Annotated in this window: 114 protein-coding genes and 1 tRNA gene (2 of these 115 cut by a window edge); 62 read left to right on the top strand and 53 right to left on the bottom strand. The window is 53.3% G+C overall.

Translation table 11 applies throughout. The features are described from left to right. Positions 1–289, bottom strand: the 5' portion of a protein-coding gene (locus RAL90_RS14110) for a hypothetical protein (RefSeq protein WP_306251732.1). 38 nt of this gene lie to the left of the window's left edge; 289 of the gene's 327 nt are visible here — the first part of the coding sequence; the start codon lies at positions 287–289; its stop codon lies off the left edge, out of view. A 127-nt stretch (positions 290–416) separates the two neighbouring features. Continuing rightward, a complete protein-coding gene (folE, locus tag RAL90_RS14105; RefSeq protein ID WP_306251731.1) occupies positions 417–1,046 on the bottom strand; it encodes a GTP cyclohydrolase I FolE in 630 nt (209 codons plus the stop codon). A 257-nt stretch (positions 1,047–1,303) separates the two neighbouring features. Here folE and cysS point away from each other — a divergent pair, with 257 nt between their 5' ends. Then, positions 1,304–2,704 carry a cysteine--tRNA ligase gene (cysS, locus tag RAL90_RS14100; protein ID WP_306251729.1) on the top strand — a complete coding sequence of 467 codons (1,401 nt, stop codon included), beginning with the start codon at positions 1,304–1,306 and terminating at the stop codon, positions 2,702–2,704. Between the two features lies 1 nt (position 2,705). Here cysS and RAL90_RS14095 read toward each other — a convergent pair whose 3' ends face one another. Genes RAL90_RS14095 through RAL90_RS14085 form a run of 3 tightly spaced genes read right to left on the bottom strand, consistent with a single transcriptional unit; the run spans position 2,706 to position 4,756 of the window. Then, complete coding sequence (locus RAL90_RS14095; protein WP_306251727.1) at positions 2,706–3,257, bottom strand: DUF1254 domain-containing protein; 552 nt, start codon at positions 3,255–3,257, stop codon at positions 2,706–2,708. Beyond that, positions 3,254–3,823: a DUF1214 domain-containing protein gene (locus tag RAL90_RS14090; RefSeq protein ID WP_306251725.1), complete on the bottom strand. Its 570-nt coding sequence runs from the start codon at positions 3,821–3,823 to the stop codon at positions 3,254–3,256. The genes RAL90_RS14095 and RAL90_RS14090 overlap by 4 nt, the downstream gene beginning before the upstream one ends. A 15-nt stretch (positions 3,824–3,838) precedes the next feature. Continuing rightward, entirely contained in the window at positions 3,839–4,756 is a 918-nt protein-coding gene (locus RAL90_RS14085; RefSeq protein ID WP_306251722.1) for a hypothetical protein, read from the bottom strand. Between the two features lie 144 nt (positions 4,757–4,900). On the opposite strand from RAL90_RS14085, the gene RAL90_RS14080 reads away from it, so the two are divergent. Continuing rightward, the gene (locus tag RAL90_RS14080; protein WP_306251720.1) at positions 4,901–5,770 is read left to right on the top strand and encodes a hypothetical protein; all 870 of its coding nucleotides are present in this window, start codon (positions 4,901–4,903) and stop codon (positions 5,768–5,770) included. Between the two features lie 10 nt (positions 5,771–5,780). Here RAL90_RS14080 and RAL90_RS14075 read toward each other — a convergent pair whose 3' ends face one another. The 4 genes from RAL90_RS14075 to pyk form a co-directional block, all read right to left on the bottom strand. Beyond that, entirely contained in the window at positions 5,781–9,077 is a 3,297-nt protein-coding gene (locus tag RAL90_RS14075; RefSeq protein ID WP_306251718.1) for an amidohydrolase family protein, read from the bottom strand. 124 nt (positions 9,078–9,201) lie between these two features. Then, entirely contained in the window at positions 9,202–9,462 is a 261-nt protein-coding gene (locus RAL90_RS14070; RefSeq protein WP_306251716.1) for a hypothetical protein, read from the bottom strand. A gap of 134 nt (positions 9,463–9,596) precedes the next feature. Beyond that, positions 9,597–10,259, bottom strand: coding sequence for a hypothetical protein (locus tag RAL90_RS14065; protein ID WP_306251714.1), 663 nt, complete (start codon positions 10,257–10,259; stop codon positions 9,597–9,599). Between the two features lie 99 nt (positions 10,260–10,358). Beyond that, on the bottom strand, positions 10,359–11,774 hold the full coding sequence (pyk, locus tag RAL90_RS14060; RefSeq protein ID WP_306251713.1) for a pyruvate kinase: 1,416 nt from the start codon (positions 11,772–11,774) through the stop codon (positions 10,359–10,361). A gap of 161 nt (positions 11,775–11,935) precedes the next feature. Here pyk and RAL90_RS14055 point away from each other — a divergent pair, with 161 nt between their 5' ends. The 3 genes from RAL90_RS14055 (at position 11,936) to phoB (ending at position 14,955) form a co-directional block, all read left to right on the top strand. Next, positions 11,936–13,312, top strand: a complete 1,377-nt coding sequence (locus tag RAL90_RS14055) for an ATP-binding protein (RefSeq protein ID WP_306251710.1) — start codon at positions 11,936–11,938, stop codon at positions 13,310–13,312. 203 nt (positions 13,313–13,515) lie between these two features. Then, positions 13,516–14,250, top strand: coding sequence for a phosphate signaling complex protein PhoU (gene phoU / locus RAL90_RS14050; RefSeq protein ID WP_306251708.1), 735 nt, complete (start codon positions 13,516–13,518; stop codon positions 14,248–14,250). Positions 14,251–14,262: 12 nt separating this feature from the next. Next, positions 14,263–14,955, top strand: a complete 693-nt coding sequence (gene phoB, locus RAL90_RS14045; RefSeq protein WP_306251706.1) for a phosphate regulon transcriptional regulator PhoB — start codon at positions 14,263–14,265, stop codon at positions 14,953–14,955. Between the two features lie 96 nt (positions 14,956–15,051). Here the strand turns inward: phoB and RAL90_RS14040 are convergent, their stop codons facing one another. Then, on the bottom strand, positions 15,052–15,570 hold the full coding sequence (locus RAL90_RS14040) for a GcrA family cell cycle regulator (protein WP_306251704.1): 519 nt from the start codon (positions 15,568–15,570) through the stop codon (positions 15,052–15,054). A gap of 263 nt (positions 15,571–15,833) precedes the next feature. On the opposite strand from RAL90_RS14040, the gene RAL90_RS14035 reads away from it, so the two are divergent. From RAL90_RS14035 to RAL90_RS14025, 3 genes are read left to right on the top strand one after another with little or no spacing between them, the layout of a single operon-like run. Next, positions 15,834–16,709, top strand: a complete 876-nt coding sequence (locus tag RAL90_RS14035) for an ABC transporter permease (protein WP_306251703.1) — start codon at positions 15,834–15,836, stop codon at positions 16,707–16,709. Continuing rightward, on the top strand, positions 16,709–17,629 hold the full coding sequence (locus RAL90_RS14030) for an Hsp33 family molecular chaperone (protein ID WP_306251701.1): 921 nt from the start codon (positions 16,709–16,711) through the stop codon (positions 17,627–17,629). The genes RAL90_RS14035 and RAL90_RS14030 overlap by 1 nt, the downstream gene beginning before the upstream one ends. 52 nt (positions 17,630–17,681) lie before the next feature. Then, complete coding sequence (locus tag RAL90_RS14025) at positions 17,682–19,079, top strand: hypothetical protein (RefSeq protein WP_306251699.1); 1,398 nt, start codon at positions 17,682–17,684, stop codon at positions 19,077–19,079. 15 nt (positions 19,080–19,094) lie between these two features. Here the strand turns inward: RAL90_RS14025 and RAL90_RS14020 are convergent, their stop codons facing one another. After that, positions 19,095–19,853 carry a carboxylesterase gene (locus RAL90_RS14020; protein WP_306251697.1) on the bottom strand — a complete coding sequence of 253 codons (759 nt, stop codon included), beginning with the start codon at positions 19,851–19,853 and terminating at the stop codon, positions 19,095–19,097. Continuing rightward, positions 19,850–20,251 (bottom strand): hypothetical protein, encoded by a 402-nt coding sequence (locus tag RAL90_RS14015; protein WP_306251695.1) that lies wholly within the window; start codon positions 20,249–20,251, stop codon positions 19,850–19,852. The genes RAL90_RS14020 and RAL90_RS14015 overlap by 4 nt, the downstream gene beginning before the upstream one ends. Positions 20,252–20,335: 84 nt before the next feature. On the opposite strand from RAL90_RS14015, the gene RAL90_RS14010 reads away from it, so the two are divergent. The 7 genes from RAL90_RS14010 to argC all read left to right on the top strand — a co-directional run bounded on the left by RAL90_RS14010 (position 20,336) and on the right by argC (position 26,320). Next, complete coding sequence (locus RAL90_RS14010) at positions 20,336–21,520, top strand: glycosyltransferase family 4 protein (protein ID WP_306251693.1); 1,185 nt, start codon at positions 20,336–20,338, stop codon at positions 21,518–21,520. 14 nt (positions 21,521–21,534) lie between these two features. Further along, positions 21,535–22,566 carry a glycosyltransferase family 9 protein gene (locus tag RAL90_RS14005; RefSeq protein ID WP_306251691.1) on the top strand — a complete coding sequence of 344 codons (1,032 nt, stop codon included), beginning with the start codon at positions 21,535–21,537 and terminating at the stop codon, positions 22,564–22,566. A gap of 176 nt (positions 22,567–22,742) precedes the next feature. Continuing rightward, positions 22,743–23,267 carry a translation initiation factor IF-3 gene (infC, locus tag RAL90_RS14000; protein WP_306251689.1) on the top strand — a complete coding sequence of 175 codons (525 nt, stop codon included), beginning with the start codon at positions 22,743–22,745 and terminating at the stop codon, positions 23,265–23,267. Positions 23,268–23,346: 79 nt separating this feature from the next. After that, positions 23,347–23,787 carry an ion channel gene (locus tag RAL90_RS13995; protein WP_306251688.1) on the top strand — a complete coding sequence of 147 codons (441 nt, stop codon included), beginning with the start codon at positions 23,347–23,349 and terminating at the stop codon, positions 23,785–23,787. Between the two features lie 99 nt (positions 23,788–23,886). Continuing rightward, entirely contained in the window at positions 23,887–24,150 is a 264-nt protein-coding gene (locus tag RAL90_RS13990; protein WP_306251686.1) for a hypothetical protein, read from the top strand. Positions 24,151–24,290: 140 nt separating this feature from the next. Then, positions 24,291–25,343 (top strand): hypothetical protein, encoded by a 1,053-nt coding sequence (locus RAL90_RS13985; protein WP_306251684.1) that lies wholly within the window; start codon positions 24,291–24,293, stop codon positions 25,341–25,343. Positions 25,344–25,357: 14 nt separating this feature from the next. Then, the gene (argC, locus tag RAL90_RS13980) at positions 25,358–26,320 is read left to right on the top strand and encodes an N-acetyl-gamma-glutamyl-phosphate reductase (RefSeq protein WP_306251682.1); all 963 of its coding nucleotides are present in this window, start codon (positions 25,358–25,360) and stop codon (positions 26,318–26,320) included. Between the two features lie 38 nt (positions 26,321–26,358). On the opposite strand, the gene RAL90_RS13975 is transcribed toward argC, so the two are convergent. Then, positions 26,359–27,936 carry an alpha/beta fold hydrolase gene (locus RAL90_RS13975; protein ID WP_306251680.1) on the bottom strand — a complete coding sequence of 526 codons (1,578 nt, stop codon included), beginning with the start codon at positions 27,934–27,936 and terminating at the stop codon, positions 26,359–26,361. 50 nt (positions 27,937–27,986) lie between these two features. Between RAL90_RS13975 and RAL90_RS13970 the strand changes: the two genes are divergently transcribed. After that, positions 27,987–28,172, top strand: coding sequence for a hypothetical protein (locus RAL90_RS13970; RefSeq protein ID WP_306251678.1), 186 nt, complete (start codon positions 27,987–27,989; stop codon positions 28,170–28,172). A gap of 360 nt (positions 28,173–28,532) precedes the next feature. Here RAL90_RS13970 and RAL90_RS13965 read toward each other — a convergent pair whose 3' ends face one another. Next, positions 28,533–28,664 carry a hypothetical protein gene (locus tag RAL90_RS13965; RefSeq protein ID WP_306251676.1) on the bottom strand — a complete coding sequence of 44 codons (132 nt, stop codon included), beginning with the start codon at positions 28,662–28,664 and terminating at the stop codon, positions 28,533–28,535. Positions 28,665–28,852: 188 nt separating this feature from the next. On the opposite strand from RAL90_RS13965, the gene RAL90_RS13960 reads away from it, so the two are divergent. Further along, the gene (locus tag RAL90_RS13960; protein WP_306254060.1) at positions 28,853–30,409 is read left to right on the top strand and encodes a UbiD family decarboxylase; all 1,557 of its coding nucleotides are present in this window, start codon (positions 28,853–28,855) and stop codon (positions 30,407–30,409) included. A 113-nt stretch (positions 30,410–30,522) separates the two neighbouring features. On the opposite strand, the gene RAL90_RS13955 is transcribed toward RAL90_RS13960, so the two are convergent. Then, complete coding sequence (locus RAL90_RS13955) at positions 30,523–30,936, bottom strand: hypothetical protein (protein ID WP_306251674.1); 414 nt, start codon at positions 30,934–30,936, stop codon at positions 30,523–30,525. Between the two features lie 30 nt (positions 30,937–30,966). Beyond that, positions 30,967–31,395: a DUF2147 domain-containing protein gene (locus tag RAL90_RS13950; RefSeq protein WP_306251672.1), complete on the bottom strand. Its 429-nt coding sequence runs from the start codon at positions 31,393–31,395 to the stop codon at positions 30,967–30,969. 382 nt (positions 31,396–31,777) lie between these two features. Here RAL90_RS13950 and RAL90_RS13945 point away from each other — a divergent pair, with 382 nt between their 5' ends. Next, positions 31,778–32,752, top strand: a complete 975-nt coding sequence (locus RAL90_RS13945; RefSeq protein ID WP_306251670.1) for a hypothetical protein — start codon at positions 31,778–31,780, stop codon at positions 32,750–32,752. Between the two features lie 99 nt (positions 32,753–32,851). Here the strand turns inward: RAL90_RS13945 and RAL90_RS13940 are convergent, their stop codons facing one another. Further along, on the bottom strand, positions 32,852–33,403 hold the full coding sequence (locus RAL90_RS13940; protein ID WP_306251668.1) for a GNAT family N-acetyltransferase: 552 nt from the start codon (positions 33,401–33,403) through the stop codon (positions 32,852–32,854). A 185-nt stretch (positions 33,404–33,588) separates the two neighbouring features. Here RAL90_RS13940 and RAL90_RS13935 point away from each other — a divergent pair, with 185 nt between their 5' ends. After that, positions 33,589–36,456 (top strand): calcium-binding protein, encoded by a 2,868-nt coding sequence (locus tag RAL90_RS13935; protein ID WP_306251666.1) that lies wholly within the window; start codon positions 33,589–33,591, stop codon positions 36,454–36,456. A 284-nt stretch (positions 36,457–36,740) separates the two neighbouring features. On the opposite strand, the gene RAL90_RS13930 is transcribed toward RAL90_RS13935, so the two are convergent. From RAL90_RS13930 to RAL90_RS13860, 15 genes are all read right to left on the bottom strand, one after another. Beyond that, the gene (locus tag RAL90_RS13930; RefSeq protein WP_306251664.1) at positions 36,741–36,902 is read right to left on the bottom strand and encodes a hypothetical protein; all 162 of its coding nucleotides are present in this window, start codon (positions 36,900–36,902) and stop codon (positions 36,741–36,743) included. A 257-nt stretch (positions 36,903–37,159) separates the two neighbouring features. Next, positions 37,160–38,467, bottom strand: coding sequence for a tetratricopeptide repeat protein (locus tag RAL90_RS13925; RefSeq protein ID WP_306251662.1), 1,308 nt, complete (start codon positions 38,465–38,467; stop codon positions 37,160–37,162). Positions 38,468–38,526: 59 nt separating this feature from the next. Then, the gene (locus tag RAL90_RS13920; RefSeq protein ID WP_306251660.1) at positions 38,527–39,894 is read right to left on the bottom strand and encodes a tetratricopeptide repeat protein; all 1,368 of its coding nucleotides are present in this window, start codon (positions 39,892–39,894) and stop codon (positions 38,527–38,529) included. A 266-nt stretch (positions 39,895–40,160) separates the two neighbouring features. After that, positions 40,161–40,313 carry a hypothetical protein gene (locus RAL90_RS13915; RefSeq protein ID WP_306251658.1) on the bottom strand — a complete coding sequence of 51 codons (153 nt, stop codon included), beginning with the start codon at positions 40,311–40,313 and terminating at the stop codon, positions 40,161–40,163. A 245-nt stretch (positions 40,314–40,558) separates the two neighbouring features. Continuing rightward, entirely contained in the window at positions 40,559–40,732 is a 174-nt protein-coding gene (locus tag RAL90_RS13910) for a hypothetical protein (protein WP_306251657.1), read from the bottom strand. A gap of 121 nt (positions 40,733–40,853) precedes the next feature. Next, the gene (locus RAL90_RS13905) at positions 40,854–41,666 is read right to left on the bottom strand and encodes a phosphate ABC transporter ATP-binding protein (protein WP_306251655.1); all 813 of its coding nucleotides are present in this window, start codon (positions 41,664–41,666) and stop codon (positions 40,854–40,856) included. Then, positions 41,663–42,514 (bottom strand): phosphate ABC transporter permease PstA, encoded by an 852-nt coding sequence (gene pstA, locus RAL90_RS13900; protein WP_306251653.1) that lies wholly within the window; start codon positions 42,512–42,514, stop codon positions 41,663–41,665. Before pstA ends, RAL90_RS13905 begins: the two co-directional genes overlap by 4 nt. After that, complete coding sequence (gene pstC / locus RAL90_RS13895) at positions 42,504–43,361, bottom strand: phosphate ABC transporter permease subunit PstC (protein ID WP_306251651.1); 858 nt, start codon at positions 43,359–43,361, stop codon at positions 42,504–42,506. Before pstC ends, pstA begins: the two co-directional genes overlap by 11 nt. Further along, positions 43,358–44,227, bottom strand: coding sequence for a PstS family phosphate ABC transporter substrate-binding protein (locus RAL90_RS13890; protein WP_306251649.1), 870 nt, complete (start codon positions 44,225–44,227; stop codon positions 43,358–43,360). The genes pstC and RAL90_RS13890 overlap by 4 nt, the downstream gene beginning before the upstream one ends. Before the next feature lie 140 nt (positions 44,228–44,367). Beyond that, positions 44,368–45,861, bottom strand: a complete 1,494-nt coding sequence (locus RAL90_RS13885) for a SpoVR family protein (RefSeq protein WP_306251647.1) — start codon at positions 45,859–45,861, stop codon at positions 44,368–44,370. Further along, on the bottom strand, positions 45,845–46,192 hold the full coding sequence (locus RAL90_RS13880; protein ID WP_306251646.1) for a hypothetical protein: 348 nt from the start codon (positions 46,190–46,192) through the stop codon (positions 45,845–45,847). Before RAL90_RS13880 ends, RAL90_RS13885 begins: the two co-directional genes overlap by 17 nt. After that, the gene (locus tag RAL90_RS13875) at positions 46,189–47,499 is read right to left on the bottom strand and encodes a YeaH/YhbH family protein (RefSeq protein WP_306251644.1); all 1,311 of its coding nucleotides are present in this window, start codon (positions 47,497–47,499) and stop codon (positions 46,189–46,191) included. Before RAL90_RS13875 ends, RAL90_RS13880 begins: the two co-directional genes overlap by 4 nt. Before the next feature lie 7 nt (positions 47,500–47,506). Further along, positions 47,507–47,971, bottom strand: coding sequence for a hypothetical protein (locus RAL90_RS13870; RefSeq protein WP_306251642.1), 465 nt, complete (start codon positions 47,969–47,971; stop codon positions 47,507–47,509). 195 nt (positions 47,972–48,166) lie between these two features. Next, positions 48,167–50,113 (bottom strand): PrkA family serine protein kinase, encoded by a 1,947-nt coding sequence (locus RAL90_RS13865; RefSeq protein WP_306251640.1) that lies wholly within the window; start codon positions 50,111–50,113, stop codon positions 48,167–48,169. After that, entirely contained in the window at positions 50,110–50,415 is a 306-nt protein-coding gene (locus RAL90_RS13860) for a hypothetical protein (RefSeq protein WP_306251638.1), read from the bottom strand. The genes RAL90_RS13865 and RAL90_RS13860 overlap by 4 nt, the downstream gene beginning before the upstream one ends. 298 nt (positions 50,416–50,713) lie before the next feature. On the opposite strand from RAL90_RS13860, the gene RAL90_RS13855 reads away from it, so the two are divergent. Continuing rightward, complete coding sequence (locus tag RAL90_RS13855) at positions 50,714–51,268, top strand: carboxymuconolactone decarboxylase family protein (RefSeq protein ID WP_306251636.1); 555 nt, start codon at positions 50,714–50,716, stop codon at positions 51,266–51,268. On the opposite strand, the gene RAL90_RS13850 is transcribed toward RAL90_RS13855, so the two are convergent. Together RAL90_RS13850 and RAL90_RS13845 are read right to left on the bottom strand one after the other, a co-directional pair. Continuing rightward, positions 51,269–51,880, bottom strand: coding sequence for a histidine phosphatase family protein (locus RAL90_RS13850; RefSeq protein ID WP_306251634.1), 612 nt, complete (start codon positions 51,878–51,880; stop codon positions 51,269–51,271). A 9-nt stretch (positions 51,881–51,889) separates the two neighbouring features. Then, positions 51,890–53,464 carry a lysine--tRNA ligase gene (locus tag RAL90_RS13845; protein WP_306251633.1) on the bottom strand — a complete coding sequence of 525 codons (1,575 nt, stop codon included), beginning with the start codon at positions 53,462–53,464 and terminating at the stop codon, positions 51,890–51,892. Between the two features lie 121 nt (positions 53,465–53,585). Between RAL90_RS13845 and RAL90_RS13840 the strand changes: the two genes are divergently transcribed. From RAL90_RS13840 to RAL90_RS13830, 3 genes are read left to right on the top strand one after another with little or no spacing between them, the layout of a single operon-like run. Next, a complete protein-coding gene (locus tag RAL90_RS13840) occupies positions 53,586–54,020 on the top strand; it encodes a tellurite resistance TerB family protein (protein ID WP_306251631.1) in 435 nt (144 codons plus the stop codon). Between the two features lie 15 nt (positions 54,021–54,035). Continuing rightward, on the top strand, positions 54,036–54,392 hold the full coding sequence (locus RAL90_RS13835; protein WP_306251628.1) for a DUF952 domain-containing protein: 357 nt from the start codon (positions 54,036–54,038) through the stop codon (positions 54,390–54,392). Then, positions 54,389–55,444: a quinone-dependent dihydroorotate dehydrogenase gene (locus RAL90_RS13830; protein ID WP_306251626.1), complete on the top strand. Its 1,056-nt coding sequence runs from the start codon at positions 54,389–54,391 to the stop codon at positions 55,442–55,444. Before RAL90_RS13835 ends, RAL90_RS13830 begins: the two co-directional genes overlap by 4 nt. Positions 55,445–55,460: 16 nt before the next feature. On the opposite strand, the gene RAL90_RS13825 is transcribed toward RAL90_RS13830, so the two are convergent. Continuing rightward, positions 55,461–56,210 (bottom strand): hypothetical protein, encoded by a 750-nt coding sequence (locus RAL90_RS13825; RefSeq protein WP_306251624.1) that lies wholly within the window; start codon positions 56,208–56,210, stop codon positions 55,461–55,463. 231 nt (positions 56,211–56,441) lie between these two features. Here RAL90_RS13825 and RAL90_RS13820 point away from each other — a divergent pair, with 231 nt between their 5' ends. Together RAL90_RS13820 and RAL90_RS13815 are read left to right on the top strand one after the other, a co-directional pair. Further along, complete coding sequence (locus RAL90_RS13820) at positions 56,442–56,789, top strand: MarR family transcriptional regulator (protein ID WP_306251622.1); 348 nt, start codon at positions 56,442–56,444, stop codon at positions 56,787–56,789. 46 nt (positions 56,790–56,835) lie between these two features. Beyond that, positions 56,836–57,648 carry an NlpC/P60 family protein gene (locus RAL90_RS13815; RefSeq protein ID WP_306251620.1) on the top strand — a complete coding sequence of 271 codons (813 nt, stop codon included), beginning with the start codon at positions 56,836–56,838 and terminating at the stop codon, positions 57,646–57,648. A gap of 16 nt (positions 57,649–57,664) precedes the next feature. Here the strand turns inward: RAL90_RS13815 and RAL90_RS13810 are convergent, their stop codons facing one another. Further along, positions 57,665–58,312 (bottom strand): cytochrome c family protein, encoded by a 648-nt coding sequence (locus RAL90_RS13810; protein WP_306251618.1) that lies wholly within the window; start codon positions 58,310–58,312, stop codon positions 57,665–57,667. A gap of 148 nt (positions 58,313–58,460) precedes the next feature. Here RAL90_RS13810 and RAL90_RS13805 point away from each other — a divergent pair, with 148 nt between their 5' ends. The 9 genes from RAL90_RS13805 to RAL90_RS13765 all read left to right on the top strand — a co-directional run bounded on the left by RAL90_RS13805 (position 58,461) and on the right by RAL90_RS13765 (position 68,592). Beyond that, positions 58,461–59,297, top strand: a complete 837-nt coding sequence (locus RAL90_RS13805; RefSeq protein WP_306251616.1) for a prephenate dehydratase — start codon at positions 58,461–58,463, stop codon at positions 59,295–59,297. 79 nt (positions 59,298–59,376) lie between these two features. Next, positions 59,377–60,024: a molybdenum cofactor guanylyltransferase gene (locus tag RAL90_RS13800; protein ID WP_306251614.1), complete on the top strand. Its 648-nt coding sequence runs from the start codon at positions 59,377–59,379 to the stop codon at positions 60,022–60,024. A gap of 125 nt (positions 60,025–60,149) precedes the next feature. Beyond that, on the top strand, positions 60,150–60,686 hold the full coding sequence (locus RAL90_RS13795; RefSeq protein WP_306251612.1) for an arsenate reductase (azurin) small subunit: 537 nt from the start codon (positions 60,150–60,152) through the stop codon (positions 60,684–60,686). A gap of 3 nt (positions 60,687–60,689) precedes the next feature. Continuing rightward, positions 60,690–63,149: an arsenate reductase (azurin) large subunit gene (locus tag RAL90_RS13790; protein ID WP_306251611.1), complete on the top strand. Its 2,460-nt coding sequence runs from the start codon at positions 60,690–60,692 to the stop codon at positions 63,147–63,149. 286 nt (positions 63,150–63,435) lie between these two features. Then, the gene (locus tag RAL90_RS13785) at positions 63,436–64,353 is read left to right on the top strand and encodes a multiheme c-type cytochrome (protein ID WP_306251609.1); all 918 of its coding nucleotides are present in this window, start codon (positions 63,436–63,438) and stop codon (positions 64,351–64,353) included. Further along, positions 64,331–64,834, top strand: a complete 504-nt coding sequence (locus RAL90_RS13780; protein ID WP_306251607.1) for a hypothetical protein — start codon at positions 64,331–64,333, stop codon at positions 64,832–64,834. Before RAL90_RS13785 ends, RAL90_RS13780 begins: the two co-directional genes overlap by 23 nt. 13 nt (positions 64,835–64,847) lie before the next feature. After that, a complete protein-coding gene (locus RAL90_RS13775) occupies positions 64,848–66,629 on the top strand; it encodes a multiheme c-type cytochrome (RefSeq protein ID WP_306251605.1) in 1,782 nt (593 codons plus the stop codon). A gap of 8 nt (positions 66,630–66,637) precedes the next feature. Continuing rightward, a complete protein-coding gene (locus tag RAL90_RS13770) occupies positions 66,638–67,987 on the top strand; it encodes a hypothetical protein (RefSeq protein WP_306251603.1) in 1,350 nt (449 codons plus the stop codon). Then, positions 67,921–68,592 carry a hypothetical protein gene (locus tag RAL90_RS13765; RefSeq protein WP_306251601.1) on the top strand — a complete coding sequence of 224 codons (672 nt, stop codon included), beginning with the start codon at positions 67,921–67,923 and terminating at the stop codon, positions 68,590–68,592. The genes RAL90_RS13770 and RAL90_RS13765 overlap by 67 nt, the downstream gene beginning before the upstream one ends. A gap of 35 nt (positions 68,593–68,627) precedes the next feature. On the opposite strand, the gene RAL90_RS13760 is transcribed toward RAL90_RS13765, so the two are convergent. Then, positions 68,628–68,879: a hypothetical protein gene (locus RAL90_RS13760; protein ID WP_306251599.1), complete on the bottom strand. Its 252-nt coding sequence runs from the start codon at positions 68,877–68,879 to the stop codon at positions 68,628–68,630. A 167-nt stretch (positions 68,880–69,046) separates the two neighbouring features. Here RAL90_RS13760 and RAL90_RS13755 point away from each other — a divergent pair, with 167 nt between their 5' ends. Both RAL90_RS13755 and RAL90_RS13750 read left to right on the top strand, forming a co-directional pair. Further along, the gene (locus RAL90_RS13755) at positions 69,047–70,174 is read left to right on the top strand and encodes a type III PLP-dependent enzyme (protein WP_306251597.1); all 1,128 of its coding nucleotides are present in this window, start codon (positions 69,047–69,049) and stop codon (positions 70,172–70,174) included. A gap of 13 nt (positions 70,175–70,187) precedes the next feature. Then, positions 70,188–70,748 (top strand): hypothetical protein, encoded by a 561-nt coding sequence (locus RAL90_RS13750; RefSeq protein WP_306251596.1) that lies wholly within the window; start codon positions 70,188–70,190, stop codon positions 70,746–70,748. A 9-nt stretch (positions 70,749–70,757) separates the two neighbouring features. Here RAL90_RS13750 and RAL90_RS13745 read toward each other — a convergent pair. Together RAL90_RS13745 and RAL90_RS13740 are read right to left on the bottom strand one after the other, a co-directional pair. Beyond that, positions 70,758–70,833: transfer RNA gene (locus RAL90_RS13745), tRNA-Ala, on the bottom strand. A 72-nt stretch (positions 70,834–70,905) separates the two neighbouring features. Continuing rightward, entirely contained in the window at positions 70,906–71,430 is a 525-nt protein-coding gene (locus RAL90_RS13740) for a TIGR02300 family protein (RefSeq protein ID WP_306251594.1), read from the bottom strand. A 59-nt stretch (positions 71,431–71,489) separates the two neighbouring features. On the opposite strand from RAL90_RS13740, the gene aroA reads away from it, so the two are divergent. Both aroA and RAL90_RS13730 read left to right on the top strand, forming a co-directional pair. Further along, positions 71,490–72,785, top strand: a complete 1,296-nt coding sequence (gene aroA, locus RAL90_RS13735; RefSeq protein WP_306251592.1) for a 3-phosphoshikimate 1-carboxyvinyltransferase — start codon at positions 71,490–71,492, stop codon at positions 72,783–72,785. A 238-nt stretch (positions 72,786–73,023) separates the two neighbouring features. Then, complete coding sequence (locus tag RAL90_RS13730; protein WP_306251590.1) at positions 73,024–73,272, top strand: hypothetical protein; 249 nt, start codon at positions 73,024–73,026, stop codon at positions 73,270–73,272. Between the two features lie 5 nt (positions 73,273–73,277). On the opposite strand, the gene RAL90_RS13725 is transcribed toward RAL90_RS13730, so the two are convergent. Next, positions 73,278–73,814 carry a GNAT family N-acetyltransferase gene (locus RAL90_RS13725; RefSeq protein ID WP_306251587.1) on the bottom strand — a complete coding sequence of 179 codons (537 nt, stop codon included), beginning with the start codon at positions 73,812–73,814 and terminating at the stop codon, positions 73,278–73,280. Next, positions 73,811–74,989 (bottom strand): glycosyltransferase family 4 protein, encoded by a 1,179-nt coding sequence (locus RAL90_RS13720; protein WP_306251585.1) that lies wholly within the window; start codon positions 74,987–74,989, stop codon positions 73,811–73,813. Before RAL90_RS13720 ends, RAL90_RS13725 begins: the two co-directional genes overlap by 4 nt. A gap of 162 nt (positions 74,990–75,151) precedes the next feature. On the opposite strand from RAL90_RS13720, the gene RAL90_RS13715 reads away from it, so the two are divergent. Continuing rightward, complete coding sequence (locus RAL90_RS13715; RefSeq protein ID WP_306251583.1) at positions 75,152–75,445, top strand: hypothetical protein; 294 nt, start codon at positions 75,152–75,154, stop codon at positions 75,443–75,445. A 128-nt stretch (positions 75,446–75,573) separates the two neighbouring features. Here the strand turns inward: RAL90_RS13715 and RAL90_RS13710 are convergent, their stop codons facing one another. Beyond that, positions 75,574–76,149 (bottom strand): SCO family protein, encoded by a 576-nt coding sequence (locus tag RAL90_RS13710; RefSeq protein ID WP_306251581.1) that lies wholly within the window; start codon positions 76,147–76,149, stop codon positions 75,574–75,576. Between the two features lie 163 nt (positions 76,150–76,312). Here RAL90_RS13710 and RAL90_RS13705 point away from each other — a divergent pair, with 163 nt between their 5' ends. Next, entirely contained in the window at positions 76,313–77,104 is a 792-nt protein-coding gene (locus RAL90_RS13705; protein ID WP_306251579.1) for a helix-turn-helix transcriptional regulator, read from the top strand. Positions 77,105–77,360: 256 nt separating this feature from the next. On the opposite strand, the gene mmcB is transcribed toward RAL90_RS13705, so the two are convergent. Both mmcB and RAL90_RS13695 read right to left on the bottom strand, forming a co-directional pair. Next, a complete protein-coding gene (gene mmcB / locus RAL90_RS13700) occupies positions 77,361–77,831 on the bottom strand; it encodes a DNA repair putative endonuclease MmcB (RefSeq protein ID WP_306251577.1) in 471 nt (156 codons plus the stop codon). A 55-nt stretch (positions 77,832–77,886) separates the two neighbouring features. Then, complete coding sequence (locus tag RAL90_RS13695; protein WP_306251575.1) at positions 77,887–78,207, bottom strand: 2Fe-2S iron-sulfur cluster-binding protein; 321 nt, start codon at positions 78,205–78,207, stop codon at positions 77,887–77,889. 112 nt (positions 78,208–78,319) lie between these two features. Here RAL90_RS13695 and tsaE point away from each other — a divergent pair, with 112 nt between their 5' ends. The 13 genes from tsaE (at position 78,320) to RAL90_RS13630 (ending at position 93,533) form a co-directional block, all read left to right on the top strand. Further along, positions 78,320–78,820, top strand: coding sequence for a tRNA (adenosine(37)-N6)-threonylcarbamoyltransferase complex ATPase subunit type 1 TsaE (gene tsaE / locus RAL90_RS13690; protein WP_306251573.1), 501 nt, complete (start codon positions 78,320–78,322; stop codon positions 78,818–78,820). Next, complete coding sequence (locus tag RAL90_RS13685; RefSeq protein WP_306251571.1) at positions 78,813–79,898, top strand: aminoglycoside phosphotransferase family protein; 1,086 nt, start codon at positions 78,813–78,815, stop codon at positions 79,896–79,898. The genes tsaE and RAL90_RS13685 overlap by 8 nt, the downstream gene beginning before the upstream one ends. Continuing rightward, positions 79,895–80,650 carry a nucleotidyltransferase family protein gene (locus tag RAL90_RS13680; protein WP_306251569.1) on the top strand — a complete coding sequence of 252 codons (756 nt, stop codon included), beginning with the start codon at positions 79,895–79,897 and terminating at the stop codon, positions 80,648–80,650. Before RAL90_RS13685 ends, RAL90_RS13680 begins: the two co-directional genes overlap by 4 nt. Further along, on the top strand, positions 80,640–83,708 hold the full coding sequence (addB, locus tag RAL90_RS13675; RefSeq protein ID WP_306251567.1) for a double-strand break repair protein AddB: 3,069 nt from the start codon (positions 80,640–80,642) through the stop codon (positions 83,706–83,708). The genes RAL90_RS13680 and addB overlap by 11 nt, the downstream gene beginning before the upstream one ends. Next, positions 83,705–87,274, top strand: coding sequence for a double-strand break repair helicase AddA (gene addA, locus RAL90_RS13670; protein WP_306251565.1), 3,570 nt, complete (start codon positions 83,705–83,707; stop codon positions 87,272–87,274). Before addB ends, addA begins: the two co-directional genes overlap by 4 nt. A 68-nt stretch (positions 87,275–87,342) precedes the next feature. Then, a complete protein-coding gene (trxA, locus tag RAL90_RS13665) occupies positions 87,343–87,675 on the top strand; it encodes a thioredoxin (protein ID WP_306251563.1) in 333 nt (110 codons plus the stop codon). Positions 87,676–87,869: 194 nt separating this feature from the next. Then, positions 87,870–88,484 carry a ribonuclease D gene (locus RAL90_RS13660; RefSeq protein ID WP_306251562.1) on the top strand — a complete coding sequence of 205 codons (615 nt, stop codon included), beginning with the start codon at positions 87,870–87,872 and terminating at the stop codon, positions 88,482–88,484. 142 nt (positions 88,485–88,626) lie between these two features. Further along, entirely contained in the window at positions 88,627–89,331 is a 705-nt protein-coding gene (gene lptC, locus RAL90_RS13655; RefSeq protein ID WP_306251560.1) for an LPS export ABC transporter periplasmic protein LptC, read from the top strand. Between the two features lie 59 nt (positions 89,332–89,390). Beyond that, the gene (locus tag RAL90_RS13650; protein ID WP_306251558.1) at positions 89,391–89,864 is read left to right on the top strand and encodes an LptA/OstA family protein; all 474 of its coding nucleotides are present in this window, start codon (positions 89,391–89,393) and stop codon (positions 89,862–89,864) included. Between the two features lie 63 nt (positions 89,865–89,927). Then, entirely contained in the window at positions 89,928–90,695 is a 768-nt protein-coding gene (lptB, locus tag RAL90_RS13645) for an LPS export ABC transporter ATP-binding protein (protein WP_372340481.1), read from the top strand. Between the two features lie 50 nt (positions 90,696–90,745). Then, positions 90,746–92,272, top strand: coding sequence for an RNA polymerase factor sigma-54 (rpoN, locus tag RAL90_RS13640; RefSeq protein ID WP_306251556.1), 1,527 nt, complete (start codon positions 90,746–90,748; stop codon positions 92,270–92,272). 77 nt (positions 92,273–92,349) lie between these two features. Then, positions 92,350–92,928, top strand: coding sequence for a ribosome hibernation-promoting factor, HPF/YfiA family (hpf, locus tag RAL90_RS13635; RefSeq protein WP_306251554.1), 579 nt, complete (start codon positions 92,350–92,352; stop codon positions 92,926–92,928). Between the two features lie 137 nt (positions 92,929–93,065). After that, complete coding sequence (locus RAL90_RS13630) at positions 93,066–93,533, top strand: PTS sugar transporter subunit IIA (RefSeq protein ID WP_306251553.1); 468 nt, start codon at positions 93,066–93,068, stop codon at positions 93,531–93,533. Positions 93,534–93,548: 15 nt separating this feature from the next. Here RAL90_RS13630 and RAL90_RS13625 read toward each other — a convergent pair whose 3' ends face one another. Both RAL90_RS13625 and RAL90_RS13620 read right to left on the bottom strand, forming a co-directional pair. Next, positions 93,549–93,830, bottom strand: coding sequence for a DUF1150 domain-containing protein (locus tag RAL90_RS13625; RefSeq protein ID WP_306251551.1), 282 nt, complete (start codon positions 93,828–93,830; stop codon positions 93,549–93,551). Positions 93,831–94,056: 226 nt separating this feature from the next. Continuing rightward, positions 94,057–94,860, bottom strand: a complete 804-nt coding sequence (locus RAL90_RS13620) for an undecaprenyl-diphosphate phosphatase (RefSeq protein ID WP_306251549.1) — start codon at positions 94,858–94,860, stop codon at positions 94,057–94,059. A gap of 174 nt (positions 94,861–95,034) precedes the next feature. Here RAL90_RS13620 and RAL90_RS13615 point away from each other — a divergent pair, with 174 nt between their 5' ends. The 3 genes from RAL90_RS13615 (at position 95,035) to RAL90_RS13605 (ending at position 99,532) form a co-directional block, all read left to right on the top strand. Continuing rightward, the gene (locus RAL90_RS13615; protein ID WP_306251547.1) at positions 95,035–95,613 is read left to right on the top strand and encodes a polysaccharide biosynthesis/export family protein; all 579 of its coding nucleotides are present in this window, start codon (positions 95,035–95,037) and stop codon (positions 95,611–95,613) included. A 197-nt stretch (positions 95,614–95,810) separates the two neighbouring features. Beyond that, the gene (locus RAL90_RS13610; RefSeq protein ID WP_306251545.1) at positions 95,811–97,106 is read left to right on the top strand and encodes an outer membrane beta-barrel protein; all 1,296 of its coding nucleotides are present in this window, start codon (positions 95,811–95,813) and stop codon (positions 97,104–97,106) included. Between the two features lie 134 nt (positions 97,107–97,240). After that, positions 97,241–99,532: a polysaccharide biosynthesis tyrosine autokinase gene (locus RAL90_RS13605; protein ID WP_306251543.1), complete on the top strand. Its 2,292-nt coding sequence runs from the start codon at positions 97,241–97,243 to the stop codon at positions 99,530–99,532. A gap of 12 nt (positions 99,533–99,544) precedes the next feature. Here RAL90_RS13605 and RAL90_RS13600 read toward each other — a convergent pair whose 3' ends face one another. Next, a complete protein-coding gene (locus RAL90_RS13600) occupies positions 99,545–100,348 on the bottom strand; it encodes a sulfotransferase family 2 domain-containing protein (protein ID WP_306251541.1) in 804 nt (267 codons plus the stop codon). 169 nt (positions 100,349–100,517) lie between these two features. Here RAL90_RS13600 and RAL90_RS13595 point away from each other — a divergent pair, with 169 nt between their 5' ends. Next, positions 100,518–101,846, top strand: coding sequence for a lipopolysaccharide biosynthesis protein (locus RAL90_RS13595; protein ID WP_306251539.1), 1,329 nt, complete (start codon positions 100,518–100,520; stop codon positions 101,844–101,846). A 10-nt stretch (positions 101,847–101,856) separates the two neighbouring features. Here the strand turns inward: RAL90_RS13595 and RAL90_RS13590 are convergent, their stop codons facing one another. Both RAL90_RS13590 and RAL90_RS13585 read right to left on the bottom strand, forming a co-directional pair. Then, positions 101,857–103,155 (bottom strand): O-antigen ligase, encoded by a 1,299-nt coding sequence (locus tag RAL90_RS13590; RefSeq protein ID WP_306251537.1) that lies wholly within the window; start codon positions 103,153–103,155, stop codon positions 101,857–101,859. Position 103,156: 1 nt separating this feature from the next. After that, complete coding sequence (locus RAL90_RS13585; RefSeq protein ID WP_306251535.1) at positions 103,157–104,029, bottom strand: sulfotransferase; 873 nt, start codon at positions 104,027–104,029, stop codon at positions 103,157–103,159. Positions 104,030–104,167: 138 nt separating this feature from the next. Here RAL90_RS13585 and RAL90_RS13580 point away from each other — a divergent pair, with 138 nt between their 5' ends. From RAL90_RS13580 to RAL90_RS13570, 3 genes are read left to right on the top strand one after another with little or no spacing between them, the layout of a single operon-like run. Beyond that, a complete protein-coding gene (locus RAL90_RS13580; RefSeq protein ID WP_306251533.1) occupies positions 104,168–105,208 on the top strand; it encodes a glycosyltransferase in 1,041 nt (346 codons plus the stop codon). After that, positions 105,205–106,347, top strand: a complete 1,143-nt coding sequence (locus tag RAL90_RS13575) for a hypothetical protein (protein WP_306251531.1) — start codon at positions 105,205–105,207, stop codon at positions 106,345–106,347. The genes RAL90_RS13580 and RAL90_RS13575 overlap by 4 nt, the downstream gene beginning before the upstream one ends. Beyond that, positions 106,347–107,243 carry a glycosyltransferase family 2 protein gene (locus RAL90_RS13570; RefSeq protein WP_306251529.1) on the top strand — a complete coding sequence of 299 codons (897 nt, stop codon included), beginning with the start codon at positions 106,347–106,349 and terminating at the stop codon, positions 107,241–107,243. Before RAL90_RS13575 ends, RAL90_RS13570 begins: the two co-directional genes overlap by 1 nt. Positions 107,244–107,270: 27 nt before the next feature. On the opposite strand, the gene RAL90_RS13565 is transcribed toward RAL90_RS13570, so the two are convergent. The 4 genes from RAL90_RS13565 to RAL90_RS13550 are packed head-to-tail and all read right to left on the bottom strand — an operon-like array spanning position 107,271 to position 111,253. Further along, entirely contained in the window at positions 107,271–108,602 is a 1,332-nt protein-coding gene (locus RAL90_RS13565; protein ID WP_306251527.1) for a mechanosensitive ion channel family protein, read from the bottom strand. Positions 108,603–108,605: 3 nt separating this feature from the next. After that, complete coding sequence (gene dapD, locus RAL90_RS13560; protein WP_306251525.1) at positions 108,606–109,439, bottom strand: 2,3,4,5-tetrahydropyridine-2,6-dicarboxylate N-succinyltransferase; 834 nt, start codon at positions 109,437–109,439, stop codon at positions 108,606–108,608. A gap of 19 nt (positions 109,440–109,458) precedes the next feature. Then, a complete protein-coding gene (locus RAL90_RS13555; RefSeq protein ID WP_306251523.1) occupies positions 109,459–110,154 on the bottom strand; it encodes a pyrimidine 5'-nucleotidase in 696 nt (231 codons plus the stop codon). Between the two features lie 10 nt (positions 110,155–110,164). Next, complete coding sequence (locus RAL90_RS13550; protein WP_306251521.1) at positions 110,165–111,253, bottom strand: DUF1036 domain-containing protein; 1,089 nt, start codon at positions 111,251–111,253, stop codon at positions 110,165–110,167. A gap of 112 nt (positions 111,254–111,365) precedes the next feature. Here RAL90_RS13550 and RAL90_RS13545 point away from each other — a divergent pair, with 112 nt between their 5' ends. Then, positions 111,366–113,582 (top strand): primosomal protein N', encoded by a 2,217-nt coding sequence (locus tag RAL90_RS13545; protein ID WP_306251519.1) that lies wholly within the window; start codon positions 111,366–111,368, stop codon positions 113,580–113,582. A gap of 285 nt (positions 113,583–113,867) precedes the next feature. Beyond that, positions 113,868–114,256, top strand: the 5' portion of a protein-coding gene (locus RAL90_RS13540) for a carboxylesterase/lipase family protein (protein ID WP_306251517.1). It continues 1,315 nt past the right edge of the window; 389 of the gene's 1,704 nt are visible here — the first part of the coding sequence; the start codon lies at positions 113,868–113,870; its stop codon lies off the right edge, out of view.

Here is a 114,256-nt window from a genome sequence, read left to right as displayed (position 1 = left end):
ACCCAGTGCGTGTGCTGGTGAGGCCCGCATGTTGTTCAAACCCATCCGGACCCAGTTCGATATAGTTCCAGTTTGGCCATACACCTGTCACAAGCATGATCGCTGCGATCAGCAGCATGGGCATGGTCATGACAAAGTTCATGTCCCGTCCGGTCAGGCCGCCATAAAGCATCATCATTACCTGCGCTGTCAGGACCACGGCGGCTGCAACGGCAAAGGGAGAGCGCCAGAACTCCGCCATCAGTTTTACCTGAGGATGGTTTTGGGTGGAAGTATCGTTCGCGCTCATAATTTCTGCCTCATGCCCCGGTTGGTGCAGACTAGAAAAAGCGCGTAAAAATTAGCTGAAGAAAGATGGCTAATACCGGGTAAACAGCGGCGTGTTCACCCGGTAAGCATGGGGGTGTGGGTAGCCCTCAGGACCGGATCAGGCGCAGGAAGCGGTCTTCCATTTTTGCATCTTCCTGGAAAACGCCGGTGAAGCGTGTCGTAACTGTGTCAACGCCGTGTTTGTGTACGCCGCGCGTGGACATGCACTGATGTTCTGCCTCAATCATCACCGCGACACCGCGTGGTGCCAAGACGCTTTCCAGCGTGTCGGCAATCTGTGCCGTGAGCTTTTCCTGGATTTGCAGGCGTTTGGCATAGGCATCAATGAGCCGGGCAAGTTTTGAAATGCCGACAACCTTGCCGTCTGGAATATACGCAATATGCGCCTTGCCGATGATCGGCGCCATATGATGTTCGCAATAGCTCTCCAGGCGGATGTCTTTCATGAGGACGATGTCATCATATCCCTCAACCTCTTCAAAGGTACGGGCAAGAATTGCTTCGGGATCTTCATCGTAGCCTGAGAACCATTCCTGAAACGCTTTGGTGACACGTTTTGGTGTGTCAAGCAGGCCTTCGCGGCGCGGATCATCGCCCGCCCACCGGATGAGCGTGCGCACAGCCTCTTCTGCTTCTGCCCGTGTCGGTGCAGAACTTACATATTCTTCAGTCTGGTTTTCGTCACGGGTGATCGTGTCGTAGGCAATGGCATTCATGGGCCTGTCCTATCGTTAAGTGCGATTACACATTCGCGTCTGTGGGGAGTTGTTTCCGCCTAGCCGCTGGATTTAAGATAGGGGGCAGGCTAAGGAAAATCCACTAACCTTTTCGTGATTTGCTACCAGAAACCAGCGCCATGAAGCATAAGCCCTTGTTTTTTATCCATTTTATCTGCTGTTGACGGCTGTTATCTGTCGGCTTTTCAGCCTTTTCCTCTCTTGTCCCACACTAAAATGCACCCAAAAGACCTGCCATGACCCTTCATCTGTTCAATACCTATTCCGGCAAAAAAGAGCCGTTTGAGCCGGCAAACCCTAACCGGGTGACCATGTATGTCTGTGGGCCGACAGTGTATTCCTATGCGCATATTGGCAATGCGCGTCCGCCGGTCGTTTTTGATGTCCTGTTCCGCGTTCTGCGGGAGCAGTATGGCGGCGATGCTGTGGTCTATGCCCGAAATTTTACAGATATTGATGATAAAATCATCCGGGCGTCTCAGGAAAGCGGTGACCCGATCCGTGTTATCACGGAAAAGTTTGCAGATATTTATCGTGATGACATGGCGGCGCTGGGCACTCTTACCCCAACAAAGGAGCCTCGCGCCACGGAACACATACCCGAGATGCAGGATCTTGTCTCAGCTTTGCTGAAGCATGGCCATGCCTATGCGGAACAAAATCATGTCCTGTTCAGTGTGCGCAGCTTTGATGGCTATGGCCGCCTTTCGAAACTGCCGCAGGATGATATTATTGCCGGTGCACGGGTTGAGGTTGCGCCATACAAACGTGACCCGGCTGATTTCGTCCTGTGGAAGCCAAGCGCCGATGATGAGCCAGGCTGGGGTGCGCCGGAGGGTTGGGGCGTGAGCGGGCGAGGTCGTCCAGGCTGGCATCTTGAATGTTCTGCGATGATCCGCGCCGGGCTTGGCGACACGATTGATATTCATGGTGGTGGGCAAGATTTGCGTTTTCCCCATCATGAAAATGAAATCGCCCAGAGCTGCTGTGCCCATGACACTGGTGATGTGCCGTTGGCGCGATATTGGCTGCATAATGGCTTTTTGAACATGGGCAAAGACAAGATGTCAAAGTCTCTTGGTAATATCGTAACGCCCCATGAGTTGTTGGAAACATGGCAGGGCGAAGTGCTGCGCTTTGCGCTTCTGTCAGCGCATTATCGCCAGCCATTGGAATGGACTGACACATTGCTTGAGCAGTCCAAAAGGCAGCTTGATCGCTTCTATCGTGTGCTGAGTGATCTCTCCGATTTGCCGGATGTCACCGTGGCTCTGCCTGGTGCAGTGCTGACTGCCTTGCAAGATGACCTGAATACGCCGGAAGCGATTTCAGCATTGCACGCGTTGCGCGACCGGGCTGTGTCTGCGGCGGGTCCTGATCAAGTGCAAGCCAATGCGGAACTGCTGACGGCAGGCAGGCTGATGGGCCTCTTCTTGAGTGAGCCTGAAATCTGGTTCAAGGGGGCGGGCGCCGGAGGCGGGCTTGCTGATGAAGTGATCGAAGCCCTGCTGAAAGAGCGGACGACCGCGCGGCAGGCGAAAAACTATGCGCGGGCAGATGAAATCAGGGATGAACTGGCTGCTGCAAACATCATCTTCGAAGATGGTGCTGCTGGCACGACCTGGCGCCGGGGGTAAATTAACCCGGCGTAACAGTCTCGCATGTCATCTGTCTGCGTTCTTCTTCAATAACAGGCCAATCCTGTTCATCCATCAGAACGCGCCGGACCAGAACAAGGCCTGTTTTTGTGGGGGCTGCAATGTAACGGTCAGCTGAATATCCCGGCACGGCCATTGGTGAGTGGTCTTTCTGTGGGGGCAGGATGATGATTTTTGTCTTGTTTCCAGTCATCTCACTGTCATTCAGGTGGAAAAAATTGTCTGTATTCATATCATACAGGGCGACTGACAGGTAATTGGCAGCTTCTGGCACTGTCACGGCAACGGCGCCATCTGACACATCATAAAGGCAGATTGAATAGGCAAGATCAGGACTGGGGCGGACGATGCGCTGGTTCTGCGCGGTGATCGGCCCGCTATGGGCGAAGGTATTATAGCCCGTGTCATAGCCCTGCTGCAGGGTTTCGATGGCGCGTGTCATGATAATGTTCGGTATTTGCCGAGCCGCTATCTGCACTGTCCCATAGGCAATGATGGCAATGCCTGTCAGCCAGAGAATAATCCGGATCATGAGCAGTCCTCTCTGGTAATAGACGGGAGTGGCGTCGTGTCCAGTGCTTCATAAACAGTGCTGGCAGGGTTGTAGAGCCTGAGCGTCACCGAAACAGCGCCGCCATTGCCACTGGGCAGCCAGTCTGCATCATCTCTTGGCTGTTGCGGCGATATGGTGAAGTCAACAACGCGGGACTCAGGGTCCATAAAAACTGAATAAATATTCGCGTCATTAGCAATCAGGAAATTGTCATCGCCATAGAGTGTAAAAGACCACCAGCGCGTGGCAGGTGCTGCGCCGCGCACACGATATGTGCAGCCGTCACTTAAGGGCTCGCCATTACTGTCCGTGTAGGCGGTATAATATACAGTTTCAGAGCTTTTCAGGGCAAAGAGACCGCGCATGGCGACGCCTGCTTTCAACAGAGCTGGCGCGTCCCGGTCACCATAGGCCGTGTTAGTAATCCAGGGGCCATTCCGGACGCCTGTTGCCGTTATGGCTCTATCCATCAAATGGCTGAAGGACAGCGCGCCCGCAATGATGCCAACAATGACCATTGAGAAAAAATAAAGGGCAGTCTTCATGCGTATCACCTGTTTTTATTGCAGTGCCTTCAGGCCGTCGATCGCTTTCTGCTCGTTAGGATTCAGGGCGATCGCTTCTTCATAGGCAGAAGCAGCTCCTTGCGTATCACCACGCAGTGAACGGCTGTCGCCAATATATGCCAGCGCCCTTGCCTTGTCTGGCAGTCGTTCGCCTTCGACAGATTTCAATTCTTCAATATACTGTTGAAAAATGTCTTCAGCCTCTGCGAGTTCATATTCGCCGAGGGTGCGCACGGTACCCCGGACGAATAACAGCCCCAACCTGTAGAAATCATCGCCTGGCGTGCGCGCATAATCGACGGCAATCTCGTCGGCTTCCTGATAGCGTTCTGCTTCGCGAAGGAAGAGAACGTGTTCGATTCTTGCGTTAAGATCTTCCGGGGCGAGCGCGATGTAAGCGCCCAGCGCGTCTGCGATTTCGTCGGTGTCGTCGCCTGATTTGGCCAGCATGACATTCATGTCTGCCGCCGCGACTGGGTCAATGCCGCGCAGGTCCTCTATCCGCTCACGGGCTTTGCGCTTACTGCCACCGGCGATGCCGGGTGCATTGATGAGGAAGCCGATTTCACGCGACCTTATGTTTGTGTCGTCCGGGTCTGCTTCCAGCGCGCTGGCAAGTGAACGTCTGTATTTCCCGGCAAGGGGTAGCGCCTGCATTGTGCCGACTTCCTCAAAGCGCTGCTGAATCGCATCCAGCATAGCCAGATGTGCGGCTGTACATTTTTCATCGGCTTCAAGTGCACGCTCGGCAGCCTCGATCGCGGCGGATCCGTTTTCAGCGGCGATCTCTTCTTCCACATCCCGGATAGCATCTTCAGCGGCTGTATTCTCCGGGGTGCCACACCGCAAGCCGTCGACAGGTTCCGTGCTGGCTGTCTGAAGAAGAAGGGCGGCGATAAAGGCTGCAAACATTATTATACTCCTGATGTGTAAACAGCTTTCACCGGCTGTCGCCTGTCGTCAAGTTGCCTTGTTGGCGTGGCAAAGTGAATAAGGTCGCTTCATTCCTTGGTGCTTCGCGATTGTGATTCAATGGAATGAGGCTATAGTTGTCGGATGGTACGTTTTTTTTTCCGGTTTCTGTTTCTTGTTTTCGTTCTGGTCGCTGTTGTTGTGCTGTGGGCATATTTCGCCGCCTGGCGTTCGCCAGAAACTTTTTCGATATCGGCTGATCGTGACAATTCTTATGCACTGATGAGTTGGCAGGATTATGAGGTAAAGGCGGCTGAAATTCTGCCCCCGTATATTCTGCAGAAAGAGCCGTTCAATGAAGGGGCTGCTTTTTTCTTTGGTGCGGAGCATGGGCGCTTGCCGGGGGATTCCCAGTATCGGCTTATCCAGAAAACATGGGATGAGTTTGGCCCAACGGTAGCGCTGGTGGAAGGGCGGCTTGGTTTCCTGTTTCCCTATTTTGAAGACCCGACAGAAAAGTTTGGCGAGCCCGGATTTGTGGCTCAGCTGGCGCGCAGGAACGATGTGCCCCATTACTCTTGGGAGCTGTCCAAGTCGGACGAGATTGCGCTGCTGCGCGAAAAATATAGCAAGGAGCAGGTGGCACTCTTTATTATTCTCCGCCCCTATTGGGGGAGCGTCGAGACCATACGCCTGCCGGGTGCTGACGATATTGTCACAGGCCTGATTGAGGACCGTGGCACGCGGCAGGGGATAGAAGGGGCCATATCGTCAGTTGCAGATATTGACCGTATCTGGGAGCGTGACTTTCCGGATGCAGCGGACTGGCGTGACCAGAGTTTCGGTCTGGCGTTGCCCGGCTATTTCAGCGGACTGTTCGTGGATGCAAATAATATTCGTGATACACATATGCTGAATACGGTCATGGAGCTGACCGAAAATGGCGAGCGTGTATATGTTGCAGCCGGCTGGTCACATGTCGTCCGTATCCAACCGGTACTTGAAAACTACTGACGGACTATTTCTATTCCCACCAGTATGGTTCGCGGGTGAAATCACCCGTTTCACGCTCATTCAGTGTTTCGGCATCGTAAAGCCGGCCGTTCAGCATGACACTATCTATATTGTCCGAATTGCGAATATCGGTCAGTGGATTGTCATTGATAATGACCAGATCGGCGAGTTTTCCTTCTTCAAGCGATCCAAGATCACCGTCAAAGCCGAGCGCCTGAGCCGGTACGATGGTTGCTGCGCGCAACGCTTCCAGTGGTGTCATGCCCCCACGCACAAATGTCCACATTTCCCAGTGTGCAGCGAGGCCTTCTTCCTGACCATGGGCGCCGATGGACACTTTAACACCGCGATCTGCCAGCAGCTTTGACGTGTGCCCGCTAACCTGATCCACGAAGTCTTCTTCTGGTGCTTTTGTGCGGCGTACAGACGAAGCCTGTAACAGGCGCGGCGGCACATGCTTGGACAGGATCGGATGTAGCCAGACATCATCCACATAGCGCCAGTAAGGATCTGCAGCGAGGCCGCCATAGGTAACTGTCAGTGTCGGCGTATAACCGACATCAGTTTGGCCATAGAAACTCAGTACATCCTCATAGAGCATGGCCGGTGGCAGGTTATGCTCCAGTGTGGTATTGCCATCCTGCACCAGCGCAATATCCATCCCGTATTGTGATCCGCCTTCGGCCACGACTGCGATGTCTTCCTCTATTGCTGCTGCGACAACCTGCTGGCGTTGATCCCGCCGAGGCTGATTGTAATTCTTGATTGAATGCGCACCCTGCTGCTTCAACCGGCGCACGTGTTCCAAGGCATCTTCATAGGAGTTTATAACGGCATAGCGTGTCGGCGATTTTGCGCCGTACACAATTTCTGCTGTTGAGTAAGTACGCGGTGCCAGAATAATACCCGCCCGCTGCATCTCTGCTGATGGAAAGATCAGTGATGCAGTACTTGACGGGTCGTGGATCGTCGTGACCCCAAAGGCAAGGTGCGCCATAGCGTGCCAGTTTTGTTGTGGGATAAGCCCGTCAGAGCCCTGTGGCCCGTGGGCATGCGCATCAATGAAACCGGGCGTAATGGTTTTGCCGCTTGCATCAATAACAGTTGCACCGGCGGGGACTTTGATTTCTGTGCTGGGACCGATAGCGTCGATCCTGTTGCCGTCGATCAGGATGGTGCCATTTTCAATGATGCCGCCTTCCTCATCTGTCATTGTCAGCAAGCGAGCACCGGTCACGGCAACAATGCCTTTCGGCTTTGCCGTGTCTACGGTAATGGCAAGGCTGATCCCGTCTGCAGGCGCTTCATATTTTTCTGCATCATCACCCTTTGCTGCCGGCGTGTCAGGAATCAGTTCCTGAAGACTGGCAGAATACAAGGTGGGGCCGAGGGTCCAGTTGAGGGTCTTGCCATCTTCAGACCAGTGATAATAGGTTGCCCCATCTCCGCTGGCTTTTGTCACCGGCAGGGCGTTAGCGTTGCGGCCCGCGCTAAGGTCTTGCGGTCCCACTGTCATGGGCATGACAAACGCCTGGTAGTTCTCGCCAAAGACAAGATGTCCGCCATCTGGCGAGACTTCATAACCGGTGACAAGATCGCCTGACGCATGAAGACGCTCATCAAAGCCATTGAGATCCATGCTGACAAGGCTGAGCTTGCCGTCTCCGCTACGGGTGATGAACACGCGGTCATTTTGCTGGCCGAAATGCGGTGCGCGCCCACTGTCAGTGATCAGTATGGGCGTGCCGCCATTCGCAGGGACCCGGTATATTCCCTGATTTTCCGACCAGTCGCCGGAGGTGAGGAAACCGCCGCCGTCTTTTTCAAAAACGACGCTTTTGCTGTCCGGGGAAAAAACCGGGCGCCGGTAATGGCCAGGCTCTGCTGTCAGTACCTTGGCGGCACCACCAGAAGTGGATACAGTGCGTACACGTCCCAGTTCCTGATCGTCCCAGCTGACGTACACAATACGGCGGCTGTCTCTGGACCATGCCGGGAAAAACTCAAAGGTATCCGAGCCTCGCGTCAGGCGACGTGGTGTCCCGTTGGGCAGGTCTTTGATATATAGCTTGCCGAGACTTTCAAAAACCACCTTGTTCCCATCCGGTGAAACGGTGGCGAAACGCGGAATCCTGGTTGTGAACTCGTCAGGCGCTACATCAACCTGCGGGCGTGGCGGGTCTACAATGTCCCGTGTGTCCTGCACCCGGAAAGGTATTTCCGCCGCGTCACCGCTTTTAATGTCAACGTGCCATATTTTACCGCCCGCCCAAAAGACAATCTCCTGGCTGTCTGGCATCCAGTCCATCGTCGGGTACAGTCCGTAAACGCCCCATGTTTCCTGATTATCCTGATCCAATGCGTCGTAAACCTTACGCTCTTCACCGGATTTCAGATCCTTTATGTATAGTTTGCTCTTGGTCCGTTCCCGGCGCACAAAAGCAACATATTTCCCATCAGGTGAGGGCTGGGCGCGCACCGAACCCCCTTCGCCGGAAATGATGCGTTCTGTTTCGCCGGTTTCCATATTATAGCGATCAATGGCAAACAGTTCCGTGTTGGAATCATCCGCGTAAGTGAACGCATTGCCGGACGTTGTGGAGCGTGTGTAATAGATGTAATCGCCATCAGGCGAGAAAACCGGTTCGCCGATCTCTTTCTGATAGGCCTCACTGGGGCGTTCCACCAGCTGCACACCGTTGCCGCCCCCCAGATGGTAAAGCCATATTTCTCCGGTGCCTGCAGATCGAGCAGTGGTAAAGTGTTTCTTGGCGGCGATATAGGTCCCATCAGGGTGCCATGTCGCGTTATTCAGAAGACGGAATGACTCATCCGTCACAGCACGCTTGTCGGAACCGTCCGGATTCATGATCCAGATATTGTCTCCCCCTGCCCGGTCTGAGGTGAAGGAGATTTTGGAACCGTCCGGGGAAAACCGTGCCTGTGCATCATAAGCGATGCCAGAAGCAATGTTTGTCGCCGTGCCACCCGTGATGGGGAGTGTGTAGATATCGCCCAGCATATCGAAGACGATTGTGCGGCCATCGGGGCTGACATCAACATTCATCCATGTGCCTTTGGTCACATCCAGCGGGATACTGCGCGTTGGCACCGGCGGGTTGCTGACATCCCACTCTTCGCTGGCCTCATCCGTATCGTCGTCCGCACCGCCTGCGCCCGTGGCATCCTGCGTCGCTCCATAAGTGAATTCCTCGTCCGGCCCGCCATGTCCGCCGGGATGCGCGAGCGCAACAACAGCCGCAGAGGATAAAAGCAGTACGGATAGAGCGGCAGTGGTTTTGATCATGATGTGTGTTCCCTCGAATGTCCGGATTGATGCCGGATAATCTCCACTAATACCTAAACCCGGATTGCGCCTTGGCGCAAACCCGCCTGGGGTTTCTCAGCAAGTTGTAATGGATGAGCCGGCCTTATACGGTCGGCTCGCGGGGAATAAAGAAATGAAACACAATATAGGTCATCCCGATCAGGCCGGGAAATGCAGCGAGACCCAGGAACGGTATCTCGCTTTGCGCCACCAGACCGAGCAGGCAGAAAGCAAGAGATAGTGCCAGCATCAGGATGCCACGTCGCAGATCCGCATTCGGGCCGATATTCTCATTGGTAATCGCGGCAATAAGTTTCGGGTCGGCGCTGCCGGTTGCGGTGCCGGAAATAGAACGGTGTTGCAATCATGGTAACAATGCTGGTGAAAACGATCAGTGTAACAATAATCGGTATCAGCAGGGCTTCGTCCATAGAGCTTTCTCATATATTATGTTAATCTGACATATAACAAAGCACCAAATTTTGCAAAATTATACCCTTATTGAGGTTCGTCTGCCAGAAGCTGATCGACACTGAGCGTCTGCTTCAGGTCCCTGTACATATAAGCGCCTGATGACGACAGTCCGGTAGATATGACGACAGGCCTGCTGTTGCCTATGGCAACAAATTTCTCACTCAAAGAAACTTCAAAAGTGGTGAACCCCTGCTTTGCCCGCGCTGTGCGGATCGGGCTCTCCGATACATTATCAGCAATAATATTGAATCCGACCAGCTGCCACAGACCATCATGCCGGACGATAGTAAGGTCCATGTTACCATTTGCTTTTTCAAATGTAGCGGTTGCCTTGCAGGCAAGAAAAGCGGATTCACCTTCTTCATCAAACTGATATTGAGCGATTTCGCAGACTGCATTGTCATCGAACGCCGTCATGTTGCCTAGTTCATTGCGTGCGAAGCTCAAGAATTGATTCAGCATCGTTTCCGTCAGCACCTCCATCATTTCCGGTGAAGAGCGCTCAAGAAACTCTTGCCTGTCCCAATCCGTTGCAATCGCCCTGACGGTTTCGTTGGCGTAAACCGTACCTTCTTCCATGATCGGTTCGATTTGCTTCATACCGATCATGATGATAGCAGCGATCGCTAGCACAAATAGTAGTGCCAGGCCGCCTATTATACTCAAAATAATGACGAGAATTCGCATTTCATACCCCTTACCCCAAGACAGATGGGAGCATGAGCAAGGCGAGGCTTCTGGTCAAGCCCATCCACGCAATACAGTCGTGAGAGCATCTAGCTGAGCCTAGTCGATCGTGATGACCTTCATCAAATTCGTCCCGCCTTTCACGCCCATAGGGATGCCGGCGGTCAGCAGGATTGTGTCTCCGCCGCTGACGCCTGCCTTCTGTCTGGCAATGTCGCGAGCGTGAGCTGTCAATTCTTCAAAATTTGCATAATCCGGCGCGACGACCGCTTCGACACCCCAGGCAAGGCTGATGCGCCGGGCTGCGGCTGGATCGGGCGTTACGCCCAATATGGGCGCGCGCGGACGTTCTCTCGAGATGGCGAAGGCTGTCCCGCCAGTCTTGGTGGAGGCGAGGACGGCTTTGCAGCCGAGCAGGTCAACTGTATGCCGGGCCGATACGGAAACAGCGCCGGGGCTGTTGGCTTCTGCCCGTCCAAGTCCGTTGTAAATTTCTTCCCAGTAAAATTCATCCTGTTCAACAGCTTCAATAATACGTGACATGATGGCGACCGTTGCTTCCGGGTGCCGACCTACAGCGCTCTCGGCACTGAGCATTACGGCATCTGCACCAAGATATACAGCTGAGGCGGTGTCGGAAGCTTCTGCGCGCGTTGGGGTCGGGCTGTCGACCATGGACTGCAACATCTGTGTCGCAACAATTACGGGCTTGCCAGCGCGCCGGGCCAGCCGGATGATACGGCGTTGGGCAATCGGCACTTGCTCAAGGGGCAGTTCAACGCCAAGATCGCCGCGCGCAACCATGACGGCGTCACTGGCTGCGATGATCTCCTCTATTTCGTCCATGGCTGATGGTTTCTCGATCTTTGAGACAATACCCGCACGGTTACCAATAATTTCCCGTGCTTCCCGCACGTCTTTGGCTGTCTGAACAAAGCTGAGAGCGATATAGTCCGCCTTGTTTTCCAGTGCGAAGGCAAGGTCTGTGCGGTCCTTGTCGGTCAGGGCAGCGATGGGCAGGCGACGTCCGGGAATGTTGATGCCCTTCTTGTTTGTCAGCTTGCCGGGCACCTCTACTTTGGCGCGGGCGCTCTGGCCGCTGTTTTGTGTCAGCGTGAGGCGGATCAAACCGTCATCCAGCATCATCATGTCACCCGGTTTCAGGGCGTCAAAGAGTTCAGGGTGGGGTATTGGCAAGACAGCATCTTCCGTGCTGTGATCATCACAGACCAGTTTCAGTTGGTCGCCGTAGCGTAAAACCTGCTCGTCGCCATTGAGAACGCCAACGCGGATTTTCGGCCCTTGCATATCCGCCAGTATCGGCAGGGACTTGCCGGTGGCTTTCTCGGCCTCGCGGATGTTCTCAAATCGCTTCCGGTGCTCATCATGGCTCCCATGACTGAAATTCAGGCGAAAAGAGTCAACGCCGGTCATGGCCAGAGAGCGGATGCGAGATGGCGCGTCACTGGCGGGACCAAGTGTTGCAAGGATTTTGCAGGATTTTCTATGTGGCATTTCGACACCTGAGGATAATCAGTTTAAGGACGGTGAGCCTGCGCGAAACAGGCCGGGCAAGCTGGGCCACTCAAGACGGGTTGGCGCATTCCTGTCAACTTGTTAAGAGCAACAAGATCTGGTGCCGCGCTTTTGCGGGTCGGGCTTTTTCGAGGATGTGCATGGAAACCGGTCTGGACAAGGAAATTGCCAAGGTTGCCGAACAGGTGCGCCGCACTGACTTCATGTGGGCTGCCGGCCTGAGCGGTGGTGCCTGCGGCATTCTGGCAACATTGGCAAATGTGCCCGTGCTGCAGGCTGTTCTGGTCTGGATGGTGATCCTGATGGGGCTGGCTGCGCGGTATTACACGGCCAACGTGAACTGGTCAGTGCCTGTGCAGCGGGCGGTCCAGAACCAGCTTGTCGTATTTCAGCGCCTGCGGGCTGTCATGAATGCGCTGCCCGAGCCAGTCATCATGCTGAAAGGGGATGGTGTGGTGGAAATGGCTAACCCTGCCACAGCAGAATTTGTCGGCACAGAGCCTGAGGGTAAGCACATGACCAGTATTTTCAGAGCCCCGGCTGTGATGTTGGCGCTGGAGGATGCAGTGAAGAGCAGCCAGCCGCAGGTAACAGATTTTGTTGTGTCCGGATCGGTGGACCGTCATTGCCGCATCTATGTCACGCCGCTTGCGCTTGAGGCAGAGGATGACTTCGACAGTGAGTTGATCGAAGACCGCATGCTGGTATTTGTCAGCGATTTGTCCACAGAGCGGCGGCTGGAGCAGATGCGCTCTGATTTTATTGCCAATGCCAGCCATGAATTGCGGACGCCACTTGCCTCAATGCTGGGGTTTATCGAAACCCTGCGTGGTCATGCACGCGAAGACAAGGAGGTGCAGGAAAAGTTTCTCGGCATCATGCAAAGCCAGGCAGAGCGTATGCTGCGTCTGGTCACGGACCTCATGTCCCTGTCTTCCATTGAGTTGAATGAGCATATGCCGCCGGAGACACGCGTTGATCTGGTTAAGGTAGCGGAAGAAGTGCGCGCTGCTCTTTCACCGGTTGCAGGCTCTTATGAGGGGACCATCGAAGTTCAATCCCTGCTGAATGATGGTACCCAGATTGTTGAAGGGGACCGTGACGAACTGATTCAGGTTGTGCAGAACCTCACTGACAACGCTTTGAAATACTCGCAGGAGAAACCGAAGGTCACCATTCTGATCGGGCGTGGTGAGCCGCCGGTATTAGCGGAAGCTGCCCTGCGGACAGGGGAGACTGCGCAGCAGATCAGTGCCAGGGCAGGGCTGTCTGCAGGCGATCTGGTATTTATACAGATACGTGATGAGGGGGGCGGTATTCGCCGTCAGGATCTGCCAAGGCTCACCGAGCGGTTTTACCGGGTTGATGTGGAGGAAAGTAAAGCGCGTGGCGGGACGGGTCTCGGCCTTGCCATCGTGAAGCATATCATCAACCGCCACAAAGGCGGCTTGCAAATTGAGAGCGCGAGCGGTCAGGGCTCGGCTTTTACCTGCTTTTTCAGGCCGTCACGCAAATAATAAAGGGCAAGAGCTGGCATTATATGCCCGCCACTTCAAGCCATTGAAAATTAAGCAGTTTTCTTTTGTGACAGTTTTGTGACGAAAATTGCTGCTCTAATCTCAATTTTTCTGCTCTCAGGCTAAATTTTTGACATTGCTTACAAAATTCTGTCACAAAACTTCTTCATATGGCATGTTCCCGAAAAGGATTTTTCATGCCCTTGAGTTCGCTCAGATCAGAAACCGACCAGCTGGAAAAGCTGTCCGTCCGGCTATGCGCCATGGGCGGGCTGGTCGAGCATCAGTTGTCATCTGCCATTTCTGCCTTTGAGAGAAGAGATCTATCACTTGCCCGTCAAGTTATAGACGGGGACAAAACTGTCGATGAGCGCGAGGCGGAAATAGAGCAAATGGTCATCGACCTGCTTGAATCCCGCCGTCTTGCCGGCAGCAATCTGCGCCAGGCAATTATGGCTATGAAGGTTGCCAATACGCTGGAACGTGTCGGTGATCTCTCCAAGAATATTGCCAAACGGTCTCTGGTGACCAGCCGTGAAGATACGGCGGACACAGTTGCCTCTGTTGTGCGCATGGGGCGCATTGCGCTGCGCCAGTTGCATGATGTGCTGAATGCCTATCAGGACCGAAATCCAGATATTGCAGTCGCGGTGTGGGGCGGCGATCAGGAAATTGATGAGCTGTTCAATTCCATTTTTCGCGAGATATTGACGACCATGTCGCGCGACCCCTCGCGTATCAGCGCTGGTACGCATCTGGCGTTCGTTGCCAAGAATTTCGAGCGTATCGGTGACCATGCGACCAATATTGCAGAGCGCATCTACTATTCAATGACGGGCGACCTGCTTGAAGAAGCTCGGCCAAAGACTGACATCACCAGTATGACGGTGATTGAGGGCAAGCCAGCCGACGCACCCGGCGAGCCACAACTCAATTAGGGGGAAGAATTCATGTCAGCGACAGACATACTGGTTGTTGAAGATGAAGAAGCCCTGGCGACATTGCTGGAATATAATCTTGGCAAGGAGGGGTTTGAAACCCGAATTGCCCGTGATGGTGAAGAGGCCCTGCTCAGGGTTGATGAAAAGGCACCTGACCTGATTGTCCTTGACTGGATGTTGCCAAAAACTTCTGGCATTGAGGTCTGCCGTCGCCTGCGCTCTCGTAACGATACACGCAACTTGCCTATTATCATGCTGACGGCCAGGGCTGAAGAGGCTGATCGCATCCGGGGACTGGAAACGGGTGCGGATGATTACATGGTCAAGCCGTTTTCCATGAGTGAGCTCGTTGCGCGGGTTCGCGCCGTGTTGCGTCGTATCCGTCCTGGTCTTGTAGAGGATACAGTCAGTTTTGGGGACATAACGCTGGATAGAGCGGCGCACCGGGTCACGCGTGGTGCAGCAGAGGTGCATCTGGGGCCGACAGAATTCCGTCTGCTGGACCATCTGATACAGCATCCTGGCCGGGTATTCTCGCGGGAACAGCTTCTGAACGCTGTATGGGGATCGGACGTTTTCGTTGAGGCGCGTACTGTTGACGTACATATTGGCCGCTTGCGCAAGGCACTCAGCCGGAACGGATATGCCAACCCCATCCGTACGGTCCGGTCGGCAGGGTACGCCCTCGAACTGCCCACCTAGGCGGCGCGCCTTATTCAGATCCGTTGTGCCATGAAAAAAGCCCGCCTTGGCGGCAGGCTTTTCCGGCTGACATGGGTAGGGTAAGTGTGGTGGCTGTCAGCCCGCTGCGCGTTTGGGGGTAGGCGCAGCAATCGCGTATTCAGGCCGCTTCGGACGCTCGCGCTTCTGTGCGGGTTGAAAGGCCATATGCGCATGATAGGCGCAATAGGATTTGCCCGAACCTGTCGACTGACCGCAAAAGTGGAAATCATCAGATGATGGATCACCAATCGGCCATTTGCACATATTTTTGTTGAGCGTATTCATCGTCGCGTTATCGCCCGTGGACAGAACAAGCGGTTCCAGAAATTCCGGCTCCGACATGATGGGCTTGAGGTCTATGCCCATATCGTCGTCGCTGGAAAAAACTCTCGGGGTCGGTTTGTGCGGGCGTTCGGTTTTGCGTGTCAGTTGAGGTTTTGCAGGAGCTGCTCGTCCGGACAGACCAAGCCGGTGAACTTTTCCGATCACTGCATTGCGGGTCACGCCCCCCATTTTGCCTGCAATCTGGCTTGCCGACAGGCCTTCGGCCCAAAGTTTTTTCAGCAATTCAACCCGTTCGTCTGTCCAAGCCATGTTCTCGCTCCATCTGCCTTTGCTCTCAAATTCAGCCCGCGTGTCAAGAGTGATTCAACATCTTGTAGGGAATGATGGTCTTCTCTCTCATTGGGCCTACATATAGTAGCTGAAAAGATTAGAAACACAATATGCAGGATTAGGAAAGTTTTAACCACAATACCTTGATTCGGGAAATTTTCTCCACATTCTGCCCGTCTTGACCTGTGGCTGTGGAAAAGCCAGACAGAAAACTCATGACGCAGCGCGATACAAGGTCTCCCATGACAACAGAAAATTCCACGACGGCGACACCCCACGCCACGGCCTTTGGGACACGGCGCTTCGGAGCTGTGAACTGGCTGGGTCTTTGGACGCTTTATCAAAAGGAAGTGCGCCGGTTCACCAAAGTGGCCTTCCAGACAATTTTCGCGCCGATTATTTCCACCCTGCTTTTTCTGCTGGTTTTTATGGGGGCCTGGGGCGCGCGGGGCACAGGTATTGTCATGGAAAACCTGGCCACTGGCGATCTGGTTGAATTTGCGGTGACGGTTTTCCTGCCGCCGGGCCTGATCATGATGGCAATTATTTCAAACGCTTTTCAGAATTCTTCGTCCACGCTGATCATTGCAAAAGTGCAGGGCTCCATCGTTGATATATTGATGCCCCCGCTCTCGGCAGCAGAATTGATGATCGCCATTGTGGCAGGGGCGGCGACGCGTGGTTTGCTCGTCGGTTTTGTAACCGCACTGACGGTGACGGCTTTTACCTGGGGGGATGTGCAGCCGCTACAGCACCTGTGGGCGGTTCTGTATTTTTCAGCTATGGCAGCCATCCTGATGGGGATGATCGGGGCAATCGCCGGTATGTGGGCAGAAAAATTTGATCAGCTCGCCTTGATTTCGAATTTTGTGATTACACCGCTGACTTTTCTGTCCGGGACGTTTTATTCCATGCGCTCGGCCTGGTTACCGGATTTTGTGCTGCTGTTCAGTCAGGTTAATCCTGTGTTCTACCTGATTGACGGGTTCCGCTATGGCTTCATCGGGGTGTCCGATGCGTCTCCACTAACCGGCGCGCTTGTTATTCTTGGCTTGAATATCGTCACCGGCGGCATCACGTATTACCTCTTCAAAACCGGATACAAGTTGAAAGCCTGATGTCAGAAACCAAAGACCTGCCGAATGACAATTTCATCCTGCCTTTTCAGGTTGGCAATACATCCGTGCGCGGCAAGACCGTACGCCTTGGCAGTGTTGTGAATGAAATTCTGACGCGTCATGCATTTCCCGATCCATTGTCCATGCTGTTGGGGGAGGCAAGTGCGCTGGTCACCATGCTGGGGGCATCGCTCAAATTCGATGGCAAGCTGATCTTTCAGGCACAGGGTGACGGCCCGGTCTCGATGATTGTTGCAGACTATACAGCTGGTGGAGCCTTGCGAGCGACCGCGAGTTTCAGGGGCGACAAGCACGACATCATCAAAAAAGCGCGCGGCCCCGAACTGCATTACCTGCTTGCCAAAGGGCATATGGTGATGACGATTGATCAGGGGCCGGAGATGGAGCGGTATCAGGGCGTGACGCCGCTGGAAGGTCCGACGCTTGAAGTTGCCACGGTCAACTATTTCAAACAGTCAGAGCAGATACCCACAGCCATACGTCTGGCTGTCGGGCGGTTGTCTGCGCCCGGAGAAGAGCCGCAATGGCGCGCTGGCGGCATCATGGTCCAGTTCATGCCGGGTGAGGGCGGCACGCGCGAGCGCGGTGAAGCCGAATTGTTGCGCGAAGATGATGAGGAAGTCTGGAACAATGCTGCGGCACTTCTGAATACAGCTGGACCGGATGAGTTGCTTGACCCGATGCTGGATGCGCAAGACCTGCTTTACAGGCTCTATCATGAAAATGGGGTACGGGCTTTTGAGCCGATGCCGGTCAGTTTCGGTTGCACCTGCACACGGGAAAAAGTGATCCGTGTCCTGGATCAGTTTACTGAGCAAGAGCGCGATGACATGACCGAAGATGGCAAGATACGTGTGGAATGCGAGTTTTGCCGTGAGCCATATGTCTTTGATGCTTGAGCGCTGAGATAATTACGCCCATCCTGCCATCACATAGTAGGGAGGGTTGTGGATGCCTCAGCAACTTGAAGCAGATTATCTGATCATCGGTACTGGTGCCATGGGCATGGCTTTCGTGGATGTCCTTCTGTCGGAGACGGATGCCAGTATCATCATGGTGGACAAGCATCACAAAGCGGGCGGTCACTGGAATGTGGCCTATCCCTTCGTGACCCTGCACCAGCCTTCCACCTTTTATGGTGTGAGCTCCAAAGAGCTGAGCAAGGGCCGCATTGACCAGACTGGTCTGAACAAGGGACTGGCAGACCTGGCGAGCGGCGCGGAGGTTAGTGCCTATTTCGATGAGGTTATGCGCCACACATTCCTGCCATCTGGCCGGGTGCAGTATTATCCCATGTGCCAGTATGAAGGGGACGGGCGGTTCACTTCCCTGACCAGTGGTGATGCGTATCAGGTCACGGCTCGTAAAACCGTTGATGCGACGTGGTTGAAAACATCCACGCCGTCCACGCATACGCCGGGTTTTGACATTGCGGAAGAAGCCTGGTTCATGCCGCCAAATGATCTGGCACGCATTGATCGGCAGCCTGAAGGCTATGTGGTCATTGGCGGTGGCAAGACTGGTATTGATACTTGCCTGTGGTTGCTGGAAAACCGTGTGGACCCGGACAAAATTCGCTGGATCATGCCGCGCGATGGCTGGTTACTGGACCGGCGCAATACACAGACGGCTCCGGAGTTTTTCAATTATGCATTGGGTGCTCAGGCCAGTCAGATGGAGGCAGTCGGGGCGTCAGAATCCATCGAAGACATGTTTGATCGACTTGAGTCTGCTGGTGTGCTCTTGAGGATCGACACATCCGTGCGGCCGAAAATGTTCCATGGAGCCACAATCAGCCAGTTGGAGCTCGAAGAGCTGCGCAAGATAAAAAATATCATTCGTATGGGGCGGCTGCAGAAACTTGAAAATAACAGGCTTGTGCTGGATGATGGGGAAGTGCCGACCAGCCCGGATTATCTCCACATCGACTGTTCCGCCAGCGCGGTGGAAAACATGGAGATCTGTGCCATCTTTCAGGATGACCTTATTGTGCCGCAGACCGTGCGACCCTATCAACCTGTATTCAGCGCGGCATTCATCGCCCATGTGGAAGCGACCTATGGAGACGATGAGGAAAAGAAGAACGGCATCTGTAATGTTGTGCCGTTACCTAATCATGATACGGACTGGATCAAGATGCAGACGTTATTCATGATGAACCAGTATAACTGGTCCCGCGACCCTGAAATACGCAACTGGCTCTATCACAACCGTCTCGACGGGTTCACGCAGCTCGTGCAGGACGTGAAAGAGGATGAGACCGACAAGATCGAAATTCTCCAGCGTCTGCGCGCCAATGCCGTGCCTGCCATGGCTAAACTTCAACAATATGTTGCCAGTCTGGGGTGAGTGCTAAAGACGGGGTCAAAGGCTTTCAAGAACTTGCGCCAGTCGCGCCAGATCTGCCGGGCCTGACATGCGGTGGTCGGCACCTTTTATCATTGTGATTTGCAGGTCACCCGCCTCAATATGCTCGGCAAGCCGCGCGGCATGTTGCCATGGCACGCTGGTATCATTCATGCCCTGTAATATCCGCACAGGTACATTTACTTTCAGGGGTTGCGCAAATACCGAGGCAGACTTGCCGTCCTCATAAAGTCGCCTTGTATAGATCATGACGCTTTCATCATACTCTGATGGAAATTCCAGTTTGCCCTCGCTGAGCAGCCGCTGCTGTGTTGCCTTGTCCCAGGATGGCCACATAAGTTCATCCGTGAAATCTGGTGCGGGTGCAATAAACAGAAGGCCTGCCAGCCGTTCCGGTCGCTGGCGTGCCAGCAGGCAGGTGATCCAGCCCCCCATGGAGGAGCCAATAAGAATTTGCGGACCTTCCGTTAGCTGATCGAGTACGCAAAGCGCATCATCGGCCCAGTCGGAAATACAGCCATCTTCAAAGTAGCCACCACTCTCGCCATGGCCGCTGTAATCGAAGCGCAGATACGGTCGGCCCATTGATCTGGCCCAACTGCTGAGATAATCCGCTTTCGTGCCGGCCATGTCTGAAGCGTAACCGCCAAGCCAGATGATACCTGTGCCTTCCCCTTCTGTCTTTCGCCAGGCAATGTCCGGTTTGCCGGGGCGTTTCAGGAAACGGGTCCTATCGGTTATGAAAGCATCGCTCATTGTTCTGTCGCCTGATAGTCAAGTTCCGCATCCAATACCTCCATGAACTGATCAAGGTCGCCGGCACATTCATCAATGGCAGATGGGGAGAGCAGTCGCAGTAACGCGCCGTCAGCGCGCTCCCCGATAATGGCGGGGAATTTGCCCCGGATGAAGCCGGCCAGCGTGTCCGGCAGTTTGTTTCGGTAATACTCCGTGATGTCGACCTGATGCTGGCTTTCCAGCTTTGCCTTGTAATTGATCCATTCCGGCTTTGGGGTCAGCCCATTATACGTGATGTCGCAAAGAGAACAGGAATCAATCCCGCGCATGACTTCAATCATGCCCAGTACAGCGCCTTTCAGGCTCTTGTCGGCATTCCAGACAAAATAGATTTTCGTAATCGGGTGTTCGCTCATGACATAGATGTTACACTGCTTGTCAGGCTGCTCAACAGCCCATATTGAGAGACAGCTTGTGGGGGATGAGCATGGTGGAGCGTCATGACAAAACGCCTTGAGGCGACCATATTGCAGGTCATCCCCGAGCTGGAGACAGGCGGGGCGGAACGCACGACACTGGAAATCGCAGAAGCTGTTATCCTGGCTGGTGGCAAGGCAGTTGTCGCGTCTGAGGGTGGGCCGCTGGTTGCGGCCCTCGAAGAACTAGGGGCGGCGCATGTTACTTTGCCGGTCGCCTCAAAAAACCCTCTCACCATGTATCTGAATGCCGGACGCCTGACAAAACTGGCGCAGGAAACGGGTGCAAATCTCATTCATGCACGCTCGCGCGCGCCTGCCTGGAGCGCCTGGAAGGCGGCACAAAACCTCGAGGTGCCCTTTATCACCACGTATCACGGTGTTTACAGGGCATCAGGGCGTCTCAAGCGGCGGTATAATTCAATTATGGCGCGGGGCGATTTTGTGATCGCCAATTCCGATTTCACCCGCGATCATGTACTGGCTGAGCACAGTCCAATCCCGCTTGATGACCCATCGCGGCTGATCACCATCCACCGCGGTGCGGACCTGCGCCGGTTTGATCCTGCATCAGTGATGGGGGAGCGCGTAGAGGCCATTGAAAGCCAGTGGCAGGGGCGCGATGCGCTCAGGATTTTGTTGCCGGGGCGCCTCACCAGCTGGAAAGGGCAGGAGAGCTTGATCAAAGCGGCGCAAATCTTGCGTGTCACCCGGCAGGCCTTGCCGGTGCGTATTGTACTGGCGGGCAGTGATCAGGGACGCAGCTCGTATTTGACCGAGTTGCAGACTGCCATTGAGGAAGCTGATGTGAGCCATATCGTGACCATTCCGGGGAACTGCACGGATATGCCGGCAGCCTATGCCTGGGCAGATCTGGTTGTCTCCGCTTCGACACGACCCGAAGCCTTTGGTCGTGTAGCGATTGAGGCGCAGGCCATGGCCTGTCCGGTGATAGCAACCGATCATGGTGGTGCGCGCGAGACAGTGGTGAACGGCGTGACGGGTTTTCTTGTGCCGCCAGGCGATGAAGCGGCACTGGCTGGAGCGATATCCGATTTTGCGGATATGAGCTTGGATCAGCGCGAAACAATGCGCTCAGAGGCGCGTCGTAATGCGGAAACAAGATTTTCCATTGAAAAGATGACAGATGCCACTTTGGATGTTTACATAAAGGCGCTGTCGGGAAACAACAGTTTGGGTAACGGGTAAAAGGGGTCGTGGCTATGGCTAAAGGCAAGTCCCGCATATTGATTTTGAAGGCAGCTGGTCTCAGCCAGTTTGTGGAAGCGGAACCCTCATTTGCGGCAATTCGTAACGCGCATCAGGGACATCCGGTGGACCTGCTGACCAGTCATGAATATGGGCGGCTGGCCAAAGGTGCGCCCTATTTTGACCGTGTGCTGGCTGCTGGCCCGTTCAAGGATGCAAAAGCCCGCAAAAATTTTCTCAACCAGTTACGCAAGCAGGGCTATTCAGCTGTCTACGACCTGGACGGTTCCGAGGCGACTTCCTCGATCCGTAAGTCTTTGTCCGGTTTTCGGGGGGCGAAATGGGTTGGCCCAAAAAAAATTCTCAACCGCAAGTCCACGGTTGGCGAAATGGTGCCGTCTTTTGCCGGTCCGGCGATGCGCAAATTGCTGTCAGATAATGGATTAGAGGTTGAAGACCGTCTGCCGGACCTGTCTTGGGCGCTGAGCGGACGCAAGGATGCCGCAAATATGCGGCCCAGCTGGTATGGTATTTCCGGTGAGTTCGCCCTGCTGATGCCATCACGGGACGAAACCCGCCGCTGGCCTGCGGAATGCTATGCTGAATTGGCCAGTGAAATGGTCAAGCGCGGCGTCACACCCGTGCTGGTCGGCAATGCTGACATGAAAACCTTCGGCAATGCGGTCACCCAGATTATGGTCCAGATCGGACCAAAGGGTGGCGCCCGCGCGCTGGTTGATCTGACGGACAAAACAGACCTTGCGCAGCTCGCAGCGCTTGCCAAAGAGGCAAGTTTCTTTTTCTCCGGCGTGACTGAAGAAGTCTACCTGACCATGGGGCTTGGCTGCCCCGGCATCCTGATTGCACACCCTTATGAGGATGATGTGGCCGATGTTCTGTATCGGCGCGATGTAGTGCGCATGACAGCCGAAGAGGCCGCCAGCATTGATCCCGCGACGACGATCAAAATGCTCGTTTCCATGGGCGTCCTGCCGGTTGATCGTGTCATCCGCCAGGAAGAGGCGGAAGGGGTCAGCCTCGGCTGACATGCCTCAGAATCCCCCAAAACATGCCATCGGCAGCGATTTTGCTGATTGATAAGGTTATTAACCCGTCTTATATTAACTTTTCTTCCGGCAACCAACCTGAAACAGTTGGTTGCTAGAGTGCACCTATTTCTTGCGAAGCAACCTATGGAGAAAGCCACATCGCACGCAGACATATGAATGAAGCGCCCGCCAAAAAAGAAGGCCCGCGTATCAATGATGAAATTCGGGTACCGGAGGTGCTGGTTGTCACCGATGACGGCGTAAAACATGGCCCCATGACCGTTGAGCGTGCCCAGGCGATGGCTGATGAAGCCAGGCTTGATCTGGTTGAGGTTTCTCCCACGGCCAAGCCACCAGTCTGCAAGTTGCTGGATTACGGCAAATTCAAATACCAGCAGCAGAAAAAAAAGGCGGAAGCCAAGAAAAAGCAGAAAGTCGTAGAGGTCAAAGAGATCAAAATGCGGCCCAATATCGACACCCACGACTATGAGACCAAAACCAAAGCCATGAAGCGGTTTTTTGATGATGGTGACAAGGTCAAGGTGACGCTTCGCTTCCGGGGGCGGGAAATGGCGCATATGGAGCGTGGCATGGATCTGCTCAAACGGGTTGAAGCCGACTTCGAAGAAATCGCCAAGGTTGAGGCTTTGCCGAAAATGGAAGGCCGTCAGATGATGATGGTTCTGGCACCACGTTGATTGAATAATCCCGTGCAAAGGCGCGTTATTGACTTTTCAAGCCTCCACATCTGAAGATATTGTCCAGTGTGGAGGTTCCATGTTCTCTTCTGTCATCACCAACCAGCTTGTTATTGCGTCAGCGCTGATTGCGGCAACATTTCTGGTGCATGCTGTTTTTGTCGCGTTTATTTCGGCTTTTCTGAGGCGGCGCCAGCCAACGGGCCGCGGTATCGCGGATTTGTTCCGTGATGTGATTGTCATGGTGGCGATATCTGTTCTGCTTCTGATTGCCCATTTTTCTTCCATATGGATGTGGGCAATCTGTTACCTCCATCTGGGGGCGTTCATCGATCTGGAAACAGCGCTCTATTTCTCTTCCGCGACCTACACAACGCTTGGCTATGGGGATGTGTTGCCGCCACAGGAATGGCGTATCCTGTCTGGCGCCATGGCTGCCAACGGGCTTTTGCTGTTTGGCCTTTCCGCCGCTATTCTGGTGGATGCCAGCGTCCGCATCAGACTTGGCGGTGACAACTGATATGGCGTGATTTTTTTTGGCTGCCACACTCTGGCCAAAAAGAGGCCGCTACTATACAAGAGTTAGGGTCGTTGGACATGAACGAGCAGGAGTACCGTTATGATCCGACACAAATTTTCATTACCTAAATTATCACTGGCCGTCGCGACGCCTTTGTTGCTGAGCGGGTGTATCATTGTCGATGCTGATCGCGTTGCTGATGTGCGCAGTGTTTCCGTGATCCACGCGCAGGGCGAAGCTGACAAGGCTGCTGGTGAGGCGATGCGCCTTTGCAGCAAGTATGGCGATGGTGGCGCGAAGCTGGTCGAGGTGAATGATGATGAAGGGGATGGTAAAGTCCGCTCCCTCTATCAGTGCTATTGAACATATTTTTACTGATTTTTCTGATAAAGTCTGCGGGTGTATGAAAACACCTGCGGGCTTTTGTCGTTTACCTTTTGGGAAGATCACATTATCCAACAGAGTCATACATGTTGTGTCCGCTATGTGATGGCCAGGCTGAAATGGAAAATAAAATCAGGCTCTTACCCCTAATTGGGTTGTTATCCCTCATGCTGCTCGCAGAAGGCTGTGCCACCGTGCGCAAGGGCGCAAGCTCAGTTGCTGATGGTACAGGGGCTGTGGTTGAGGGGGTCGGCAGCGCGTTGACCGCGCTTGCGCCGAAGCGGCAAGGTGATGCTGCTGATGAAGAAGAAATTGTGCAGCAGGGCGAAACAGTCGTCGTTCAAGCAGAGCCAGTGCCTGCGCCGGACATGGGGGAGACCACCCAATCTGTCAGTGAACGCCGTAATCCGGTAGGCACCGTGGCGAGTGGTGTTGGCAAAGGGCTCGGCGCTGTTGGCTCCGGTATTGGCAGCGCAGGCGGCAGTGTCGCGCGGGGCGTTGGCAGTGTCTTTGGTGGTCTTGCGCCGAAAAAGCAGGATGTTGAAGTCAAGCCCGGCGAAGAGGCAAAAGGCGACATGGTCGAAGTGGAAGTGGATGGTGAGGTCAAACGCTTTGTCCAGAAACGCCCGAGCATCAATCCGTTTAAGACATATCCGTTTAAGCCGCTGCCAAATCAGGAAGGCGATGTCACCACAAACCAGATCATGCGGGCGCAGGCCTGGAGTGATATTGTTGATATTTCACAAGTGCGTCTGATCGGTGATGACCGTATGCGGATTGATATTCTCAGCCCGTTTGTCATGAGTGTTGAGGAGATGGAATATGTGCTGCTTGCCCGCGCTGCCGGGGAAGCATCGCGCGCAGGGTTTCCGCGTTTTTCGATCGTTTACCTGAACTACAAAGGCGGAAAAGGCCTCTCCAACCTGCTATTGCCGGAGATTAAATACGGCGGATCGGACTGGATCGGCACATATGAAGATCTGATTACAGAGCGTGAGAGCCAGCGCCTGACCGGTAATGTCAACCGAATTGGGGCTAAACGGCTTGAAGCGGTCATCCTGTTACAGCCAGCGGAAAACCGGCGGCAGCGGGAGACTTTTGCCGCGACAGAAACATATCTCAACATGCTGAATAATCGCAAATTTGAGGGACAATATCCTTACGGTAACTAGAATGTCAGTGAACCATGACTGAGACATTCACCATCGGCCTAGTCGGTGCACGCGGCCATACAGGTCGTGAGCTTCTGCGGCTGATTGACGGGCATCCGCATTTGCAGCTTGTGTTTGCTGCGTCACGGGAACTGGCGGGCAGTCCTGTGTCAGATATTGCCCCTGCGCCAGCCGGACTTCTTTTTGAGAATGGTACAGCGGCTAATCTCGCCAGCCGGCAACCGGATGTGTGTATTCTTGCATTGCCAAATGGGGCGAGTACGCCCTTTATTGATGCTTTCGAGATGGTAAGTCCGCAATCGGTTCTGGTTGATTTGTCAGCAGACCACAGGTTCGGTGATGGGTGGGCTTATGGTTTGCCGGAGCTATACGATGAGCGTGAAGGCCTTTATGGCGCGCAGCGTGTCGCGAATCCCGGCTGTTATGCAACGGCAGCGCAAATTGCTGTTCATCCATCTCTGGGTATGCTGGCAGGTTCCCCGTCAGTTTTTGGTGTGTCCGGTTATTCAGGGGCTGGGACAACACCATCGCCCAAAAATGATCGAGAGCGGCTGCATGAAAACCTAATGCCTTACGCCCTTACGGACCATATTCATGAACGTGAAATCTCGCACCATCTGGGCCAGCGCGTATGTTTTACGCCGCATGTGCACCCCGCGTTTTCAGGCATTTTGGCAACCGTGCATCTGGCCTTCAGGACACCACAAACAACACAAGGCCTGCTGAAAACATATCAGGAGGTCTATGAAGGCCATGACTTAATCAAGGTGCAGAGTAATGCGCCGGAGTTGAAAGACGGAACAGATTTCCCCGGAGTCATTATCGGCGGTTTTGCCGTGTCGGAAGATGGAGCGCATGGGGTTATTGTGGCTGCTGAAGACAATCTGCTGAAAGGGGCTGCTGTTCAGGCGATTCAGAACATAAATCTCGCCCTGAAACTTGACCTGCTGACAGGGATTTTACCCGGCAAAAGGTAGTGCAGATATAACGCACCCTTGCAGTCATTCCGTATCATCTACCGAAGTTTCAGGCAGTCTTTGGGGCGTGAAAAGGCGAGTGCATCAATGAAATCGACAGCGGCATCAACAAGACATTCATCACCTGTCCAGAACATCACGCCATGACTTTCACGCGGGTGTGTGATGTGCGCGCCATCAATATCCGCCGCCAGTTCCTGCCCATATAGTGGCGGCGTGATCACATCGCGCTCGCCAGAGAGCACCAGTGTTGGCACGCCGGCAAAGTCAGCGGCATCAATAATTTTCTTACGGAAAGAAATGCCCATCGCCTCACACAGACGGCGGCTGTAATCTTGTTCTTCAAGAGTGTAGACAGGCCAGTTTGTTGCTCCGGTAGACGGTCCGTGATCATTTTCTCGGCAAGTCGTTGCAAGATGCACGGGCCAAGAAAAATCCTCGTCCAGATAGGACCAGTAAATTGTCTGGTGCCAGTCCATGGCCCAGTTGGAAAGGGAACTGAGATAATTTGCCGGTTGAACTGTCAGCGCTTCAACAATTCTCAGTGCACGGCTCTGACCATTGGCTTGATAGAGTGCATCATGGACGACCAGCAAGGCTTCACGGTCCCCCATATAGACAGCATTGCCGAAGGGCTGGCCACGCACAGGGATCGGGCGGTCGCGCAATTGTGCCTGTAAATCTGTGAGCTTTGACTTGATCCCGTCACCGCAATTAACAAGGTCACCGCCTGGCGCGCAGCGGAGCTCAATCTGATCCAGCACCCGGTCGAACGCCGCCTGATCGTCTTGAAATACTGCAACACGATTATAGGAGGGTGAGTCAAAAATGACAGAACGCACACCTTTGGCATCAACATTCAGCACATTGAGGGCGGTCTGTGCCCCGTAGGAAATGCCGTACAGGTTCCATTTTTCAATATTCAGCCCACGCCGCAGGGCAGCCAAATCCCGCGCGGCATAGTCAGACTGATACGCACCTGGGACAACGCCTTCGGCCTCAAGGGCGCGGAAGCAGGCGGTATCCGCCTCAAGGATGCGGGATTGAAGGCTTCGCTCTGCCGGGCGCTGTTTCAGGTCCTGCCAGGCAGCGCGCAAGGCAGCGGGGCAGTGCAGGGCGGGCTCTGAATGACCGAGCCCACGCGTATCCACGAAGATCATGGCTCGGCCAGTTTCCAGTATCGGCTTATACACATAGCGCAACCAGCCATCGCTGCCGAAATCGTCATAATCTGATGGCACACCGGAAAATCCTGGGCCGCCCTCAAGATACATGAACGGATCTGGCATACGCGCCCCGCCGGCCGGCGGGTTCAGTACAAGCGCCAGTATCGAGATCAGTGGCCCGCCATCGCCGCCCGCTTCATAAGCGTCCCAGTCTTGCGGTGCGTAGGTGCGGTAACATTGGGCATTGTTCTGGCGAGGCATCCGGAACGGGCATTTCACTGCTACCACGTCGCCGACCTTGTACCTGCCATCGCCAAAGATGACCGGGTCGATCACCGGTTCTTCGTGTGTTAACCAGAAGGGAAGCGTGACAATGGCTGCCAAAAGCACGGCGATGAGCAAGCGCTTTCCAACCGAAATGTCATTTCCTGCCCGTTGATGATCCATCATTCCCCTCTTACATTGTATGTTAGGGTTAAATCGAGAGGAGAACAAATTCCATGACTATTGATCTTGTGTCTATAGCGGCGCTTATTCTGGGTGTGATGGGCGCGTTGGCGTTTTTCCGGGTCAGCAAACTTGAGCAGTATTCGAAGAACAAAGGTACAGTCGAGAATGATTTTGACTCTCTCGCCAACCTTGAGCAGTGGAACGTGGTTGACCGACATCTGCGCCGCAAGCGCTAGCTGTGACGGACAAACCTCAACCAGACCATTTTTTCGATTGGCACAGACAGGGACTCTTTCGTTAGCGAGTCACGCTGCGTATCGTTGGTTAGCCGATCACGGTTTTCGGCAAAGGAAAAAAGCAGACTGCCGGATTTGATCAGATCAGGTCTGTGCAGTCCTTTATACCAGAAGGTACACCCTCAGAGTCTGAGCGGACATTCTGGTTATCACTATTCATTACAGGGATTGCTGGTTTTGCCGATAAAGGTAGCTTTGGCGGTATTTCAAATTGAGAATGGGTTTTAGCCACTTTTATCGCAATAATCTAATTACTACGCGCACGAATTACAACTGCCAGCAGAAAGCACATTGTAGCTGCTATGAATAATGGCGGGCCAGTTCTTCCCCATGCGTCATGCGCCACATACCGTAGCCGATATTGGCGGTGCCGATCAGAACGAGCATGATGATCGCCACCATGTTAGCGCCATTCTGCCTGTCGCCGCTCATCACTTTGGGCCTTTTCTACTGTAACAAAAATTGTAACGCTATAATGCGGGTCAGGGCAAGTTGGGGCGTATCTGTTGCCAGCTGACGCAGAGGGCCGCAGTCACGCATCATTGTCAGCACGCTTTGCCGCTGCTTTCAATCGCGGCGAAAAGCGCTATCTGTATTCTGTAATAAAGAAAGATCTGATCATGCCTGAAGCGTCTACATCGCCCGCCGCCACTGACAGCCCGAAAAAAGCAGGGCCTTATCGCTCCCTGCGCGAGTTCATTGAGCGGCTGGAGGCAGAAGGCGAACTGGTGCGCGTGACGCATCCTATCTCAACTGTTCTGGAGATGACCGAGATTCAAACCCGCCTGCTCGCAAAAGGGGGCCCGGCGGTGCTGTTTGAAAAGCCGGTAATGGAAGACGGTACACCTTCGGACGTGCCGGTTCTGGTCAACCTTTTCGGCACGGTCAAGCGCGTCGCCATGGGCGTTACTATGGGTAATCTCGCTCGGGAAACGGGTGAAGAATTGCGTGAAGTGGGCGAAACCCTCGCCTTTTTGCGCCAGCCGGAGCCACCCGGCGGCCTGAAAGACGCGCTGGAGTTGTTGCCTTTGGCCAAGCAGGTATTGGCCATGAAACCGTCGTCGAAGAAATTCGGCACAGCCCCCTGTCAGGAAGTGGTGCTGGAAGGAGATGATATTGACCTCCACAAGCTCCCTATACAGACCTGTTGGCCGGGTGAGCCAGCACCGCTCATCACGTGGCCGTTGATTGTCACCAAGGGCCCATCTGACAAGCGTGAGGACAATTTCAATCTCGGCATCTATCGTATGCAGCGGTTGAGCCATAACAAGACCATCATGCGCTGGCTGAAACACCGCGGCGGCGCGCAACATCATCAGCGCTGGTCAAAGGAAAAGTCGGAACCGCTGCCTGCTGCTGCTGTGCTGGGCGCAGACCCCGGTACGATCCTTGCCGCAGTTACGCCTGTGCCGGATACGCTGTCAGAGTATCAGTTTGCCGGGCTGCTGCGTGGCAAAAAAGCCGAGCTGGTGGACTGCAAGACCGTGCCTTTGAAGGTGCCGGCGGAAGCCGAGATTGTCTTAGAGGGGCATGTCTCTCTGGAAGAATATGCAGATGAAGGGCCGTATGGGGATCATACAGGTTATTATAACTCGGTAGAGCAGTTTCCGGTCTTCACGGTGACGGCGATCACCATGCGGCGAGAGCCGATTTATCTCAGCACCTTCACTGGCCGCCCGCCGGATGAGCCGAGTGTTCTGGGGGAGGCTTTGAACGAAGTGTTCATCCCCCTGTTGCAGCAACAGTTCCCGGAGATTACGGATTTCTGGTTGCCGCCAGAAGGCTGTTCTTACCGCATTGCTGTCATCGCCATGAAAAAGGCCTATCCCGGCCACGCTAAGCGGGTGATGATGGGCGCTTGGTCATTCCTGCGGCAGTTCATGTACACCAAATGGGTGATTGTTGTGGATGAAGGCGTGAATGCGCGCGATTGGAAAGATGTCTGGTGGGCCGTCAGCACCAAGATGGATCCGGCCCGCGATATCACCGTGATTGAGCACACACCGATCGACTATCTCGACTTCGCCTCGCCTGAGAGCGGGTTGGGCAGCAAGATCGGCCTCGACGCCACAGACAAATGGCCCCCCGAGACAAAACGCGAATGGGGCGAGGTGCTCAAGATGGACGAAGGCGTGGTCAAGCGGGTAGATGAGATGTGGAAAGAGCTGGGGCTGTGAGGAGTGAGCATTGAGATCATCCTCGGCGAAAGCATCTGCAGTACGAGTCGCAGGTAACCGTTTCATAGAATCAGATATTAAAATGCTCCTAGGAAAACTTCGCTGGCCGTTTACTAAGCGAAAGTTACGCCGAACCAACCTGCGGAGAGAAATAACAGTATCCAGACGAAAAAATCAGTTGTTGTGACTGAGCGCACAACAATGTTACCTCTGTTCGCATTCCAATAATGCTGCCAGCCGATACCGTCGATAAGTCCAAGCTGCTTCTCAAGCTCCAGAGAATATATGCCCCGCATGTGTATGCGGCTTGAGAATACTCGGTATCGAACAAAAAAAACTGAAGTTAGCAAAAACGGCAACCAATAGACTATCTGCTGACTATCATTTACCGGATTTGTCATGAGCCAACTCGCAACTGCTGCATTCGCGACAGCAACGAATTTAATGCAGTCATCACGCAGCTTCATCTGCTCGAACATTTCGTGACGGACAATCGCGTATTGTTCCATTTGAATTTGTGAATCCACCTGATTTCCCCCCTTCAATCTAGGTTCTGCTTAACCATCAACCTCTAGTGCCGTCCAGATCTGACTTTGACAGATCGGGCCGACGCAGCCTTGCACGCGCAACGTGCCGTCATCATTCAGGCGGAGGGTGGAACGGTAAGTTTTGCCGGTTTCCGGATCATAGATATTGCCGCGACGCCAGCTCTCGCCATTACGCTCAAAACCCCAGACAAGTTGAATGCCGACCAGGGGGCGACCCTGCAATTCTGGGTCCGGGTTGTTACCATCAATGCCGGGGCCTGCCTCTGCCGGGTCCACCCAGGTTAGGGTGCCGCAGGGTGTTCCATCGCCACAGTCGCTGATGTTGACCTTGCCGCCGCCGGACTGGGTGAGCCAGAGGCCGGCGACATCCAGCTCTTCGGCGAGGACTGGGGTGGTAGTGAGGGCAAGGGCCGCGAGGGCAGGGGCGATCAATCTCATTTTGAATCTCCGAGGTCTTGTTCGATTAAACCCTCGGCGATCCTTTACTCTCTGTCAATCGGGGAAACTCTTTGTTGCCGCGTATTCAGTTTATGCATGCTCTTGACATAATTGGATTTCTCTATTATCCGCCTGCACCGTAAATACAAACAGGAATTTTGACGTGCAAAAACCAGAACAGATATATCAGCTGTTCCGCGACATCGCAAAAAGTGCGATGGGCGTGCACGCCTTTCATAGCCAATAGGCTATACCAGAAGGGCGCGTACAAGCGCCGGAATACGTAAAACCCATAAATTTCAATAAGATAAACGCTATAGCGTTAGCGAACCTGGTCGTTCGTTTTGCGTCCACGCGTTTCTCTATCTTAATGGTGAATGTCATGAGACTTGACCTCCTGGGACGCGTGCGCACTAATTCAGGGCGTGAGCGTCATATTCTATATTATTACCGTGATCGGTTTGCACCGCTTCTATTGCGCTGGGCCTTTGGCGACCAAATCAGTATCAAGGATGTACGCCAGTCTCCGCTTCGTGGATTGTTGGAAAAACCAGCCTTGAAAACAGCTTTGGCGGCCTGTGGCAAAGGCATACTTGACCTTTCCAAAGTTGACGCGGCGCAGATGGATTATGCTACGCTCGCTTACAGCCTTGACTTCGGTCAATGGCCATTGCCGGGAGATAAGCTCTCCCGCTTTGACCAGACTAGCCGAAAAGGATACTCCTTCGTGGTGCAGCTCAATTTTACCGGGCAGCATGATGGATTCTATCGTCAACGTATTGACCGCGAGAACCGACAATATTTCACGTATTTCAACCATCCGGTTAATACGGAAGAAGGCGGTCGGAATACACTTGCATGGGCACGGATTGATTTTGATCTGGAAACGGGTGAAGCGCTGATCGAGGAGTTGCAAAATGACTGGCTGCGGGATGCCGCCTTGGACTACAAGTGGGCGCAATCTCTGAGGGCGAAGAAGAAGGGCACAAGCCCTGTTCTTGGCGGCAGGACCGAGTGTTCGGTGGATGCAGAGACATTCTGTCATTACTATGAGCAGTATCTGCTCCAACACGCTAAAGTCTGGTCGGAAGCTATGCTGGCAGCAGCGCTGCAGGTGCTGGTTGAGCTGTTGTCCATCCGTCAGGTATGGATGCACACTTTCGAAACCGGCAACCACCTGAAAGGCCTGGCGCGGGATTACTCAAAACCGCCCATGTCTCTTTACAAAGAGCTACCTCGGAAGTTCTGTTTCCAGCGTACCAACCGCGCACCGTCGTTTCTTGAGAGCTGCGGCACCCGCAAGCGACGACAGTGGCTTAAAAACGGCAACGGTACCTTCTGGTATCTTGCCCTGTGATCTTCTATGCAGTTCATCAAAAGGAAATGCATGGCACATATTCCGTGCCATGCATCGCTGGCTGTCGAGAATAGCTACTTTTTAACGGTCACATAGCGCTTAGGCTGGTATAGAAACATTAGGCCGCGCCAACCAGTCTGAGCGGCTCAGCTGGTAAACAGCGCAAGGCTCGTCTTCTTCGTCAAAGATGCGCATTTCGACAAACCTGAAGCCAAGCTTTTTGTAGAAGCTTATGGCGTGCCTGTTGCTTGCAAACGGGTCTATCAGGACCTGCTGGCAGGTGGAGTTGGCGAAACATTGCTCCAGGGCCCAGTTCATCATCTTCCAGCCGTATCCTTTGCCGATAAAGTCCTGTTCACCGATCCAGATATCTATGGCGTGTGTTCCTTCAGGTACATCGCCCCAATAATGTGTTTCCTCTCTATGCGCATCAATGATTTGCAGAAAACCGATGGGTTGCTCGTCAGCCTCTGCAATCAGCTGTTGCCGCCAATATGGATCATGGGCGAGATCTTCTGCATAATCCCATTCAAAATCAGGCATTGCCTCAATCATGTGCGGCGCCTCTTCCCAGCGCTCGAGCAGTGGCAGGTCTCTCATTCTGGCTTTGCGGAATGTGAGTAATCCGCCGGTTGCAGAGTGGTTTTTCATGGCGACAGGCTGCATCTGAATTGGGGTGCTGTCCAGTCAGTTTTCCTGTCTATGGTGTGCCGTGTTTGCATACTCCTTGAAATATGCAGGCAAGGGGGTCATTAGGATTGACGCCCCAATGCGCCCTGCGTAACTTTGTTGCCTCTCACTGTGTGTGAGAAAGTCGTCTGCAGGGAGTTAGTTGCGTGCGTAGAATCAACCATAATAATGTATTGCAAGTTGCTGAGCAGAGTCAGCTTGGTTTTTATGAAGCGTCTCCTGACAGCGGTGCAGCTTTTCCACTTCCTGATAGTGGTCCGCATATCCCCTTCTTCAATATGGATGGGGATGATTTCGCCGGAGATTCATCCACAACGGGTGAGCTGATCATTGATGGGCCAACCGTTAATGGCGCGATAGATTTTGACGGAGATAAAGACTGGTTTGCCATAACGGTGGCTGCTGGAGATATTGTCAATTTCACTATCCAGTCCGGGATTGATATTGCCGAGCTGGAGTTCTTTTCAGCGGATGATGAGTTCGCGGCGGTTTTTTCCAATTTTGCTGACGGAAATCCGGGGCCAAATACTGATGCAGAGTTCATTGAATCCGGCACAGTTTATGTGCAGATCGCGCAGGGTTTCGGTAGTTCCGCTACTGGAGGTTACTCAGTCACAGCCAGTCGATTGATGGATGATATTGCCGGGAATATCACAACGACAGGCGTGCTGACTATTAACGGCCCGGGCGTTACCAGTCAGTCAGACTTCAGTATCGATCGTGACTGGTTTGCCTTTTCTGCGAATGCAGGCGATCTGATCAATTTTATACTGGATACTGATGGCGGTTTTTACCAGCTGACCGTATTCGACAGTAATGGTGACAGTATTGGCGGGGCAAGTCCGAACAGTGATCTTACTTTCACGTTCGATCAGGCAGATACCTATTACCTCGAGGTGCAGGGGTCTTTGAACGCTGACTATACTGTGTCAGCTGTCAGGGCAGATACGGATGAGTTTGAAGATTCTGCTGCGACAAGTGGCAAGGTTATCATTGATGGCCCTGCGACTACAGGGGCTATTCAGTTCAGCTTTGATGAGGATTGGATTGGTGTAAATGTAGAGGCCGGGCAGACTGTTCGGTTTGTGCTTGAGGTAGATGATGTTGACAGCCTGAGCGCCGGTATGGAGCTGGTGCGCGCCGACGGGTTCTTTCTGGCCATCGGGATAGAAAGCGTATCAACTCCGGGCTTAACTTCTCTTACCCACACATTCGAGGAGGCTGGCACATTCTATCTCGCGATTTCTGCACCTGAAAACAATCTTGGTCAGTATGCCCTGGCTGCCGTGTCTATTGAAGATAGTGCCGGATCTTCTCCTGAAACAGCGGCTCAGCTGCCAACGGATGGGAAGGCTTTTGCCGGCAGTTTTGATTTTGAGTCTGACACAGACTGGTACGAGTTTGCAGTTAGCGATAATGACGTCGTGGAGTTTCTCGCGACCAGTAGCGACTTTGGGACTGGACAATCTTTGACGTTTAATCTTTACAACGAAGATGGCTCATTTTTCGCAGCTGAAGCATTTGAAGACCCGATAGTCGGTGGTGTTGTTCTTACCCAACGGTTTAATATGGCGGGTACATATTATGTTGAGATTGATAGTCTGATAAATGAGTTGGCGCCATATCAACTCCAGGCTACGCTTCAAACAGATGACTTTGCTGAGGATGTGAATACAACGGGCGTCATCACGCTTGATAGTGATGTGGTTGGTGCCGTTGATTATTATCAGGACCGCGACTGGTTCGCCTTGTCAATTAGTTCTCCGCAGGAGGTGCTGTTGGCTTTGCTGGCGACCAATAACAGTTTTGAAGGCCCGCTGATTGAGGTTTTTGATGCTACAGGGCAACTGCTGTTTACGGGGGATCAGGGAGATACCTTTTCCAATCTTGTCATTGTTGACTTTCAGACAACGGGCACTTTCTTTGTCGGTGTTTCCTCCGGAGCCAACCGGAATTTCTCTGATAGTGTAACCGGGGCTTACAGCCTCTCAGCCATTACCGTCGATGAGGCAGACATTCTGGGAACGGTTGAAAATGATATTCTGAACGGGACGTCAGCTGATGATGTCATCAAGGGCCTTTTCGGCGATGACACGCTAAATGGCTTGGGAGGTGATGACCAACTGTTTGGCAGTCTCGGACAAGACAGTTTGTTCGGGGGTGATGGGGAGGACTTTCTTTCAGGCGGTGCGGGGGATGATGTCCTGACTGGCGGATCGGGCCGCGACATACTTGAAGGCGGCAACGGTCGTGATGAACTGTTCGGTGGAGGCAGTGCTGATTCACTCTTGGGTGGATCGCAGGATGATGTGCTTTTTGGTGATGCGGGAAATGACATGTTGTTTGGAAATGGCGGTGACGACTCGCTCATGGGAGGCGATGGGAGTGATTCTCTGGACGGTGGCGGCGGCCGCGACTTGCTTGACGGAGGGGCAGGTAATGACGAGTTGATTGGCGGTGATGCAGCAGACAGAATCTTCGGTGGCGCAGGTGATGACAATATATCTGGGCGCAGAGGATCTGATTTTATTGATGCTGGAGACGGCAATGATTTTGTCGCTGGGCGCGGTTTGACGGATGTCATCTTTGGCGGTGCGGGCGATGATGATCTGCGCGGGAATGGAGGCCGTGATACTTTGCATGGTGAGGCCGGGAATGATGTTCTGATCGGTGGACAGGGAGATGACACGCTGAATGGCGGCGCTGGTGATGACATTCTCGATGGGCGTGCCGGGAATGACATCCTCTCCGGCGGCGCTGGAATCGATACGCTGTTTGGCAAGGGCGGGGCTGATATATTCATCTTTGCCAGCGGCCATGATCAGACTACCATCATGGATTTTCGGGATGATCAAGATACGCTGGATTTAACCGGCTTCGGGTTTGCTGACCTCTCTGAGGCAACCGCTCTGATGAGTGAGTCCGGCGGGAACGTCACCTTTGCTCTCAACGGTGATACGCTTTTGATCAATGGCGTTACGATTGCTGAGTTGCAGGATGATATTTTGATCTAGCTGGCCTGGTTGGCGATTGCATGTATTGTAGCATCTGTCATGGAGGTCAGGCCTGTCCGTCCGGATGCGTCGGGAAATACGGTAAGTATATGAGTTCTATCAATCTCTTAAAGTGCTCTGACATGCGGTTTTATTCATAAAAGAAGACCCGCGCTGGTGAGGCACGCAACCAGCGCGGGCTTCCCGGTCAGGTCCTGGTTCTCCCCCAACCCCGGACCTTCCGTTCTGCGGCTGGGCAGCCTCTCTCCTTGCTGCCCTGTCGCTTTCTCCCCCTTTCCCTGCGCTTACTGCATGAACCAGATGCCTGCGCCAGCGGCGCCCAGCAGCGCGATGACCAGCAGTATACCAACCAGTTTGGCGCCGCCACCTGAGCGTTTGTTATACTCCGGCGTATTTCCGCCCATCTGATTGTAGAGGCCACCATTTGCAAATTTGTTGTAAGTCATTTTTCTCTCCGTCTGTTCCCATGCCTCACAGTATGTGAGTGATTACTCATTAACCATAGCCATGGGCGGCGCTGGAGTCAACAAATGCGAGCGCTTACTAACATTAAAAAATAGTAATATGGGCATTTGTTTGGCAAGATATTGTTTTTAATAAGAAATAGTTCTTTGGTTGGGAGCGTCGTGAACTCTTTTTCGGCAGAATAAAGTGAGCGGCGAGCCTGACCATTGATCATTTTTGCATGCAGAAGGAGCGGCGGTTAACCCGGATCTGTTGTACAACTTGCCTGATCTAGCAGGGCCTGAACCTGTGATGTTCCCTCAGCACTGCCAGAGCGCTCAAAGAACTTCACAGATTCGCGCCAATAGCTGCAGGCGGCGACTATATTCTGACGATCATATTCAATACCGCCAAGGCTCGCATATTGTGCCCCGATAACCAGTTCGTTCCCGAGTTCATCGTTCAGGGTAATGCTTTGCTTGTAATAATTCTCCGCCTGCGTCAGATCTCCTTGCAGCCTTTTGGTTCGCGCCAACACCCCCAGCTGCATTGCCAGTCCGCGTGCATCACCCAGTTTTCGGGATAGCTGCGCACTTTGTGTCAAATACCCTTCAGCCGCCTCATATTTCTGCTGGCTTTGGGCAACAAGGCCCAGATTGCCCAGTGTACGGGCGATATTCGCTTCCTCGCCCAGTCCCTCGAATATCGCCAGTGCTTTTTTTAGATTGGAGTTGGCTGCCTCAGCATTTCCACGGCTGATGCCGATAACGCCCAGATTTGCGTGTTGCAGGCCCAGTGCCTTCGGCCTGTTCAACCTCTCATTGTACTGAAGGCTTTTCAGAACGTGGTACTCGGCAAGTGCCATATTTCCAGCCTGGATTGCGAGAATGCCGAGATTGCCTTCAGCAGCAGCCTGCCAGGCTGTTCCCTCCAGGGCAGGGTCTTCTGCAATAGACTTGAACTGCGACCGGGCGTTTTCTGTCTCGCGTGACTGCTGGAACAAGAGACCAAGATGGTAGCGTGCTGCAGGGTCGTCACTGTTTATCTTCAGGGCTTCGGTATAAGCCCGATAGGAAGCAGAAGGCGCAAAAAGAAAGGTTAGCGCACCTGTTTCAGACAATGTCTCAAAGACGGCTGTTTCATCACCATTGTTGCGCTGGGCAGTGACAATGGCGGCCAGTGTACCAAGGGCAGCGTCGCGATCACCGGCCGCAAAACTAACCAGCGCAGCGCGCTTATCGGGCATGTTGCTTTCGGCAAGCTGTGTCAGGTTTTCTGTCAATGTTTCCAGCGTCACCGCGTCAAGGTCGGGCAGGGCACGTTCTATCTCTGCGCTATAGGCTGTTCGGGCGCGCGCCACGAGGGCCTCTTGTGTGGATCGTTCATCCTCGCCGCCTGCTGCGCTCCCCCTATCTGACACCGCAAAGCCTGAGGGCAGGATGGCCCCGACCAGAATCACGAGAATCAGGCAGGCAAAAGTAGGCCACAGCACACGGCCGTCAGGCTTGCTGCGCAACCATCTGCCAGCACTGGTGAACAGGTCTTTCTGGTAAGTCAGTAGGGACATAATAACCAACCCTTAGCCTGCTTTACAGGGCACATCCAGACTTCAAAGGAGCCTGAAACTTACTGGAGCAGTCCACAGTCGGCTTCTGACATCCAGCCCAGAACCGTACGATACTGAATATCGGACCCCAGCTCATAAAACAGGCCGGCCGCCCTTTGCCAGTTTGCACAGGCTGTCTCGAGGTCACCTTTTATCTGTGCGAGACCACCAAGATTGGACAGAGTTGTTGCGATCCCGGCTGCTCGGCCGGTTTCTTCATCCAGTGTAAGCGAACGGCGATGATATTTCTCAGCTTCGTCGAAGTTGCCACGATCGTTATGGATATTACCGAGGTTGCCCAATTCACGTGCCATGCCTGCCTTGTCATTGTTCTTTTCATACAGATCAAGCGCGCGATGGTGCAGGTCTTCTGCAGCATACAGGCTGCCACGGGCCTTCTCTATGAGACCCAGATTTCCCAGGCCTCTCGCGGCGGTTACTTCCTGTCCAAGTTCAAGGTTTTTGGCGACGCCACGGCGTAAATAGTCCTCAGCGAGCGGAATATTGGTTCTGGTCATCTCTACCTGACCAAGGTTGATAAGGCTGCGGGCGACCCCTGTCTCGTCTCCGTTCTGTTCATATAAGACTAATGCCCGCCGGTGAAAGATTTCGGCTTGATCCAGGTTGCCCGCAAGCTGTTGGGTCACAGCCAGTTGTACGAGCGTATCGGCCATACCTTGCGGATCTTCGGCTGTTTCATATTCAGCGAAACTGCGCTGATAATATGCTGCCCCGCGCTCAAACCGTCCGCGGCTTATCTCCACATCCCCGAGATTACGCATGGCGTTAGCCCGCGCCCGCCGGTCGATGATACCTTCCGTCTGTAAGATACGCGTAAAGACAGCTTCGGCTGAATCATATTCTTTCAGTGCCAGATGAATATGGCCAAGTTCACGGGCTAGGTCCGGATTACTTGGGGTCAGTGTCAGAGCGTTGGTATAATTCACTATGGCGCGTGCAGGGTCCGCCAAATAGGCGAGTGCGCCGGCTTGTCTGAGTGTCTCTGACGCATCGAGAATACTTGGCGTCGCGCCAGAGGTTTGGGTTTCAGCCAGTTCTTCGAGGCGCGTGACGGCAGTTTCAATTTCGCCAAGGCTGACGGCTTCAAAAGCGGCCAGCTTTTCAGGGTTTTCTGGAGTGTTGAGGCTTGTCAGGCTTTGCCGTAGGGCAGTGAGCAGGTCAGGACTGGTATCTGGGGCGGCGGACCGCACGTCTGCAATGATCTCTTCGAGGGATCTGGGGGCGATAGTCGCCGACGTTGCGACCGGTTCTTCGGCAGTATTTTCAGATGTCAGGGCATTCCATGTGATAACGGCAAGCAGCCCTGCCACAATCAGTGTTGAAAACAGCAGCCCGAAGCGGGGGAATTTTTTTGCGGTTTCTGGCAAAGAAAATGTCTCTCAACGTGTCTTTATCGTTCGATGTAATCGACATTTCGAAATGCGCAAGCACTCCTTCTGGTGCATTTTGATGCAGCTGGTGAGTGTCCGTTCATACCTTGGCAGGCGCTGTGTTCTAAAGAGCGTATTGGGTCGCCCCCTTCCGGGGCCCGGGGCAAATCGCCTGCCTTTTCAGGCAGACGCAAGGGAACGGTTTGGGCCCTTGGATATGGAAGGGGGCGGTTCTCGAAACCGGCTTTGAGGGCCAGTTATGACTAGCTGATGGAAAGTGCGATCATGCCGATCGCCATCACTACCATGAGCCCGGTAAAGAGGATGGAAATGGGATTGGCAGGTTTGTTCTCGACAAAAGCACCGCCACGAACCTGATTATAAAGCCCTGATTTTGAAAATTCGTTATGTGTCATTTTCTCTCTCCTCTTCGTCGCTTCTGCACAAAATTATGTATGTGAGCGATTACTAACTTGTGTACTGTAATCAAAGCCATGTCAAAGAAAAAATGAGCATCTGATCACATTTTATGAAAAAGCCCGCCTGCCGCCAGTTCCGGCAATGCCCTGCCAGGTCTGACTGAACAGACGGGTCGAGTTTGGGCTATTGGACAGGAAGGTCGTTACCAAAAGCCCGGAGGGTACTTAAAAACTGGCAAACGCTAGCTGCTGACAGGTTGTCCCAGAACAAAAACGACGGCTGCGACGATTATCACAAGTGTTACGGCAAGGCCGATACCGATGATTTTGTCCCGGCCTGAACGTTGCTGCGTCTGCGCGCCTGTGCCGCCCATCTGATGAAACAGATTACCGCCTGAAAAACTGTTATGCGTCATGATATTCTCTCCCGGTGTGTGTCACTCTTTGAAGTGAACCTACACGCGCAAGGCCATGCCTGTGCATCCCTCAGATAAGGGGGGTGGGAAGGATTTGAGTTTTTATGACTGTGAACTGGCTCTAGCAGTCGCAAAAGCTGTCATTGAGATAACGGGCGGTTTTCTCATTCTGCGGTGCTTCAAGCATTGCCTGACGGCTGCCCTGTTCAATCATTTCACCGTCACACATGAAGACAATATGATCAGCAATACGCCGGGTCTGTGCGAGGTCATGCGTGACGAGAAGGATGGTATAGTCTTTCTTCAATTCAAGGAGGAGTTCTTCAATAGCGCGTCCAGAGACCGGATCTACTGACGCGGTGGGCTCATCAAGCAGCAGGATCTTCGGCTTGACGGCCAGAGTGCGGGCGATGCACAGACGCTGTTGCTGGCCACCGGAAAGTGACGTGGCACTTTCATCCAGCCTTTTGGAGACTTCTTTCCACAGAGATACAGCCCGCAGATTTTCCTCGACAATCATCAACCTGTCGGCCGTTGAACGCTTATTGCCGTCGCGCAGTCCGAACAGGACATTTTCCGCGATGGACTTGGGGAAGACGCATGGCTTCTGGAAGACCATGCCGATTTCGGTGCGCAGCGTTGTCAGGTCTTTGTAACTGGTGAAAATGTCACGACCGTCAAAGCGGATGCTCCCCTTATGGATGAACCCGGGCACCTCATCATTGATCCGGTTGATGGAGCGGATCAGGGTCGACTTGCCGCTGCCAGACGGGCCGACAATGCAGGTGATGCCTTTGGCTGGAAAGCTGGCGCTGACATTGTTGAGGATATGTGCATCACAGCACCAGACATTGAAATCTGTAACGTCAATAGCGACTTCCTGTGATAATGGCGCCTGACCATCAATGACCTTTAACTGGGGTTTAACTGTCATCGCCGCGATATCTCTTTCAGGTGCATACGGCTGAACAGAGCCGAGATACTGAATATGAACACCAGGGTCAGCAGCACCAGACTGGCACCCCAGGCATTCTGCAGGGCGTCAGGATTAGTGGCCTGCTGCGCCAGTGCCAGAATATGTGTTGGCAGGGTCACGACGGGGTCGTTGAGGGCACCCGGCAGATTGATTCCTGAAAAGGCAGTAGCGATAAACATAATCGGTGCAGTCTCGCCGATGGCGCGGGCAAGCGCAATCAACAATCCGGTGATGGCACCATGAATACCCTGAGGCAGCAATACGCGCCAGATCACCTGCCACCGTGTCAGGCCAAGGGCGTAGGCCGCTTCACGATAAGCTGACGGGATCGAATTGATCGACTGATACGTTGTCAGCACAATCGTTGGCAGCATCATGATGGCGAGAATAATGGAGCCCACAAACCAGGAAATGCCTGTGCCCAGTACATTGACGAAAAATATCAGTCCAAAGATACCAAATGTAACTGAGGGAATGCCGTTGAGGCTATAGATCAAAGTATTGGAAATGCGGAAAAGGGTGGGAGAGGAGATATATTCGCTCTTGAACAGGGCCGTGCCAATGGCGACCGGCAATACGAGTACGGAAGCCATGACGACCAGTAAAAGGCTGCCAATGATCTGATAGAGGATACCGCCGGAGGCACCGAAATTGCGAGCCGCTGACAGGAGGAACTGAATGTTCATGGCATTCATGCCATTCCAGACGATCACACCGATCAGGAAAGCCAGCACAAAGCCGCACAGTACGGTGGCACTGCGCGCACTGTTGATAAAAACGGCATTGACTACGGCTCTATTCGACAAGGCGCTTCTCCCGCCGGAAATAATATTGAGTGAAACTGGTCAGGCTCACTGTTATAGCGACCAGAATCAGGCTCATGAAAATCAGGGCACTGAAGTGTACCGAGCCGAAAGATGATTCGGCGATCTCCCGTCCGAGTTTCGAGGTGATGGATTGTCCTGCCTCCAGTACGTTGAAGAACGGATCAGGCACCCTGTCGATGCTGCCGATCACCAGCATAACGGCCATGGTCTCCCCCAGAGCGCGGCCAAGTGCCAGCAGGATGGCGCCGGTTATATCTGTTTTGGCGATGGGGAGCAGAACGTCGCGCACAACTTCATATTTGTAGAGGCCAAGGCCGCTGGCGCTTTCGCGATATTTCAGCGGTACATTATGCAGAGCGTCATCACATAAGGTGATGATGGTTGGCAGGATCATGACGGCCAGAAGTATGCCGGCAGTCAGGATGGTTCTGCCTGATTGCAGGTCAAACAGATTGCCGATCCAGATAGAAAAAAACGCAACACCAATCAGGCCGTAAATGATGGACGGGATACCGGCCAGAATTTCCAGCGCTGACTTCACGGGTGCGCGCCATGCCGGGTTCAGTAATTCGGATGTGAAGATGGCCGCGAGCAGTCCAAGTGGTGTTGCAATAGTCAGAGCAATGAGCGTTACTGCAGCGGATCCGAATATCATGGGCAAGACGCCGAATTCCCCCTTGGCTGGATGCCATTTATGAGTGAACAGGCTCAAGCCTTCACTGCTGATCGCGCCCCAGCTGCTCATAATAAGCACCAGAAAAACCAGCACAACCATGATTGCTGCGAATGCAGCACTGCCAGCAATATAAAGTCGTGGCAGATTCATGGGGTAACCTTGATATACCCTGCGTCTTCGACCAACTGCTGGCCTTCCGCACTCAATACATATTCAATGAATGCTTTTGAGGGCTCTGACAGATCAGAACGGCTGACCAGAAGCAGGTCACGGGCAATCGGATATTTACCGGCACGAATGCTTTCAAGGTCAGGCTCGATGCTGCTGCCATCGCTGAGCGTGATTGCGAGGCCTTTAACATCCCTATTCAGCCAGGCTTGAGACAACATGCCTATGGCGGCATTGCTTTGTGTCAGTGCGGTCTGTTCTTCATTGTTCGAGCCGAGTACGAGTTTCGCCCCGGGTGCCTCAGCATTCTTGTCGCCCATCACCGCTTCCATAAAGACCTGGCGGGTGCCGCGCGAGGCTTCCTTGTCAATGACCAGAATCTCCGTGTCCGGCCCGCCCACATCGCGCCAGTTGGTAATCTGCCCACGGTAGATTGCCGCGATCTGCTCGATGGTCAGCGCCGTAACGCCTGTTTCATAAATCTCGGATGACACAACCGGCACGACAGCATCACGTCCGATAACATACGTTGTGAAGTCAGCATCGGGAAACTTTGCCTGTTCAGTCTGTGATATATCACGGGAGATCATGCCAATGTCTGTCTGGCCTTCCCCCAACTGGGTGATACCAACGCCCGAGCCACCTGCATTGACGATGACGCGAACGCCAGGGGTTTGCAGGCTGTACTCTTCAGCCGCTCGCGAGATCACCGGCAGCACGGTCGAGGAGCCGGAAACGGTGACATTCTCACTGACAGAGCGTGAACAGCCAGCAAGCGCTGACAGCAAACCGCATAAGACCATAAGGCCGATCAGTCCAGGTCGGCGGTTAGGGATAAATTTTCGCATGAATTTCTTTGTTCCCGGAAAGCATTGAAACAGACAGTAGCAAAAGCATCTGCCGGATCAACGTGTTTCAGGAGTGAACTGCTACACGAAAAAGCAATGCGACAGATCGGGAACTATTGAACTGTTGCTGCCAAAATCCTTCAGGCCTCGGCTTCATCAAGTTTTACGTCGTATCCCCATAACCGCTTCACATAAGTCATGACGGCATCACGTGTTTTCTTGTCGAGCTTACGTCCATTGTAAGATGCATACTGAATATGCAAGGTGCGATCACCTGAAAGGTCCACACCGGTTACCTGTATATTCGGCTCGCGTGCGCCAAGGTCGTACATCCGCGAGAGTTGATCGCGGATTTGTCGGAACCCGCGTTCATCATGAATAGCATCCACATTATAATAGGATTTGGCGGCATCATCACCGAGTGCGAACATGTGGAAGTGGCGCATCACGGTCGGGGAAAGATATTGCAGGATAAAGCTCTCGTCCCGGAAGTTTGCCCAAGCATCCTTCAAGGCGCTTCGCCAGTCGCCGCTGCCTGCAATGGCGGGGAACCAGTCCTTGTCCTCTTCTTTGGGGTCGGTACAGATACGGACAATATCTTCCATCATCGCAAAGCCGAGCGCATACGGGTTAATGCCCGAATATCGCTGGTCATCAAAATCTGGCTGGAACACGACGGATGAATGAGAGTGCAGGAACTCCATGATTGCGCCATCTGTTATCTGGCCACGCCGATGCAGTTCGTTCATGATGTAATGATGCGTAAATGTGGCACAGCCTTCGTTCATGACTTGTGTCTGTTTTTGCGGATAGAAATATTGTGATATATTGCGCACGATACGGATAATCTCACGCTGCCAGGGCCGCAAGGCAGGGCTTGCTTTTTCTATGAAATAGAGCAGGTTCTCTTCTGGCAGCTTGATATTGCGAACTTCCGTCTGGCGTTCTTCTGACTCTGTTTCGCTTTCGCTTTGCTGCGGCAGGGTGCGCCAGATGTCATTAAAGGTTTCGCGCTCATGCTCTGCCCGGGCTTGAATTTTTTCAAGACGTTCCGACTCGGAGAGCTTTGGCGGACGGTTATAGCGGAACACTCCCTGATCCATAAGCGCATGAGCAGCATCAAGAATTTCCTCGACTTCATCAGTGCCAAACTCATCTTCACATTTTGCGATATATTTTTTGGCAAAGTCGAGATAGGTAAGGATGGATTCAGCGTCCGTCCATTGACGGAAAAGGTAATTGTTCTTGAAGAAGTGGTTATGCCCAAAACACGCATGTGCCATCACCAGCGTTTGCATTGTCATGGAATTTTCTTCCATGAGATAGGCAATGCACGGATCGGAATTGATGACGATTTCGTAGGCAAGGCCAGTAAAGCCCTTCTGATACATGTTTTGGTCGCGAGCAAAATGCTTGCCGAAGGACCAGTGGCGGTACATGAGCGGCATACCGTGGCTGGAATATGCATCCAGCATCTGCTCTGAGGTGATAATCTCTATCTGGTTGCGATAGACGTTCAATCCCAGATCATTCAGGGCGATATCTTCACAGGCTTCGAGCGCACGTTGGAGCAGGTCGAACGTCCAGTCAGAATCCTTGTAGAGAAGATTGTCCGAATTAGCTATCGCGCTCATAGATAGAAGCCTTAGGTTTGTGAGTTTTGAATCCAAAAATAAATCCACTCAAAGATATAAAACTGCCAACCGCTAAAGCTCTAAAATCAATAACAACATAATATGTATCATGAAGAGCATAATTAGCTAATTTTTCGAACGCCATAATTGATGAGGAATATGACAAGATGGGGATTGCTATCAACGTAAAGGTAGCAGACAAAAGTGTGCTGACTTGATAAAGACTAGGCTGCCCTTCGGAACTCTGAAATTTAGCAGTCGCGTAACCTACATTGATTGATAAAAACAGGCATGCGACAATTGGTAATGCATAAACAAGCAAATCCGTCACGCCGCTTTCTCCTTGCGATCCCTGGAAAATAATTCGCGGAAAACGGGATAAATATCCTGCGGTCGGGCGATGCGGGTTTGGGCAAAATTCCCCTGTTTTAATGAGCGATAAGCGCGCCAGAGTTCGGCGCCTGCATCAGGGTCAGAGAAAACACCCATTTCGCGTTCATCCAGAATTTCAATATAAGCGTAATACTGAATAACGGGCAAAAGTTCATCGGTCAGCAACTGGACACATCTCTGGGCATCGCCGCTTTGGGTGTATCCATCTGAGGCCTGCGCTACATAGATGTTCCATTGATCTGTGGGGTAGCGTTCGTCCTGAATGCGCTGCATCTCCTCAATCGCTGTAGAGACAATAGTGCCGCCGGATTGCCGGGAATAAAAAAAAGTTTCTTCGTCTACTTCTTCCGCATGGTGCGTGTGCCGAATAAACACAACATCTATTTTTTCGTAGCGGCGCTGCAAAAAAAGATAGAGCAACATGTAGAAGCGCTTGGCGAGGTCTTTTTCACGCTCGCCCATGGAACCCGACACGTCCATGAGGCAGAACATTACTGCGGCGGTCGTTGCAACAGGTTCCGGCGCGAAGGCGTTATAGCGTACATCAAGCGGGTCAATGTACGGGGCCCAGCGCCGGCGGGCTTCCATTTCTTCCAGTTTGGCAAGAATGGTTTTCTTCTCGGCAATCTCGTTTTCGGCGGGTTGTGAGATGCGTTCCAGCGCAAAAAGCCGCTCTTTCAGTTCGTTGATTTCCTTCGTAGACGGGCGGCCAAGAGCCAACCGACGCCCATGAGCATTGCGCATGGTCCTCAGGAGATTGAGATTGGTCGGTGAGCCGACTGATGTCATGCCGGCGCGCCGCATTGTGTAATTCTTGATTTCCTTAAGAGAAGTTTTAACCAGATTGGGGAGCTCCAGGTCTTCAAAGAAAATATCCAGAAATTCATCACGTGTGAGCGTGAACTGAAAACTGTCTTCTCCATCACCGGAATCCGAGGCATCTTTACCGCTGCCGCCTTTGCCACTAGGCGGTTTTTTCAGTCGGTCGCCTTTGGCAAACTCCTTGTTGCCAGGATGCACATGGCCGCGCGTGCCGGACGCCGGGTCAATTCTGAACCGTGGCTCAGCAGTAGATTTAGACGGAATGGAGATCTTGCCGGATTTTTCCAGATCCTTCACAGACCGTTCCCGCAGTGACTTGTTGACTGCGTCCTTGATCTGATGCTTTGCACGCTTCAAAAAACGTTGGCGATTGCCGAGGGATTTGCCCTTTGGGTTCAATCTTCTGTCGATAAAATGGGACATGCTCGGATTATGCCTCCACGGATTGTCTGGTCTGTAACCATTTTTGTGCAATGGCCATGCGCAGTTCTTCCTCAGCCACAGCTTTACTTGGTTTCAGCTGCCGTTGATAGAGCGCACTTGCCATATAGACGATCATGGCCTTGATGACGCTGGCGCAGTTACCGATGTCATCGAAATAGCCGGCACGAAAAGTGACTTCCTGTCGCTTGCCCACGCGCCAGATGCGCATGAGCTCATAGGCATCCTTGTTCTCGTGATCGGCAAGCGGGATGACAGCCATGTTTTCCTTCACAGCCTGACGGATTTCAGGTTTTTGCGCATGGCCAGCATCTGTTTTTACAGATTTTTCGTAAAAGGCTTCAATCTCCTCGGCTGTCCGGTTCTGGTCAAACAGCGTCTGGTAGATTGCCTCTGCAAAGGTTCTTTCTTCCAGACCTGAACGGGGGGCCATGACATTGGCTGTCACACGCATGGTGTTGCAGACCAGATCAGCCAGTTCCTGATCTCGCCACTTAGAGGGGATATTGAGGGTGATCCAGTGCGTTTTCGCATTGTTCCATATCCGGACAAGTTCAATGGCGTCAGGAGAAGCTGAAATCCGCTCTGGTATATCAAGGATACGGTTTTTTATGTCAGTCTCCTGACCAAAATAAAGGGCAGGTAAAGATTATCCTGCCTTGTTGACACGCATATACCACTCGACAAGACGGCGGACCTGGCGAGGAGTATAGCCGCGCTCGACCATGCGATCCACGAAATCATCATGTTTCTTTTCGGATTCCTTATCCTTTTTGGAATCAAAGGAAATTACAGGCAGCAGGTCTTCCACATGAGTGAACATGCGTTTCTCTATGACATTGCGCAGCTTCTCGTAGGAAGTCCATTTCGGATTGCGGCCTTCATTTGCAGCACGCGCACGCAAGGCAAATTTCACGACTTCATTACGGAAATCTTTCGGGTTTGCAATGCCTGCCGGCTTTTCAATCTTTGAAAGCTCTGCATCAAGCATGGCACGATCCATCATCTGGCCCGTGTCCGGGTCCTTGAAATCCTGATCTTCTATCCAGGCATCTGCATAGGCGATATACCGGTCAAAAAGATTCTGTCCGTATTCACCATAGCTTTCGAGATAGGCTTTCTGAATTTCTTTTCCGATAAATTCGGCATAGCGTGGAGAAAGCTCAGACTTGATAAAATCAAGATAGGTTTTCTCGTTCTCTTCCGGCATCTGCTCGCGCTTGATGGCGTTTTCCAGAACATACATCAGGTGTACCGGATCGGCCGACACTTCATCCGTATCAAAGTTGAATGTTTCTGACAGCACCTTGAAGGCAAAGCGCGTTGAGATACCGTCCATGCCTTCATCCTGCCCGGCGGCGTCACGATATTCCTGATGAGACTTGGCCTTTGGATCTGAGTCTTTCAGTTTCTCGCCATTATAGACGCGCATTTTGGAATAAGTATTGGAGTTTTCGTGCTCTTTCAGTCTCGTCAGCACAGAGAAACGGGCCAGCATGTCCAGTGTCTCTGGGGCGCATCTGGAATCGTTCAATTCAGAATGCGTGAGCAGTTTTTCATAGATCTGTTTTTCTTCACTGGGGCGCAGGCAGTAAGGCACTTTTATGACGCAGATGCGGTCCAGAAACGCTTCGTTGTTCCGGTTATTACGGAAAACCTGCCACTCACTTTCATTAGAGTGCGCAAGGATGACGCCCTGAAAAGGTATCGGGCCAAGGGCTTCCGTGCCCACATAGTTGCCTTCCTGTGTCGCGGTCAGCAGGGGATGCAATACCTTGATCGGCGCCTTGAACATCTCGACAAATTCCAGCAGGCCCTGATTGGCCATGCTGAGCCCCCCTGAATAGGAATAGGCGTCTGTGTCGTCCTGACTGAAATGTTCAAGCTTGCGAATATCGACTTTGCCAACCAGCGCCGAAATATCCTGATTGTTCTCATCGCCGGGCTCTGTTTTAGTGATGGCAATCTGCCGGAGTTTGGACGGGTACATCCGCACAACCTCAAATTTTGAAATATCACCGCCATATTCATCAAGCCGCTTCACGGCCCAGGGACTCATCAGACCAGTCAGGCGATGGCGTTCAATGCCATATTTTTCAGTCAGCAGGTCTTTCAGTTCGTCTGACTGGAACAACCCCAGCGGACTTTCAAAAACAGGTGAAATTTCATCGCCTGCTTTCAGAACATATATCGGGTGAATTTCCATCAGGTCTTTCAGGCGCTCAGCCAGGGATGACTTACCGCCACCAACTGGTCCCAGAAGGTAGAGTACCTGGCGCTTTTCCTCGAGGCCTTGTGCAGCGTGACGGAAGTAGCCCACGATCCGCTCAATCGTGTCTTCCATGCCGTAAAAACCCTCAAAGGCCTTGTACCGCTTGATCGTGCGATTAAAGAAAATGCGGGACAAGCGGGGATCTTTGGAGGTGTCCAGCATCTCCGGTTCACCAATGGCTTCGATCATGCGCTCAGCGGGGGAGGCGTAAAGCATCTTGTCATCGCGTGCCGCAAGCAGATAGTCCCTGAGCGACATCGCCTCGTGCTTTGTGCGTTGATAACTGTCTTCAAACAGATCGAAAATATCGAGACCTTCACTCATGATGCTACCTTCCGGTTTCCTGCTTGTTGAATATGAGGACGAATTGCGGAGCCATTAAGGTGGCTGCCGTAAAAACTATTGAAATGATCGAGAGATGAGAGAACGTGTGCTGTAAAGCGGCGCCGGAAATCTGCTCGCGCAAAAGCCGCCTCTAAACGGGCGGGATGTGCATAGCAGATAGTTTCATGACCGTGCATTTTTATAGCGTCTCGTTCTTTCCTTTCCGGTCTCTCCCCCGGCAGACTGTACAGAGGTTCAGTATACGTTTTTTTCTTTAACAGAATATGACTTGATTTGAGCATGATGGCGAGCCTTATCAAGCCGCTAGGGTATGAAATTTTTCAGACACTAGCGTTGTGATAAGATAACATTTTGATTGTGCAGGGAAATCTGCCAGTATGTTATTTTTGTCATGATTGCAAAAGGCTTGTCAAAATAGGCTTGGCACTGAGGGCCTGAGAGTGCCAGTGCAATAGTTGATGCTCGTTTGCAGGTCGCGCATCTGTGAAGGGTCGCGATTGTATAGAGGGTTGTTTTTGCCGCCGTAGACCAGATGTCTAGCCCGTCAGAACAACGCGGCTAATCCGCGAGGAGAAACAGATGACAGAATTTACCATACACACGCCAGAAACAGCCAGTGCAGAAGCGGCAGCTGCCCTCGAAGATTCACAAAAGAATTTTGGTATGATCCCGAACCTACACGCCGTTATGGCAGAAGCACCCAAAGTCCTGGATGCTTATAAGTATCTCAGCAAGGTTTTTACCGAAACCACACTAACGCCAGTTCAGCAGAATGTGATCTGGCTTGAAATCAATGTACTGAATGAGTGTCATTATTGTGTGCCCGCCCACACAGCGATTGCTTATGGCGCTAAAGTACCTGAGGATGTTGTTGAATCCCTGCGCAATAAAACGCCAATTGCGGACGGGAAACTGGAAGCGCTGCGTCAGTTTACCCGCAAGGTTGTAGAACAGCGAGGACATGTTGCAGACGCTGACATTCAGTCATTCCTGTCAGCGGGTTATACGAAGGCAAATGTTCTTGAAGTTGTTCTGGGTGCGGCGCATAAAACGCTCAGCAATTATGTGAATCACATTGTCGATACGCCCGTAGATGCGGCATTCCAGAAATTTGGCTGGAAATCGGAGGGCTGATCAGAAGAGGGAAGGGCGAGCATCTTCTCGCCCTTTTTCCAGAACATAAATCCTGTCCTGGCGCGTACCTGTTTTGAGAAATTGCGCCGGGTCACCGTTTGTCAACAAGCCGCGAAAAACCCGCCCGGTGCCGCCATGACCGACAATCAGGGAAGGGCCTTTGAGACTCTGGGCAAATGCCCGCAGGCGTGGCTCCGCTTCACCATAGCTTTCACCGCCCGGCACAGGGGCTAGCCAGGGCGAGGCTTTTCGGGCTGCCCATTCCGCCGGATATAGTTGTTCAATTTCGCGGATTGTTCTGCCGTTCCAGTCGCCCAGGTCAAGTTCGATTAGCCTTTCGTCCCGGACAATATCCGCCCCAGATACATCTGTCTGTTCCAGCAACAGTTCCAGTGTTTCGACAGCGCGGTTGAGAGGGCTGACATAAAATGACATTTCATCCCAGTTAATACCCATACGCGCCATCGCCCGGCCATAGGCGCGGGCCTGTTTGCGGCCATGCTCATTCAACGGAATATCCGCATGGCCCTGGAGGCGGTCTTCCTTGTTCCAGTCGGTCTGGCCATGTCGGCAATAATATACCGTAAACGGATGGTTTATTGGTTCAATCATCAAATTGGATCAGCGTGCCAGTGCTGCGCGCAACATGCGTGCTGTTTCGCTGGCACCAAAAATCTTGATAAATGGACCCATGCGTGGCCCCTCTGACTGGCCGAAGGCCACCTCATAAAGTCCGGTGAACCATTGGCGGATGTTTTCATAATTCTGCGCTTTGCCAGCGTCAAAAACAGCCGTTTGGTACAGGTCTTCGTCAGCGCCCTCCGGTGCTTTTTCAAGTGCCTCCGCCAGCATCTCCAGGGCCGCGCGCTCCTGATCTGTCGGGGAGCGGAATTTCTTCTTCGGTTTGACGAAGTCCTCGAAGTAATTGACGGCGTATCCCAGCAACGGTTCCAGAGCGGCCATTTCTTCCGGTGATGCGTTGGGCCGGTATTTTTCGACGAAACCACGCAGAATTTCCGGATCTGAAGTGCCCGATGCGTTGACGATATTCAGCAGCAGCGAAAAGCTGACCGGCGGCAGTATCTGAGGCGGGTTGCCGCCATGCAGGTGCCAGACGGGGTTATCAACGGCCTTGGCCGGCTCATCGGGATTATACCGCTCAAGGAAGGACCAGTACTCGTCGACCGTTTTCGGGATAATATCGAAATAGAGTTTTTTTGCTTTTTTAGGGGCCTGAAACATGTACAGCGACAGGCTGTCCGGGGAGGCATAATGCAACCATTCTTCAATGGTCAGGCCATTGCCTTTTGATTTGGAGATTTTCTGCCCGTTTTCATCGAGGAAAAGCTGATAATTGAAGCCGGCCGGAGGGCGCCCGCCCAGCGCTTTCACAATACGCCCTGAAAGTTTCACCGATTCCGTCAGGTCTTCGCCTGCCATTTCATAGTCAACGCCAAGGGCGAACCAGCGCCCTGCCCAGTCTGCTTTCCATTGCAGCTTGACGGCACCGCCAGTAACTTTCGTTTCTACTTTTTCACCGTTTTCGTCTTCAAAGACGACGGTCCCGGCACTGACATTGCGCTCGAGCATCGGCACATACAGGACTTTGCCTGTGGTGGGGGAAATTGGCAGGAAAGGGGAGTAAGTCTGGCGGCGTTCTTCGCCAATGGTTGGCAGGATGATGTCCATGACATCATCGTATTTCTCCAGCATACGGAGAAGCATGTCATCGAACTGCCCGGATGAGTATGCGTCGGTTGCAGAGATGAATTCGTAATCGAATCCGAACTGGTCGAGGAACGCCCGTAGCTTCTGGTTGTTCGTTTCGGCAAAGCTGTAATTGCTGCCGAACGGGTCCGGCACCCGGGTTAGGGGCATCTGGAGATACTGTTCCAGTTTCTCCCGGTTGGGGACATTGTCCGGTACTTTGCGCAGGCCGTCCATGTCATCTGAAAAACTGATCAGGCGTGTTGGCCTGCCTGTGAGTGTCTCGAAGGCCCGGCGGACCATGGTTGTGCGGGCGACTTCGCCAAAAGTGCCGATATGGGGCAGCCCGGACGGACCATACCCGGTTTCGAAAACAATCGGTTTGTCTTCCGCCGTGCCTTGCAGACGTTTGGCGAGCGCGCGGGCCTCCTGAAATGGCCAGGCCTTGGCGTTCTCTATATGCTCTTTTGTCCAGTTGGTCTCGGTCATGTCCGGCTTTCGGGTTGGGGAAAACAGAAGCGGAAAGTAGTGAGCGTGTTCGCACTGGTCAACTCTTGCCCGCAAGGCAAAAGCCGCCTAGCTTCCGCGCCATGAGAGCAAGGAGATTTTGATGGCTGACGCAGTGGCACGGCTGACCCCGCAGGAAGCAATAATATATCTGATGGTGATGATTTCAGCTTCGGACGGGATGATCCGCGAGTCCGAGTTGCGCACCATTGGCCGGGTGGTGCGGTCTTTTCCGCTCTTTTCCGGGCAGGATGAAGCGCAGCTTGTGGAGACATCTGAGGCCTGTGGGAAATTGATGTCATCTGACGGTGGCTTGCACAAGGTTCTGGCGGCGGCAGAAGCGGCGTTACCAGCGCATCTTGCGGAGACAGCCTACGCCGCTGCCGTGGATGTGGTGACGGCCGACGAGGAACTGGACCCGACTGAAATCCGGGTGCTGGAGCTGATCCGTAATGCGCTGAAGGTTTCTGACGAAGGTGCGCAGGCCATCGAGCATGCAGCGCGGGCGCGGCACATGACTTTGGATGAGCCTTCCTGAGCAGGTGGTTGCCCGGTGGAAGATCAGTTTGTCTATCGTCTAGCGACACAAGCCCAATGGCGACAATCCCGGGAAACAGGCGAGATTGTAAAGACCGCACTGGATAAGCGTGATGGTTTTATTCATCTGTCTACGGCTGGCCAACTGGTGTTGACAGCCAATATGCATTTTATCTCCGAGGAGGTCTTGCAAGTTTTGCTGTTTGAACGTGACCGCATTGCCCGGGGGCTTAAATGGGAAAATGTGCCCGGTCGCTGGGACCAGATGCCGCATTATTATGGTGATTTATATATGAAAGACGTGTGCAAATCACTCACAATGGACCGCAATCCGGGCGGCAGCTTCGGGATTCCGACAAAAGGCGTGATATGACCATCCCTATACCCCTTGCCACGCTTGGCAGCCGTTTCCTGACTTTACTTGATGCCGAGAAGGCGCATCAAGCCACGATTCATCTCCTGAAGAAAGGTGCTCGACCGCATGTTCGAGTAAAGGATGACAAGCGCCTGCACATTAATGTTGCCGGTCTGGAATTTGCTAATCCGCTCGGGCTCGCTGCTGGTTTCGACAAGAATGCAGAAGTGCCGGACGCCATGTTGACGCTCGGGTTCGGCTTTGTTGAAGTTGGTGCAGTAACGCCCAGGCAGCAGACTGGAAATGACAAGCCCCGCGTGTTCCGCCTGCGTCATAACCGTGCTGTGATCAATCGATATGGCTTTAACAATGATGGTCTTGAAGCGATCGGCAAGCGCCTGGAAAAGCGGGCTTCCAAACCGGGTATAGTTGGCATCAATCTCGGCGCGAATAAGGACAGCGAAGATCGAACCGAGGATTATGTTACCAGTCTGAAAAGGCTGGAGCCACACGTGTCATTTTGCACAGTGAACATATCCTCCCCGAATACGCCAGGGTTGCGTGCATTGCAGGATCGTACAGCGCTGGACGATCTTCTCTCCCGCGTAGCGGCAGCTAGAGTAACTGAGAAACCTCTGTTTCTCAAGGTTGCACCTGATCTGACCGATGAAGACAAGGCAGATATTGTTGCCAGCGCAAAGCAGCACGGAATTTCCGGGCTAATCGTATCCAACACCACCATTACCCGCGCTGGCGTCGAGGCACATCCGGATGCTGGTGAAGCTGGCGGCTTATCCGGCGCGCCATTATTCCGTCTGTCAACGGAAGTATTGCGAGATTTTGCACGTGAGTTGTCTGGTGATTTGCCGCTGATTGGCGTCGGCGGCATTTTTTCTGCGCGTGACGCTTACAAGAAAATCCTCTCCGGCGCATCGCTGGTTCAACTTTATACAGCCCTGATTTATCAAGGACCTGGCTTGCCGTCGGAAATCATCCGCAAGCTACCAGAATTTCTGGAGGCGGATGGCTTTTCGTCTGTCGGGGAAGCTGTTGGTGCGGATGTGAAATAAGGCGCGTAAGGCGTCTTCAAAATTCGCGTCCCAGAAACAGTTTTGCCATTGTGTCATCGGCACCATCCGTAAGGTCGACGCGTACGGCAGTTTGCAGATACACGCCATTTTTCCAGGAGACCTTGGCGACGGGCCCGATCTGATGTGCCTGATCGTCGAAATCAGGAATATCACGGCTGTTGCCGAATTCGCTGAAAAGCTCGACGCCCAACCGCCATTTCTCACTGCCAAGCGCCACAACATCCAATGCGCGGGAGAGTTGACCACGTGCTTCCAGGGAAACACCCCCTTCGCTGCCATCGCCGGTTTCAACTTCGCCAATAATGTTGGCGCGCCACTCCCAGACACCGGCAAACTTGTCCGTAATGGTCAATCTGACTTCCGCTTCATCCGGGCCGCCATCGTCGGCAAAGCCGTAAGCGAAGCGAAGACCTCCATTGAAGCTGGAGTTATCGTCTGCCTCTTCACGCCACTGGAGCCAGTTTTCAAATGTGATTCCTGTGTAGTCCCAGTCCTCGCCGTCCGGCTGAGAGAAGGAGACGATTATTCTCAACTGATACCAGTCGTTGAAGGAATAATCGTAATGGATGCGGCTTGCTGCATCGCCATCGTCGTTGATGCCAAGACGTGCTTCGAAGGCCTGTTCTCCATCCGTGACACCAGCTGAGCCAACATTACCAGTTAGTGATTGGGCGTGCGCCGGAAGACCGGCGAAACTGATGAAAAGTGTCGCGGCCAATGCCAGGCGGGTGAAAAACAAGGTCATTGAATTTTCCTTTTCCTCTTTATAATCGTCTCTACGAAGTCTGACCGACCATCTCTCTGCGCATTTATCTGATTTGTTGCTTTGAAAAAGCAACAACCCGGTAGGGCGGCCGGATCAATAACCTATCCTTCCGTGTTGCTGTTCTGCTTGAAGCTGCCAGGGGCTATGATTTCATTTCGACTTCGCAATGAATCATCCCAAGAAGGCGGTCCTTCGTAATCGGAATCTGACATGCAATCGACGGATGTTCTTCTTCCCTGGCGTGAAATACTTGTGGACACTGTCCGGGCGGACATGCCTGACCTGTCGCAGCGGCAATGGGCTATTCTGTTGACCGTTTATCTGACGCCTGGGCCTCACACAGTGCGAAAGATGTCAGCGGATTTCAAGATTCCCAAGCCCGCCATTTCCCGCGCTCTTGATGCACTTTCTATTCTTGGCCTCATTCGGCGTGTCAGAGATCAGCGGGACAAGCGCATAGTGCTGGTGCAGAAAACACCGGATGGCGCCATCTTTGTGGATGACTTTGCCCGCATGGTGGAAGATCGCAGCCGCATGAATGATTATGGCGGTTTTTGAGGTCGGGCTCTTTCTTTTAAGTCACAGGCATGGCTAACCTTTTCAAATGAAGACAGGTGGACCGCACTGGCAGGTATCTGCCGCCTCAACGCCATTACGCCGCGCGCCGCGTAATGATGCGCCCCTGGAAACTGAATTACTTCATGGGGAGAGTTTCCAGGTCAAAGAGGAGCAGGGGCGCTGGGTCCGTGGTGTCTGCCTGCACGATGACTATCCGGGTTGGGCTGAGAAGTCGGCCTTCAGCAGTGATGCTTTTGAGCCGACACATCTGGTGCGGGTGCTGCGCACTTACCGATATTCTGAACCAGACCTGAAGTCAGTGCCGCTCAATCTCATCTCCATGAATGCACGTGTCCATCTGGAGCAGAATGTGTCAGGCCGTTTCAGGCAGGATGCCCGTGGGGGGTGGCTGGTGGCAGATCACGTTGGCCCTGTGGGAGAGAAACAGCCCGATTTTGTTGCTGTTGCCGAGCATTTTCTTGGCGCGCCTTATTATTGGGGTGGGCGGACCAGTCTTGGACTTGATTGTTCTGCGCTGGTCCAGAATGCGTTATTTCAGGCGGGCCTCAAGGTGCCGAGAGATTCCGGTCCGCAACAGCAGCATTTTCTGCAGCAAAATCCACGTGTTCTGTTTGAGGCAGGCAAGACGGATCGAGGCTGGCATACCATCTCATTCGCGCGCGGTGACCTGGTTTTTTGGCGCGGTCACGTGGCCATCATGGTGGACAGCACCCAACTCGTTCATGCGAACGCGACTCATATGGCCGTAACGATAAATCCTCTCAAGGATTTCGCGGAGAAAATTTTTGCAAGCGATGGCGACGTCAGCGCTATCATTAGGCCTCAAATAGATAACTGAGCGTTGGCCAGAAAGCCTATTCCGTAGGGATAGCTTCCAGATCACCTTCTTCTGTCTCAATGACCACAGGCTCCATTGGAGCAGGTGCCGGGAAAGGCACATTCATGCTGCCTTGGGATTGAAGGTAGGCCAGAATGTCTGCCCGTTTTTCATCCTTGCGGATGCGCTGGGCCATGCTTGTGCCTGGAATATAACTGGAAGAGTTTTCAAGATAGGCGTCGAGCCGTTCATACGTCCAGACACCGCCGAACTCCTGCAATGCACCTGAATAGGCAAATCCGGCAACTGACGCGACCTGTTTGCCCACAATGCCGTGCAGGTTCGGCCCTGTACCATTGGCCCCGCCTTGCTCGAAAGTATGGCAACTGCGGCAGATGGCAGCGCTGCGTTCGCCGCGCTGGGCGGTCGCATTGGCCAGCAATGTGCCAAGGTCTATCTCGGGTTCTGCAGCAACAGCACTGGCATCGAATGAAAACTCAATCGGGTAAGCCAAGCCCAGCGGGTTTGCTTCATCATGATGCTCGTCGCCGTGATGGCCGCCATGATGGGCACCGCCAGAAAAAGTGTAGACAAGAATTGGCAGGCCAACGAACAAAAGCGCTGCAGTCAGAGCCGCCGCCGCCAGCTTGTTGCCAAACAGTGGATCCTGGTTGTTATCCGCCATGAAGTATACCTTTATGCACAAAACAGGGCATAGCCCGTCTATTTCCAGCGCTGTTTAGAGGCCTTCCCCATGGTTTGCAACGGGGCACTTGCACTTATTGACCCGTTCGGTATGTGGGTTTCCTTTATTAAAGCGGGTTGCAAAAGATATGACAGCAAAACTGATCGCCTTTCAGGGGGAGAAGGGTGCCTTCTCAGAAGTCGCGTGCCGGCTGTATGCGCCCGCTTTTGATCCATTGCCCTGCGCTACTTTCGAGGCCGTTTTCGATGCGGTGGAATCAGGGCGCGCCGAACTGGCGATGGTGCCGGTTGAAAATTCGATCGCAGGTCGCGTGTCTGACATTCATCACCTCTTGCCGCAAACAAGCCTTCAGATCGTTGAGGAGCGTTTCCTGCCGGTGCATCACCAACTGATGGTGGTAAAGGGGGCTGATCCTGAAAAAATCAAGACAGTCCGGTCCCACGCGATGGCCTTGGGTCAGTGCAGGAACCTGATCCAGCGTCGGGGGCTGGTGCCCGAGATTGCCGGTGATACTGCCGGAGCCGCCCGTATACTGTCAGAAACAGGTGAGACAGATGTGGCGGTCATTGCCTCTGATCTTGCGGCGGAGAATTATGGTCTGGAAATTATCGAGGCAAATATTGAGGATGCGGGGCACAACACGACGCGGTTCCTGAAAATGGCAGCTGATACGGAATATCCGTCGATAGATGCTGAACGGGTTATTACAAGTTTTGTATTTCAGGTGCGGAACATTCCCGCGGCTCTTTTCAAAGCCCTCGGCGGTTTCGCTACAAATGGTGTCAACATGACCAAGCTGGAAAGTTATCAGCAGGATGGTCGGTTTGAAGCAACAATGTTCTGTGTAGATATTGATGGCCATCCGCAAGCAGAGAATGTCAGGCTTGCGCTTGAAGAGTTGGGATTTTTCTCAACATCGCTGAAAATTCTGGGTGTCTATGAGGCCGACCCCTTCCGGGGTTAGAATTACTCTCAATAATAGTTGGCAGGGACACCATTTTAAGATTGTGCAGGGTGCGCGGTTTGGATAATGACGCTGGTTCATGGAAACAGATGCTGAGTTGAGGCGCGTTGTTGCTGTCATCCTGATGGGCGGCAAGGCTTCGCGTTTGGGCGGGCGTGACAAGGCCAGTCTAGTTGTCGGGCGCAAGACTTGTCTGGAGCATGTGCATCAGGCATTAAGCACACACGCTGAAACAGTTTATCTGAGTGTCGCTTCTGACAACAGGTCGTTTTCCGAGACGGCATTGCCCTGTATCAGGGACATGCAGACGGGCGGGCTATCGCGCGGCGTGGCAGATGTGATTTTAGGCTGTCTGCGTTTTGTGCGTGAAAACACGGATGCAGAATATCTGCTGACATCGCCTGTGGATACCCCGTTTCTTCCGCCAGATTATGCCAGCAGAATGAGGGCGGTTGCACAGGGCGCACAACCCGTGGTGGCCTGCGCGCATCAGCGTCTGCATGGGTTACATGCCTTGTGGCCTGTCGCAAGCGAGGTGGAAATTTCACGTCTTGTAGAAGAAGTTGGCATTCGGAGAATATTCGCACTGCATGAAGAAATGAAATCCATCCAGGTTGATTTCCCTGTCGTTCATAATGTTGATCCATTCTATAACATCAATACCGAACAAGATCTGCGTGAAGCGCGGGTGTTGGCGGAACGGATTGACAGTTCATTATTTCGATAAGTCTTGACTAAAAATCCCTATACGTCATTTAATCAATGCATGTTGACGTCTAAATTAATTGCCCTGCGTGTTGGTATGATGCAGTGTTAATTTTTTCATGATTCTGAATGTCCGAGGTGATGAGTATGAAGGGTTGCAATCGACTTGTGGACACAGGGCGCAGGCACTTTCTTCGCGGTGGATCTCTGGCGGTGGCGGGCGCGGCTGTGACAGCCTGTGCCGGCGAGGAAACAGTTGTCACCGTGATAAAGCCGTCAACGGCTTTGCTGGCCTATCCGTCCAACCGACTCGCTAATCTGTCAGGGCTGGAAATCAATGAACCTCTTTATGTATCGTATCCGGACGAAAAAGCACCTGGTGTATTACTCAAACTTGGCCAGCCGGTTGAAGGCGGGGCCGGGCCTGACGGGGATGTTGTCGGGTTTTCCATCCTGTGCCCGCATCAGGGATATGCCATGAACTATCATCAGGAAGACAGGACCATGAACTGCCCAGGCCATTACTCGCGTTTCGATGTTGAGGCTGGTGGGCAGCAAGTGTGGGGGCAGGCCAGTCAAAACCTGCCGCAATACCTTCTGCGTGTGGATGACAAGGGCGATATTTATGCCGAAGGCGTTGATGAGCTGCTGTATGGTCGCGTTTCAAACGTGCTGGAGGGGTAAGGCATGGCGTATAAAAGACATATTGACCGCCTGCCAATTATTCCAAAAGATGCGAAGAGACATAATGTCGTATGCGGATACTGTATCGTCGGGTGTGGCTACCAGGCTTACACTTGGCCAATGAACAGGGAAGGTGGCGCGTCGCCTACGGAAAACGCACTGGGCGCTGACCTGTCAGACCAGCAACTGACCGCGAGTGATGCCTGGTACACACCTGCGATGTATAATGTTGTCAAGCAGGATGGGCGGGATGTGCACCTTGTTGTCAAACCCGATGCCGCTTGCTCAGTTAACGGCGGGCTGAGTTCCGTACGTGGCGCGCGCACTGCTGAAACACGATATTCAATCGTCCGCCAGACCCAGCAGCAACGACTGACCAGCCCGCTCGTCTGGCGCTATGGTAGTTGGCAGCCGACGAGTTGGGATGATGCCCTCGATCTTGTGGGGCAAGTAACGGCGCGGATTGTCAAGGAAAAGGGCGAGGATGAGTTGATCGTCTCCATGTTCGATCATGGTGGTTCTGGGGGCGGATATGAAAACACCTGGGGGACGGGCAAGCTCTATTTCGAGTCCATGAAAATTCGCAACTGTCGCATCCACAATCGCCCGGCCTATAATTCAGAAGTGCATGCCACACGCGATATGGGCGTTGGGGAGCTGAATAACTGCTATGAAGATGCCAGCCTTGCAGATACTATCTTTGTGGCCGGGGCCAATTCACTTGAGACGCAGACAAACTATTTCCTGAATTACTGGGTGCCCAATATGCGCGGCGCATCGCTTGGCAGCAAGCGTGAGCAGTTGCTTGACGAAGCGCACGCCCGCTGCAAGGTCATCGTCGTTGATCCACGCCGCACCGTGACGGTCAATGCCTGTGAGATCGAGGCCGGCAAGGAGAATGTGCTTCATCTGGCGATCAACAGCGGCACTGATCTTGCATTGTACAACGCCCTTTTCACTTATATCTCGGAACAGGGCTGGACGGACTCGGCGTTCATCAACCAGCACACGCGGGATTTTGACGTCGCACGAGATGCCAACCGAACGTCACTTGAGGAAGCGGCTGAAATAACCGGTTTGTCCACAGGCCAGATCAGGCAGGCAGCGGAATGGATTGCGATGCCAAAAGAAGGCAAGCGCCGTCGTTGTATGTTCGCTTATGAAAAAGGCCTGATCTGGGGAAACGACAATTACCGCACCAATGCTGCGCTGGTGAACATGGCGCTTGCGACGGGGAATATAGGTCGCCCTGGTGGTGGCTGTGTGCGCCTTGGTGGTCATCAGGAAGGGTATGTTCGCCCCGGAGACGGATTTATCGGCCGCCCGGCTCCGTATGTTGATGAACTGCTGATCTCTGGTAAGGGCGGGGTGCACCATGTCTGGGCATGTGACCATTACAAGACAACGCTCAATGCCACTGAGTTCAAGCAAGTCTATAACAAGCGTACCAATATGGTGAAGGAATCCATGGATGCGAGTGCGGGCAAGACACGCACAGAGCAGGTCGATGCCATCATGGCGGCGGTCAATGCTGGTGGCCTCTTTGTCGTTGATATGGATATTATTCATTCACAGATCGGGCAGGCCGCGCATGTGATCCTTCCGGCGGCGGAGGCTGGTGAGATGAATCTGACTTCCATGAATGGCGAGCGACGGATGCGCCTGACAGAAAAGTATATGGACACCCCCGGGCAATCACGGCCCGATTGCCTGATTGCGGCGGGCATCGCGCAGAATATGGCACGTGTCCTGCGCGATATGGGGGATGCTGACTACGCAGATCAGTTTCAGGGCTATGACTGGAAAACTGAAGAAGATGCCTTTATGGACGGCTATCATGTAAATGCTGGCGGTGGCGAGCATGTGACCTATGATCGATTGCGTGCCATGGGGACGAATGGCTTCCAGGAACCTGCAACCGGCTTTGCGGATGGCAAGATTGAAGGCACGAAGCGTCTTTATACCGATGGAAAATTTGCTACCGAAGATGGCCGGGCGATATTCAAGGCAGCTGAATGGCGGGGGCTGCAGGCGCCCGGCAAATCCGCTCAGAAGGCAAAGTACACATATCTGATCAATAATGGACGCGCCAATGTGGTCTGGCAGAGCGCTTTCACAGATCAGGACAATGACTTTGTGATGGACAGGATGCCATATCCGTTCATCGAAATTCATCCTGATGATATGCGCGAGATCGGCGTTGGTAAGGGTGATCTTGTGGAGGTCTATAATGACTCCGGTGCTACACAGGCGATGGTCTATCCCACGGGCACAGCGCGCAAGGGTGAAACTTTCATGCTGTTTGGTTATCCAACGGGGCAGCAGGGCAATGTCATCAATGCCGGTACGAATGAACTTGTCATTCCCAACTACAAGCAGACATGGGCGAATATTCGGAAATTATGCGATGCGTCGGAGGCGGTCTCACATCTCAGCTTCAAGTCGAAAGAATATACGGTATAGGGGTTTGGTCTCGCAATTATCTGAAGCTTATTGTGAGGCAGATGATTTTTGAGCGCATACAGTGCGCCTATTGCGGTGATTATTACAAGTCTCCACAATTAACCGTCAATTAACATAGTGTCTTGTCCGTAATGCATCCCTCTGATAGGCTTAAATTTCTTGGGGGAGTTCATTGACATTTAAGTGCCTGTATGGCCGTCCCCATAATGTGTTGGCGGGATAATTCTGTATTCTGAATTTATGAGTATCAGGATGCGAAAATCCCTCAGGATCAGGTTGAGACAAGGTGTCAGTGTACGCCGAAATTCCTGTGGTTTTTGCTAGCTGGCGGCAATTTGTTTTGCTGCTGCTGACATTCTTGTGCGTTACATCTGGAAACTCCGTTTTAGCTGATGAACCAACGTTACTGGGGTCAGAGACCTGCGGCAGTAGTACCTGCCATAATGCAGCAGAACCATGGATGAATTCCGCCGTTAATCAGAATGAATATGTGATCTGGCGTGACAGGGACCCACATGCGCGGGCATGGCGCACCTTGCAGTCGGAAGATGCACGAAACATTGCCGGATATTTTGGTATTGAAGATCCCGCCAGCTCGGCACAGTGCCTTGGCTGCCATACTACACAGATTGGCTTGGGCGGGCATGAGTCGGCATTTGATATTCGCAACGGTATAAGCTGTGAAGCATGTCACGGGGCAGCGTCCAAATGGCTGGGTGTGCACTCTGCAGGCCTTTATTTCTATGACAGAAATATCGCTGCTGGCATGTATCCTACGGCAGACCCTGAAAAACGTGCAGAAATATGTGTATCCTGTCATGTTGGCACGCCGGACAGCTACATCACGCATGAAATGATGGCGGCAGGGCATCAGGCACCCTCATTTCAGATGAATTTCCATACCTGGTTCAAACCTGACAGCGTCGATACCTATACGGATTACGCGCATTTTGAAATTGATGACGATTACCTGCAGAGAAAGCCTGTGCCTTTTGGTCTCAAGGCACTGCTTGTCGGGGAGATTGTCCAGTGGCGGCAATTCCTCACGATTATCGAGTCTGAATATTCAGAGATGCTTGGCATTTTCCCTGAGCTTGCCTTCTTCGATTGCTATAGCTGTCACTTTCAGGCGTATGATGCCGGAGGACCTGTGATTGACGGGCCGGGGGTGCGCGATACCAGTGCCCTGCCGCTGCCTTGCTGACCATAATTATTTTGTCATTGATCTGTCCGCTGAAGTGCTTGTCGATGTACCGCTGGCGCGCCGCATCGGGGACGCCCGTGAAAAAATGCGCCGCGCCGTGTTTCAGTCTCCTGATGCTGTTGAGGAAGCTGCCGGCGAAGTCATTATGCTGCTGACCGGTCTCCTGCAGGACCTCGACGGATTCCGGTTTTCCCGGGAGGACGAATTACGACTGCTTGACGAGCTTGCACGTCAGACTGAGGCAGGCAGCCTCGTAGATTATATGCCAGCCAAACAGGCGCTCTATGCCACGGCATCAATCGTTGATGGTCTCTGGCGCAGAGAAGCGATTTCGCAGGAAAGATATGATGCAGCCAGCCGGGCATTGAAGAAGGGTCTTGAGAATGATGATGATCTCGATGCCCGGAACTCTGTCGTGCTGCAACAGGCAATTATTCAGGCAATTGAAGCGCTGGATATTGATGCCGAAGCAAAGTTTTGAAGGATAGCTGATCATGATACGTACATATATTTTCTCGTCTGTGATGCTTCTCCTGATGTCTCTGACAGTATCCGGCGCCAGTGCACAGGAAGTACAGACCGAGGGCAGCGTGGCAGAGCGTACTGGCCTTTCCACGGTTGATCCGCATTCGGCAGTGTTTCAGGAGAGTGAATATCCTTCAGCTGTGCAGTGCGCAGCCTGCCATCAGAAAATCTTCTGGGAATGGGCTTCCTCCAACCATGCCTATGCGTCGATTTCTCCGATGTTTCATAAGTTTGAGCAGGCATTGAGTGAGCTCGCTTCCGGTACAATCGGTACTTTTTGTGTGCGTTGCCACCAGCAGGTCGGCACCCAACGCGGTGAGCCGCGCGAGCAGCCCCTTTGGGAGCGGTCGCTCGTTGCCCGTGAAGGGATAACCTGCATCACCTGCCATCGTGTCTCAACGGAGTTTGGCCGTGTGAATGGCGAACGCCACATTCAGCCGGGCACGATTTTTGAGCCAATGTATAATACCGGCGGGCCATCAAACTTTCCCAAGGTCGCGGCTGACAGTGATCGGTACGGCGTCATGACAGAGCCGGGTGGGGATAATACACCAATCCACAACGGCGCGATTGAGTTTGAACAGATCGAGAGGTCTGAGTTCTGTGTCTCTTGTCACCAGGTGGCGGTTCATCCGGGGATCAAACTTGAAGTGGTCTGGGAGCAGTATCGGGCGTCACCGGCAGCGGAGATGGGGATTACCTGTCAAGATTGCCATATGGGATCAGTACCCGGACGACCGAACGGGTATAAGACGGCACCAAAAGCGATCGTTAATGGGCGGATCGTTGGCGACCCGGAAGCCAAGCATTCCAACCATGCTTTTTATGGACCGGGTTATCCAATCGCGCATCCGGGCATCTTCCCGTTCAATCCGCGCTCCCTGAACTGGGAAATTCAGGAATGGCTGCTCTTTGACTGGCACACACCATGGGGTGTGCCCGCCTGGGAAGATGAAATTGAAGCCAATGGCACAGATGTCGAGTTTCCGGCAGTTTGGGCCAAACGTGAAGACCGCGAGACCGCGCGCTATATCATTGACCAGAATCAGAATTTGCTAGAGCAGAAAAAAGAAGACCGCGTTGCCGTTATGGAAAATGGCTCGCGTCTTGATGGACCGTTTTTTGACAAGGGTCTGCCGCGCGTCGGCGAGAAGTTCGAGTTCCGTTACCGCCTGACCAACATTGATGAGGGGCATAACTTGCCGTCTGGTTCACTGGGTGCGCAGCCTGAATTGTGGCTGAATGTTGTGCTGCTTGACCCGGATGGGGAGATCGTTTTCGAGTCTGGTTATGTGGACAGCCATGGCGATATGGCGGACATTCATTCTCTGGATGTGGCTGCTGGCACGGTCAAGCATGACGATCAGTTGTTCAATCTACAGACGAAATTCTTGACGACAAATGTCAAAGGCACGGACCGCGAAATGTATCTCCCGGTCAATTTCGATATTGACCAGATTCCGTTCATCCGTCCTTCCGGCGTGCCAACCAGCGTGCTCAATCACCCGCCTTTCATCCGCATGGAGGGGCGCTCACTGCCACCGTTTGCGCATCGTGATGCGGTTTACAAGGTGCCGGGGAAAAAGATCACCAAGCCCGGTAAATACAGATTGCAGGTGCGGATGCGCAGCCGGGCAGAGCCTATATATTTCATGAAATTTGTCGGTGCGACACCGGAAATGGAACGTACAATGAATGAGTGGATGATCGATCTTCATCCCTCTGCTGTTGAGTTCACAATCGAAGAGTAGGCAGTTCTATGTTGCGTTTCAATTTTCTAAAACTGCCTCTTGCTGCACTTGCGGTCTGGCCAGTGACAGCTGCCGCTGAAGAGCTCAGTGAGGCTGACAAGCTCAATCTGGCGCAACTGACAGGTGGTAGTGAAATCAGTGTGCCCGAAACGGACAAGCCTGTCGCAAACGTAGCGGAACATCTATTGCCAGAGGCCATCATTGTTGAGAGATCCCGTGCGACAGATCAGGCTTCTTTGTCTGCCGATGAGGCCCTGCATCCAACAACGGACGTCATGTTTGCTGTTGACGTTGAGGAAGACCTGTCAGCAGCGGACGACTTGAATCTTGCGCAGTTAACACCTGCTGTCAGCACACCATTGCCACGACTGAAATCGGAAAGTTCCGTTCAGAAAAGTGCTGGTATTGATTCATCTGATGAAATTATTCTCACTGTGATTAGTGAGCCGCAACCTGACTACAGCACTATCACCGATGCTTATCCTGAGCATGATGAGAAGGATGAGGATCACGGTGGGCATGACGCGGGAGGGCATCATCATGGTGGCCCCGTCCAGATGGACGACCGGGTTGAGTTGGTTGATTTCAATGCTGGCCTGTTCGGGCCGGACCCGGAGTATCCAGAACTGGAATATGATCCAGAAGCGCAAATAGAAATCTACGGCGGAAAATCAGCCGTTGATACACCGCGCCCGCTGGTCGAGCTCTGGCGCCCTCTTTATGATCGCGGTAATCTTGGCAGAGGTATCCCGCTTCTAGGGGAAAAGAACAGATTATTCCCGCAACTGCTGGTCTATGGTGATGCGCGGACGGCGGTTGCCTATAATGACGACCAGGGCCGCGATGTTGCGCAGGTTGCGGCTCGCCTTAATCTGGATGTTGATCTTAAACTGACAGCCACAGAGCGGATACACGCGTTTTTTCAGCCAATTCAGGACGGCGGTCAGTTTTCCCGTTATGAGTTTGGCGGGGGCGACAGAAACGAAAACGCTGACCCGGATATTGAAACCAGTATTGATCCGGTTACGCTGTTTTTTGAAGGCGATATTGGCGCCATGATGGCTGGCTTCACCGATACTTACCGGCCGTATGATTTGCCCATCACATTTGGTCGGGTACCGATGCTGCTCCAGAATGGTGTCTGGATGGAAGATGCGTTTCTCGGGGCGGCTTTTGCCATCCCTGCGCGAAACAGTCAGCGATTTGATATTTCCAATTATGACATCACGTTCTTTGCCGGCTTCGACGAAATTACTTCTGATGCCTTTGTGAATGACAAAGGCAAGCGCGGATGGCGGGCGTCGTGGGCTTCTTTGAATTCGATCAGGGCTACCTCGAAACAGGCTATGCCTATCTGAGTGATGGCGATCATTCGAACGGGGACCACTCATATCACAACCTGACCGCAGCATTCACCAAGCGCTATTTCGGCAAGATTTCCAATTCTACCAGAGTAATTGTGAATGTCGGACAGGATCCCGGTCCGGGTATTGAGGATACTGCTGATGGCGTTTTGTTTCTGTCTGAAAACTCTCTCATCACCAGTAAACCGCTGACATTAGTACCGTATGCGAATTTCTGGGCAGGTTTTGGCAAGACCCAGTCTGTCGCGCGCGCCGGGGCAGCAGAGGATATCCTGCGCAACACTGGCCTCACCTTTGAGTCAGATGGCCTGACCGGATATCCGACGCTTGATGCAACAGCGATTGATACAGTAGGCGGTGCCATTGGTATCCAGAATCTGTTCAGTCTTGAGCAGCAACTGGTTATGGAGGTTTCGGCCGTTGTGCCACATGGCAATAAAGAGGGGCCAGCAAAAGATGTGCAGCTCGGCGCAGGTATCCGATATCAGCGTCCGCTTTCCAATTCAGTTATCTTCAGGGCTGATGCAATGTATGGGCATTTTGGCGACGATAACGATTCCTCCACAGGGATACGGTTCGAATTACGCCGGAAATTCTGAAATTGTTTCTGTAAAGCGCATGAATGCTGGCGGCCTTATCCGGCCGTGATTGCGCAGTCGCTGTGGCAGCTGTCGCAGTTCTTGGTTGCCTCGGGTTGAGGGATTTCATTTAAGCCGGGGTTTGGTTTGGTGGCCGGTAAAGAACTGAGTTCGAATTCTCTGACGGATTTCTGGAGTTTCAAGCTTGAATGATCTTTTCGAGTATCCGTCCGAAACTGCTTGCGCAGCGATTTTTTAGGGAAGCTACCGATCATCAAAAAAGTTTTCATGCCGATATCTACTTGCATTTTTTAATTTCTTCTATCATAATTTATGATCCAACGATCAACCCAGAGACGTTTTGTAAGCAAGGAGATCAGCGGTTCGTAAACATTCCGGAACGTCCGGATATTTGTGGATTTGCGCATGCATGCAGAACAAACAGTAATAGCTGTTATGACAGTAGGGGTCGGCGGTGGACATTCCTGCTTCAGTTAGCTCGTTTCTTAAGACCTATAAGGGGCACACGCCACATTTGGTCGTTTCGCTAGATAAAGTGAGGCAAAAGTTTTACGCGCTTCGGGCTGCCATGCCAGCAGTACTTCATCACTATGCTATCAAAGCCAATCCCCACCCTGATATTCTGCGTAAGGTGAAAGAATTGGGCGGGTATTTCGAATGTGCCAGCATCCCTGAGATTGATATGTGCCTTGCTGTTGGGGCGAAGGCGGAAGAAATTTTATATGGTAATCCAATAAAGAAGGTCTCAGAAATTCGAGCCGCTTATGAGCGCGGTATTCGGCAATACGTGTTCGATGCCGAATTGGAACTGGAAAAACTAATTGAAAATGCCCCTGGCGCGCAAGTGATATGTCGTATTATCACTACAGGGTTTGGTTCAGTGTCACCACTTTCTGTCAAATTTGGCTGTCCGGAGGATAAAGCTTACGCATGGCTACTCAGAGCACACCACAATGGGCTAGTAGCTTACGGTGTGTCATTCCATACAGGTTCGCAACAGCTGGATACACAGGCATGGCGCGCGCCGATCGAAGCTGCAGGCAGATTATTTGTGCAGCTTAAGGCGGATGGGGTTGATACACTGAGCGTGCTGAACGTGGGAGGGGGGTTCCCCGTTTCCTACCGTGACGAAGTGCCACCAATATCTGCATTTGGTGCGGCCATACTCTCAGCTGTCGAGCAGAATTTTAAGGTAAAGTTGCCCATTATTTATACAGAACCGGGGCGTTATCTGGCGGGTGATGCAGGATATATCATCTCGGAAGTAGTGCTCATATCGCCATGTCACAAACGGCCGGATCATCGTTGGGTGTATCTGGATATTGGTCGCTATGGTGGGTTGGTCGAAGAAAAGATCGACTATCCCTTACTTAACGATAAAGGCGGTAAAGTCGGCCCTGTACTCCTGGCGGGACAAACCTGCGACTCAAACGATGTTATATATGCTGAGTCCTTTAATTATCATTTACCACTATCACTCGCCCCCGAAGACCGCGTGATACTTGCCCATACAGGCGCTTATACCACGACCTACTCAACAACGCTGAACGGGTTTCCGGCCTTAACCTCACAATGCATCTGAGGAGTCTTTGTTAGTGAAAAATATCTACCCTGCCTCTTTTATCAAAAAGTACCTCACACCCTCGCTGAATCCGCTTTTGTTACCTACCAGCGATGACATTATCAAAAGAGAAACCGCGGAGTATGGAATCGGTGTCTACACCCTTCATTCCTACCAGCGAGGAGATTGCATTGGTCACTTTTTAGCTATGCCTTCAAACACATTACGCCAGCATAGCCTTCAAAGAGCAATAGGCGATCATCTTGAAGACCCCTATTTCGTGGGTTATTTACTGCATAGCTGTGATCCAAATGTCGTGCTCGATATGCACCAGCAAAAAGCGTTCTGCCTGAAAGATATACAAGCGGGAGGGCCTCTTTTTATTGATTATGCTTCCACCGAGGATGTATTGTTCCGGCAATTTGCATGTGCATGTTCTGCGCCTAATTGCCGACACTGGATTACGGGAAGGAATGAGCCGGTCAACGCGGAAGGCAGGATGTATCTAGATGAAAAAGAAAACCAGTTGCTGCTTATTAACACGGCGATTTATGAAACCCGATTGGTAGGATCAATCGCAAAAAAATCGATTTAGTATGGGTTTTGGTGGAGCTAAGCGGGATCGAACCGCTGACCTCTTGCATGCCATGCAAGCGCTCTCCCAGCTGAGCTATAGCCCCGTCAAACCGGAACCGGGAAGCTAATCGCCCGTTCCGGCTTTTTCAAGTGTTTTTCAGCGTACCTGCCGACAATTAGCCGTCGTCAGAGTTACCGCCCGGCTTCTTGATGAATCCTACGCCGCTGTCTTCATCTTCTTCGTCGTCGAGCAGCGTATCGTCATTCTCGGTGTCGATATCGATGTCGTCTATCCCCTCAATCTCCGGGATGACCTCGTCATCATCATCGTCGTCATCATCGTCGTCATCGTCCAGGCTGGCCTTGCGGGAGCCGCTGGCACCATCATCCTGTTTGTCAGCTTCATCGAGGCTCGTCTCTTTATCGTCAGCAGAGACCTCTTCCACCTCGTCTGTTTCTTCTTCTTCCTGATCATCCGTTTCTGTCTGATCATCTTCAGTCTCATCCTTCCGCGTGCGCCGCGGCTTCAGGATAACTTCCGGCACAAATTCATGTGCACATTTCGGGCACAGGGCCGGATTCTTGCCGAGATCATAAAATCTCGCACTGCACTCAGGGCAGTCGCGCTTGACGCCGAGGTCTTCATTAGCCACGTAGTCACCATCAGGTTGCCAAAAACAGACGCTGGTGTTGCCACGCATGGCAGGCACTGTCAAAAAGAAAATCGCATTTTTTCCACATCCGCAAACCGGCGATACTCATGACCTTCATGGCCACAAAAAGCAGACCTTTATCAGGCAGCGTGCGCGTGCCGGGAGATAAGTCCATTTCTCATCGGGCGCTTATTTTCGGAGCGCTCGCTCAAGGCGAAACTCAAATTGAGGGGTTGCTTGAGGCAGACGATGTATTGCGGACTGCGGCAGCGCTTCGGGCATTTGGCATATCTGTAGAAAAGAGGGGCGCGCGCTGGACTGTCGAAGGCAACCCTTGGAAAGCGCCTGCGCGGTCGATTTACGCCGGTAATGCAGGCACAGGTGTGCGCTTGCTGATGGGAGCAGCGGCGGGCCAATCTATTGCTGCAACATTCGATGGAGACGCTTCCTTGCGGAAGCGACCCATGGGCCGTGTGCTGGATCCGTTGCGCGACTTTGGTTTGCAGGCGGAGGATACAAAAGGGGGGTTGCCTGTCAGCATTTCACCTTCCATTTTGCAGGCTGGCACATATCGGCTCCCTGTTGCTTCGGCACAGGTTAAATCTGCAGTTCTTTTGGCCGGGCTTGGCGCAGAAGGCGTAACCGTGATCGAAGAGCCTGTACTATGCCGGGATCATACAGAGCGTATGCTGAAGGCTTTTGGTGTTCGACTTGATTCTGAGCCTATGGCGCAAGGGGGGCGCCGCATTACCATGCAAGGGCAGCAGGCATTGCAGGCGACATCTGTCACGGTGCCGACGGATCCGTCCTCTGCCGCGTTTCCCGTTGTCGCCGGGGTGTTGGTGCCAGGGTCTGACATCGTGGTGGAGCAGGTCTTGCTGAATCCGCTGCGCTCAGGGTTATTCACAACCTTGCAGGAAATGGGAGCGGATCTCAGCTTTGAAAACAAGCGCGAGATCAGTGGTGAGCCTGTGGCTGACATTCATGTGCGTTATTCCCTGCTCAAAGGCGTTGATGTGCCTGCTGACAGGGCACCATCAATGATTGATGAATACCCCATACTCGCTATTGCGGCCGCGACAGCTAGCGGCACAACCCGCATGAACGGCCTGGCGGAGTTGCGCGTCAAGGAATCAGACCGCCTGGCGGCAGTTTCAGCTGGCCTTACCGCCAGTAAAGTGCAGCATGAAACGGGTGAAGATTGGCTCAGTGTCACAGGTGGCTCTGTCTCTGGCGGGGGCGTCATTGAAACAATGATGGATCATCGCATCGCCATGAGTTTTCTGGTCATGGGATTGATAAGTGATGACCCGGTCAGCGTTGACAGTATAGAGATGATCGCAACGTCCTTTCCCGAATTCATCTCATTAATGGAGACGCTGGGCGCATCCTTCCGGCGGTAAAGAAGCGGGATAGCGATATTCAGACTGGGGCATCACGCAAAGTCGGAAAATGCAACCGGTTCGCTGTTCAGGCGTTTACCATCAGGATACTCCTATGAAAATCAACGCAGTCCCTTTTCTCCTTCTTTTTCTATTGGCTTTTTTGCCAGTATCGGCTCTCTCGTAGGAGGCGGATACGCCTGCTACGGTTATAGAACAGGCGCCTGCTGCGCGCAGTGATGCGCAGATCAGTGAGCGGATGGAAGCTATCTTCAGCGAGATTGACTCTCTCTCGGCGGTCGATATTGCAGTCTCTGCAGGCGTAGTCACCCTGTCCACATCAGCTGCACCACAGGTTGCTCTGGAAAAGTCGGCGGCGCCGAAGGTGCCGACAAGCACGATGGCGATAGATGTCTCTCCTGATACGGATATAACAAGAAAGGTTGAAGAAGAGCAGCGTGAAGAAGGCGGTGCCGGTTTGCTTACGGAAGATGGTCCAACTGAATGATCGCCTTATGCCTTTTCTTGACGCGTCTCCCATGCAGCCCGGCTGACAGCCCAGACGGGCAGGACATATTCCTTGAAGTAAAAAATTTCTTCTGTTTTTTCCTCGCCAAGGCGACGTGCCACAGCCTGTGAGTTAAGGTTTTTGTCGTCAATCACAGAAATAATGCGTGTAAGAGTCGGCCTCTGAGCGAATATCCAGTTTATCGTCGCGGCAGCAGCTTCCGTTGCATAACCTTTACCCCAAGCGTGTCTTGCGAGCGTCCAGCCTACTTCCAGACCGGGCCATCCTTCTGGCTGCCATGGGCCAACGCGACCAAGAAACTGTCCTGTTGACTTTTCTTCAAGGGCGAAAAAACCAAAGCCGCGCCACTGCCAGTGGCCGATGATAGTGGCCATATATCGCCATGAGTCGTCCCGGTTCAGTGTTCCGCCAATAAAACCGGCGACCTCGTCATCTGCCATCATGTCGGCATAGCTGTCGAGATCGCTTTCTTTCAGGGCGCGCAAGATAAGTCTGTCTGTTTCAAGTTGTGGTATATTCATCGGATTTCCCGGCTGCTGGTCAGTGCGCGTGCAATTTCAATAACTTTACGCGCATTACCAGCCCAGGTCATGTCCCCGTCATGGATTTTCTGGCGCGCCGCTTCTCCCAGTGTGTCTCGCAATGCTTGATCTGTATTTAACCTGTCTAGCGCGGCAAAAAGGGATGTTTCGCTATCCGGTGCAAACAACAGGGCATCTTCACCATCTTTCAGCACTTCCTGGATGTTACTTTGGGCGGGCGCCACGATGGCTTTACCGGCTGCCATATATTCGAACAGTTTGAGCGGCGAGGCATAGGCTGTGACGCGTGGCTGGAGGGCAATATCAAAACTGGCCACAAATGCTGGCAGGTCGCTGCGTTGGACAACGCCGGTAAATGTGACCTGCTTTTCAATACTCAGCTTAAGAACTTTTTCCTTCAGGTGCGGCAGGTGTGGGCCGTCGCCCACGATCAGGCAATGGAGATCAGGGTCATCTCGGGTGGAAAGATACTCAAGAATCATATCGACGCCATGCCAGTCGCGTACGAATCCGGTAAATCCGAGCACTATCTTGCCATGAAGGTTATAGCGTAGCTTAATGGCCTCGCCGTCAACATGTTCGTATTGATCTGCATGAATGCCATTGGGCATGACACGGATTTTCTTCGGGTCAATGCCTGTTTCGATTAAAGTTTGCGCCAGCGCTTGCGTGACCGGCAGAAGCATATCTGCGCCGCGCCAGACTTTTCTCTCTGCCCAGGCCGCGAGCCAGCCCAGGGCGAGTCCGCCATGTTTCTGGCGTTCTTCTCGCAGGGGCGCATTGACTTCCAGAATAAGGGGAAGGCCGGTCTGTTTTTTCAGCCACAATCCGGCAAGAAAAAAAAGGTTGTAGCGCTCATAGATAAAGTCAGGTTTTGCCAATCTGGCAGCTCTGCGCAATCGCCACCAAGCGGGCACGGAATAGGCAAGTTCCAGCACTTCATAGGCGAACTTCGGGAGCACCGTCTTCAGGCCGCTGCCTTCTCCTGCCCCTGCGTCCATTTTGCGCCCGGGCGATCTACTGAAATCTTCGATCCCGTCCGGGCTACAAATGGTCAGGTCGCACCCTTCTGCGGCCAGCGCCTGGGTGAGGGCTTCAATATGCACATACTGACCGTCGGCAGATCGTGTGCGGTGACTGTAAAGAATCTTCATGTGCTCTTCCATACAGGTTCCGGGTTTTCAGGCGCTTAAGAAAACGAAATGTGGCATTCTTTTGTCGTGAGTTTTCTAACCAAACCCAGAGATCACACAATCGCGTGACATGATGATGTTGCTACTAGCACATATGTTACCCTTCATCGAAGGAGACACCGTATGTCTGAAAAAAATCACATCGCTGATCTGTTTTCCGAAGTTCGCGATCTTTCAGCGCAGGCAGATGAGCTGGGGTTGCGTGAAGTCAGGGCCATACTGGACTATGCCTGCGACAGGCTGGTGCTTGCGTATCATCAAAGCATACCATCTGCTCAGGCTGAGGCTGATACTTTGTGTTGGAACAGGGACGCATGGCCATCGGCAACGGCTGTTTTGCTTGAGATGAAAAGTATGATCCGCGCCATGGAGGCTGCCGAAAGCACGCAAATGTCAGGTGCCGCCGGTCAGGACTGAGTGCCGCTTGCAATCATCACCCTAACAGTATCCGCGCCGTCCATTTTCTCTCCCCCCTGGATGCGTTGCGGCCAGAAGCCCGCAGGCATATGCACTATGCCGCGGGCTTCGCTTTTGATGGGAAAGTTTTAGTCTGCAAGATGCTTCAGGAGACGGGCAATATCACCGGGCAGCATGGAATCAAGCATTGCGTAACGCACCTCACCATCTGAGTCCACAAAATAGAATTGGCTTTGGTGGTCCATGGTGTACCCCAGAGCTGACTCAGGCATGGGAACTTTCTGGGTATAAACGCGCATGGCTTTGGTCGAAGCGCTTATATTTTCAGGCGTGCCGGTCAGGCCGAGGATCCTGTCGTCAAAGGCCAGATGCGCCTTCAGAATTTCCTGCGTATCGCGTTCAGGATCTATTGTGATGAACAATGCCTGTATTTTCTCATCCTGACGGCCCATAGCCTCAAGGCTGGCTGACATTGTGCTCAAGGCTGCCGGACAGACATCAGGGCAACTGGCAAAGCCGTAATAGATCAACATGGGCTTGCCTTCAAAACGCTTGTCCGTAGCTGGCTGTCCATTGTGATCCACAAGCTCGAATTCGGCCGAAAAAGCATCTGAGAGTTCTATTACGCCCGGCTGCCGCAAGGGATCATCATTGCTGCATCCGATAAGAGCCAGCGTCATCAGAATTCCAGCTAGGTGTTTCAAGATCGTCTCTCCATTTCAAAAAAGTCCCTCCGGTCAGTGTATTCCGGCTGATCCTGGTGCATTTAAGTAAAATATAGGGCGCACCCCTAATTCGGGGGGTGCCCGATCATCTGAAAGCTACATAAAAGATGTTATCGGTATTTCCAGAGGGAGGGGAGTGCTCATGGCCAAAGGGGATAATCCGGACATTTCATCGCAGACATTGACGCCGCTGGAGTCGCTTGATGCGCTGGAGCTGGCGATGGCCGCCACCTCCATAGAACAGGCATGGGAGGAAATGCAGGGCAGGCTGGCAGCAGCCGGGTTTGAAAATTGCGCTCTTGCCATTGCCCGGCGCAGTGCCGAGGCTCCGATTGGTCATCCTGATACCCGGTTCTGGGGTACGTTTGTCTCGGACCGTTTCCTGATCGAGATGGCAGCGAAACCCGAAGTTCAGCGCCTGTCACCACCTTTACAAATGTTGCGCCGTTCTGCACGGCCGATTGCCCTTTTCGGGGACGAAGTGAGGGTGCCGGAAAAAGATGATAACGCCCGTGCCTATAACAGCATGATGAAGGCGCATGGTATTGTGGGCCGCGCCATCGCGTCATTTCATGCACCCTCTGCAGATTGCCTGATGGCTGTTGGCTGGTGGGATTTTGATGATGCGCAGCGTGCGCAGACGCATTGGGAACAGGCCGGCGGGGCGTTCTGCCTCGCAGCCACATATTTTTGTCAGGGCATTCTTGATGCGTTTAATCCGTTGGAACGTCCGGTTGAGAAACTTTCTGTGCGAGAAAAAGAATGCCTGCTCTGGGCGGCCCTTGGGCGCCGGACGGGCGAAATCGCCGACCTCCTGGGTCTCGCAGACACAACCGTGAACGAATATCTGAACAGGGCTATGAAAAAACTGGGCGCCAAGACACGCTCAGAAGCATGTACGCGCGCCGTGATCTGTGGGATTTTGAAGCCTTGAACGCAGATAGTGCGTGGCCCTGAAAAATCGGGACATGATCATCTGGCCATAGTGTGAAATAGAGGTGGCAAGGATACGTTTTCGTATTCAGGTGGCGGTGTCCGAAGGAAGCTCATATCGGGGGAGAGAGTGAACTTCTTGTCGCTTTAAGCGCCAGACACCGCCATCTTCACCTTAAGTATCATTCAGGATATTGTGCAAGAGCCGCGACACGGGCTCTTCGATCAGTGACAGACTTGTTATCCAGTTTATGCTTTCAGGTGGCAGTTCCGGACCTTGCAAGCCTGCAGGCGGCCTGACGTGCGAAAGCAAGGGTCAGTGCCTTGCGCCGTGCAGCTGCCAGAGGGTTTTCGCGGGCGTTGCGACACATGGCACCGCCGAACTGGTCAGCCAGAATCAAGCCTTCATTTTCTGGCAGAATGTCCTGTGGAAAATCTGTGCTGACAGCGAAAAAGAACATGTCGCAATACTCAATATAGTCTGGCCATTTCATGTCGATGGCGAAATCCTCTCGACAGGATTTTACTTCAATGATGAGCAAGTGCCCTTTGGGATTCAGGCCTGCAAGGTCTGCCCGGCGACCATTTGGCAGATGAAACTCGGTAAGTCCCGCATATCCCATATCCGCAAGTAGCCGCATCGCCCCGCGCGTGACATGTGCCGTCACATCAGGCCGAAGGCACGGAGCGGGGTCAAATGGATCTTTTGCCAGCATATCGTTCTGCATTTGTTAAATGCAGCATCAAACCATTTGCTGGTCAAGGCGTACCGTGCCTTTCAGGTCAGCCCTGAAATTCCGGCAGCTTTACGACAATGCCGTTGAGTTCATCGGAGATCTTGATCTGGCAGGAGAGGCGGGAGTTCTCATGGCGGTCCTGAGCGAAATCGAGCATGGACTCTTCCATGGGGTCAGGCGTGCCAACCTTGGCGAACCAGTCACCTTCCACATAGACATGGCACGTGGCACAGGCGCAGGCACCACCACAATCCGCATCGATGCCGGGCACCATGTTCTTTACGGCAGCTTCCATAATGGTCAGGCCATTGTCTGCCTCTACTGTATGCTCGGTGCCATCATGTTCGATGAAGTTAACTTTCGCCATGTGCTGTCTGTTCCTGCTGTCTGATCAAGCAGCGCATGTAAGGCCTTGCCGGTATTTTGCCAAGCGTTTGATGGGCTTTTCCCGGCGGCACTTTGCCCTATAAACAGGCGTCATGCCGATAAAAATCTTCGCGATAGATATTCAGGACGAGGCCGCGATGGTCCGGTGCGGGAAACAGCTGGCGCAGCTTCTGCAAGCCGGAGATGTCGTGCGCCTGTGCGGTACCCTGGGGGCCGGCAAGACGGTTCTTGCGCGCTCGGTCATTCAGGAAATTCACCCGCAGGAAACAGATGTGCCCAGCCCTACTTTTCCGCTGGTTCAGTTTTATGAGCATGAGAGCCTGCCGATCTGGCATTTTGATCTTTATCGCCTCGAAAACCCGGATGACGTCTGGGAGCTTGGTCTGGAAGAGGCGCTTGAGATGGGCGTCAGTCTGATTGAGTGGCCGCAGAAAGCCGGCGCTGCCTTGCCGGATGAGGCTCTGACGGTAGAGATTGATCTGCTGGAAAATGGTGTGCGCCGGTTGGGCTTTTTTGTTGACGCGAATGCTCATACGCAATGGTCAGAGAGAATGGCCGTATGGGTCGGGGAGTACAGTAAAGCAGATGTCTGACCGGCAGAATGTAATAGAGAATTTTCTGGCAAGCACTGGCTGGCAGGATGCGCAGCGCCTGTCCCTCACGGCAGACGCATCAACCAGAACCTATCTGCGCCTTACGCGAAACGGCGAAACAGCTCTGCTCATGGATGCGCCGCCTGTAGCGGAGACAGCCTCGTGTCCGCAGGGTGCCACAGAGGAAGAGCGAAAGGCCCTTGGCTATAACGCCGAGGCGCGCCTTGCAGGCCCCAATCTCCATGCCTTTGTAGAGATAGCGCGTATGCTGCGTAAAACAGGCCTTTGTGCGCCCGAAATCTTCGCGCATGATGCCTCTGTCGGACTGGCGTTGATTGAGGACCTTGGAGATAATCTTTATACACATCATTCAATATCTCCGCAGGCTGAGAGCGAAGCATATGCTGTTGCAGTCGCGGCGCTGGCGCATTTGCATCAGGCGGAACTGGCATGGCCGAATACGCCAGACTATTGTGTGCAGGACTATGATGCCCTTGCCATGATGGCGGAAGTCACACTTCTGCCGGAGTGGTATCTGCCGTTTTCAACAGGTATCGCTCTCAGCGATGAGAATAGCCAAGAGTATATCAGTATCTGGCGGGCGTTATTACAGGGGGTCAGTGCGCCATCTGTTTTTGTAATGCGGGACTATCACGCTGAAAACCTGCTCTGGCTTGACAATAAGGCAGGGATAAGACGCGCGGGCATTATTGATTTTCAGGACGGATTGAAGGGACAACCTGCCTATGACCTCGTTTCGCTGATAGAGGATGCCCGCCGTGATGTAAGCGAGGTATTGGCGGTAGACTTGAAAGATCAGTACATAAATCATATGCGCAATGCCGATTCTGCTTTCGATGTGGCCGGCTTTGAGCGTGACTATGCAATACTGGCCGCCCAGCGGAACGCCAAAATTCTCGGCATTTTTGCCCGGCTTGTGCAGCGTGATGGCAAGCCGAAATATAAAGCCCTTTTACCAAGGGTAGAGGATCATTTCCGAAGCGATATTGCACGATCCGGCCTTGAGCCATTGCGGGAATGGGTGCAGTTGAACCTGCCCGGTCTGGGGGCATCATGACACTCAGTATAGATACAGCAATGGTTCTTGCGGCGGGTCTTGGCAGGCGGATGAGGCCTCTGACAGACACTATGCCGAAGCCGATGGTGCCTGTGCTCGGCAAGCCGTTGATAGACTATGCGCTGGATCGTTTTGCGTGCGGAGGCATCGATAACGCGATTGTTAATGTCCACTATTTTGCTGATCAGATTGAGCAGCATCTTGAGGCGCGCGAGAGCCCGGCTATCCGCATTTCAGACGAGCGTGGTGAGTTGCTGGAGACTGGTGGCGCCTTGCTGAAGGCGTTGCCCTTGCTTGAAAGTGATAAGCCTTTCTTCTGTACAAATACGGATGCTATTCTTCTTGATGTCGATGAAGAGGCCTGTGCCAGTCTTGTGGCTGCTTGGCGCGACAACGAGATGGATGCTTTGCTGTTATTATGTCCGGTTGCGCGCGCCAGTGGCTATGATGGCAACGGTGATTTCATCATGGGGGAGGATGGTCGGCTTGTCTGGCCTGACGCTTCCGCTTCAGCTGGCCAGAAAAAAGTGCTTGTATTTACAGGCCTGCAAATTCTGCATCCGCGTCTATTTCAGGATGAACCTCTGCGGTGTGTTTCAACCAAGGCCTTCTGGGACAAGGCTATGGCGCAGGGGCGTCTGTTCGGGTGTCCGTATGATGGCTGGTGGATGCATGTGGGAGACCCGCAGGGGGTGAAGCAGGCAGAAGAGTTATTGCAATCTGCTGAGCAAGGTCAGATGAATGACAGATAGTGCGCATCCCTTTGCTGATCTCTTGCAAGAGGGTTTGCCCAATCTTTTCACAATACCGTCCGGTCAGCCATTTCTGACAACCATCGCTGCTGATTTGCTGCGGCGCTACGCGCATGACCCATTGCGCCTTTCTGATGTCACAATATATCTGCCAACACGGCGGGCAGTGCGTGCTTTGATGGATGCTTTTTTGCAGGTGCGCCTTTCCGAAGGGGCTGCTGTGCTGTTGCCGTCGATCCGTACGCTTGGGGATATTGACGAAGAAGCCATAGCACCCGCTGAGATGCTGGCGCTGGCAAATGACCTGCCGCCACCCATGTCCGCCATGCGTCGACGATTTTCGCTTGCGCAGTTTGTTCTGAGGGCGGCAGAGAATGGCGAGGTCGCTCAATCCGGCTGGGATATGGCGTTGGCCAGCGCAGATGAACTTTCAGGTTTGCTGGATTCGTTCTATGCGGAGGATATCTCCTTCGAGGCTTTGCAGAGCCTTGTGCCAGAACAGCATGCAGAGCACTGGGACAAGACATTGCGGTTTCTCAAAATCGTGTCTGAGCACTGGCCAGCCTACCTTCAGGCGCACAAAGCAGCAGATCCTGCAGCGTATCGCCGGGACCTGATAGAGGCCTATAGATGCTCTATCGATCCCGATATTGGTGGGACACCATCACTTCACCCTGTCATCATTGCGGGGTCAACCGGCTCCATGCCTGCAGTGGCGCGTCTGATGCGCACTGTCGCCGCATCGCCACAAGGGTTTGTAATATTACCGGGACTTGATCTGGAAACGGAAGATGCAGCCTGGGAGCAGATTGAAGACCCGCATCCGCAGGCTGGGTTGAAGCATTTGCTGGATGTTCATTTTCGTGAATTCGAGCGTTCTTCCGTGCGCTTATGGCCCGGATGTGAAAAGTCAGCTGCTGACAGGCAAAAGCTGCTGTCTTTGGTGCTCCGTCCGGCAGAAGCGACGGCAGACTGGTTGGCGCGGCTTGAGTCTTTTCAATCGCGGGCAAGCCTTAGCGCGGCGCTTGATGGTATCTCTCTGATCGAGGCGGATACGTCTTACGCAGAAGCTAAGGCGATTGCCATCGCCATGCGGGAGACCTTGAACACGCCGGATCGAACCGCGATACTGGTAACGCCTGATCGTGAACTTGCGCGGCGCACCTCGCTGGTTCTTGAGCGCTGGGGCATACGTGTGGATGATTCCGCCGGTGTGCCTTTTGCCAATACGGCGTGTGGGAATTTCTTGCGACTTGTAGCGACATGGTTGGCCGACCCTTCACGCCCGGCAAATATTCTGGCCCTTTTGAAGCATCCATTATGCCGGGCAGGTTTCCAGAAGGCGCAGTGGGAAGAAATGGTTTCCACACTTGATCTGGTTCTGCGCGGTTTACGGCCTGGCCCCGGTTTTGTGGGGCTGCGCGCCCGTTGTGCCGGCGGGCCTGAATGGGATGCATTGAGCGGTCCTGAACAGACAGGTCAGGAGCAGACACCACCTTCTGCAAGCGCCGATATGCTGGTGCCGTTATTGGACCGTCTTGAAGAAGTCAGCGCGCTTGTTGATCCCTCAAGCCAATGCGGCAGGGAGCTGTTGACGGCTCATTTAAGGGTCGCAGAACAGCTTGCGGCGGATGATCTGCCCACGGATTCAACAAGGCTCTGGTCGGGTGTTGACGGAGAGGCTGGCGCTTCATTGATGCGGACCCTTTATGAAAATGCTGACCTGATGCCAGCGCTTTCGCTGACTCAATATGCCGAAGCGTTCCCTGCAATGATAGCTGGCACACCTGTCCGGCAAAAAGGCCGGGGTCATCCGCGCCTGCAGATACTGGGGCCGCTGGAAGCGCGGTTACAGTATGCTGATCTCATCATTCTTGGCGGTTTGAATGAAGCGAGCTGGCCGGACGAGGCAAAAACAGACTCCTTCCTCTCGCGCCCTATGCGGGCCGCAATCGGCCTGCCTTCTCCTGAGCGGCGTATTGGTCTGTCTGCCCATGACTTTGCCCAAGGCGCTGGCAGTGCTAATGTCATGCTGACACGATCTCGCCAGAAGGGGCGTGCACCAACAAAGCCGTCACGATGGCTGGTGCGACTTAAAAATATTCTTACTGCGACGCAAAGCCTAATGTCAGTTGATCGAACGGCTGACTTTCGTGCATGGGACAAGGCGCTGGATGCAACGGGCCCGATTAAAGCCTATGCGCCGCCAGAGCCATGTCCGCCAGTGGAGGCGCGGCCTGACACTTTGCCCGTCACGGCAATCGAAAAACTGCTGCGTGATCCCTACAGCATATTTGCCCGCTACATTCTACGCTTAAGGAACCTTGAGGGGTTTGATCTTGATCCGGATCGCGCGGTGCGCGGGCGTTTTTATCACAGTCTGTTTGCGAGGTTTGCCCAGGACTATCCGGACAAAATGCCGACTGACCCTCAATTTGTCTTGCGGGAATATGCCCAAGCGCTGTTCGCACGAGCAAATGTCGGGGAAGAAACGCAAGTCTTCTGGCAGGCCAGGATGGAAGAGAGTTTCACCTGGTTCGCAGATTTTCACGCAACAACATTGCAGCTTGGCAAGCCCCTTATCATTGAGGGGCGTGGCAGCTACAGCTTTACCGAGAGCGATCGGGCCTACAAGATTACCGCGCGTGCCGATCGCATAGATCAGTATGATGACGGTACTTTCATCTACGATTACAAGACGGGCAAGCTGCCAAGCCTCAAGCAGGAAGGGACGTTCAGTCCACAGCTTCAACTGACGGGCCTCATTATGCAAAAGGGTGGCTTCGATACTCAGCCATCAGGATCAGTAGCTGGTTATGCTTTCCTGAAAGTGCTGGGCGATGTAGGCGCCAGGACGCAGGTTCTGGGTGAGGAGGCGAGAGAAAACATTCTACAGTCTGAGGAAAATTTGCGAGCGCTACTGAAGCATTATGACAATATTTCAGAGCCCTATCGTTCACAGCCGAGGCCATTTTATCGAGACGATTATGGTGATTACGACCATCTGGCCCGTCGCCCTGAATGGGCCGCAGAAAGCGCTGAGGGAGCTGGCGAATGAGTGAGCTTTCCGTCTACGATGAAACAGTGGCAAAGCAGCGTATCGCTTCTGATCCGGACCTTTCTGCGTTCGTTGCTGCCAATGCAGGCGCTGGAAAGACCAAGGTGTTGACTGACCGGGTGATGCGATTACTGCTCACGGGTACGGCGCCTACTAAAATTCTCTGCATCACTTTCACGAAAGCCGCTGCCGCAGAAATGGCGGAGCGACTGTTCAAACGTCTGGGGCAATGGGCCTTGATGGATGATGCTGCTTTGGCGCAGGAGCTGGAAGCGCTTGACCAGAAAAGTGAACGGTCTGCAGACGAACTTTCCAGAGCACGACGGCTGTTCGCAAGAGCCCTTGAGACGCCGGGTGGATTGAAAATCCAAACCATCCATTCTTTCTGTGAGTCTTTACTAAGACGTTTCCCGATAGAGGCAGGCGTTGTGCCCGGCTTTGCTGTGATGGAAGAATCAGAAGCAGCGCTTTTGCTTCGGCAAATACTCGACAAGGAAGTTGTCAGTATTTGGCGGGAGGGTGGGGAAGGTTGCCAGCAGTTTTTTGCTCTTGGAAAGCGCATGGATGAGCAAAAAATCAGGGACCACGTGATTGCACTGGTCTCCAGGTTGCCAGCTGTGAGCCAAGCGGTGGAAGCTGCTGGCGGCTTCACGGAGTACTGGTCACGTATGGCGACTTTGCTGGATGTGCCGGAGAATGTCTCAGCCGGACAGCTGGAAGCGGCATTTCTTGACCAGATAGACTGGGTCTGGCTGGAAGGGGCCTATTCGGCATTGCTGGCGGGAAGCAAGAGAGATGTGGAACGGGCGGCGGCGCTGCGGTGCTTTCTGGATGCGGACGAGAGCGAGAAAATAGATTGCGCGCGAAGCCTTTATTTGCAGGCTGACGGGATATCACCGTTGAAGACACTATCCACAAAGACGGCGCAAAAGCATTTGTCTGATATTGAGGAGAAAATGAAGGATCAGCAGGCCTTGCTTCTTGCACTGACGGATAACTTGCGTGGCCTGGAAATTTTTCATGCCACTCAGTTCCTGCATCAACTTGCTGAAACGGTTGGGAGAAAATACAGTACACGCAAGGCCCAGAAGGGGCTGCTTGATTTTGATGACTTGATCCGCAAAACAGCAGGCCTCTTTACCCGAACGACGTCTGCATGGGTCATGTATAAGCTGGATCAGGGCCTGGATCATATTCTGCTGGATGAGGCGCAGGATACCAGTGAAGTTCAATGGCAGGTTGTCATGGAGCCATTACATGAGTTCTTTTCTGGGGAGGGGGCGCGAGAAGAAAACCGTACAGCTTTCGTGGTGGGCGATGGCAAGCAGTCCATTTATTCCTTTCAAGGAGCAGATGTTGAATTATTCACCCGTCATCAGGGCATTATCAGTGACCTTGTGACCCGCGCTGGCAAGCCTTTTGAGTTTTGTGATCTGGCGCTTTCCTTTCGTTCAGCGCCGCCCGTCCTTGGGTTTGTGGATGCCGTATTCGATGTAGAAAGGGCAGAGGCTGCCGCCAGGGGGGTCTCGGAGGAAGCAAATTTGAAGCATCATTCCAATCGGCAGGGCGCGGGCGGCCTTGTCGAGCTCTGGCCACTTGTCGAAAAACAGGAAACGGACAAAGGTAACCCGTGGGATGCGCCCGTTGACATGCCTGATCCGGACAGTCCGGAAACAGTGCTTGCCCGGAGCATATCGAAGACGATCAGAAACTGGCTCGACAGCAAGGAAATTCTTTCCTCTCGCGGCCGACCCATACGCCCCGGCGACATCATGATCCTGTGCAAACGGCGTGGTCCAGTGTTTCAGGAAATTGTCCGGGCATTGACTCGGGATGACGTACCAACGGCAGGCGCGGACAGGCTGTTGTTAAAGGATCATATTGCCGTTCTGGATCTGATGTCTGTGTTACGCTTCACGCTTCAGACGGCAGATGATTTGAGCCTGGCTGAGGCTCTTAAAAGTCCGTTGTTCAACTTTACCGATGACGATCTTTTTAATCTCGGGCATGGGCGTGCCCGCCATGTGACACTTTGGACCAGCCTTTGTCATGAGGCAGTGGCAAGACCGGACGGACCCTATGCCAGAGCAGTCGACCTGCTGACCCAGGCCCGCAATCTTGGCCTGAAGGCAGGGCCTATAGCACTGTTCCAGTTTTTACTGGAAAGCGGTCAACCTTCAGGGTGGCAGCGGTTTCACAGTCGCCTTGGTCCTGGCGCGCGCGAGGTGATTGAAGAGTTTCTGGACGAAGCATTGGGATATGAGCAGAATAATCCACGCAGTCTGCAGGGCTTTCTGCAGCATTATGATACGCTTGAGGGCGACCTGAAGCGTGAGATGGAGGGTGGTGACGATCTTGTTCGCATAATGACGGTGCATGGTTCAAAGGGCCTTGAGGCGGATATTGTTTTTATCGCCGATGCAACCTATCCGGATGGTTTCAAGACAGGACCTTTTTTGCCGCTCGTGGAACGCGCCCCGCAGGGGCAAGATCTCCCGATGGAGGGGTATCTTGCTTTCAGTACCAGCAAGAAACATGATAATGCATCCGTTCAGGATGCCCGGCAATATGCCGAAATGCTTGAGGCGGAGGAATACCGGCGTCAGTTCTATGTTGCCATGACGAGGGCCCGTGACAGGTTATACATCTGCGGGAAACTTCCCGGCAGACGCAACAAGGAAAAACTGCTGGGCAAGGGCCTTGGTGTCGCCAGCTGGTATGCGCTGGCCCTGAATGGCTTTGCCACGCTTGAAGCGCGAGGGGAGGCGGTTACACGGCACGCGGCGTCTTGGGGAGGTGATATTCTCCGATATGAAATGAAACAGACAGCTGCACCTGATGTCGACAAACAGAAGCAGGGCACTGATACTGCGCCTGTGCCAGCGTGGCTCCATGTGCCGGTGGCGGAGGAGACGCCGCCTGCGCGATTGCAGCCGTCAAGGCTGGGAGATCTTGAGGCGGATGAATTGATTTTGCCGAGTGAATCAGTGGCAGAAGCGCCTGTTTTTGCACCTGTCCAACCACAGTCCGCAGGGCCCTCAGCCTATACCCGCGGTAACGCCTTGCATCTTTTGCTGGAAAGATTGCCAGGTGTTGAGCCTTCTGCCCGGCGTGAAGTTGGCCTTGCCTTGTTGCAGAAGCATTATAGTGACATACCGGAAACTCTCTACCCGGAATGGGTGTCTGAAGTGCTGATGGTGCTACAGGATCAGGGTTTTGCTGATGTATTCGGGCCAGGATCAAGAGCCGAAGTGCCGCTGGCCGGAACCGTGTCGACACTTGGTGGTCAGAAGACTGTTTCTGGACAGATTGATCGCCTGATTATCTGTCAAGATCACATCAGGATTATCGATTACAAGACCAACAGGCCGCCACCGCAATCCGTCGAGGGGATCCCTTTCGCCTATCTTGCCCAGCTCAGCCTTTACCGGGCGCTGCTCCAACAAGCCTATCCGGCGCACCGGGTTGATTGCGCGCTCCTCTGGACCTGGCAGGCCAGACTCATGCCCGTACCAAATGACATGCTTGATCACGCATTTGTGCAGATCACAGGGCAGGCTGCCTGAGGCAATGTCTTGATTGAGTCGGGCGGTTGCTTATGTTGGTTTCAGGGAAAATCGTAAAGGAGCCAACCATGGCGATCATAAATGTAACAGATGACAGTTTTGACGCAGACGTGTTGAAATCCTCAGAGCCGGTTCTTGTCGACTTCTGGGCGACCTGGTGTGGCCCGTGCCGGCAAATTGCACCCGCGCTTGAGGAAATCGCTGGTGAACTTGATGGCAAACTGACAATCGCCAAGATTGATATTGATGACAATCCCAACACTCCTGGACAGTTCGGTGTGCGCGGTGTGCCAACGCTGATGATCTTCAAGGGCGGCGAAGCGGTTGCCACATCTGTCGGCGCCAAGCCGAAGAGTGATCTTTTGGCCTGGGTCAATCAGACGATTTCAGCGGCTGCCTGAATTTGAAAAGTCAAATTTTCTTATTAAAGCCAGCATTGCGCGGGCTTTTTTGGTATGCCTTGTCCTGAAGGTCGGCCTTATCCTTCAGGCTGGCTTAATAATATTAAGGGTAACGGTTTTGAAAGTGATCATTGACAATCTATGGAGTGAGGCCGCATCACGCCGGGTCTCCAACCAATTATGTCGGGAATAATATGACCATTTATCTGCACAAGGGCGATCTGCCGGACGATGTTAAATTTGAAGGCTCTGTCGCGGTCGACAGTGAGACGATGGGACTCAACCCGCATCGCGACAATTTATGTGTCGTGCAGCTTTCCGCCGGGGATGGTGACGCACATCTGGTCCAGTTGGACAGAAAAAATTATGATGCGCCGAACCTGAAACGATTGTTGCAGGATGAGCAGATTCTGAAGATCTTCCATTTTGCCCGCTTCGATGTGGCCGTTTTTTCTGCCTATCTCGGGGTCAATACAACCCCGGTGTACTGCACCAAAATTGCGTCGAAACTGTGCCGGACCTATACGGATAAACATGGGCTGAAGGATGTCTGCCGCGAGCTTGGCGGCATTGACCTCTCCAAACAGCAGCAATCATCCGACTGGGGGGCTGAAAACCTGACCGATGCCCAGAAAAACTATGCGGCAGCTGATGTATTGTATCTGCACCTTATCAAGGAAAAGCTGGACGCCATGTTGGCGCGAGAGGGGCGGCTTGATCTGGCATCAGCCTGTTTTTCTTTTCTTCCTTACCGTGCGCAGCTTGATCTTGATGGCTGGCCGGAGCAGGACATATTCGCGCATTCGTGACTTGAATGCCGCTGGGCTGTCATAATTTATGGATAATAAACGATTATTAGCTTTTTCGGCTTGTAACAAAATGCAATAACCCGTGAAGAGGTGCCAGCCCCGCACCGACTCCAGTAAAAAGGCTCAAGATCCGGCGATGGTCATGGCAACACAGACAAGTCTGACAGATGCAAAGCGCAAAAAGCGTGTGCGGCAGCACAGCCGTTTTGTGCGGGCTACCCGACTGTCCCTCCCTGTTGTTATTGCCGGTATTGTGGCAGCGTATGTTGTCACAGCGACCCCCCATACAGTAGATCATACATTTGTTGACCAGTTCCAAAATCTGGACGCAGCCACGGATGACCTGCGTATGGAGCAGCCTCGTTTTATTAATGAAGACAAACAGGGGCGACCTTATGAGGTCAAGGCGGGTGCAGCAGTGCAAAACCCGGCTATTCCGGACTTTATCTCTTTGGAAAACCCTGAGGCTCTCAAGGCGCTCGGGGAAATAGATCAGTCGCTCGTCACCGCAAGAACAGGACTTTACAGTCTGGGCAACAAGACCATCAAGCTGGATTCGGAAGTTGAATTCAAGCAAGGTCTCGGTGATCAGGAGATCGTTCTGAATATGGATGCTGCTGAAGTGCGGCTGGAAGACCGGACCGTCCATTCTGATGTGAATGTCTATGGTGAAAACCAGAATGGCAGTATCAGTGCAGAAGGCATGACCGCCTTTGAAGAGGAAGGACGAACTGTCTTTTATAATGCGCGCATGGTGATCGCTCCGAAGGGTGAAACAAAAAAACTGCGCAGTGGTGAACCAGAAGAGACGGCGGAAACGGGGGAAGACGTAACGCCTGACACGTGATATTGCCTATTTGAACAAGTATCATTTTGCCGGATTTTCCTAAGATGCAGAAACCAGGAATGAAAAAAATACTCCCCGCCATCATGGCCATGATGATTGCCATGGGCATCAACACGGCAAACGGACAGTTGAATGCCGGGTCGGATGCACCAATTGATATCACTGGCGATCAGTTCGAAGCTTTCCGCGACAAGGACTATGTGGTTTGGACTGGCGATGTGCAGGTGGTGCAGGGGGAAGCAATTCTGACGGCGCCGCGACTGACAATTTTTGGCGTTGAGAGTGGTAATCTGCAACGCATTAATGCCGAAGGCGGCATCCGATACACAAACGGTGCCGAAGCAATCTCCAGTCGGGATGCAGTTTATTCAGCCGATGATGAAACCGTGATTTTCACTGGCGATGTGGTGGTTGTCCAGGGTGAGCAGGTTTTAACCGGTGGCAGGCTTGTTTATTACACTCAGACCGGGCAGTTAAACTTCACGTCTGCCGGTGCTGACAGGGTACGCGGCATTTTCATTACCGAAGACTGATGCCTTGCGAGTGAAGAACCGACATTGTTGAAAAACCCGGACATTCAGGATCGAGCTGCTGACATTGTGCGAAATGTGCCCGTCAAGGAACGGGCGCAGAATAACAAACGCGCAGGTCTGGTCGCAGAAGGACTCGAAAAGACCTATCGGCGTCGCCCTGTGGTCCATGGTGCCAGCGTTTCCGTTCAGCGTGGCGAGGTCGTCGGATTGCTGGGGCCAAATGGTGCTGGCAAGACAACATGCTTTTATATGGTGACAGGGCTGATACCTGTTGATGCCGGTGAAATCTGGATTGACGGGTTCAATGTCACCCGGTTGCCGATGTATCAACGGGCAAAACTTGGCATCGGCTACTTGCCGCAGGAAGCATCGATTTTCCGTGGCTTGACGGTAGAGCAGAACCTTCTCGCTGTTGTTGAGCTGGTATATCAAAAAAAACAGGAGCGGCAGGCTGTTGTAGATCGCCTTCTGTCTGAGTTCAAAATCGAGCATCTGCGCACGGCATCTGCCGTGTCCCTGTCAGGTGGGGAGCGGCGGCGGCTTGAAATCGCCCGTGCACTCGCAACGGGCCCGGAATTCATGCTGCTGGATGAACCCTTTGCCGGTATTGACCCATTGGCAATCAGCGACATCCGCGAGCTCGTCGCTGATCTGAAGAACCGCGGCATCGGGGTGCTGATTACGGATCATAATGTGCGTGAAACCCTCGAGATCATTGACCGGGCTTATATCATCCACCAGGGCGAAGTGCTGGCAGAAGGCACCTCCGAGGAAATTATTGGTAACCCTGATGTGCGCCGCGTTTATCTTGGAGAAACCTTCGCGCTGTAGACTGTGACCCACAAATAAAAACTCTTTGGGGTAAATGTGGGAGTTACGGTGTGAGTATATCGCATAAACTGGAAATGAAGCAGGGCCAGCAGCTGGTCATGACGCCGCAATTGCAGCAGGCGATCAAGCTGTTGCAACTGACCAATCTGGAATTGCAGGAATATGTCGAAAGCCAGCTTCTGGAGAATCCTTTTCTCGAACGCGACGAGCGTGCCAGCCAACCGGAGCGTGGCGATGGGTCTTCCGCGCCCAAAGGAGCCGAGGGTGACAAACATGAAGGCGAACAGCCTCTTTCTCTGACAGAGCAGTCTTCGCCCAAGGATGCAGCAGGCTCTCTCGATACGGATTATGAAAACCTAGACCCTGGCGCGTCCCGCGCAGAAAAATACGAGTCCATGAAAGCTGATAACAGCAGCTCCGACTGGTCTTCCGTGAAGCCGTCACGGGCTTATGATCTGTCCGATCTCGACATGGATGCGAACCTGACGCGGGTCAAATCACTGCAGGAGCATCTCACAGAGCAGCTTCATCTGGCGCTCAGGAATGAGATGCAACTGATGATCGGCAGCTACCTCATCGACCTGATTGATGAGGGTGGATATTTGCGGGATACAACTGAAGAAGTTGCAGAACGCCTTGGCACTTCCGATGCCGAAGTTGTTGCAGTTCTTGATGTTATTCACGGGTTTGAGCCGGCAGGTGTTGGCGCGCGCAACCTGTCAGAATGTCTCAGACTTCAGCTGAAAGAATTGAACCGGCTGGATGAGCGCATGGATGTGTTTCTGGAATATCTCCATCTTCTCGGCGCATCTGATTTGCCGGGGCTAAAAAAGGCTACCGGCTTTAATGAAGAAGAACTGCAGGAGATGATCGCTGAGGTCCGTTCACTGACACCCAAGCCTGGTTTGGCCTATGGCTCGGAAACTGTTCAGGTCGTGGTCCCGGATGTTTTCGTAGGTCAGGCTGAAGATGGTGGCTGGAAAATCGAGCTTAACTCCGAAACCCTGCCCCGGGTCATCGCCAATCAGAAATATTTTGCCAAGCTTACCTCTACGTGTGCGCAGGATGATGAGAAAAGTTACATTACTGAACAGATGTCCAATGCCAGCTGGCTGGTCAAAAGTCTCGATCAGCGGGCGAGAACGATCCTGAAAGTATCATCGGAAATTGTTCGCCAGCAGGACGCATTCTTCATCCATGGCGTCAAATATCTGAAACCACTCAATCTCAAGGTTGTCGCAGATGCAATCGGCATGCACGAATCGACCGTTTCCCGGGTAACCTCAGGCAAATATATGGCCACGTCGCGTGGTAGCTTCGAGCTGAAATATTTCTTCACTTCGGCCATTGCGGCAACGACTGGCGACGTCACTCACTCTGCTGAGTCCGTCCGCCATCGCATCAGGGAATTGATTGAAGCTGAAAAGGCCCAGGCAATCCTCTCTGACGACAGAATTGTGGAACTTTTGAAAGTTGAAAATATTGATATTGCGCGGCGCACGGTTGCCAAATATCGTGAGGCCATGCATATCCCCTCGTCTGTCCAGCGGCGGCGCCTCAAGCAGAGAGCTATATAGCCAGCCCGACGGACACAAACGCTCTGATACAGGCAAGTAACTTTTGTATCGGGCTGCTATTAACAGAGGAATTCCTTATGGAAGTTCAGATTACCGGCAAAGGTATTGATCTAGGCGCTGCGTTGCAGACGCATGTGGAAGACCGCATCTCGGCGAGTGTACATAAATATTTTGAGCGCTCTGCCGAAGCACAGGTGACATTCGCGCGCGATGGATCCAGCATCCGCTGCGAGGCGACGACACACCTGGCATCTGGCGTTTTTCTGGTTGCTCAGGGCGATGCGCATGATGCTTACGGTGCTTTTGATGAAGCGCTTGAGAAGTTGGAAAAGCGCGTGCGACGTTATAAACGCCGGCTCAAGAACCATCATGCCAATGGCAAAGACCCGTTACCGGCAGAAAATGCCCCAAGCTATATTCTCAAGCCACTTGAGGCCGATGAGGACGGGGACAGCCCGATTGAAGACGACCCAAGTCCAGTGGTTGTGGCTGAGAGTACGACAAAGTTGCGGGAAATGACCGTTGGCGCAGCTGTGTTGCAGCTTGATCTGGCGGAGGAACCGGTTCTGGTTTTCCGAAATGCGGCACATGGCAATATCAGCGTGGTATATCGCCGCTCTGACGGCAATGTCGGCTGGATTGACAGCGGAAAGTAATTTGAATAACGCCAGCCGCTGACAAACAGGTCTTTTCTGACATCGGAAAAGTGATCGTACCCCCCCTTTATATCAACGGGCACTGGTCATATATGTCGCCCCTTGGCACTGGCAGGCTTTTTGAACTGAGGAATTGTATGAGTGATCTCGGTAATCTGCTGACCCCTAAAGGGGTCGTTGTAAATGCGCAGGCAAACTGCAAGCGTGAAGCTCTGTCCCTATTGGCTGAAAAGAGCGGCGAACTTGCCGGTATTGCCAGCGAAAAAATCCTAAGTGTTCTGCAGGAACGTGAGAAACTGGGCTCAACGGGCGTCGGTGGTGGCATCGCCATCCCGCATGGCAAGGTCAAGGGGATCAACGACATGCTTGGCGTGTTGGCCCTGTTGAAGAAACCGGTTGATTTCGATGCGGTTGACGACGAGCCAGTCGATCTTCTGTTCCTGTTGCTTGCCCCTGAAGAAGCTAACGCCATGCATTTGAAGACTCTCTCTCGCGTGGCGCGTCTCATGCGTAATGATGAAGTTCGTGCCGCCATGCGGGGCGCCAGCTCATCAGACGCCCTCTATGCGATTGCCATGGAGCGCGAGAGATCGCGCGCGGCCTGAATTTTCCTGATTGAATTAGTGGACGCTGACCGGCGTCATTTCGTTCTGTCTTGCTGCGGCGAAAGCCAGATCGCGGTTGCCCATGAGCGCAATGCGCGCGCCGTCGGCAGCGTGCAGAGCATAGAGCACGGTCTCAGCAGGAATTTCTACGTCGAATTCCTCGCCGTCAGTGAGATCATCCATCACATCAGCAGCAATGACAGGCCTCACATAGACAAGGTTTTTGCCGCCAAGGCGGGCAAATTCCTTGCCGTCAGGTGCAGTGTTGCTGGTCGTGCTGTCTTTTGAATTTATCATGGATCTCAAGAGTTCCTGTCTGCATCGAAAATTCTGTTCGTCGATAATGAAGAGACGTAGTGCTTAACCAGTCATCTTCAAATATGTTCCGCCATCAGTATACCGGCGAAAGTCTATTAAAGCGTAAAGCCCAAGCTATTATATCTGACGGCTCGCTGCTTTCTTTGGGTATGATATACTATAACATATCATAGAGTAACTTTATCACATTTCAAGCGTGAGTTGTTCACAGGAGCGCGATACCTATCAGCGCGAGACCGAGGATGAGCCTGTAGACAACAAAGGGTGTGAAGCTGATGTGGCGGGTCATTTTCATGAATAAGTGAATGGTTGCAAAGGCGGCCACAAATGAAAGGCCTATTGCGATAGAAGCATCTCGTATATTGGCCTGCGCCCCGTCTGCGGCAAGTTGCAGCCCTGCCAGTAACCCGAATGCCAGAATAGTCGGGATGGACAGAAGCATGGAAAAGCGCGCGGCCTCTGTGCGGGAATATCCGAGGAAGCGGGCGGCGGTTATGGTCATGCCAGAGCGACTGCTGCCCGGTATCAGAGCAATAGCCTGCGCGCATCCAATGCTCAGGACGGCTTTCCAGGTGAACTCGGCATTCTCTGGTTCGGTGACTGGTTTTCTGTCTGAAATCCACAGTACGACGCCAAAGACGATACTGGCGATGCCGATCACCACCATGCTGCGCAGGTGATCAATCAGGCCGGTAAAATAGATGATGGGCGCGATCAGCATGATTGGCACCGTCGCAGCGGCGATTGTCAGAAAAAGACGCCTGTTGGGGCTTTCGTGCCAGCGCAGGGTATCTATGCCGCCCAGAAAGAGCTGGCCGGTTTCCTTGCGAAAATAGAGCATCACCGCGCCGAGCGATCCCACATGAACAGCCACATCTATCAACGGGCCCTGATCTTTCCACGAGGGGACGGCTTCTGGCACAAGTATTAGGTGGGCTGAAGATGATACCGGAATGAATTCTGTGATGCCCTGCACGATCGCAAGAATAATGAGTTGAAGAAGCGGCATTGATAAATCCTGTTGAGCAACGCACCGATCTGATAAAATTCAGACATTAATGAGCCGCTGATACCTTTTTTCGGTATTTATACGGCAGGATGTTTACAGAAAGTTTGCCGTTGGGGCAGGAAGGCCTCTATACTTAATGCAACTGTCAAGATGTCCGCCGAAAGGATATGCCCCATGAGATTGTTCTCCTTGCTAGCAAGCCTGCTGATAGTATCTGCCTGCGGGTCGATAACACAGCCAGGCCCGGTCGCCACGCCCTCACAACCTGACCTTCAGGTGGTCACAGATGATGTAAAAGAATACACGCTCGGGGCAGGAGACAAACTCAGGCTGATCGTTTTTGGCGAGGATGACCTGTCCGGTGAATTTCTCGTAGATGGCAGCGGGATTGTTTCACTGCCGCTGGTTGGGGAAATTTCCGTCGAAGGTAAGACTGTGCGGGAATTTCAGCGCTCCGTCGAGACTTCCCTTCGTGATGGCTATCTAAATGACCCACGGGTGAGTGCAGAAGTGCTGAACTTCAGGCCCTTCTATATTCTGGGTGAGGTGAACAGCCCCGGCACCTATCCTTATAGCGACAGCCTCACTGTTCTGAATGCTGTTGCCGTGGCGGAAGGCTTCACCTACCGCGCCAATCAGCGCGTGGTATTTATCCGCCGCGATGGAGAAACAACCGAGCAACAATATCCGCTCAGCTCCACGACTTCAGTGCGTCCGGGAGACACGATCCGTATCGCAGAGCGCATTTTCTAGGAAAAATACCCGCCCTGGCTGAACTCAACCGTCAGAATTCGCTAAGGGGTTGATTCGCTTGAAAAAACCAGAGTTAACCAATGCTTATCTTCTGGCTGTTAAGCATATCCTGCAATACGCTCATCGCCAAGGACACCCTTTTTGGGTTTTCTGCGGCCTGGGCAACAGGATAGTTTGCAGACAAACGGGGACTGCGCATGTTTGAATTGAAAAAAGTACTGACAGTAACGCTGTCACTGGGAGCACTGGGCGTTTGCGATATCGCCGCAGCGCAGGACTCACTTTTTGCAAGGGATCGTAACACCAGCGTCCTGCAACGGGAGCGGCCGGAATACGCGCCACAAGGCGTGCGTGCAGGCAGCTTCATTGTAAGGCCTCGCGTTGATCTGAGCCTCGGCTACACAGACAATACATTCGCGATTGACCCGGACATCAATGCCCAGTTCGGCGAGCAGGAAGATTTTTACTTCGTCATGCGCCCGAGTGTGCAGGCTGAAAGCAACTGGAACCGTCATTCACTGGTCACCGGTGCTTACGTCGAGGCTTATGAGCATGTGGATATTGATGAAGCCAACGCGCTCAATGCCGGTATCTTTGCGGATGCAGTAATTGATGTGTCACGCACAACGGCGATCGAACTGGGCGGCGCATACGACAAACTGGTTGAAAGCCGGAAGGTTTCGACAGCTGACATTTTTGATGACCCGATCGATTACAAACGTGGTGAGGTCTATGCCGGTCTGCGTCAGGAATTCGGCCGCATACGTTACCGCGGTCGCCTGTCCTATGCGGATTATGATTATGATGACGCGTTCTCTCTCGTCAGCAATACCAATGTCGATCAGGACTTCCGTGATCTCGAAGAAACATCCGTCCTTCTTCAGGCTGGCTATGCGGTAACGCGCGATGCGTCTGTATTTATCCGCAGCACTTTCCGCCAGCGCAACTATCCGACATTGACACCTGGTGGTCTTAATCGGGACTCTGAAGGATATACAGTTTCAGCCGGCGTCGACTTTGACGTTACACGTCTGGTGCGCGGCTCCATTGCTCTTGGATATCTCGAAGAAGAGTTTGATGATCCTGCCCTGCAGACCATTGATGGCCTGAGCATTGATGCCGGTCTGGAATGGTTCCCGACAGAGCTGACGACGGTTGGCCTCTCGGCCTCACGAGAAGTGCGCGCGTCACCATTGCTGGCTGATGCCGCGTTCCTGACGAACGAAATTGTACTCGGTGTGGATCATGAACTGGCGCGTAATATTATTGTTTCTGCGTCAGCCGGATATGCTCTTGATGACTATGAGAATCTGGATCGTGAAGATGAGCGCTATGCCCTGCAACTGGCGGGCACATATCTGATTAACCAGCTCCTGTCTGCCAAACTGGAATACACTTATGAAGAGCAGGAGTCTGATGGCACGACACCTGGTCTGTTTGCCAAGGATTATTCTACGAACGAACTTCTGCTGACGCTCACAGCTGAGCGCTAGACATCAGAAATTCGCGTAAATGGCGAAAAAACTACTGAAATGCGCGCCAGACTGGCGCGCATTTTGCGTATTTGGAAACCTCTATGCCGTAATATGGCCAAGAAGCTGATAGCCAGTTAGACTAAAGAGGTATCATGGATACGCAGCGCAGCGCGGAAGATTTGACGCATACAATGGCACCCTACGCGGACAACACGAATTCACAGGCATACGGGCGACCGTTGAGCATGACGTCCGTCATGTCTGACGCAGCCAATAACCTGCTGATTGACCTGCCTCTTTTGCTGGCTATCTTCCGTCGGCGCATCGGTCTTTTTGCCGGTGGCCTGTTAACGATACTGGCCCTTGTGACGCTGATAACATTTCAGCTCACGCCCAAATATGTGGCTGAAGCGACTGTCCTGATTGATACGCGCAAAAAACAGTCAGTGGATATCAGTGCCATCTATTCCGGCGTGACGGCAGACTCTGCTACGGTTGATACGGAAGTCGAACTCATCAGCAGCCGTGTCATTGCCGAGCGGGTGACAGAGAAAATGTCACTATACGATGATCCCGAATTCAACCCGACCTTGCGAGAGCCGACCGGCTTGCGCGGATTCATCAAAGGCCTGTTTCCATCACAGGTAACGGAATCGCTGGATGCTGCCGCAGAGCAGCGTATTGCCCGCGAGAAGACCGTCAATAATGTGATGTCAAACCTCTCCGTTGAGCGGGCTGGCCTGACATATCTCATCGCGATCCGATTTGAGAGCGAGGACCAGCAAAAGGCTGCTGCCGTTGTCAATGCGTTTGCGGAGCAGTATCTGGTGCGCCAGCTTGATGCCAAATTTGATTACATTCGCCGCAGTCGCAGTCACTTGAGTGACCGTACGGATGAATTGCAGGAGGATGTGCGCATAGCGGAAGCCGCTGTTGAACAGTATCGTGAAGAAAATGGTCTCTTTGAATCTCAGGGTTCATCCCTTACCGAGCAGCAGATATCAGACATTAACAGTCAGTTGATCACGCAACGCGCTGCCTTGGCTGAGCGCCGCGCGCGACTGTCTTCGGTCAAAGGACAGCTGGACAATGGTTCCGGAGCAGACTCCATTTCAGAAGTGCTGAACTCACCGGTCATTGGGGCGCTGCGCGCACAACAGTCAGAAATGGCGCGGCGCAAGTCCGAACTGGCCATAAAATATGGCGAACGGCATCCGGAAATCCTCAAAGTCAATCGCGAAGAAGAAGACCTGCTTGCCCAAATTGACACGGAAATTGCCCGTATCGTCTCAAGCCTTGAAAGCGAAGTAAACATTGCGCGTGACAGGGTGATCTCGCTGGAATCCAGCCTTGCAGGCAAGAGGACGGAACTTGCAGATAATAACCGCGCGCTGGTGCGCCTGCGCGAACTTGAACGTCAGGCTGAGGCAAGCCGGACAATTTATGAGAGCTTCCTCGATGCCTTCAAGGAAAGTAATGAACAGGAAGCCCTGACAGAAAGTGATGCCGAGATTGTGTCTGCTGCTGTCATTCCAACCAGCCCGGCTTTTCCAAATAAAATCCTGAACATTCTGCTTGGGCTTGTACTGGGTGCTGGCGTTGGGGCAATGCTGGTGACCCTGGCTGAGATATTCGATAATGGGTTGCGTACGGCGGAAGATATCGAGCGCATGTTGTCTCTGCCACTCGTGACCGCTATCCCAACACTGTCACCAGGATTGCTCTCAGGCACAACAACGCCTGTCGTGCCGCAGGATTATCTTGTGGACAAACCGCTGTCCAGTTTTGCAGAAGCCTATCGTACTGTGCGCAGCTCCATATTGCTGGAGGCTGGCGCCCGTTCCAAACCAAAAGTCTTGGCACTGACTTCGGCTCTTTCTTCGGAAGGAAAAACAACATCAGCCAGATGTCTTGGCCGTATCTGTGCCATGTCTGGTGACAAAGTGATTGTCATTGACTGTGATGCAAGGCGCCGCACGCTTTCTGACGCCATGCCGGAAGCCAAGATTGGCCTGATGGAAGTGTTGACGGGCACCGCCCAGTTAAAAGATGCGGTGCGCAAAGATAGTAAAACGAACTTGCATGTGCTGCCTATTGCGGGTGCCCAGCAGGATGTTGTCGACGTGTTTGGCTCCAACGCTTTCGACTCGCTCATCAGTAAGCTGAAAACCAAGTATGATCTGATTATTCTTGATACTGCCCCTGTCACGGCTGTGGCAGATACGCGCACAATCATCAATTCGGCAGACAGCACATTGCTGATTGTGAGATGGCGATCTACCTCTTCCAAGATTGCGCGATCTGCTGCGACTATCCTGTCCAAGCTGCCAACACCTGTTCATGGTGCCGTGCTGACACAGGTTGATGCCAAATCGCAGACGCAATATGGCTATGAAGGCAGTGCAGCCTATTACAGTTCGTACAAGAAGTATTATCACGATTGATCTGACACGGGGTCAGGTGGAAAATTCCTGCCTGGCCCAGTTATATATTTCAATATCAGTCTGGCACAGGTCTTCTATCTGATCATGAAAACCGGAAAGGTCATCAGAACCTTCATGTGGGGTAGGGATGGTTCTGTTGTCATGGCCGGGTTGTAACTTCTTCCCCGTCAGGGCGCTAACTTTCATATTGAATTGATCCAGTCGGTCGAGAAAGCCGACAGCTGAGAACAGGGTCAGTTGCTGTTTGCTGCGATCAACTGCTTCACGGCCGCCAAGATCTGCCTGCATGGGCAATCCGGAAAAATACTTTCCATAAAGATTGCCCATTACGTGCGCACGGGGAGAGGTGAGGAATTCTGTAACAGGCAGGGTGATGCGTCCATGACCGCTTTTATCGGTCTGGTTGAACCGGAGATGGGAGTAAAACCGTTCCACAGGGTCGCGCAGAACGGTAATGAAATCGTGACTCGCCGTCGCTTCAGGGATGGTCGAGATGCCAAGGGGGGCGTGGCCGGTAATACATTTGTATCCGCTCGCCAGCGCATAATGAAGCATGTGGCGTCTTAATTCACTGGCCTGCATCAGCTTCTCATGTTGGCCGCTTTTGCCGTACAACCGGGTGGCACTGAAGCTTGTCTCTGGGTCAATCATGAACCGGGAAAGGCGAAACTGCGCCCGCAGGGCATTTTCAATGGATGTTCCGGCACATTTGGGCACGTGTATAAAGACGACGCCGCGTGGATGCAGGCGGTCGGCCAGCTGCCGTGGCGGTAGGCCGTTCTTCAGATCGACCAGAGTATTGCGAGCCAGTCCCATGCACCAGAATTCCTTGCGGTAGGCGTAGTGGCAGCTTTCTGCGTTTAGGTTAATTTTTTCTGCATGATTTCTGCCCTATTATCTCCCCGTGGCATCGCCACGTTGGATTTTACCTATGCCAGTGCCCTTACCGACTATTTTCAAGAGACTGCTTCAGCAGAAAAGCCTGATGGAAACCGTCGGTAATGCATCTGTGCTCGTGTTGACGCGTTTTGGTGGGGCCGTCGCAAATTTCATCTTCACCTTGTTGCTGGCCCAGTATCTTGCGCCTTCCCAGGTCGGGTTTGTCATGACAGCACTGTCACTTGGTGCGCTCGCGTCATTATTTACCACCCTGAATATAGAAAATGGCGCAGTGCGCCATCTGCTCCAGCCCCTGGAAAAAGGAAACGTCGCAGAAGCGGCTGGCTTCATGTCATTTGGCTGGCGCATATTGCGCATCGCGACACCGATTGTCATTGTCGCCCTTGCCGCGTTTATGCTGATTAGTCAGAGCCTTAAAAACGAGCTGACCACGGAAGAGTTCTGGGCAGTGTTCTTCCTGGCAATCTCGGTGCCTATGCTGGCGACGCTGCGCCTTGGCACACGTTGGGCGCACGCTTTGTCAAAAATCAAACGTAGCATGTTGTCCTGGGCCTTGTTCCGGCCCCTGATACTCTGTCTTGTTGTAGGTGCCGCCGCCTTGGTGTTTGGTGGCCTGCGTGTTGATATTGTGCTGCTTGCCAATGCAGTGGCCTGCCTCGTGGCACTCGTGATCCAGCACTTCCTGCTGCGCAGTGCTTTTGCGTTCACAAAAGAAGCTGAACCTGACACAAGCCGCGCGCGTGACTGGATGTCCACCGGATTGTATCTGTCCGTAACCATCCTTCTGATAGATTATTTCCAGAATGTCGTGATCGTGGCTTCAGCGCTCGGTCTGTCTGATGGTGATGTGGCGCGGCTCGCTGTAGCCTTGCGGTTCATAGGCTTTCTTCGCATGGGCCTCATGGCGGTGAATATGGCGGTCAGTCCGCGTGTATCCAAGGCGATAAGTGCTGACAGAGTCGCTGATGCCCAGCATCTGTTATCGCAATCCACTCATCTGAAGTTCTGGCCGACAGTCATCGTCACTGCGCTGGTCTGGTGGCTCGCGCCGGTTCTGGTTGGTTTGTTCGGTGAAGAATATGAGGCATCAGCCTGGGCGCTGCGTCTTTTCGCGCTGCTGCCGTTGGCGGCGGCGTTTTTTGGCCCATCAATCATGGTGCTGAATGTTACAGGCCGCCAACAGCAGATTTTCAAACTGTCAGCAGTTAGCCTGAGTTTGCTGATTGTGTCAGTACCTGTGGCCGGTATCTCTTTCGGTCTGAATGGTGCAGCCGCAGCTGCTGTTCTGGCGGTCTTCATCTGGGAATGGGCGCTGTTTGACAGAACACGGCGTGATACGGGCATTGATGCTTCAATCATGGGAGCGATGAAAATGCTGCTGCCCCGCAAGCTGGATACGCAGCCCCAGCCCTAGTGCCGCAACTTCAAGCTGTTGTATAAGCTTTCAGGTTGCCTTTGCTATCATTCAGCAACACCATGAACACGCCGGTCCAGAAGATCATCGGGTTCATGATAAATACCGAGAACAGTTCCGATTCTGTGAAGCTGCGCACGAGCAGAATGGCTGCTATGGTCAGGATGAAGCCATCGTGTAGATGCGGCGCAATAAGCCATTGCCGGATCAGCAGCCAGTAAGCTTTCAGCATCGTCAGAAGGAAAACGATCAGACCAACAACGCCGAGATGTACCATCACTTCATAATAGGCGTTGTGAAAATAGAACTGGTTGTTCTCTGCGCCGAACATTGTCGAAATACGTGTCGCCTGGCTCACGCCCGGACGCCAGAAAGCACCGGCCCCAAGGCCGAGAACAGGTTTTTCTTCAATAAGCTGGTCCCCAACTTCCCAGATCTGTGTCCGGCCAGTCAGGGTTGTATCCTTGTCGAGCCGTTCAAGAAGAGCGGTATAGGGATTAACCTGATAAATATTTGCAACCGCCAGACCGGTAAAGCCGACGAAAATGATGCTGCCGGACACAAGAAGCGGGCGCAGGCCCGGTATTCTGGCAGCCAGCGGCCAGATGCCACCAACAACGGCGGTCAGCAGGCCGCCAGCAAACAGCAATACCAGTGCGGTCGCTGAGTTACTGCCAAACAGCAGGTACAATGCCGGTAAAATCATGACGGGGGCGATCAATCGCCAGAAGGGCGCATATCGTGAATCCAGCAGGATAGCGATCGCGGCAATGATCAGAATCAGCATCCTGAGACCGAGAACGTTCTTGTGCGGAAATATCCCGATCATGGCAAAGCCGCCATCCAGACCGCCGACAAAAGTTGTCTGGCCAAACAGGAGGCTCCCGACCATCAACAGGCTGCTTGCGACGAAAACAGCAACAACGAATTGACGGTAATCCAGCCGTGCTGCCGTATAGGCACAAATCACCAGTGTGACGGCCATGAACGCGCCGAACCGGATTGATAACATCGCCGCGTCAGACCACAGGGTGGAAAGCAGGCATAAAGCAGGCAGCAAAAAGAAGAATGCGCCCCGCTTCAGAAGTGGCAGGACTTCACGCCAGTAGACCAGTGTGGCGAACAGGACGAGTGCTGTTGCCGGATAGCGCAGGGCGGATGCTATCGGGAATTCAAGCGGAATGACGATGAGCCAGAGAACAACAAGCAACTGGTCCAGAATAGTGCCGCGACCCTGCTGCAATGTGAGGTTCAGGTGTCTGCTGGGCAGGGCATGGCTGTTCATGGGGCTGTGCGGCACATAGGTCATGTCACACACTCCAGTCCGTAAATGGCATATTGCTGATCTGGCGGAACTTCATGACATCCTCGCGCAAGACATCGGCAATCTGATTGCGCACTGTTGCCGGCATGACAGGAATATCCTTTTTGGGTTGCCCTTTGCCGAGTAAAGCCTTGGCCTGAGCGGCGATGCCACGCGGGGCAAGGGCGCGCAGTCTCTGACCAGCGGCTGTATCGCGAAATTTCAGCCACCAGTCCGGAACACTCGCTACCTGTCCTGCTGAATTGGTCTGTGCAGCTGGCATATTGGTCTGTGTACTCTGCACACCAATATGTGCGCATACTCTGCGCAAACTCGCGGCCGGGTCTGTGGTAAGTTCTGCGAAATCAAGCACCATAATCTGCTCTGGCGTAAAATAGCCCAGCCAGGCTTCAAGCTGCCAAGCATACCGGCTTGTATTGACTATATGCTGACCGGGCTGGCTTTCCAGAAGCTTCTCTGGTGCCGGCAAGTCCTGGCCGGAAAGAAAGGAATGAGTGTATTGCGAGATCGCCCGCGCCACAGGGTCTCTGACGATATAGATCAGCCGTGCTGCCGGGTTGTTGGCAAACACCTGCGCGGGCACACCGGGAAAGACATCCCGCTTGCTGTAGTTAGGTGTCACTTCGCCGCATTTGTCTGAGCTCAGGTCAAAATAACGGGCATAGTCCTGTTGGGCGGAGTGCTTCTCACGAACGAAAAAGTCTGTTTCCTTCATGCACGGCAGGGAAACCGCACTCTGTGCTGCCAGCAACTCATGAAGCAGGGTGGTGCCTGCGCGCATGGCGCCGATCACCATGAAATCAGGCAAGGCGCGCGACGCGGCTGTCTCCGGCTGATTCATCAAGACGTTGTTAACCATGGTCACTTCTCGGCCGCTCTTGCTGCTTCCGGACAATAATGTCTCTTGTTTACCGCAAAAGCTGCGTTATTGCCCTTGTATATGTACACTGGAGGGTCTGAGAGACTGGTTAACATGCCAGCAAGACAAAGCTGATAAATGACTTCCATGTTTGATGAACGCGACGCGGCAGCCTCGGATCACGCGCTGGAACTTCTGGCGCGTCGCATTGTGGCTGTCATACCAACGCTCAATGAAGCAGCTCATATTGAGGATTGCCTGCGCAGCCTCCTGTGCGGGTCACAATATCTGGCTTGTGTGCAGGTAGTGGTTTCTGATGGGGGCAGCACAGATGGCACACAGGAGATCGTTTCAAAGCTGCGCGAAGAGTTTGCCAATATTGCACTGATCGACAATCCAGGCCGGTTGCAGTCAGCTGGCGTCAATGCCGGTGCACAGATCGCGGAATATGGTCGCGACATTCTGGTGCGCTGCGATGCACACGCGGATTACCCGGCAGACTATATTCTGAAAGTGGCGATGAAGCTGGAAGAAACAGGCGCAGCGAGCGTTGTTGTGCCCATGGATGCGCAGGGCACGACCTGTTTTCAGAAAGCGAATGCCTGGGTCGTGGATACGCCGCTTGGTTCCGGCGGGTCTGCGCATCGCGGTGGCAGTATGTCAGGTTATGTGGACCATGGTCATCATGCCGCTTTCCGTCTGGAGCATTTTCTGCGTCTGCATGGTTATGATGAAAGTTTCAGCCATAATGAAGATGCTGAATATGATGCACGGCTGGCGAAAGCAGGCGGGAAAATCTATCTCGATGCTGATATCCGGGTCGGCTATTATCCGCGCACAAACCTGTCAGGATTATGGCGGCAATATTTTGGTTATGGACGGGGGCGCGCCCGTAATCTGCTCAAGAATGAACAACGTCCGCGCCTGCGCCAGTTGATACCGGTGATCAACCTGCTGTTGCTATTTGTCTCAGCGCTGATTTTCATATTTTTGCCTGTCGCAGCGATTTGGCCCCTCTTCTACACAGCAGTCCTGTTGCTGGTCAGCCTGTGGTTTTTCCTGAGTAAAAAATCAATATGCGGCTTATGGGCCGGACCGGCTTTGGCGACCATGCACATCTCTTGGGGACTTGGCTTCATCGCGGGTGTATTTGCAACTATGAGATCACGTTCGCGATGACCCGGATAGCTTTTTTCGCACATGATGCTGGCGATGCTGCGGTGCGGCGGCGCGTTGCCGGCTTTAAGGCTGTCGAAGCTGACGTCACGGGCTTCATGATGCGTCGTGCTGAAAATGAACAGCGTGAGTGGCGTAATATAGATCTGGGGCAGACCTTTGACGCGGCATATTGGCAACGCCTTCAGGCGATCCGTCAGGGAGTGTCTGTCGCCATGCAGCATGAAGAGCTGCTTCGCCAGGCTGATCTCATCTTCGCGCGCAATCTTGATATGTTGATCTGTGCCATGGCAGTACGGCGTAGGCTGAAATTGCAGACACCTGTTGTTTATGAGTGTCTGGATGTTCACCATTTGCTGACGCGAGAGGATGTGGTGGGCATGGCGATGCGCAAGCTGGAGCGGAGTCTGCTCAAAGGCACCAATGGGCTTGTTTATTCTTCGCCAGCGTTCGAAAGAGAGTTTTTTCGCAAGAATCACGAAAATCTTTACACCCCTTACCTTCTTGAAAATAGGTTGATGCCCTCTGCTGACCTGCCACAACGTGGCCAGGTGAAGAAGGTTAGCGGGACTGTCCTGCGCATTGGCTGGTTTGGTATTCTGCGCTGTTCCCGGTCACTGGACCTGCTTCAAGGGCTGGCACGTGCCTTTCCGACGCAAGTGGAAATTATCACGCGGGGTATCCCGGCAGAAACACAAGTGCCTGACTTCACCGCGCGGATCGCACAAACGCCTAACATGTTCTATGGCGGCAAGTATCAGGCACCGCAGGACCTTGCGGAAATCTATCAGCAGGTTGATGTTGTCTGGGCGGGTGATTTTTATCAGGCCGGGTTCAATTCAAAGTGGCTGCTGCCAAACCGACTTTACGAGGGGGGCTATTTTTCTGTCCCTGCGATTGCCCCGAAGGATAGTGAAACGGGCCATTGGGTCGAGCGACATGGCGCAGGATTTACTGTGGCGGAACCGCTTGATGCTTCATTATCTGCGCTCACCGTCACATTACTCGAAAAGCCCGATCTTGTGACGGCGCGTTCAGCGCAACTTAAGGCGTTGGCAGATGATATCTTCGTTCAGCCACCGGATGAGATGCAAAAACTCATCGATCTTGCACTTCAGGGTGCGAACAGGGTGGCTGCGTAATGCCTTCGGTTGCAATAGATGTCTGTATAGCTACTTTTCGGCGGGAAAGCCTGACGGACACCATCCGTTCGCTCGCAGAACAGGTGCTGCCGGATCATGTAATCGTACAGGTCATTGTGGCGGATAATGATGCACAGCCATCAGCCGCTGAACGGGTGGCGGCTGTTGCGGCTGAAACGGGCCTCGCGGTTCAATATATTCATGCACCCATGCGGAATATATCTATTGCGCGCAATGCCTGCCTTGAGGCGGCAACAGGAGACTGGCTTGCTTTCATTGATGATGATGAAGTGGCCGCGCCGGACTGGCTATCAAGCCTGTTGCTGGCAGCCGAACAAGAGAGTGTCACCGCCGTCTTCGGACCAGCCCATGCGCGGTATAATGATGCCGCCCCGGAATGGATACGCCTCAAGGATTATCACACCAACAAGCCGGAAATCCGTAACGGTGTTGTTGAAACCGGCCACACCTGTAATGCGCTCGTGCGTCGCGCCGATCCGGCCGTGAAGGGCGAGCGTTTTCTGGAATCCAAAGGGCGCAGTGGCGGCGAGGATAGCGAGTATTTTTTCAGGCTGCGGCGCAACGGGGCAAAATTCAGCATTGAGCCAGCAGCGAAAGTATACGAGCCTGTGTCACCTGACCGGCTGTCATTCAAATGGCTGGCAAAGCGTAAGTTCAGATACGGCCAGACTTATGGCTATCATGCCCATGAGGGGCAGGCGGAGCAGAAACTGAAAACAGCAGCACTGGCCATTGCAAAAGTTCTGTTTTGCATCCTGGCAAGTATTCTTTTTTGCTGGTCCGCGTCAGAGCGCAATTATTGGGTATTGCGCGGCATCTTTCATGTGGGCGTCATTTCGTCAGTCTTCGGCGCACGCGAAGAGATGCTGTACTGATCAAGGCAGAACAGCCACAGGCTGACCCTATTTACTGGGCTCCGCAACGTTTGCTGCAACTGCTCTGTAGATAACCGGCATTGCGATGTGATGGTCACGCAGGGTGCGCCAAACCAGCATCATCAGGTCGGCCGTGAACTTGTTCTCTCCCTCATCAATGCCGGATGCCCAGAACTCGATCAGCATGTGAATGCCATATTCGCCAAACTGTTCAATTTCGATATCTGGCTCTTCCGGTTCTGTCAGAACTTTGGGATACGTGATAATCACCGGCATTAACACCTCGATCAGGCTATCAAGGTCTGTATCATAGGCGACGGTGAATTTGACTTCATAACGCTGTCGCGGATCCTTGTGGGTCCAGTTGGTGAAGGCAGTAGTAATGAACTGTTCGTTCGGGACCATGATGTCCTTGCCATCCGGTGTTTCCAGAGTAGCAGAGCGCATGGTCAGTTTCGTCAGGAATCCGCTGCGTTCATCTTCCAGTTCGATATAGTCACCGATTGTGATGGAGCGATCCAGCAGGATGATGATGCCGGAAATGAAATTGGCTGCAATCTGTTGCAGGCCAAAACCGAGGCCAACACCAAGCGCTCCGCCAAAGACAGCCAGCGCCGTCAGGTCGATACTGGCACTTTGCAAGACCACAACAAAGATGACCCCGAACAGCACAATCTCGAAAAGTTTGGTGAAAACTTCCTTCGTGCCCGGATCAAGGCCATCCTGACGCTGGATCAGTTTCTTGCCTTCATCATTGGAGCGGCGACCAACCCAGAAAAAAACAACACCAAAGAGGCCGAGTTGCACAAGTTGAAGGGCAGAAATGCCGAGCGGTAGGGAAATGCCGCCAAGATAGGCAGAGACATCATCCAGCAGGCCCAGAACGCTGAGCACGGCAATGGGGATGCCGATCCAGCGAACAAAATTCTGGATGACCTTGTTGCTGACAAAGCGGTTGAGGATGGCATAGATCAGCCAGATGGCGGTGAAGCCCTGTGCGATGCGCACCATCCAGTCTTGCCCGCCGCTTGTCAGGGCTACATTCGCGGCCACGCCAAGGAAAACGACTGATAATATGCGGAACAGAATGCCGCGCGCTTCATAAACAAGCTGCCGGGTTTTCAGCATTTTGCCTTCTGTGGGGGCGGCGCTGAAGAAGGGCACCCGTTTCAGAAGCAGCCTGTTGGCCAGCCAGGCCAAGGTGAAAGCGATCGCTATGGCTGCAATCTGAAAATAAAACGCCGGACTGGTCGCCCATTGTGTAACTTGGTCTACAATCCCCAGCGCAAACGCCTGCGCCTTTTCCATGAAGGGTGTGACTTGCGAGGTGCTGGTCGCTTGGTCCTGTTGAAAAACCATTTTTTAATCCCTCAGCAGATCATTGACGGATGTTTTCGACCTGGTTTGCTCATCGACCTGCTTCACGATTACAGCACAATATAGTGAAGGGCCGCCTTTGTCGGATGGCAGGCTACCGGGCACAACAACAGCATAGGGTGGAACCTCTCTATACAGAATGTCACCTGTGGTACGATCCACAATCTTGGTTGAGGCGCCGAGGTAAACACCCATGGAAAGAACAGCACCTTCGCGGACAATAACGCCCTCTGCCACTTCCGAGCGTGCGCCAATGAAGCAGTTGTCTTCGATGATCACAGGGTTGGCCTGTAATGGTTCCAACACACCGCCAATACCGGCGCCGCCGGAAATATGACAGTTCGCCCCGATTTGTGCGCATGAGCCGATTGTCGCCCATGTATCAACCATGGTGCCGCTGCCGACATAGGCACCGAAATTTACATATGATGGCATGAGTACGGCTGATGGTGCGATATAGGCGCCAAACCTGACGGTGGCTGGCGGTACAACACGAATGCCAGCCTGCTCAAAATCTTCGGCCTGCCAGCCGCTGAACTTTGATGGCACCTTGTCCCACCATCGACCGTCAGTACCAACACCGCCATCGATGAGTTCGTTCGCATTGAGACGAAAAGAAAGTAGTACAGCTTTCTTGAGCCACTGGTTCACATGCCAGTCATGGTTGCCCGCTTTCTCGGCAACGCGTGCCGTGCCGTTGTCCATGGCGCCAAGAGCTGTCTCGACAGCCTCGCGAATGTCGCCGGTGGCTGCGGTGGAGAGGGAGTCGCGCTGCTCCCAGTATTCTTCAATGACATTTCTGGCGGTTTCAAGCTGCATCTTTTTCCTGCCCTTGCGTTCAGGCAGCGGTTTTGAGACCGCTCAGGAATGAGGTCAAGTCCTGTGTCACATGGTGGACATGGTCAAAATATTCACCGGGTCTTGCTGGCCGCCGGTCCGCTGGTTCATCGGCAAACCATTCTGCGTCAGATTGGACCAGCACTGTTGTCTTGCCCATATCGTGTGCCGTTTTCAGATTCTCCGGTATGTCCTCGAACATGGCTGAGAGAGATGGATTGATTCCGAAATACTCCGTAAACCGTTGATACGTTTCGCGATGGGGTTTGGGCTTGAATTCGGCCTGTTCAATATCAAAAATGCCGTCAAACAGATCCAGAATACCAATCTTGCCCGCTACATTTTCCGCATGACGCACAGAGCCATTCGTAAAAACATAGCGCTTGCCCGGCAAGTTGAGGATGGCTGAGCGAAGCTTTGTGTTTTCTGCAACCGGGCTGAGATCAATGTCGTGGACATAATCCATGAAATCATGCGGCTTGACCTGGTGTTCAATCATCAGGCCGCTTAATGTTGTCCCGTATGCAGCATAATACTGCTTCTGCAGTATGCGGGCTTTCTCATGGGGTAGTTGCAGCGTCTCTTCGATGAAGCGCGTCATGCGCGCATCTATCTGTTTGAATAAATGACAATCCGCTGGATACAGCGTATTATCAAGATCAAAGACATAGGTCTCAACGTGGCTGAAATCTGCCATTATTGCCGGATCACTGCTCTGTTGCTTCTGCAGAAGAGTCTTCCTCTACCGGATCGCGGGAAACAGAGGGTTGAGGTGCTGTGCTTGCAGAAATCTCAGGATTGAACTGGTCCGGAGAAAACTGGTACGTCCAGGCTCGCTCGCCGCCAATTTCCACTTTACGAAATCTTGCGTTCTGATAGCCGGACTCACTGCATTCAATATCACCGGCAGCGTCGAACTGAACATCGCTGACACAGAAATCCTTGTCACCACCGGCTAGGCCAATATCGCGATCTCCAAGATCCATTATGCCGTACACATAATAGTGGTTATTGGTCAGCTCACCGCGCAAAACCTTGGCACATTCTGACCCCTCCATCCGCCACCAACCGGAGGAGCGATAGCCGTCTTCCTCGTCAGTTTGTGCGATAGCGGCCCAGATCGGCAGTTGCGTTGCATTACAGAAGAAAAAGCCCAGTTTCGCATCTCGCTCATTTGCTTCCAGAATGAGCTGGTCAATCAGGGCATCATCGTAAACGCCGCTGTCGCCGAGCCCCCGGTCCTGCCGGAACTGGCGCAGCGTGGTCTGTGTCTGCCGCCCCAGAGATCCGTCAATGCGGGAGACGTCATATCCAACATCCCGCAACAGGCGCTGTACGCCAGCCACTTCTGCCTTGTAGACGTTATAATTAACTTCTTCGGCGAACTCGGTTCGCCAACTGCCATCATTATCTTCGCTGACGTCTACCGGGAAAAACTCCCGCTGGCGGCGTGGGTCAGAGGCACAAACGTCCTGATCGCGCAGGGTGAACAGGCTTTCGTTCTCAACGCAAAGCGGCGTGTCGCCAGACCAGGTCCGCAAAGGGCCGCGATGGCCCGGAATTGCTTCGGCATAGACGAAATACCGCCCGGGATTGATCTCCTCGGTCATCACGACCTTGCACTGGCCAGGTCGCAGGCGCCACCAGCCCCGGGTAATCAATCGGCCCTCTTCCACATACCCGATCGATGCGGAAAGCGCATAGCTGGTTTTATTGCAGAAGGAATATTCAGCCTTGGCGATCCCGACGGAGGTAAGCCACATGGCGATAAGTGAAAGGATTATTCTGTGAAACACGCGGCGCTCATCCATGGACACTCTAAGGGTGCATTGTCACATGACCGACTGCTTTTTCAAGGGGAAAAGCACTGGCTGACAAAATCGACATGCGATGGCAAAAGGGCAGGCCATGAATAATGCGCCCAGCCTGCCCGGACTGATCACGGACAATCAAGCAACCGTGCAGGTATTGCTGCCGCTGCCGCTGGCCAGCACTTACACCTACGCCGTTCCAACAGAGGTCAAAGTTGTTCCTGGCTCTTTCGTGACGGTGCCATTGGGGCCAAGGGAAATGCGCGGTGTCGTCTGGCCTGGCGATCCGCCGCAAATCATAGACCGCAAGAAGCTGAAAGCCATGCTGGCTGTCTTTGACGTGCCGCCATTGTCGCATGATGTGATGCAGTTTGTGGACTGGGTTGCTGCGTACACTCTTTTTGCCCCCGGGGCGGTGCTGCGCATGGTCATGCGCTCCGGCAGTTATCTTTCTGCGCCGCGTCCACAAACCGGCTTCATGCTGGGGGAGGTGACCGATGACCTGAAAGTGACACCGCAGCGAGAGAAAGTGCTGGCGGCTGCGCGCGGTCTGAATTTCCCTGTTTCTGCAAGTGAATTGGCCAGCCGCTCGGGCGTCAGTGATGCGGTTGTGCGCACTCTTGCCAGAACAGGCGCTTTGCGCAGGCTGGAAACGGATCCTGACCAGCCATTTGAGGAGCCTGATTTTCGTCGCAAGGGATATGATCTGTCTGCCTCACAGGAGGCGGCCGCAGCCGAAATCAGAACACATATCAAAGCACAATCCTATGCCGGGGTGTTGCTGGATGGCGTGACCGGTGCAGGCAAGACAGAAGTCTATCTGGAGGCCGTGGCTGCCGCCCTTCAGCAGGACAGAACCGCGCAAGTGCTTGTTCTGTTACCGGAAATCGCTTTGACCATGCCGTTCCTGAAGCGGCTGGCGCAGCGTTTCGGGGCAAGCCCCGCTCACTGGCATTCGGATATCGGGGATGCTGGTCGGCGCCGGGTCTGGCGGCGTGTGGCAGACGGGTCTGCCCGGCTTGTTGTTGGTGCCAGATCGGCATTGTTCCTGCCGTTCCGCAATCTCAAACTCATCATTGTCGATGAAGAACATGAGGGGGCCTACAAGCAGAACGAAGGGGTGTTGTATCAGGCGCGGGACATGGCTGTGGCCCGGGCGGCACAAGGCAATTTCCCGGTGGTGCTGGCCTCGGCCACACCCTCTCTCGAAACTGCGGTCAATGTCAGCCTCGGTCGTTACAGGTCGGTCAAGCTGGAAAGCCGCTTTGGCGGTGCGTCGATGCCGGATATCAGCCTCATCGACATGCGCGAGGCGCCGCCTGAACGCGGTGAATGGCTTTCACCAGCTCTCATTCAGGCTGTGACAGAAAACACGGCGCGCGGGGACCAGTCCCTGCTGTTTTTGAACCGGCGTGGTTACGCCCCGTTGACTATCTGTCGCAAATGCGGGGAACGGCTGACGGCGCCCGGCTCTGACACATGGCTGGTTGAGCACCGTTTTACCAACATGCTTGTCTGTCATCATACGGGCTTTTCCATGCCAAAGCCGGAACGCTGTCCCTATTGCAGTAGCAAGGATTCGCTGGCCGCCTGTGGGCCGGGCGTTGAGCGCATTGCGGAAGAGGCTGTCGCGAAATGGCCGGATGCGCGTATCGCCGTCTTTTCTTCGGATACTGTGCAGTCCAACAGTGCCGCGCAGGAGCTGCTGGCGAAGATGGCCGCGCGGGAGGTTGATATTCTCGTGGCAACCCAGATCGCGGCCAAAGGACATCATTTCCCGCATCTGACGCTTGTGGGAGTGGTTGATGCTGATCTCGGCCTTGCCGGTGGTGACTTGCGGGCCGGGGAGCGTACCTGGCAGGTGCTCAGTCAGGTTGCCGGCCGGGCAGGCCGGGCAGAAAAACCGGGACGCGCTCTTTTGCAGACCTACCAGCCGGAGCATCCCGTGATTGCAGGTATGGTCACGGGGGACCGGGATGCGTTCATGGCTGCCGAACAAGAAGGGCGGGAAATGCTGGGCTTTCCGCCTTTTGGCCGGCTGGCGGCGCTTCTGCTCACGGGGGAAAATGAGACGCGACTGAATGAGGTTGCCCGTGATCTCGTAAACGCTGTGCCGCAGGCACATGGTGTAGAGGTCTGGGGGCCAGCCCCAGCGCCCCTTTATCGGTTGCGGGGCACCTACCGGATCCGCTTTCTGGTCAAGGCCAGCCGGGATGTTTCAATACAGAATTTCATCAGGGCCTGGACAGGGGGCGTCAAAATCCCGTCTGCTGTCCGGCAAACCATTGACATTGATCCCTATTATTTTCTCTAGCCTGCCTCTCTATAAACCCGAATAAAATCAGCAGGATAAAAACTTATGTGCCCCCTCTTGGGCGGGCCTATAGTGGTCAGCATGATTGTGACAGAAACCAGAATGGCAAATGCTGACCATAGCCCTTCCCGCCCGGGTCGTTGTGCCTCTTTTGTGTCGGGCCTGCCCGGGATGTTGCCTCGGAAGAGAGGTGCAGCACTGCATTCCGGATTTGGCAAACAGGTCAGATGCGCTAGGCTGTCAATGAGGGATCAGGAAACACCCCGGGAGACATCGTTGAGGGACATGATGAAAAAAATCACCGCCGCTATTGTGCTATCTGTGCTGGCAGTTGCTTGTGCCAAAAAAGAGGAAGGGCCGACTGCGCCTGTTATCGCGCCAGAAACGCAGCGCAGCATTTCACAGGGTCAACTGGTTGGCTTCACGGCTGAAAATGGTGCGCATGTCTGGCGGGGCATTCCTTTTGCTGCCTCCACTGCAGACAATAATCGCTGGCGGGCACCGCAGCCCGCGCCCGGCTGGCAGGGCAGCAAGGAAGCGTTGACCTTTTCACCACGCTGCCTGCAATTCACCAACCGTTATGATGAGCCGCAAGGCCTTGAGGCTGGGCAGATCGTTGGCTCTGAAAATTGCCTGGCACTGAACATTTTTGCGCCAGCGGATGCGCAGGGAAA

It is taken from the genome of Parvularcula sp. IMCC14364, from assembly GCF_030758415.1.
In the GTDB taxonomy this organism is placed as follows: Bacteria; Pseudomonadota; Alphaproteobacteria; order Caulobacterales; family Parvularculaceae; genus Aquisalinus.
Note: the sequence above shows the minus strand (reverse complement) of the source record. Positions and strands in the feature narration are given on the sequence as shown.

Bases quoted from the DNA above. Each gene is read 5' to 3' on its own strand.
- RAL90_RS13970 (WP_306251678.1), top strand. From the start codon at position 27,987: ATGACTATTGATCTTGTGTCTATAGCGGCGCTTATTCTGGGTGTGATG.
- aroA (WP_306251592.1), top strand. From the start codon at position 71,490: ATGACCTTCATGGCCACAAAAAGCAGACCTTTATCAGGCAGCGTGCGC.
- RAL90_RS13865 (WP_306251640.1), bottom strand. From the start codon at position 50,113: ATGAGTGAAGGTCTCGATATTTTCGATCTGTTTGAAGACAGTTATCAA.
- RAL90_RS14035 (WP_306251703.1), top strand. From the start codon at position 15,834: ATGACAACAGAAAATTCCACGACGGCGACACCCCACGCCACGGCCTTT.
- hpf (WP_306251554.1), top strand. From the start codon at position 92,350: ATGGAAGTTCAGATTACCGGCAAAGGTATTGATCTAGGCGCTGCGTTG.
- RAL90_RS13885 (WP_306251647.1), bottom strand. From the start codon at position 45,861: ATGAGCGCGATAGCTAATTCGGACAATCTTCTCTACAAGGATTCTGAC.
- RAL90_RS14080 (WP_306251720.1), top strand. From the start codon at position 4,901: ATGGTACGTTTTTTTTTCCGGTTTCTGTTTCTTGTTTTCGTTCTGGTC.
- RAL90_RS14085 (WP_306251722.1), bottom strand. From the start codon at position 4,756: ATGTTTGCAGCCTTTATCGCCGCCCTTCTTCTTCAGACAGCCAGCACG.
- RAL90_RS13705 (WP_306251579.1), top strand. From the start codon at position 76,313: ATGGCCAAAGGGGATAATCCGGACATTTCATCGCAGACATTGACGCCG.
- RAL90_RS13930 (WP_306251664.1), bottom strand. From the start codon at position 36,902: ATGACTTACAACAAATTTGCAAATGGTGGCCTCTACAATCAGATGGGC.
- RAL90_RS13995 (WP_306251688.1), top strand. From the start codon at position 23,347: ATGTTCTCTTCTGTCATCACCAACCAGCTTGTTATTGCGTCAGCGCTG.
- RAL90_RS14055 (WP_306251710.1), top strand. From the start codon at position 11,936: ATGGAAACCGGTCTGGACAAGGAAATTGCCAAGGTTGCCGAACAGGTG.
- addB (WP_306251567.1), top strand. From the start codon at position 80,640: ATGACAGATAGTGCGCATCCCTTTGCTGATCTCTTGCAAGAGGGTTTG.
- RAL90_RS13925 (WP_306251662.1), bottom strand. From the start codon at position 38,467: ATGTCCCTACTGACTTACCAGAAAGACCTGTTCACCAGTGCTGGCAGA.
- RAL90_RS13910 (WP_306251657.1), bottom strand. From the start codon at position 40,732: ATGACGCATAACAGTTTTTCAGGCGGTAATCTGTTTCATCAGATGGGC.
- tsaE (WP_306251573.1), top strand. From the start codon at position 78,320: ATGCCGATAAAAATCTTCGCGATAGATATTCAGGACGAGGCCGCGATG.
- RAL90_RS13715 (WP_306251583.1), top strand. From the start codon at position 75,152: ATGTCTGAAAAAAATCACATCGCTGATCTGTTTTCCGAAGTTCGCGAT.
- phoB (WP_306251706.1), top strand. From the start codon at position 14,263: ATGTCAGCGACAGACATACTGGTTGTTGAAGATGAAGAAGCCCTGGCG.
- RAL90_RS14095 (WP_306251727.1), bottom strand. From the start codon at position 3,257: ATGATCCGGATTATTCTCTGGCTGACAGGCATTGCCATCATTGCCTAT.
- RAL90_RS13815 (WP_306251620.1), top strand. From the start codon at position 56,836: ATGAAGACAGGTGGACCGCACTGGCAGGTATCTGCCGCCTCAACGCCA.
- RAL90_RS13775 (WP_306251605.1), top strand. From the start codon at position 64,848: ATGATACGTACATATATTTTCTCGTCTGTGATGCTTCTCCTGATGTCT.
- addA (WP_306251565.1), top strand. From the start codon at position 83,705: ATGAGTGAGCTTTCCGTCTACGATGAAACAGTGGCAAAGCAGCGTATC.
- RAL90_RS13830 (WP_306251626.1), top strand. From the start codon at position 54,389: ATGACCATCCCTATACCCCTTGCCACGCTTGGCAGCCGTTTCCTGACT.
- pstC (WP_306251651.1), bottom strand. From the start codon at position 43,361: ATGAATCTGCCACGACTTTATATTGCTGGCAGTGCTGCATTCGCAGCA.
- RAL90_RS13945 (WP_306251670.1), top strand. From the start codon at position 31,778: ATGAGACTTGACCTCCTGGGACGCGTGCGCACTAATTCAGGGCGTGAG.
- RAL90_RS13580 (WP_306251533.1), top strand. From the start codon at position 104,168: ATGACTTCCATGTTTGATGAACGCGACGCGGCAGCCTCGGATCACGCG.
- RAL90_RS13890 (WP_306251649.1), bottom strand. From the start codon at position 44,227: ATGCGAAAATTTATCCCTAACCGCCGACCTGGACTGATCGGCCTTATG.
- RAL90_RS13870 (WP_306251642.1), bottom strand. From the start codon at position 47,971: ATGCGTGTGACAGCCAATGTCATGGCCCCCCGTTCAGGTCTGGAAGAA.
- folE (WP_306251731.1), bottom strand. From the start codon at position 1,046: ATGAATGCCATTGCCTACGACACGATCACCCGTGACGAAAACCAGACT.
- RAL90_RS14065 (WP_306251714.1), bottom strand. From the start codon at position 10,259: ATGCGAATTCTCGTCATTATTTTGAGTATAATAGGCGGCCTGGCACTA.
- RAL90_RS13950 (WP_306251672.1), bottom strand. From the start codon at position 31,395: ATGAGATTGATCGCCCCTGCCCTCGCGGCCCTTGCCCTCACTACCACC.
- RAL90_RS13575 (WP_306251531.1), top strand. From the start codon at position 105,205: ATGACCCGGATAGCTTTTTTCGCACATGATGCTGGCGATGCTGCGGTG.
- mmcB (WP_306251577.1), bottom strand. From the start codon at position 77,831: ATGCAGAACGATATGCTGGCAAAAGATCCATTTGACCCCGCTCCGTGC.
- RAL90_RS13825 (WP_306251624.1), bottom strand. From the start codon at position 56,210: ATGACCTTGTTTTTCACCCGCCTGGCATTGGCCGCGACACTTTTCATC.
- RAL90_RS13810 (WP_306251618.1), bottom strand. From the start codon at position 58,312: ATGGCGGATAACAACCAGGATCCACTGTTTGGCAACAAGCTGGCGGCG.
- RAL90_RS13600 (WP_306251541.1), bottom strand. From the start codon at position 100,348: ATGGGACTGGCTCGCAATACTCTGGTCGATCTGAAGAACGGCCTACCG.
- RAL90_RS13915 (WP_306251658.1), bottom strand. From the start codon at position 40,313: ATGACACATAACGAATTTTCAAAATCAGGGCTTTATAATCAGGTTCGT.
- RAL90_RS14020 (WP_306251697.1), bottom strand. From the start codon at position 19,853: ATGAGCGATGCTTTCATAACCGATAGGACCCGTTTCCTGAAACGCCCC.
- RAL90_RS14075 (WP_306251718.1), bottom strand. From the start codon at position 9,077: ATGATCAAAACCACTGCCGCTCTATCCGTACTGCTTTTATCCTCTGCG.
- RAL90_RS13620 (WP_306251549.1), bottom strand. From the start codon at position 94,860: ATGCCGCTTCTTCAACTCATTATTCTTGCGATCGTGCAGGGCATCACA.
- RAL90_RS13765 (WP_306251601.1), top strand. From the start codon at position 67,921: ATGGCGGGCGTCGTGGGCTTCTTTGAATTCGATCAGGGCTACCTCGAA.
- RAL90_RS13610 (WP_306251545.1), top strand. From the start codon at position 95,811: ATGTTTGAATTGAAAAAAGTACTGACAGTAACGCTGTCACTGGGAGCA.
- RAL90_RS14010 (WP_306251693.1), top strand. From the start codon at position 20,336: ATGACAAAACGCCTTGAGGCGACCATATTGCAGGTCATCCCCGAGCTG.
- RAL90_RS13625 (WP_306251551.1), bottom strand. From the start codon at position 93,830: ATGATAAATTCAAAAGACAGCACGACCAGCAACACTGCACCTGACGGC.
- argC (WP_306251682.1), top strand. From the start codon at position 25,358: ATGACTGAGACATTCACCATCGGCCTAGTCGGTGCACGCGGCCATACA.
- cysS (WP_306251729.1), top strand. From the start codon at position 1,304: ATGACCCTTCATCTGTTCAATACCTATTCCGGCAAAAAAGAGCCGTTT.
- RAL90_RS14025 (WP_306251699.1), top strand. From the start codon at position 17,682: ATGCCTCAGCAACTTGAAGCAGATTATCTGATCATCGGTACTGGTGCC.
- RAL90_RS13770 (WP_306251603.1), top strand. From the start codon at position 66,638: ATGTTGCGTTTCAATTTTCTAAAACTGCCTCTTGCTGCACTTGCGGTC.
- RAL90_RS13965 (WP_306251676.1), bottom strand. From the start codon at position 28,664: ATGAGCGGCGACAGGCAGAATGGCGCTAACATGGTGGCGATCATCATG.
- RAL90_RS13740 (WP_306251594.1), bottom strand. From the start codon at position 71,430: ATGCGTGGCAACACCAGCGTCTGTTTTTGGCAACCTGATGGTGACTAC.
- RAL90_RS13585 (WP_306251535.1), bottom strand. From the start codon at position 104,029: ATGGTTAACAACGTCTTGATGAATCAGCCGGAGACAGCCGCGTCGCGC.
- RAL90_RS13845 (WP_306251633.1), bottom strand. From the start codon at position 53,464: ATGACCGAGACCAACTGGACAAAAGAGCATATAGAGAACGCCAAGGCC.
- dapD (WP_306251525.1), bottom strand. From the start codon at position 109,439: ATGCAGCTTGAAACCGCCAGAAATGTCATTGAAGAATACTGGGAGCAG.
- RAL90_RS13800 (WP_306251614.1), top strand. From the start codon at position 59,377: ATGGAAACAGATGCTGAGTTGAGGCGCGTTGTTGCTGTCATCCTGATG.
- lptC (WP_306251560.1), top strand. From the start codon at position 88,627: ATGGCAACACAGACAAGTCTGACAGATGCAAAGCGCAAAAAGCGTGTG.
- RAL90_RS13725 (WP_306251587.1), bottom strand. From the start codon at position 73,814: ATGAATATACCACAACTTGAAACAGACAGACTTATCTTGCGCGCCCTG.
- infC (WP_306251689.1), top strand. From the start codon at position 22,743: ATGAATGAAGCGCCCGCCAAAAAAGAAGGCCCGCGTATCAATGATGAA.
- RAL90_RS13940 (WP_306251668.1), bottom strand. From the start codon at position 33,403: ATGAAAAACCACTCTGCAACCGGCGGATTACTCACATTCCGCAAAGCC.
- RAL90_RS13650 (WP_306251558.1), top strand. From the start codon at position 89,391: ATGAAAAAAATACTCCCCGCCATCATGGCCATGATGATTGCCATGGGC.
- RAL90_RS14030 (WP_306251701.1), top strand. From the start codon at position 16,709: ATGTCAGAAACCAAAGACCTGCCGAATGACAATTTCATCCTGCCTTTT.
- RAL90_RS13605 (WP_306251543.1), top strand. From the start codon at position 97,241: ATGGATACGCAGCGCAGCGCGGAAGATTTGACGCATACAATGGCACCC.
- RAL90_RS13720 (WP_306251585.1), bottom strand. From the start codon at position 74,989: ATGAAGATTCTTTACAGTCACCGCACACGATCTGCCGACGGTCAGTAT.
- RAL90_RS13990 (WP_306251686.1), top strand. From the start codon at position 23,887: ATGATCCGACACAAATTTTCATTACCTAAATTATCACTGGCCGTCGCG.
- RAL90_RS13760 (WP_306251599.1), bottom strand. From the start codon at position 68,879: ATGCAAGTAGATATCGGCATGAAAACTTTTTTGATGATCGGTAGCTTC.
- RAL90_RS13855 (WP_306251636.1), top strand. From the start codon at position 50,714: ATGACAGAATTTACCATACACACGCCAGAAACAGCCAGTGCAGAAGCG.
- RAL90_RS13555 (WP_306251523.1), bottom strand. From the start codon at position 110,154: ATGGCAGATTTCAGCCACGTTGAGACCTATGTCTTTGATCTTGATAAT.
- RAL90_RS13975 (WP_306251680.1), bottom strand. From the start codon at position 27,936: ATGATGGATCATCAACGGGCAGGAAATGACATTTCGGTTGGAAAGCGC.
- RAL90_RS13615 (WP_306251547.1), top strand. From the start codon at position 95,035: ATGAGATTGTTCTCCTTGCTAGCAAGCCTGCTGATAGTATCTGCCTGC.
- pyk (WP_306251713.1), bottom strand. From the start codon at position 11,774: ATGCCACATAGAAAATCCTGCAAAATCCTTGCAACACTTGGTCCCGCC.
- RAL90_RS13805 (WP_306251616.1), top strand. From the start codon at position 58,461: ATGACAGCAAAACTGATCGCCTTTCAGGGGGAGAAGGGTGCCTTCTCA.
- RAL90_RS14005 (WP_306251691.1), top strand. From the start codon at position 21,535: ATGGCTAAAGGCAAGTCCCGCATATTGATTTTGAAGGCAGCTGGTCTC.
- RAL90_RS13565 (WP_306251527.1), bottom strand. From the start codon at position 108,602: ATGGTTTTTCAACAGGACCAAGCGACCAGCACCTCGCAAGTCACACCC.
- RAL90_RS13905 (WP_306251655.1), bottom strand. From the start codon at position 41,666: ATGACAGTTAAACCCCAGTTAAAGGTCATTGATGGTCAGGCGCCATTA.
- RAL90_RS13595 (WP_306251539.1), top strand. From the start codon at position 100,518: ATGGAAACCGTCGGTAATGCATCTGTGCTCGTGTTGACGCGTTTTGGT.
- RAL90_RS14040 (WP_306251704.1), bottom strand. From the start codon at position 15,570: ATGGCTTGGACAGACGAACGGGTTGAATTGCTGAAAAAACTTTGGGCC.
- RAL90_RS13730 (WP_306251590.1), top strand. From the start codon at position 73,024: ATGGAAGCTATCTTCAGCGAGATTGACTCTCTCTCGGCGGTCGATATT.
- RAL90_RS13695 (WP_306251575.1), bottom strand. From the start codon at position 78,207: ATGGCGAAAGTTAACTTCATCGAACATGATGGCACCGAGCATACAGTA.
- RAL90_RS13960 (WP_306254060.1), top strand. From the start codon at position 28,853: ATGCCTGAAGCGTCTACATCGCCCGCCGCCACTGACAGCCCGAAAAAA.
- RAL90_RS13685 (WP_306251571.1), top strand. From the start codon at position 78,813: ATGTCTGACCGGCAGAATGTAATAGAGAATTTTCTGGCAAGCACTGGC.
- RAL90_RS14090 (WP_306251725.1), bottom strand. From the start codon at position 3,823: ATGAAGACTGCCCTTTATTTTTTCTCAATGGTCATTGTTGGCATCATT.
- RAL90_RS14015 (WP_306251695.1), bottom strand. From the start codon at position 20,251: ATGAGCGAACACCCGATTACGAAAATCTATTTTGTCTGGAATGCCGAC.
- RAL90_RS13795 (WP_306251612.1), top strand. From the start codon at position 60,150: ATGAAGGGTTGCAATCGACTTGTGGACACAGGGCGCAGGCACTTTCTT.
- RAL90_RS13860 (WP_306251638.1), bottom strand. From the start codon at position 50,415: ATGCTCAAATCAAGTCATATTCTGTTAAAGAAAAAAACGTATACTGAA.
- RAL90_RS13840 (WP_306251631.1), top strand. From the start codon at position 53,586: ATGGCTGACGCAGTGGCACGGCTGACCCCGCAGGAAGCAATAATATAT.
- RAL90_RS13985 (WP_306251684.1), top strand. From the start codon at position 24,291: ATGGAAAATAAAATCAGGCTCTTACCCCTAATTGGGTTGTTATCCCTC.
- RAL90_RS13850 (WP_306251634.1), bottom strand. From the start codon at position 51,880: ATGATTGAACCAATAAACCATCCGTTTACGGTATATTATTGCCGACAT.
- RAL90_RS13590 (WP_306251537.1), bottom strand. From the start codon at position 103,155: ATGACCTATGTGCCGCACAGCCCCATGAACAGCCATGCCCTGCCCAGC.
- RAL90_RS13545 (WP_306251519.1), top strand. From the start codon at position 111,366: ATGAATAATGCGCCCAGCCTGCCCGGACTGATCACGGACAATCAAGCA.
- RAL90_RS13875 (WP_306251644.1), bottom strand. From the start codon at position 47,499: ATGTCCCATTTTATCGACAGAAGATTGAACCCAAAGGGCAAATCCCTC.
- RAL90_RS13630 (WP_306251553.1), top strand. From the start codon at position 93,066: ATGAGTGATCTCGGTAATCTGCTGACCCCTAAAGGGGTCGTTGTAAAT.
- RAL90_RS13820 (WP_306251622.1), top strand. From the start codon at position 56,442: ATGCAATCGACGGATGTTCTTCTTCCCTGGCGTGAAATACTTGTGGAC.
- RAL90_RS13570 (WP_306251529.1), top strand. From the start codon at position 106,347: ATGCCTTCGGTTGCAATAGATGTCTGTATAGCTACTTTTCGGCGGGAA.
- RAL90_RS13660 (WP_306251562.1), top strand. From the start codon at position 87,870: ATGACCATTTATCTGCACAAGGGCGATCTGCCGGACGATGTTAAATTT.
- RAL90_RS13790 (WP_306251611.1), top strand. From the start codon at position 60,690: ATGGCGTATAAAAGACATATTGACCGCCTGCCAATTATTCCAAAAGAT.
- trxA (WP_306251563.1), top strand. From the start codon at position 87,343: ATGGCGATCATAAATGTAACAGATGACAGTTTTGACGCAGACGTGTTG.
- RAL90_RS13680 (WP_306251569.1), top strand. From the start codon at position 79,895: ATGACACTCAGTATAGATACAGCAATGGTTCTTGCGGCGGGTCTTGGC.